This is a genomic window from Bacillus sp. 5mfcol3.1 (assembly GCF_900114335.1).
In the GTDB taxonomy this organism is placed as follows: Bacteria; Bacillota; Bacilli; order Bacillales; family Bacillaceae_G; genus Bacillus_A; species Bacillus_A thuringiensis_S.
The window spans coordinates 1133584-1248926 of record NZ_FOST01000002.1 but is presented as its reverse complement, the minus strand read 5'-3'; the positions used below and the strand labels follow the sequence as shown (position 1 = coordinate 1248926).

Here is a 115343-nt window from a genome sequence, read left to right as displayed (position 1 = left end):
CAACATTCCCTCCTGGCCCAACAACATTACCTAATATGACATCATCTATTTCCCTCTCAATCCCTTTACTTAAAAACGTAAGAAGCGGCGTTGTTAATTGCTGAACTTCATACTCTTTTAACATCCCATTCTTCTTACCAATAGGTGTTCTTTTCGCCTCTACAATAACTGCTCTATTCATATATTTTCTCCCGGTTTTCAATCATACTTTTTGCTTCCATACGAGCGATTTTCCCACTATTTGTATAAGGTATTCCATCTACAAAATGCCATTCTTTCGGTATTTTAAAAGAGGATAATCTCTGTAAGCAAAAACTCTTTAATTGTTGTTTCGTAGCACTTCCTTTTACGATCGCGACGGGCTTTTCACCCCAGTAACTATCTTTCACACCAATTACAACTATTTCATCAACAGCTGGGTGTTCATGTAATACACTTTCTATTTCTTCTGGATAAATATTGATTCCTCCAAATAAAATCATATTCTTCTCTCTACCAACAATATATATAAAGCCTTCTTCATCTTCATAGCCTACATCTCGCACTGTCATCCAACCTTCTGCATTCAACTCCCGTGTTAAAACCCCATCTATTATGTATCCCATAAAAAACTGATCACTTTTCACATAAACAGTTCCTATTTCACCTTTTTGTACTTCTTCGCCTGCTTCATTACATATTCGAACTTGCACATTATGACAAGGTTTTCCTACTGAATTTGGCCTTCTTTCGCTTTCTGCATCGACTAGTGCTGTTACAAAACTTAACTCTGATGCACCATAAAATTCATATCTTTTCGCATAAGGAAATATATTCTTTATTTTTTCTTTCGCTTCAGCTTCCCATTTCGCTCCTGACGAAATAATTTTCACTTTATTTTCTATTAATCTACTTTCTTTATATAAAGATTCAAGCATTGTCGGAACTGTATACATAACTGATACATTTTCAGTTTCTAACTTATCTAATACTTGATTTGGAAAGAACTTTCTCATAATGTGCACTGTTTGTCCTACATATAATGCACTTATTGCCCCGTATAAGAAAAGAGAATGAACGAGCGTCCCAGCTATTAAAATCGAATCCTCCCTTTTCATATGAAAATCATGTACATTACAATCAAAACTATGAACCCACGATTGTTGTGCACGTAAAAATGCTTTTGCTGTTCCTGTTGATCCTGATGTAAATCCCATATAAAAAGGAGCATGTTGTACACTTTCTACAGTGGAATATGTAGGAAGATATTTCTCTATCATTCTTTTCCACTCATCAATTTCAATTACTCTTCCTTCTTCATCCAATAGATCCTTCACCTTATATCGTTCTGTCACAATCATATCCGGATTACTAATTTCAATTCTTTCTCTGAGCTCATCTTGTTTCCACTTTATATCTAACGGAACACAAACCCACCCGGCCATAGCGGCACCAGAAAATAGTTGTAAAAACTCTATACGATTTTCTAATAGGATTGCTATCGTTTTATTCTTCGATTTTTTTTCATTTAACCAGCTTGCTACTTTACAAACTGATTCAAACCACTCTTTATATGTTAAAACTCTATCATTTTCCTTTATCGCTATTTTATTTGGTTGTAAAGAGGCATGCTTTTTATATTCTTTTGTAATCCCCATATGAGACGTCCTTTCTTTACAATAATAATAAAAAGAAACACGCAATTAACGTGTTTCTTCCCTTTATCATCCCGCATTTGTATATTTTCCATTCTTTAAAGCGGGCGTAATAATATGTTTCAATGAACGATGTAATTTTGTTACGAGAACTGCCGCAATAATTGCTTTTATACAATCCCCTGGTAAAAACACAGCACTCACTTTCATTGTCTCCCATACAGAAACTTCCATTAAGAACGCTTGTACAGTAACACCAAATACATAAACTACGAAAATACCACCAATTATATTAATACATAATACTTTTATAATAGAAACTTCACGTAAACGCTCAATTAAATAACCAATAACAAACGCCCCAATGATGTAACCAAGTAAATATCCTGCACTTGGTCCAACAAATACACCAAGGCCACCGCGTCCACCAGCAAGCAATGGTGCTCCAACTCCTACAATAAGTAAGAAAATAAGCTGACTTAACGCACCTAGACGTGATCCTAACAACCCACCCGCAAGCATAACACCGAGTGATTGCAATGTAATTGGAACTGGTGTAATAGAAAGAGCAATCGGAGGTATTAACCCTAACACTCCCATAATAGAACTAAATAAAGCGACGAAAACTAAGTTTTTTGTATTCATATTTGCTTCTCCTATTTGTAAACTTAAAATTTATCTTAGATAACATATCACAAAAATTATATTATCTTTCCACTCCTCTTTTGTCAACCGTTAATGTATTAGAGTTTACAAACAGAAGTTCACTTATTTCTCTCTATGCAAATGCTCCAGTTCTTTCCGAAGCGCCTGTTTTAAAAACTTCCCAACAGATGTTTTCGGTATTTCTTCCATAAAGACAATATCGTCTGGCAACCACCACTTCGCAAACTGTGGTTTTAAAAACTCATATATTTCTTCTTTTGTAACCGTACTATTTTTCTTTTGAACAACGCAGGCAATTGGTCGCTCTTGCCACTGAGGGTGAGGAACTGCAACGACAGCCGCTTCAAATATAGCATCATGTGCCATTAAAGCATTTTCAAGATCGACCGAAGAAATCCATTCTCCCCCGCTTTTAATAACATCCTTCGTACGGTCAACAATTTTCACGCAACCTTCCTCATCCACTGTGACAACATCACCAGTATATAACCATCCATCGCGAAACCCTTCGACAGTACGATCATCGTTATAATAGCTTTCAGCGATCCAAGGTGCTCGTAAACATAATTCTCCCATCTCAGTACCATCCCACTTCACTTCACCATTTGTACCGACTACTTTCATCTCGACACCAGGTACAAGATATCCTTGTTTGGAGCGAATTTCTAGTTGCTCTTCATACGATAATTCCGTTTCATAACTTTTTAAACGTGCAAGTGTTACGAGTGGACTCGTTTCAGTCATACCATATGCATGTATGAACGGAACATTATGTTTCTGTTCAAATGCTTTAATAACACTTTTCGGTGCAGCTGCACCACCGCATAGTATTCTCGTCATACTAGATAAATCGTAACTATTATTTTCTAACTCTTGTAATACACCAAGCCAAATTGTCGGCACACCGGCAGCTAACGTCACTTTTTCAGATTGGATCATTTCTAATAAAATTTTTGGCGTAAACATCGGTCCTGGAAGAACTTGTTTTGATCCAAACCAAGTAGCTGCAAAAGGAAGTCCCCAAGCGTTCACATGAAACATCGGGACGATTGCCATTGCTGCATCACTTTCCGATAAAGCAGCTGTATCAGCTAAACCGAGTGCCATACAGTGTAATACAGTACTACGATGCGTATATACAACACCTTTCGGATTTCCTGTAGTCGCTGACGTATAACACATACCAGCTGGTGTATTTTCATCAATATCTTTTACAAATTGGAAATTGGGATCGCCTTCTTCTAATAGCTTTTCATAATGATATACAGGCTTCAGCGTAGTGTTCGGGAGTTCATCTTTATCAGTCATAATAATGTAAGCTTGTACAGTTGATAATTGTGATTGAATATTTTCAACAAGCGGTACGAGATCTTCATCTATAAGTACAATTCGGTCTTCTGCGTGCTGAATAATGTATGAAATATGTTGAGGAGATAAACGAATATTAATTGTGTGTAAAACGGAAGCAATACCAGGAATAGCAAAATACGCCTCCACATGTCGATGATGATTCCACGCTAACGTTCCTACACGTTCGCCTTCCTTAATCCCAAGCTTTTTTAACGCACTAGAAAGTCTTCTCGTCCTTTCTCCTAGCTGCTTATACGTTAATGTCGTAATGGTATCATGTGTGCGAGAAACAATTTCTTTCTTTGAGAATAACTTTTCTGCTCTTTCCATCATAGAACTAATTGTTAGCGGTACATTCATCATCATATTGGTTATGTCCCCCTTTAAAACGTTTTCATTTTCCGTTTATTATAACAGACTTCTACAAATGATTACGATATTTTTCTGTATTTTCTGAATTATTTCTTTGGAAATAATTCAGAACGATAAAAAACATGTTTTGAATACATTGATTCGAAACATGTTTTTTATTTTTTATAAACTATCTACCATTTTCCTTACTTTCTTTTTCAATTTAAAAATAAAACGATTACTGTATTCCTTATTTTCTACTAAAATCCGATACGTCTCTAACACCCCTAACACACGAACAAAAAGATAAACTCCAATAGCAATAAGTACAACACAATAAGGATAATACTGTACGAGTTCTCCTGAAGTAATTCGTTTTTTCTCAAATAAAAACGGTATCGCTCCTGCTGCAATAAAACAAAATCCAACGATCACTACTGCCGTATACTTCTTCTTAATAGTCGCATATCTTTTGGTCAATTCTTTTAGAAAGTTTTGATCAAATAGTAGTTCTTCCTTTTTCAATACATTGTATCGACTCTCTTCTATCGTTACAGGTGCCATCATTGCTCCGATTCCAAGCACTGCAATGATAATGACAAGAAACGTAGACATTGTTGCATTTTCTTTAAATAATAAGTACGGTATTGTAGATAAAATAAGCAAGCTAAATCCTAATGCAATATATTTAGAAATTTTTTGTCCATACACTACATACCCTTCTGCCATTTCCTTACTTACATAATAACTATTTTCCTTTTCGTTACTTTGCTCAGCAGTTTCTTTTAATAAATAGTCAAGTGATACTTCAAATACATTTCCAATCATTATTAACTTTTCAGTTTCAGGAAAACCTTGACCGTTTTCCCATTTACTAACCGCTTGCCTTGTTGTGTTTAATTTTTCAGCTAATGCTTCTTGAGAAAGGCCCTTTTCTTTTCTTAATTTAAAAAGCTTTTCACCAAATCCCATATGTGTGTCCCCCCTTTGTTTTCTTACCTAAATTGTATGTAAACATTGCCTTTATCTCTATCTTCCCGCGGTTGCACTTTGTCAACTTACGGTTGCGAATGTGTTATATAGTGGTTTTGTATACGATTTAGCTATTATTCTTCTATGATTATGGCGTTAATAAACCACCCTCTCCTAATAAACATTTATAACAATTAAAGGTAATTATTGTTATAAAAAAACAAAAAACTCCTTTATTTATTTAAAGGAGTTTTAAATATGAAATATTCCAAGAGGAGCTGTTTTTTCTTCCTCCTACTGCCTCACAATTTCTTCTATATATTTTTATGTGTCATATAACGAACTATGTACAGTATATGTTTTCATCTCTTTATCTGAGGCATACTCATATATATATATGTAAAATATTACTCTTATTAACTTTTCTAATAAAGTCACTACTCAATAATCATAACGGCTTCTGCTTAAACTTTTCATAATGTCGTACTTTTAATGAAAGGATATTCCCGCAATCTGTACAAATATAAGCATCCACCGGTGAAGATGTGAACATCGTTTCCTTTTTCCGTATTTGTGCATATCCGACAAACTCACCTTCTCCTATGTTTTGAGAACCACAATTAGAGCATGTCTGCACGGTTTTTTGTTTCATGAGAGCACCACCTTTAATCTGTTTCCACTCCCTTCGACAGCTCACTTCCATTTCCCTTCCAAAAAACCTCTTATTCTCTCACATTTCAACAGGAATCTCAAAACAAAAATCGTATATGTACTATAAAATATATTTATTAACGGAGGAATTTTATGACTACTGTTATGACACTCGATATAGCAACAGAAATTGAAAATGCAGAAATTGATATGCTCTCTTCTAGATTAGAGAGACTACAAACAATAAGCGGAAACCCAATGCAAGTGCAAATGAAAAAATTCGGTAGCGCCACTGCCTTTTCATCAAAAATAATTGCTGGTCCTGCTTTTAATACGGTAAAAGGTATTACAAATGCAGATGCGATTGATGCAATCATTTCTTATTATGAATCACTACAAATCCCTTGTCGTTTTGAAATTACCCCAGCACAAGGTACAACTAAATTATTTCAATACTTATCTCAAAAAGGGTTTTATCAATCTAGCTTCCATACTGCTTTGTATAGTATACCGAGAGAGGGTTCATCACTTCTTCCTTCTAATATTACAATACGAAAACTAAAAGAAAATGAGTTTGATATTTTTGCAAACATTTATGTACATGGATTTAATATGCCATCCTTTACAAAAGATAGCGTGCGCCAAAATAATGAAATTCTTTACAATGAACCAGGATGGCATTTTTTCATAGCTGAAGTTCAAAATATCCCTGCTGGTATTGGTGTCCTGTATATAAATAAGGGTGTCGCATCATTAGCTGCTTCTGCTACTTTGCCAGAATTTCAGCGTAAAGGCTGTCATACTGCATTAATTCAAAAACGAATTAAGACAGCTATTGAATCCAATTGTACTTTAATAGTTGGACAAGCAAGGTTCGGTAGCGGCAGTCAAAATAACATGGAACGTGCCCACATGAAAATTGCTTATACAAAATCAATATGGACCGCAAAAGACATATAATTTACTTTATTTCTCCTTCCGTTACATTTTTAAACATTTTATGACAAATCCTTTTCTACCCTATTAATCATTTGAATATTCAAACTAGATTTGTTACGATATTACTAGATACATCATTCAACTTGCAATATGAAAAGAGAATTCTAATCAAACTACAAGGAGGAGAAATGTATGACTAAACATGATCATGGTTTAAAAGAAAAAGTAGAAGGTGCCATTGATAAGGTAAAAGGTGAAGTAAAAGAAGTTGTTGGGAAAGTAACTGACAATAAGAAATTACAAGCTGAAGGAAAATGGGATAAGGTGAAAGGCACTGCTAAAGATACAGTTGGTAATGTAAAAGAAAAAGTACATGAATATAAAGAACACAAGAAAGAAAAATAAAAAAAGAGCCCATCGGCTCTTTTTTTATTTTCCTTCATTCTTCTCTAGCACGTATAAATCTTCTTCCATATTCGTTAATTTCTCACTTACAAGCTTTCTTGCATCTCCAATTGCTTGATTATATGCAAACGGTCCAACTAATTTAATCATTTCTTCTATTAAACGCTCTGCTTGGAAACGTCCAATTTCATCTAAATCTTCTTCCATAAAAAATTGCTGAATTTGTGCTACAAGTTCTTCTTTTTTATCATTTGGTATTTTTATATTCATCATCGTTGTTACTCCTCTATATTTAAGATAGTATCTTCCTTAACTCTACCATAGAAAAACGATTACCAGGACAGCTTTTTTTAACTCCTTCTAACTCTCTATGACCGAGTATATTTTCTTTCTTTATAGCAAATTGCTTCATAAACAGTTTACATAAAGAATATAATGCATTCACTTGTGCAGGAGTTGGATCGTATTTATCGAAATTTCCCGTCATACATATTCCAATTGTATGGCGGTTATGGTCTTTCGCGTGCGCTCCAATATGTAAACCTCGTCCTTCCACTACAGTTCCATCCTTTTCGATAAAATAGTTGTAACCAATTCCGCTCCACCCCCTTACAGTTTGATGAAATTCATGCGTTTTATACACGTCCCATCCATCTTCAGCTGTATGGTGAATAATCAGTTTGTTTACTTTTTCTAAAGGAACTAATTCATCTTGAAATGTTAGATTGACACGTTTAATTTCCATTTGAACTGCCTCCTCTTAAAAATCAATCATAATAATCGTTTTATCATCTGGCCTTATTCTCTTTTCCGCTTCTAGCTCTTCAATAATTGCTATATATTCGTTTATACTATTCTTTCTTATATATGCAACAGTTTGTTCTAATGACCAATCTGGGTGAAATAACCCGTCTGAACAAATAAAAATCCCACTCACTTCATCTGTATGTAATTCACCATGTTGTAAATAATGTATCGCTTCTTTCATTCCATTTGCAACTGAATAACCATTTGGCATATTTGCAAGATAACGATTGTATTTTAACTGTTCTCGAACATCTTGAAAAACATATTCTTCTGGTACAGATAACCCTTTTTTACGATCTTCTTCCCTCTTCTTTTTTGCTCTTTTACTAATTCCTTCAACTGTGTCTTTCGTTAATACTTGCATCGTTCCATTTTGAAAAGTTGCGACAATCATACAGTCCCCAAGCTGCGCATATTCAATTTTCTCACCAACTATTTGGACTGCCGCGATACATGTGCACCACAAATGCTCTTTTTTTCTCGTGTCTACTTCATATTCTAACATTTTGCTTTGCAATGCTTCATTTGCTTTGGCAACTGCAAATTGTAAACTATGATTCTCTCGTAATGCAGTAAAATAACTTGCAAATAAATGCGAAGCGATGTATGCTCCATTATGTCCCTTTTCATCACGAAACGGGACAAGTGGTGTTGCACCGTCACATACACCATAAATCTTTTTTTCTTTATTAAAAAAATAAGAATCCTCACATTCTTGCTTCAACGGGCTTTTCTGTTGATATGTTTTTATCTTCACAACTGTATCCCCTTTCAAATGATAAAATACTCAAATTCTTTTGATTAATCTAATTTACCTAAATAAACTGTTTTTACCCAAAACTTTCAATATCATATATAATCTTGAAATAATATGAATTTTTCAGTGAAGGACGGGAAAGAAATGGTCAGATTCCTTGGTGTTATTATCGGTTCTATTATTATTGCGGTTGCCTTTAATCTTTTCCTTATCCCCCACAAAATTTTAAGTAGTGGAATTGGCGGAATTGCTATTATTTTAGGGATTGTAACCCCTGTAAACACAGGCATTATTAACTTTGTATTAAACTTACCTATCCTTATTTTAGGGTACATAGGTCTTGGAAAAAAAGTAATTTTTAACACAGTTGTCTCTGTAGTTGTATTATCTGTTGCATTATACTACGTTCCAGTAAAAGTCGTAGCAACAGACCCATTGTTATCTTCTATCTTCGGAGGTGTCATCGCCGGAGCTGGTATTGGTCTTGTTTTTAACTGTAATGGATCCACTGGTGGATTTGATATTATCGGTATGCTTTTATCCCGCAAGCGAGACATTAAACTTGGCGGATTCCTTATTATTTTAAATGCAGTCGTTGTAATAATCGCAGGATTCTTCTTCACCTGGGATGTTGCACTTACAAGCTTACTTTCAATTTATGTAACTGGTAAAGTAATTGATGCTGTTCATACAAAACATCGTAAAGTTACACTTATGATTGTAACAAATGAAGCAGAAAAAATGAAAAAACAACTTCTTTCAACTGTTGTACGTGGAATAACGTTACTTGATGGCGAAGGTGCTTATTCAAGCGAGAAAAAGCGTGTACTTATGACCGTCGTTTCTCGTGAAGAATTAGCAAGTATGAAACTAACAATTTCTGAAATCGACCCGAATGCTTTCGTTAATATTACAGAAACTGTAGAAGTGTTAGGACTTTTCAGAAGAAGATAAAGACTAGGTGGGAATCCACCTAGTCTTTATTTTGCATAAATTCAATTCGGTTTCCAAATGGATCTGACACGTAAAATCGAATTACATCTGGCCGTGCATAATCATCAATCACTTTAACACCTTGCTCTATAAGTGTTTGCTTAAATTCATTAATTTCATTCACATAAAAAGCTGGATGAGCCTTTTTAGCTGGTGTAAAGTTCCGCTCGACACCAATATGGATTTCTTGATTTCCGCATTTAAACCAACATCCACCTCGTTTTTTCAACTCTTCTGGCTTTGGAATTTCTTCCATACCAATCGTATTCCCATAAAAATCACGCGCCTCTTCTTCACACCCTACAGGTGCAGCTACTTGCACGTGATCAATCCCTTGAATATAATTTTTCATTTTCTCTCCCCCTCCTCTACCCTAATGTTATACGGAAAACAGCCGTCTGTAACTTACAAAAGGTTTATAAAACAATATAAGCTCCCCTTATTACCATCCTGCATTCACCTTGCAAAAAATAAAAAAAACAAAATTTATTCTATAACTTCCATTTTTTATAGAAATACACATTACATCTATATTATAGTTATGAATAGACAAATCTTTTTAGATGCTATTTGTACGGAGGAACTATTATGAGTCGTAAAAAATATTCACCAACTCAAAAAAAACGTCATCCGAACATTTCTAGACGTTTGCGAAACCATATACAAGATCGTTCATTAACAGAAATGTACGCATCTCTGTTCGAACACAATCCTGATAGTATTATTTCATTAAATTTAGAAGGAGTTATTCTACATATAAATCCTTCTGCCGAAAGAATATTAGGTTACACTTCTTTAGAATTAGAACAGAAAAATATTACCTCTATTTTAGAAGCCCATATTTCTGAGCAAGTATTACAAAATATAAAGAATACTGAAGCGGATAATCAACAAGAGTATATCTTATCTATTTATCATAAAAATGGATTCTTATTAGATGTTGTGACAAAACTAGTTCCTATTTTTGTTCAAAATCGTCTTACTGGCGTATATGCTATTATGAAGCCGCTTGAAAAATCAGAAAGAATTGAGAATATGCTAAAAGAAAGTGAGAAGAGATTACGTACATTAGTAAACTCCATGCCTGCGTTTGTTATATTTAAAGATCATGAAGGGCGCTGGCTTGAGGCAAATGATTACGCACTTTCTTGCTTCAATTTCCATCATGTACCTTACCACGGGAAAAAAGATAGCGAACTCATTCAATATAATGAAGCATACCGAGAAGCTTTTTTACATTGTGAAGAAATCGATGAACTAGCATGGCAACAAAGACAAATTCTTCATGGCGAGGAATTTATTATACATAGAGAGGATTTCGATCTAATCTTAAGTATATCAAAAGTTCCGCTTTATCATCCTGATGGTTCTCGCAAAGGTCTTATCGTGATGGGGAGAGATGTTACTGAGCTAAAAGAAACTGAAAAGTTACTACGAAAATCAGAGAAGCTCGCAGTAGTCGGACAACTGACAGCTGGAATTGCCCATGAAATTCGAAATCCACTCACTTCTCTAAAAGGTTTTCTAACGTTGCTCCTCCCTGAAATAAGTGAGGAGCAGAAATGGTATATCGATGTTATGTTAAGTGAGATTTCACAAATGGAATCCATCACGAGTCAATTTATGGCGATGTCTAAGCCACAAGTATTATCTATCCAAACTTGTAACATACAAACTTTAATTGAAGAGGTAGTTACATTTATTTTACCGACTGCAATTATGCATAGCGTTCATATCATCATGGATCATTTTGATTACGTATATGATATTCAATGTGACGGTAACCAATTAAAACAAGTGTTTATAAACATATTAAAAAATGCGATAGAAGCAATGCCAAATGGCGGAAATATTTTCATCCAAACAAAACCATTAGAGGATAATTTCATCTTAATACGAATTATCGATGAAGGTTGCGGCATTCCTGAAGATCGTATCTCCCGTCTAGGCGAACCTTTTTATAGTTTAAAAGAAAAAGGCACAGGACTAGGATTAATGATGTGTTACAAAATAATTGAAGAACATCATGGTAGATTACACATTTCAAGTGAATTAAATAAAGGTACGATTGTTGATATTGAGCTACCACTTTCTTCATCTCATCTTGCAATCCAGTCTTAAATAAAAAAGAAGCATCTGCTAATCGTTAGCAGATGCTTCTTTTTTTAAAATGCTTTGTCATACCACTCTTTTGCTTTTTCTACTTCACCCATCGTTAATTGATGCCCTCGATTTTCCCAATGCATTGTTACATTCGCATTTGCATTTTCTAATAGTACCTTCAATTCCTCTGACTCTGCTGATGAACAAATTGGGTCATTTGTCCCAGCAGCAATAAACACAGATTTCCCTGCTAAATTTGCTAATTGCATTCCTCTTCTTGGTACCATTGGGTGATGAAGCACAGCACCTTTTAATGCATTTTCGTAATGGAATAATAAGCTTGCTGCGATATTTGCCCCATTCGAATAACCGATAGCTACAATGTTATTTCTATCGAATTTATATTCTTTAGCCGCTTCATCTAAAAATTCATTTAATTCCTTCGTACGGAAAATTAAATCCTCTTCATCAAAAATGCCCTCTGCTAATCGGCGGAAGAAACGCGGCATCCCATTTTCTAACACATTTCCCCTAACGCTTAATACCGACGCTTCCGGATCAATTATTTCTGCAAGTGATAGTAAATCTAATTCATTACCACCTGTGCCATGAAGTAATAACAACACTGGTTTTGACGTATCTTTTCCTTTTTGAAAAACATGTTTCATCATAATCCTGTTCCCCCTTCAATCACTTTAATCTAAATTTCTCACTTCAAATGGTAAAAGCGTTTGTTCAATCTGTTTTCTATGTTGTTCATATTGTTCCGGTAACTTTAATTCCTCACCCATCGTCTCTAACGATTCATCATGAGCGAAACCAGGAGGATCTGTTGCAATTTCAAATAAGATTTCACCATGTTCTCTAAAATAAATCGCGTTAAAATAATTTCGATCTTGTACAGGAGTTACGTGATATCCAAAACGCGACACATGCTCTTTCCAGTCTAGCTGATCAGCATCGTCAATCGCTCTCCAAGCTATATGATGAACTGTACCAACGCCCATTTGGCCACGACCGATTGTTGATAATTTCAAATCAATAATATTTCCAATATCAGCAGAAGAACGGAATCGAACAAATTCACCCTCTTCTCCAATTTTCTCAAGACCCATAATATGTTCTAACAATTCAGCTGTTTTTTGAGGCTGTGCAGATAAAAGAACAGCACCTCCAAACCCTTTAATTGCTACTTCTGGTGTAACTTCTCCAAAACTCCAATTATTTAATTCGCCTGCTTCTCTTTCAACTAATTCTATATGCAAACCATGCGGATCATCAAATTCTAAATACTCCTCTCCAAAACGAGTCATTTTCGTATACGAAACATCGAATTTTTCTAATCTATTTTCCCAAAACTCCATTGCACCTTTTGGTACAACGTAAGACGTAATTCCTACTTGACCATCCCCAATAATACCTTGACGAGCACCTGCCCATGGGAAAAACGTAATAATTGTTCCAGGTTTTCCTCCTTCATTTCCAAAATAAAGGTGGTACGTACCTGGATCATCAAAATTCACTGTTTGTTTCACTAAACGTAACCCTAATACACCAGCATAAAAGTCTACATTTTCTTGTGGATGCCCTACAATCGCTGTAATGTGATGGATTCCCATTGTTTTCTTTTCCATTTCTTCCACTCCTTTTTTATTTCATTATAAAAATTCTTTTACATTTAAATTCATTATTCATTTTGTCCATGCTACAAAGTAAAATCCGTCATTATAATTTTATCTCGAATTCGAGATATCAATTATAAAAATACACATTAACTTCCAGCTTGTCAATTCATCTCAAATTCGAGATAGTTTTTAAAAAATATTTACTCCATTTAAAATCTTTATTCAAAGTACAAATTAACTTGAACTCAAATTTATTATAAGTTACTTACTTTTAGTTGTCAATAAGTTCCTTATTTTCATTTTAAATAAAAAGAGAGTAAACGCCAGTTTCGTTTACTCTCTTCGCTAATCATTTCGTTTCTTCTTCCAATATTGCTTCCATCTCATTAAATTCACGATGAACTGCCTTAACGGGTTCTTTCGTTAATAAACTTACAACGATAACAGTTAATAAACTACAGAAAAATCCAGGTACCATTTCATACATAATTGCTTTTAAACTTGGAATTTTTACCCATGCTATAACAACTACTGCACCAACAATCATACCTGCAAGAACGCCCCATTTATTCGTTCTTTTCCAATATAAACTTAATAAAATGGCTGGTCCGAACGCTGAACCAAATCCAGCCCAAGCATAACCTACAAGTGTTAAAATTGTATCACTTGGATGATACGCTAAAACAACTGCGATCATAGCTACTACTAATACTGACAATCTACCGATAAATACAAGTTCTTTGTCACTTGCATTACGACGGAAAAATGTTTTATAGAAGTCTTCCGTTACTGCACTTGAAATAACAAGTAATTGTGAGGAAATACTACTCATAATCGAAGCCAAAATAGCTGATAATAAAAATCCTGTAATGTACGGATGGAATAAAATATTGGAGAATGTTACAAAGACCATTTCTGGGTCTTGTAATGTCGCATTATTTTTAGCATAATAAGCGATACCAATTAGACCAGTAAGCATTGCACCTATAATTGAAATCGTCATCCAACCGATACCGATTCTACGAGAAGTCTTTAAATCTTTAATAGAGGTAATTGCCATAAAACGGACAATAATATGCGGTTGACCAAAATAACCAAGTCCCCATGCTAAAAATGAAATAATGCCAAGTATTGTGGTCCCTTTAAACATATCTAAATGCGATGCATCGACTTGTTTAATCGTATTAAATGTTTCTGTTACACCACCGACATCCGTAAAAGCAACAATTGGCACTAGTACAAGCGCAATAAACATAATACAACCTTGTACAAAGTCCGTCCAGCTTACGGCTAGAAAGCCACCGAATAGTGTATACGCAACAACGACACCCACTGTTACAAATAAACCAATTTTATAATCTAGGTTGAAAGAATTTTCAAACAAACGTCCACCTGAAACTAAACCAGCCGACGCATAGAATGTGAAAAATACTAAAATGACGATAGCGGAGACAAAACGAAGTATTTTCGTACGATCTTTAAACCGATTCTCTAAAAAGTCTGGAATCGTAATTGAATCATTTGCCACTTCTGTATACGTTCGTAAACGTGGGGCAATGATTAAATAGTTTGCATAAGCACCTATTAATAAACCTATCGCAATCCATATACTTGATAATCCTGTTGCATACATCGCACCAGGTAATCCCATTAGCATCCAACCACTCATGTCAGAAGCACCAGCTGATAAAGCTGTAACTGCTGGACCGAGTCCCCTTCCACCTAACATATAATCTGATAAATCGGATGTCTTCTTATAAGACCAATATCCGATATACAACATACCTGCCATATAAATAGCAAGCGAAACCATAATTTCAATCTTCACCAAATCTCTCCCTTATTCCATAAGCCATTCAAAATTTCGAAAAATGACTTTTTCTATTTTCTTGTTTTCGCTTATGGTTCCCTACCTTAACAAACATTTTTTGTTCTTTCAAGTGAACGAGCACTTTTCATTACATGTGAAAACCTTTATAAACGCCTTTATCCCAGTGAATTACAATGATTTTTCAAGAAATTAAAGTGATAATATTCAGAAAATTAAAGAGTGTTTTTTCACACCTTATTTTCATTCCTTTACCCGATAAATTTTAAAAACTAAAAGCCATACAAATGTATGACTTTTAGCTTATTGACGTCTCAAATTTTGCTTTCTCTACATATACTTTACGAAATTTCATATAGCATCCAATACGCCAAGGTACTATATAACAAACCGCAAGAGTGTAGAAAAGAATGCCGATTGACTTTGGATCTAGACCTTGTAAATGTCTTCTAAAATAAGCACGTAAAAGAACGATAACTAAAAATGTAGCAATAAAAGCGATACTTTTTTTTGCATAAATTTGACCATCTTCTCTGACTTCATACCCACTTAAAATAATAAGTGGAATTGACAATAACAGTCCGATCCCAGCAGCTATACCAATTTGCCAACCAGCAAGTTGTATCGGTGCTGCGTATAAAGAAAAACCTGGTAATAAGAAGAATAATGGCAATAGTAGTCGTCTTCCTTTATTATTAATTGGTCGATTCATAGAGCGCATGCGTCTAAATATAACGAGCCCTATGACGAGTAAAAAAATTGTAATACTGTACGAACCTTGCTGCAAGTGAATCTCTCCCTAAAAATAGTCATTTTCAAAAATACTCCCCTATTATACTCCTAATTTTTCCAAAAATATAATTATTCCTCTAAAAAATCTTACACATCAAATATACTTTTAGGTTTGATTTACTATAGGAAACAATTCCAAAAGAGGAACTACTCTCCCCACCTCGTCTTTAAACACAATATGCTCTCTAGTTAAATGGCGCGGGCTCTTCACTCCCGCTGCCGCTGCTAATGAAAATAAACTATATCTCATACTAATAATATAATTCATGACTCGCCACTTCTTCTCATACGGATCTAACGCTTTTTGATAATGCGGATTCGTCGTGGCTACACCAGATGGACATTGGCCAGAATTACATTGAAGGGCCATAATACAGCCGCTTGCCATCATAAATCCGCGGGCTGAACTTACAGCATCCGCTCCAATCGCTAAAGCAATCGCCACTTTATCTGGTGTGATTAATTTACCCGATGCAAATACTTTAAACTTGTTACGGACACCATAATAATTTGCTGTATCGATAAATGTAAGTAATGCTGGAATAAGCGGCAGTCCCATACAATCTGCCATCGATTTATACGTTGCCCCTGATCCGCCTTCTGAACCGTCTATTGTAATAAAATCTGGGTAAATATTTAGTTCTTTCATTGTTTTTATTAAATCTTCCAAAGGCTCCTGCTGACCAATTACAATTTTCATTCCAACTGGTTTACCGCCGCTTTCTTGCAACTGTTGAATAAAACAAAGTGTATCCACTGCATTCTTTAAAAATGAAAATCGATTCGGTGAATTAATCGTCTCTCCCTTTCGGACGTTGCGAACAAAAGCAATTTTCTCATTTACTTTTTGTCCCTCTAGATGACCACCACGTATTTTAGCACCTTGCCCAAATTTCAATTCGAATGCTCTAATATTACTTTCTTTCGCTTTCTCCATGAATTTTCCCATTGAAAAATTACCGTCCTCATCACGGTACCCAAATAACCCTGGACCAATTTGCGCAACGATATTCGCTCCTGTATGTAAATGTTCTGGAATAACGCCACCTTCACCAGTATTAATCCACGATCCGCCTGCCATTTTCGCTCCAAAACCACTCGCTAAAATATAATTTTCTCCAATCGCGCCGTAAGAAGTCGCAGATGCTCCAAACATGCCATGTAGTTTCCACGGATATTTACGGTTTTCACCGACTATAATTGCATCATCTTCTTCGTACAGCCAAAGATTCGTTGTATCCGCTGTCAATTTTTCTCTTCTTGAAAATAACCCTTCTTTATGAATCATGTACTTTTTACCTTCCCGCTCTTGCGAAAGATTCACACTTAATTCCTCAGTTAATATCGGAAATAATGTATTAGCAATATAATAGCCAGAAGCTTCAAAATCTCGTTTTGATCCAAAACCAAGTATTTCAGAGCGATATTTCGCTAAAAACATAACACTTTGAAAATCATAACGTGAGAAAGGCTTTCCATCCGTATCATGATCAAACCAATATTGTCGAAATTCAGGCCCTATCTTTTCCAGTAAGTAGCGCATTCTTCCTAAGTACGGATGTAACTTTAAAATAGAATGATGTGTTCGTTTTTTTATAAAAAATGTAATGATAAAAAAGATGATTAAAAGCAACATTAAAAATAGTAATATACTAATAATAACGAGTAGCGTTTCACTCATCCCGCTTCCCCCTATGAAATCCCATAATAAAAGGAGAACACTCGGTGTGCTCTCCTTTTATCTTTATTCATACTAACGTAGCAAGATGCTCTTTCGCGTCATATTCAACTAAACTTTCAGCATGTTTAATTCGATGAACAAAGTCTGGATTAGCAATTAACGGTCTGCCGAATGCCACTACATCAATTGTTCCTTCTTGCAACGCTTCTTCGGCCTCTTTCGGATTTAAATTACCAACCCCAACAATCGTACCATCCCAATATTTTCTTACTAGTTGATGAAAATTCTTTCCGTCAGCAATCTCTTGCGTATAATTCATCGTTGAGGGATGGATCATCGTTAATCCAACTTCTTTGAACATATTTACGAACGTTTCAATTGCAAGCTCAGGGTTTTCCCACATATAAGTAGGATTATCGCCTTTGAAAGCAGAGAAGCGAAGAAGTGTTTTATTAGCTCCAACAGCTTCTATTACAGCCGCCGTTACTTCTTTCATAAACGTTAACCTTTGTTTTAAATTACCGCCATATTTATCTGTTCGCTTATTCGCAAACTCATACGTAAATTGATCGATTAAATATCCGTGTGCACCGTGAATTTCTACTCCATCAAATCCAGCTTCAATCGCATTTTTCGCAGCTTGTGCGTATTGACCGATTACTTCTTGTATTTCTTCTAACGTCATTGCTTCTGGCGTATCAAACGGTTTACGAAAGCGTGGAACATTTCCCTCTGCAGCGATAGCAGATGGTGCTTGTGGCATTTGACCACCAATTATTTCATGATGACTCATACGCCCAACATGCCATATTTGAGCAATAATCGTCCCGCCTTCTTTATGTACTGCCTCTGTAACAGGTTTCCAAGAATCGATTTGTTCTTGTGTATAAATACCTGGTACTCCCGGGTTCCCTTTTGCTCTCGGACTAATGACAATTCCTTCTGTAATAATTAGTCCAATTCCATCCGCAGCACGTTTTCTGTAGTACTCCACTACATCAGCACCAACTACTCCAGTTTCATTATCTGCAAAGCATCTTGTCATCGGTGCCATCGCTATACGATTACGAAGAGACCAAGCTCCAATTTGAATTGGATCAAACAACTTTGTTTCTTCAACGTTTTCAAAAGATCCACCAGCGTTTACATTTGTTCCTTCATAAATACTCGCTGCTTTATTACTTGAACTTGTCATTTTTCTTCCCCCTAAAAAATCTTACTATAATCGCATCATACTTACTTTTAGATAGTAACGTCAATTTTTACGACTTTACAATAAAAAATTCGAATATCAAAAAAACAAAATACTATAAATAATATTAAAAAGGTTTCCTTAGAAGGAAACCTTTTTTGTTGACCATATATGGCTGTCAATTCGTTTATCTCTTTAATATAAAAAATACCTTATCAATAGAAGTGAATATGGTTCAGTATTCTTCTAAAAATAATAACTTATATACCTAAAACAATGAAAGCCCTACCTCTCTTTCATCCTTACGGCTCCTCGTCCGTGCCAGTGTGAATCAGGATTGCAAAAATCAAGTAACTATTTTATCGAAGTATTCAATTAAACTTCGAACATTCATAAATGAAATTAAAAAATAAAAATGGATTTGATTGTAGTAATAACAATAGAGGTAATGCTCTAAAAGTGGTTTGAAAGAGTTGAATGTCTTTGAAATGATAAATTTTCTATAATTATGTTCCCAAAAAATTCAAGATCTTTTTTGGGATATAATACATTATTTGTAATGAACCTTAACAAAAGCTTTTTATCTGATTTTCTGTGATACCTTCAATTAATCCCAGTTCACTAATCAAAAATTCATATGCGTTATCTAACATCTTCTTTTCGCTTGCATTAAGTGCTTTTTCTTTCTGTATACGCATTAAATCGCGCACAACTTCAGCACCTTCTTGCATTTTACCCGTCTTTATTTTATCAGTGTTCAATTTATACCTTTGTTTCCACGTAAGTAATCTATCTGATTCCCCATGTTGAAAAATATCCATTATGTGTGCTAATGCGGTTATATCCGTCACTGGTCGTATATTCGAATTCAATATTCTCCCTGCTGGAATCATTAGTTCCATATTACTAGCCGACATTTTTATAACATAATACTGTTGTTTTTCTCCTGAGACTTCCTTCTCTTCTATGGCTTTAATTATACCTGCTCCCTGCATTGGATAAACAATGTTATCGCCAATTTGAAACAAATAATCCACCTCCATATATGGTAACCTTCTCAAGCTTAACACACTTTTAGTTTTTTAGCAAAATTTTTATTTTATCATAAAATTATTTTACGCGTCAATACTTCAAAAGCAAGAAATTAAATTTACATAACACACTATAAAAACCCGCAATTTTATTAACGGTTGCACCCACATTCATTCTCTTTTAACATAAAAACACATTACTACATTTGAGTAGTAATGTGTTTTTGATAAGGCATAGATAAAGATCTACTTTTCCGTCTATATACTAACCTGCTTACTAACTATTTCCCTCGCTAAAAGAAAACTCATAATCACTTGCGCTGCTACTCTACTCGTCATATCCCTGAAATCAAGAGTTGGATCAATCTCTACTATATCCATCCCTTGAACGAGCGGTTCTTTACCAAGGAATTCAATCGCATCTAGTAAAGTCGTACTATCCATTCCACCTGGCCCAATTGCTGGACAACCTGGTGCAAACGCTTGGTCTAGTACATCCATATCAAGAGAAATATAAATAGAAGTCACACCTTGTTTTCTTAACACTTCAATACTTTCCGTGATAATATCTTTTATTTCTCGCTCTCGTACGTCTTTCATTGTATACACTGTTACGCCATGCTCTATTGCATATTCATGGTACGTACGTGCGTTAGAAAAATTACGAATTCCAATTTGAACAAGTTGTTTCCCTGTAATGACATCATTTTCTAGTAAACTACGGAATGGTGTACCATTTGACGGGCCTCCATCATCTAAATTACGTAAATCATGATGAGCATCAAATTGAATAATCCCGACCTTTCCTTTACTGTTTGCAAAGCCTGTTATACTCGGAAAACTAATCGAGTGGTCACCACCAAGAACGATTGGTATCATGTTCGGATTTACTTTCGTTACATGACCAACTGTTTTCGCAATTCGGTTATGACTTTCTTTTATATCCGTCACATGCATCGTAATATCGCCGCAATCATATAAGACACTTTCTTTCATATCGTGTTCTTCTGTAATTGCATATGTGCTGTATGCATCTAACATCGCACGAATTGTTTTTGGAGCAAAACTTGCTCCTGAATGACTAATAGATGGTTTAGAAAGGGGGGCTCCAATTAAAGCAGCACCGAATATTTCTACGCCTTCCTCCCAATCTTTAATCATCTCACTCCATTTTGTCACTTCACGATCAATAAACTTTGCATTTTTCTTTAAATAGTGGCCGTGCTCCACGATTGTTCACCTCTTGTATATGCAATATTACCATTCTTCCATACTGTATTCACATGACTTACGCCGTAATGATACGGTACGTAAGCATAATTGTAAGCATCCCATAAAACTAAATCTGCCTTACGACCAACTCTAATTTTCCCAGCTACATCACCACGGTTAATGGCATATGATGAGTTAACCGTTACAGCATTCCAAACTTCTTCTGGTGTCATTTTCAGTTTTAGCATCGCAATGCTCATAATAAGCTGAATATTTTCAGTTGGACAGCTACCTGGGTTAAAGTCTGTAGCTAACGCAACTGCAACACCTTCATCAATCATTTTACGACCGCGAGCAAAACTTTCTTTATTTAAATAGAAAGTTGTTCCTGGTAATAAAGTGGCTACTGTATTAGAGTTTGCAAGCATTTCAATTCCTTTATCAGAAGCGCCAACTAAATGGTCTGCTGATGCTGCACCGATTTCTGCCGCTGCTTCCGCACCACCAAGAGGGTCGATTTCATCTGCATGAATTTTCACATCAAAGCCAAGCTCTTTCGCTTTTAATAAAAACTCTTTTGACTCTTCGACAGAGAACACACCTGTTTCACAGAAAATATCAACGAATTCCGCTAATTGCTTCTCTTTCATTTCTGGTAGTAGGTCTAACATCCATTGTAAAAATTCTTTCGATCTACCTTTATATTCTTTCGGAACTGCATGAGCACCTAAAAATGTGGAAACTAAATCGATCGGATGCTCTTTTTGTAATTGTGCAGTTGCCTCTAATTGTTTCCATTCCGTCTCATCATCTAATCCGTAACCACTCTTCGCTTCTACAGTTGTAACTCCGAAAGATAACATACGGTCTAAATGGAATTTCGCTTTTTGAACAAGTTCTTCTTTCGATGCTTGTTTCGTTGCATTTACAGTCGAAAGAATGCCTCCGCCTTGTTCTAAAATTTCTAAGTACGGAACTCCTTGTAATTTTAGTGCAATTTCATTTTCACGAGATCCACCAAATACAAGATGAGTATGCGGGTCAACAAGACCAGGAGAAACCATTTTCCCGCCGCAATCAATAACTTCTTTCGCTTGTAATCCTTTCGCTTCTTCCGCTGTTCCAACGAAAGTAATTACATCGTTTTCAATTCCAACCGCACCGTTTTCGATAACAGGAAGCGTGTTCATCGCTTCCCGTCTTAACAAGCCATCTTCTTGATCCATTGTTAGTAATTGACCAATATTTATTAGTAAAGTGTCCAGCATGTTTTCTCCTCCTTATTTCATCATTGGAATGTTAACGCCTTTTTCTTTCGCAGTTTCCACAGCTAAGTCATATCCAGCATCCACGTGACGAACAACACCCATACCAGGGTCAGAAGTTAATACGCGCTCAATACGTTTTGCTGCTGCTTCTGTTCCATCTGCAACGATAACCATTCCAGCGTGAAGTGAATAACCCATACCAACGCCGCCACCGTGGTGAACAGATACCCAGCTTGCACCGTTTACACTGTTAATTAATGCATTTAAAATTGGCCAGTCTGCTACTGCATCACTACCATCTTTCATCGCTTCTGTTTCACGGTTTGGAGATGCTACTGATCCGCAATCTAAATGGTCACGACCGATTACGATTGGTGCTGATAATTCACCATTTGCCACCATTTCATTAATAATGCGACCAAATTTCGCGCGCTCACCGTAACCTAACCAACAAATACGTGATGGAAGACCTTGGAATTCAACTTGTTGACGAGCCATACGAATCCAGTTACATAAATGCTCATTATCAGCGAACTCGCGTAAAATTACTTCGTCTGTTTTATAAATATCTTCTGGATCACCAGAAAGTGCTACCCAGCGGAACGGTCCTTTTCCTTCACAGAATAATGGACGGATAAATGCTGGAACGAATCCTGGGAAATCGAAAGCATTTTTCAAACCTTCATCGAAAGCAACTTGGCGAATGTTATTTCCATAATCAAATGTAATTGCGCCTTTTTCTTGCATTGCAAGCATTGCTTCTACATGTTTTGTCATACTTTCTTTTGATAATTGTACGTAACGTTCTGGATCTTCTTCACGAAGTTTCGCTGCTTCTTCTAACGTATAACCTACTGGAATATAACCGTTTAATGGATCATGAGCTGAAGTTTGATCCGTAACTAAGTCAGGGATAATATTACGATTTACTAACTCAGGTAAAATTTCTGCTGCATTACCTAATAATCCAATTGAAATAGGCTCTTTCTTCTCTTTATACTCGTTTGCAATAGCCAATGCTTCTTCTAATGATTCTGTATACTTATCACAATATCTCTTTTCAATACGACGATCGATACTACGCTTATCTACATCAATCGCAATTACAACACCGCCATTCATCGTTACAGCAAGAGGTTGTGCACCACCCATACCACCTAAACCAGCAGTAAGTGTTAATGTACCTTTTAATGAACCATCGAAATGTTGACGAGCTGCTTCGCCAAATGTTTCATATGTTCCTTGTAAAATTCCTTGTGTTCCAATGTAAATCCAGCTACCTGCTGTCATTTGTCCGTACATCATAAGACCTTTTTTCTCTAGTTCACGGAAGTGATCCCAGTTCGCCCATTTTGGTACTAAGTTTGAGTTCGCTAACAGTACGCGAGGCGCATCTTCATGTGATTTAAAAATGGCAACTGGTTTTCCTGATTGAACAAGTAACGTTTCATCGCTTTCTAACGTTTTTAATGAATCTACGATTGCATTGTAGCTTTCCCAGTTACGAGCTGCACGGCCAATTCCACCATATACAACTAATTCTTCTGGTTTTTCAGCAACTTCAGGATCTAAATTGTTCATTAACATTCGAAGTGCAGCCTCTTGAACCCACCCTTTCGTTTGTAACTCAGTACCTCTTGGCGCGCGAATTGTTTGTTGTACTTTTTCCATTTCAATCTCTCCCTTTTCTCATTTTATAGTGCTGCGTTTACATCTAATCTTTCTTTTATCGAATAATTCGTTTTTAACCAATGCGCAATATTTTCAATATCAGTTGAGAATATGCGGTCATTTGTAATAGAAGGTACTTGTTGACGGCCTTGATGGTAGAAGCTCTTCGTCACTGTACTCATGTTTTCAATACCACGATATTCTGCTGCTTGCATTGCACAAATCATCTCAATTGAAAGAACACGTCTTGCATTTTGAATGATCTGATGAGCATGGCGTGAAGCAATTGTTCCCATACTTACATGATCTTCTTGGTTAGCAGAAGACGGAATTGAATCTACACTCGCCGGATGTGCTAACGTTTTATTTTCAGAAACAAGTGACGCTGCAGCATACTGCATAATCATTGCACCTGACTGCAGTCCTGGTTCTGGACTTAAAAATGGTGGTAAATCATTTAATTGCGGATTTACTAAACGCTCAATACGGCGCTCCGAAATATTTGCAAGTTCCGCCATTCCTACTTTTAAGAAGTCCATCGCAAACGCAATCGGTTGACCGTGGAAGTTACCACCTGAAATTACTTTTTCCCCGCCATCAAAGATTAGCGGATTATCTGTTGCGGCATTCATTTCAATTTCTAATTTTTCTTTCACATAATTCAAAACTTGCCAAGAAGCACCGTGTACTTGCGGGATACAACGAAGTGAATAGGCATCCTGTACACGTAGTTCTCCTTGTTTTGTTGTTAACTTACTATCATGAAGAATGTCACGAATTCTGCTTGCTACATCCACTTGCTCTTTATAACCACGTGCTTTATGAACATTTTCATCAAATGCATCAATAATGCCTTGTAACCCTTCAATTGTCATCGAAGCAATTAGTTCAGCTTGATACGCCGTTGCTTCTGCTTCTATATAAGAAAGAACTCCTTGCGCTGTCATCGCCTGCGTACCATTAATTAATGCAAGACCTTCTTTCGCTTCAAGTTCAATTGGCTCAAGCCCTTCTTCTGTAAGAGCAACCATTGCATGAACGCGTTTCCCTTTATAGAACACTTCACCTTCGCCTAATAATACGAGCGCGAGATGAGATAAAGGCGCTAAATCTCCACTTGCACCAAGTGAACCTTGTTGCGGAACGACTGGATGAATTTTACGATTTACAAACTCAAGAAGCATATTTACAACAAGCGGCCTTACGCCTGATACTCCTTTAAGCATCGTGTTTGCTCGTAAAATTAACATTCCGCGCGATACTTCTTCAGGGAATGGATCACCAATCCCGCATGCATGTGACTGAATTAAATTATGCTGAAGTGCCTTTACATCATCTTTTTGGATAAGCACATCACTAAACTTTCCAAATCCAGTTGTAATTCCGTAAACGACTTTTCCGTCCTCTACAATTTTCTCAACTACTTCGCGGCACTCCGCTACCTTTTGCATACTAGTTGGACAAGCTGTTACACCTTCTCCTTCCAGTAATAACCTCTTCATTTCTTCAACTGTCAATGTATGTCCTGTTAACGTAATCATCATTTTTCCTCCTTAAAAAGGCAAAAGGGGACCTTATCTTTTTAAGACAGACTTCTGTCCTAAAAAAGTAAGGCCCCCTTCTAACTAATAGACTATGGGCAAATCATATGTGATTAATTCCTAAACCAATCGCCTCATGCTCAGATCCTTTTACAGGTGCACCAATCGTTCCATATAATGCAACAGCAACCCATTCGCCTTCTTTTTTTCCGTCGTATGGTGTACCGCGCACAATCGCAAAACGAAGTCCTACTGTACGAAGAACGTCTGCTAACTGAATTTGACCTCTCGTCACTCCGTACAAAGCTTCCATAATTGCATGATAAAGTGCATGTGTTTCTCTGTAAACGTCTGTTTCAATAACTTGGTTGCTTTTAGCCGCTGTTTCCATTGCTGCGACAACCTTTTGCGAATTCATTGAACCCACTTTCCCCGTACAATACTTCCAACCTTTTGGAATGGATAATACAGGACTTTCATTCTCATCCGCAAGTGCCAACAGCATGGCCATACGACCAATTCGATGTGTTCCTTGAAGAAGCATGTGACTCTCTCATTTCTTTTGAATTATTTGAATATTACTTAATTTAAGAATATATGAAAACGTTTAAATCGTCAATAGTTTAAACTCACATTCAAACAATTTTTTCATCCCCTCCATATTGTGTACACAAATTATTTACACAATTTTTCCAAGCATGCTATAGTCTCACTAACAGATGCAAAGGGGCGAGATTTCAATGACGAAGCGAAAAGATATTCATTTTCGAATTGAAGAAAAATTACTTGAAAGGTTTGAAGCTGCACTCCATTATGAAGGTTTAAAGAAAACCGACGTATTAACACATGCGATTCAGCAATTTTGCACGAAGGTGGAATGTGAAAAAATGAATGATGTAAAACGCCAATACAACGTAAGTAACCATTTACAAACACGTATTAATACGCATAAACATTATGAAGAAAAACATGTGAATTTAGATGAAGTCGTCATGGATCATTTACAACTTCAAGGAGATGAAAAAATATTAGAGGTTGGGTGCGCTAACGGGAGTTTCCTTTCCCTATTACAAACTAACGGTCATACAGGACATTTAACAGGTTTGGATCAATCGAAAACGATGCTTTCTGAAGCTGCAATAAAAAATAGCATAATTGAGTGGAGACTAGGTGACGCTGGTAAACTTCCTTTCGAAGCTAATTGCTACGACTGGATCGACGCAAGACATATGTTATACCACATGAAAGACGTCGAAAAAACAATCCAAGGATTCCATAAAGTAATACGTCCTGGCGGCTCACTTTTAGCTACAACAAATTCTGACGTTACATTACCTCGTATAGTTGAAATGTGTAACCGCATGTTAGACGCATTTGATTTACCGAAAACAACATCTTCAGTCACGCCATTTTGTTTGGAAAATGGTAAAGAGATATTACAGTCTGTTTTTCCAACTGTTGAAGAAGCAGTTATTCATAATGCTCTCGTTTTTCATCATGCTACTCCGATTGTAAACTATATTTCTAGCATGTTTCCGTCGCTAAATATACCTGATAATACATACCTTCACGCGGAAATGAAGGTATGGCTAAAAGAAGAAGTAGAAAATGAATTATCACTTCATAACGGTATATGGCGTGATCCAAAAACGTTAGCCATTTATCGATGTCAAAAAGAAAAAAGCTAGCATTTGCTAGCTTTTACACGTTTTCTCGTAAAAGTTTCTCCATTACTACATTGCCTTTACCACCATAAAAATCTGTATTATGTTCGTCTGCCACTCCAAAATAAGAGGCAATTGCTATTCCGAATGGTACAAATGCATGCCCTTGTGCTGTAATGATATTTGAGTGTTGCACAACTTCTTTATACACGAAATTTTCTATTGGAAAACAATCGAACTTTTGATAATCTATAGTCGCAGTATAAGAAATCCCCTTAAATAAGCCCGCTTTTGCTAGCGCATACGGTCCAGCACAAATAGCAGCTACTAATTTTTCTTGTTCGTGAAATTGACGAATAACTGAAAAAAGAGATTTTGCATCTTTCAACTGTACTTCTTCTCCACCTGGAATAAGTATCCCCTCATACTCATCTACACATACTTCACTTACTTCTATATGCGGCTGCACTTGCAACCCAGTTTCACTTATAATCAATTCTTTTGTTAAGCCCGCTGTTATGATTTCATACTTCGTTTTCAGCAATGCCGTTGCTACTGTTATTTCAAACTCCGCAAATGTTGGGTATACAAATAAAAGTATTTTTTTCATAGTCCTCTCTCCTTTAACCAGTCCATAAAATATACCTCTAGATCGTCCACTGTTAATCTATTCGTATCCAAATAAGTTACAGGAAATTTTTTATACCAATCTTTTTCCGTTTCTACTAATTTAAATTGCTCCTCAAATGTACTTCGTTTTCTTGTCCTATCGTTATTTTTTCTATCATATACATTCTTTTTCGTCACATCTAAATAAAAAATGGCATCTGAACGACATTCTCTTAATTTATATAATTCACCTTTCAATTCAGCTTCTATATCCCACTCTTCCCCTATAATCGTTGGATAAAAGAGTGTAAAAAACTCAATGTCTTCTGGTCCGCGATCAAAAATTACGACTGAACCTTTCACATTTTGAAACTCCTTAATTTTTGCTTCGATAAACATTTTTTGATTTATGATAAACCCTTCTTTTGAATTCATATCCAAATTTAATCGCTTTCGCTTTTCTACAATTGGATAAGGATTTTCATATATAACCGAAAGCCCACATCTCTCTAACCTTTTAGCCAATGTTGTTTTTCCGCTAGCCATCGGCCCTTGCAGTGAAATTACGTATACCATACCTCTCATTCCCTTACACTTTAGTACACCTATAATATACAGAATTTTTAAAACTCTCAACATTATATATATCATCTTGTTTCTTATTCCTATCTAACTTATAATAAAAAATAGAGATTATGACGGACGCATCAATAATGTAAGCTTGGAAATCCAAGCTTACATTATTTTTTGCTTTCCCTTTTCGAATAAAAAGAGTATACTAGATTAGAACGTATGTTCTTAATGATTACATACAGTAAGGAGATAGAACAATGGTATACGACACAAAAGCAATTTCTTGGAATGAGTCTTTAAAACAACTTCAACGCCGCTATACAAACAAACAAGTTGACCGAAAAGAATTTGAGGATATTGAACTGATGGAATTCTTCCGCGATAACGACTACATTTCTTTACCTACACATATAAGCGGCCTATCAAAAACACGTTTTACTTCTTACTCTATTTTCACAACTGAAGATAAAGATCGTAAAGTTGGCACACTTATTATTGAGTATGTTGAAGACGATAATAATAATTTATGTGTTGAACAACTATACTTCGTTTAAACTATAACGCTTGGTCAAAATGACCAAGCGTTCTTGCTTTCTATGAATCTCACTGTATATAATATGAATAAAAGAAAACCGCTATCATTAAGGGGGGATATGCTTGCTCGAAGGATGGTTCAGTTGGTTCATTGTATTATGGACGGTTATTTTATTAGGGCTTATGTCTATCGGTGGATACTTTATGTTCAGAAAATTTTTAAAACGATTACCAAAAGAAGACGGCATGTCCATTTTGGATTGGGAAGAACACTACATAAATAAAACGAGACATTTATGGGCTGACGAACAAAAACAATTGTTAGAAGAGCTTGTAAGCCCTGTTCCAGAACTATTTCGCGATGTTGCAAAATCAAAGATTGCTGGAAAAATCGGGGAACTTGCATTACAAGAAAACGCCTCTCAAATTACACAAGACTTAATTATTAAAGGATATATCATTGCCACACCAAAGCGTGATCATAAATTTTTAATAAAAAAACTACAAGAAAAAAAGATTGATTATTCTAACTATCAATCTTTACTAACAAAATACCCCTCATGAAAAAAAGATTGCTAACTTATAGCAATCTTTTTTAACTTACCGTTACAGATTTTACGGCTGTTAATCTAGCTTCTGCCAAATCTATTTGTAATCCGACCGCACTCGTATAAATCGTATCGCCTGTACCTGTAATGTTGACTTGTGTAGATGTCGTATTTGGTGCAATTGATCCTGTTGCATTTACATTTGTAATATCAAATTCAGCTCTCGCATTTGCATTTGTAGTTGTCCCCGAAAAATTCCGATCTGCAAAACTACCAATTGTATTTAAATTCCCGTTAATATCATTCACTTGCCCTCTAAAAAAGTTCCCCGATGGATTATTCGGTCCCGTTAATGTCACAGAGTTCAATTGAAAGTTATCACCTGTAAAATTTGGATCACCATTCACCGCCATTACAAAAGCTCTTGCTGTCACCGTCCCTGTAGCCGGTGTGAAAAATCCAGAAAGTATTTGTGGTGTACCTGATAATAAAAAACCTGGGAATAAACTCACATTTCTCATCGGGTATGAGGAATCACGATATACAACAATCAACGACCATCCTGCACCATAACCAACTGGCTGACGCGTAGGTAATCTTGTTACGCTATATCTACCTGCTGCTCGATTAGGTAACCCTTGTAGTAAAGATGTAACGTCTGCCGCTCTGTTATATACATTGGCTATAAAAGGTAAATTCGTCCCTTCTGATGACCATGCCGAATTAATTGTCACTTGTGTACTCGTTCCATCAGGCGTAACTAGATTTGGAGGATTCGCATCAACAACAGCAGTTGTAACAGCCGTATCCAATCCACCTGACCAAACAAGTAATGCAAAATCCACAACCGCCGTAGCTGGAACAATAGTAGTTGACGGATTTAATTCAGCCCATGATCCATCTAATGTCCAATCATTTGTCGTACCTCCAAATGTATTTGGATCAGTTGATGAGGGTACTCCTCCAAAAGTTAAGTCAGTATTTAATGTAATAAGTGCATTGTAAGCAAAATTTGTATTTGCAGTACCACGCATTCCCATCGTATTGCCTGTGTGCATCATAAATAAGTTATCATTTTTACCGTAAGCTTGAACAAAAGCCAATAGAACTCACTCCTATTAGGATAAAAATTTTTATTAACTTTTCCTATTATTTCAACTTACAGTTACTGATTTTGTAGCTGTTAAACGTGCCTCTGCTAAATCTATTTGCAAACCAACAGCACCAGCGTAAATATAATCGAATGTATTTGGGATATTAACCGTAGTAGAAGTGGATGCAGCTGTTAATACGCCATTTGCAGGTACATTTGTCACATCAAATTCCGCACGACGGTTAGTCGCAGAAGTACCAATTGGCATATTTCTATCACCAAAACTTCCAACTGTATCTAAATTTCCTAAATAATTATTTACCTGTGAAGCAAAAAAGTTGTTTATTAAATTATTAGGTCCTGAAAGTCCAGTACCATTTAAGTTAAATCTATCACCTGTCGCATCTGTATCACCATTAATTGCCATTGTAAATACACGAGCAGTAACCGGCGATACAGCTGGAGTGATGAAATTTGAAATCGTCGCTGTCTCACCCAATGTAGAAATAAGTAAACCAGTATATAAACTAACATTCCTGACAGGATATAAATTATCACGATACACAACAACTAATGCCCATCCTACTCCTGTCCCTTGCGCTGGTGGATTTGCCGTTGGTATTCTCTCTACAAAATAATCTCCTGTTGCTCGGTTCGAAAGTCCCTGTAAAATACTTGTTACATTTGCAGCACGTGTATAAATGGTACCTTGAAATGTGCCGCTTGATCTAGTCTCTCCCCATGTTGGAACACTCGTAATTGTATGGATAACTCCATCTGGCGTTTGAAGAGTAGGCATATTATTATTTACCACTGTCTCTGTCACAGTTGCACTCAATGTTCCTTGCCATACTAGCATTGCAAAGTCTACAGTTGCTGTTGCTGGTACATCTGTTAATGAAGGATTAAGCCTTGCCCAAGAACCATTTAATGTCCAATCATTTGTCGCTCCTGCAAAAGTTAATGGATCTGCCGAAGAAGGAACTCCTGCAAAGCTTAAACTTGTATCTCTTGTTATTAATGCATTGTACTGATAAGCCGTCGCTGTTGTAATACCACGCATACCAACTGTATTCCCTGTGTGTGCCATAAATAAAGAGTCCGTTTTCGTATATGTTTGTACAAAAGCCAATAATTCCACTTCCCTTCCATATAAAATAAATATTTATTCGCTATTTCATTTAATGCGAACAAGGAAAAAAAGTTACATTTGTATACGTAACGCAAAGAATAATTTGGGCAAAAAAAAAGCCTTTGCCTATTCCTATCCATATAAATTTGAATAGGATGCAATGACGAATTCATTTTATACTAATATTTTCACATAGTATTGTTTCTGGATGATTAAAATAATACTGTTTGTAAATATTCTATTCCTTGACCGGATTTAAATTTATACAGAAAGGACGAATCTAATGGCAATAGCAACAATAGGAAGTCGTTTAACCTATACAATCGTTGTCCAAAATACTGGAACACTTCCTGCCCAAAACGTTACATTTACAGACCCCATACCAGCTGGCACCACTTTCGTTCCAAACAGTGTAACTGTTAATGGTACTCCAACAGCTGGGGATCCCTCAGCTGGAATTCCTATCAATAATATTCCAGCTGGTGGTTCTGTTACAATTACTTTTCAAGTAGATGTAACAAGTATTCCTGCCCCACCTATCGCCAGCAACGTAGCATCATTTGGATATGAATTTCAACCTGCACCTAACGCACCCACTATCACACGTACAACAACAAGCAATATAGTTGATACAGATATTTTCACAGCTAATGTCGCATTAACAAAAGCAGTAGATAAAACAATTGCTACGATCGGTGATACGATTACGTATACAATTACTGCTACAAATGAGGCTCCATTAGCCGCTAATAATGTTATCATTACAGATACACCTCCTGCCGGCACATCGTTCGTACCGGGTAGCGTTACAGTGAATGGTACTTCTACTACAGATAATCCTGCTACGGGAATAAATGTAGGAACGATTGCTGCAAACGGGAATGCTACAATTACGTTTCAAGTTCGGGTTAATACCCTTCCTACACCAAACCCTATTCCAAATAGTGCAACTTCAAGCTTTCAATATAACCCACCAAACCAACCACCAATTAACAGAAACTCTACAAGTAATATAGTCGAAACACAAATTAATGCTCCTATCATTAATCCGGCTAAAAGTGCAAACCAACAAATTGTGAATATTGGTGACATCATTACGTATACGATCACTATACCGAATAATGGTAATATTTCAGCAACAAATGTTTCTATCACCGATCCTATCCCCACTGGCACTACTTTTATTCCAAACAGTGTTACAGTTAACGAAGCTACACAATCTGGCGTAACACCAACAAATATTCCGCTAGGTACGATTCCTGCTGGTCAAACTACAACTGTCACATTTCAAGTTCAAGTCACTTCTCTTCCGGCTAATGGAACGATTACTAATGAAGCAAATATAACATTTACATCGCAACCAAATCCATCTGAACCCCCAACAACAACTACGACCACACCACCTCCAACAGCTACTTCTGTACGAACTGCAATTGTAAACCCTACAAAAACTGCTAGTCCACAAATTGCTGATATTGGTGATATTATTACGTATACAATTACTGTACCAAATACAGGAAACATTGCTGCGACGAACGTTATTGTAACTGACCCAATTCCAAGTGGTACTACATTTATTCCGAATAGCGTCACAATTAACGGCACTTCACAACCAGGGGTAAATCCTGCTGGCGGTATACAAATCGGAACAATCGCTGCTGGTGCAAATGCTATAGTTACATTCCAAGTTCAAGTTACCTCTCTCCCAGAGAATGGCTTAATCCGAAATATCGGAACCACAACATTTACGTATCAACCCGATCCAACAAAACCACCTATTACAACAACAAACCCTACACCACCTACCACTACTCCTGTTAATACCGCTATTACAAATCCTGTTAAAACGGTGGATAAAACTGCTGTTGATATCGGTGATGTTATTACGTATACGATTACTTTTACTAATGATGGTACAATCCCTGCTACAAATGTAGTTTTTAATGACACAATTCCTGCTGGGACAACATTCATTCCGAATAGCGTAGTCTTAGATAATGCTCCCGTTCCAAATTCAAATCCAGCACTAGGAATTCCAATTGGAACAATTAATCCTGGTGAAACGAAAACACTCTCGTTCCAAGTTCTTGTTACACAAGTACCTGCTGGCGGCGTTATTACAAACGAAGCTTCAACGACATATACGTATCAGCCAGATCCAACAAGGCCTCCTGTTACAACAACTGAACCAACAGCACCTACTACAGTCGCTGTTAATACCGCTACAGTTAATCCTACAAAATCTGCTAATCGTACTTTCGTTGACATTGGTGATATTATTACGTATACAATTAGTTTACAAAATACCGGCACTGTTTCCTCAACGAATATTGTACTAACCGATCCTATCCCAAACGGGACAACATTTATTCCAAATAGCGTCACGATTGATGGTGTCTCACAACCTAACAGTAACCCTGAAAATGGTATATCAATCGGCACTTTAAATCCAAATCAGACAAAAACAATTACATTCCAAGTTCAAGTTACAAGCGTGCCACCAAATGGCCTTATAGAAAATCAGGGTATTGTATCATTTAATCATATTGTTAATCCAAATGAACCTCCTGTTACAAAGACAACCCCAACTCCTAAAACAGAAACTCAAGTTGGCACTGTTGTTACTACACCTACAAAATCTGCAGACAAACAAGTTGCTGATATAGGAGATACAATTACCTATACGGTCAATTTTACAAATAATGGGACAGTTCCAGCTACAAATGTAGTCGTTACAGACCCTACACCTAACGGGACTATTTTCGTTCCAAATAGTGTTACGATTGATGGCGTTTCGAATCCTGGTTCCGATCCAGAACTCGGAATACAACTTGGCACTATTTCTGTCGGAGAAACAAAAACAATCACCTACCAAGTTGTCGTTACAAATTTACCACCTGACGGGATAATTAGAAACCAAGCATCCTTCACTTATCAATATCAACCAAATCCGAGTGAACCTCCCGTTACAACAACTACTACCACTCCAAGTGTGAACATCCCAATTAACAATCCGAATCCGACCACTACAAAATCTGCCGATCGACAAATTGCTGATATAGGAGATACGATTACTTTTACTGTAACATTCCAAAATAGAGGAACCGTCCCCGCTACAAACGTTATTGTAAAAGATACACTTCCATCTGGTGTTTCATTCGTTCCAGGTAGCGTTGTTGTGAATGGAACATCACAAATTGGAGAAAATCCCGAAATTGGTATACCAGTTGGCACTGTAAATCCTGGTCAAAGTATTACAGTTACGTTCCAAGGTGTAGTAACTAGCATCCCGCCCGGGGGAATCATTAGAAATCAAGCAAATATAACATTCACATATGAGCCAAATCCGAATGAACCTCCTGTTACGCCAACTATTACAACTCCTGAAACAGAAACAGCAGTTAATACTGCAACACTAAATCCACAAAAAACAGCAGATCGTTCCTTTGTTGCACTGAATGATATCATTACCTATACACTCTCATTCCAAAACACCGGTACTGTCCCTGCTACGAATGTAACAGTCATGGATTCTATCCCTGCTGGTACTATATTAGTTCCAGACAGTGTTACGATTAATGATATTCCTCAACCAGGAACCAATCCATCATCAGGAATTTCACTTGGAACTTTAGCACCATCCGAACGAGCGACCATTACTTTCCAAGTACGAGTAGTAAACATCCCTGCTAGTGGAGAAATACGCAATCAAGGAAGTGTAACATTTAATTATCAACCGGATCCAAACTTACCTTCAGTCACAAAAACAGAAACGACCCCTGAAACAACGACTCCTATTCAAACTGTAGTCATAAGCCCAACTAAAACCTCAAACCTTACATTTGCAGAAATTGGTGATATCGTAACTTATACTGTCACTTTTACAAACCAAGGAACTATACCTGCTACAGGTGTAACAATTACAGACTCTTTGCCACCTGGTACAACTTTTGTTACCGATAGTGTTACAGTAAATACTATCCCTCAACCTGGTGTAAGCCCCCTTACAGGCATTTCTGTCGGTACTGTTACCTCTGGCGAAACTGTCACGGTTACGTTCCAAGTACAAATAAATGCTATTCCACCTAACGGAAAAATAGAAAATACGGCAGTTGTAACCTATATTTCTCAACCTAACCCTAGTGAACCACCTATTACAACGACAGAAACCACTCCTACTGTTACCTTACCGGTTCGTACCGCTAACCCGAATCCACAAAAAACAGTAGACCGTGAGTTTGCAAGTATTGGTGATACACTCACTTATACAATCACCCTTCAAAATTCTGGTAATATACCTGCAACTGATGTCATTATTACAGATTCTATCCCTACTGGAACTACATTTATTCCTGGAAGCATTACGATTAACGGTATTTCACAACCTGACTTGACCCCTGAAACAGGAATCCCAGTTGGCACATTAAATCCTAGACAAATAGTGACTGTCACTTTAGAAGTACAAGTAACTGCTCTACCACCAAATGGTATTATCTCAAATGAAGCAAATGTCACTTACACCTCTCAACCAAACCCTACTCTTCCGCCTATTACAACAATCACACCTACTCCAATCGCAGAAACAATTGTACAAAATGCAGAGTTAGAATCAACTAAAACAGTAGATTTATCAGTTGCTAACATTGGAGATGTACTCACGTATACAATCACTCTTGAAAATATCGGAAATATTCCTATGACAAATGTATCTGTCATTGATCCACCACCAGTAGGTACACAATTTATTATGGATTCCGTTACAGTAAATGGTATTTCACAACCAGGTATTGATCCAAGTATCGGAATACCTATCAGTACAATACAACCGAATCAAATAGTAAACATCACATTCCAAGTAACGATTACAAATATACCGCCTAACGGGGTTGTTACAAATGTTGGTTCAGTCAACTTTACATCTCAGCCTAATCCAAATGAACCTCCTATTACAGAAACAGAGACAACACCACCAGTTAATACTGAAATCATTAATAGTATTATTAATCCATCGAAAACAGCTGATCGAAACAACGTTGATATAGATGATATTATTACGTACACCGTTACCTTCCAAAACTTACAAACTGTACAACTGACAGACATCGTTTTTACAGACCCCATCCCAACAGGAACTACTTTCATTCCAAATAGCGTTACAATTAATGGTGCACCAACTAGTAATCTTGACCCAGCTCTTGGCATCCCTCTGGGCACATTAAACCCTAGTCAATCAATTGTTTTAACATTCCAAGTTCGCGTTGTTTCCATACCACCTAACGGAATTATTGTAAATGAAGCTACTATCACCTACACATTCCAACCTAATCCTGGAGAACCACCAGTAACAGTAACTACTCCAACGCCCCCTACTACTACAAATGTCAACACAGCAACAACGAATCCTACAAAATCCGCTGATAAAGTATTTGCTTTATTAGGTGACACAATCACTTATACAATCTCCTTACAAAATACAGGAACTGTCCCTGCCACGAATGTACTTGTAACCGATCCTATTCCAGCTGGTACTACTTTCATTCCAAATAGTGTAATGATTAATGACGTGCCACAACCAGGTACCGTCCCTAGTTCTGGAATTCTTATCGGTACATTAGAACCTAACACCTCGGCCGTCGTAACTTTCCAAGTACAAGTAACATCGATACCGCCGACAGGTTTTATTGAAAATGAGGGCACCGTTTCATTCCAATATCAGCCAGATCCAAACTTACCACCTGTATCTATTACTACACCTACACCTGCTACAAAAACTCGAGTAAGTGAAGTTACCATTAACCCTAACAAGCAAGCAAACCCTCAAATAATCAATCTCGGTGATACTATCACATATACAATCACATTCCAAAATGTAGGAAATATTAATGCGACAGATGTCATTATGACAGACGCTACTCCAGCTGGAACCAATTTCGTACCGAATAGTGTTACTGTAAATGGTGTTTCTTTACCTGGTGTAAATCCAAGTAGTGGTGTAAATGTCGGAACAGTAACTCCAGGACAAATTATTACATTAATTTATCAAGTTACTGTAACAACATTGCCACCAGACGGCATTATTACAAATACAGCAACTGTCACTTACACATTCCAGCCAAACCCTAGCGAACCCCCTATTACCATTACAGATCCTACTCCAACTGTTGAAGTATCCGTTATTACACCTACACCTAACCCAAATAAACTAGCAGACAAACAAATTGTAGATATAAATGAAATCATAACGTATACCGTAACCTTCCAAAATCGTGGATCAGTCCCTGCAACTTCCGTTATCATTACCGATCCATTAGTAAATAGTCTAACATTTGTTCCAGGTACCGTTATAATAAATGGTATTCTGGATCTTGGAGCAAATCCTGTAGCGGGTATACCTGTAGGTACAGTCAATCCGAACGATACAATTACGGTTCAATTCCAAGCAAGAGTAACAAGTGTACCACCTGGTGGTATCATTCGAAATCAAGCAACTGTTACTTTCACATATGAACCAGTTCCTGGTGAACCTCCTATTACCATTACAGACCCTACTCCAATTAACACAACGAATGTAAATACAGCTATATTAAATCCACAAAAAAGAGCTACGCCGGAAACAGTTACACTAGGTGATATTATTACGTATACGATTTCACTCCAAAATACAGGTACCATTCCTGCTAATAATATTGTTGTAACTGATACAATTCCTGTCGGTACTTCGTTCATTGAAGATAGTGTTACTATTAACAATGTGCCGCAACCAACCGCAAATCCGTCCACAGGCATTCCTATTTCAACACTTGCTCCTTCTGAATCCGCAACGATTTCTTTCCGTGTCCTAGTTACTTCAATTCCACCAAGCGGAGAAATTCAAAACCAAGGTAACGTTTCCTTCCAGTATCAACCTGATCCTACTAAGCCACCTGTATCCGTTACTACACCTACTCCTGCTACAATTACCCCTGTAAACGTTGGGACTATCAATCCGATAAAAACCGCTGATAAATCCATCGTTTCAGTAGGTGATACGATTACATTTACTATCACATTCCAAAATGAAGGTACGATTCCTGTAACTGACATTTCTGTTACTGACTCACTTCCTGTCGGCACATCATTCATTCCAAATAGTGTCACAATTAATAACATTCCCGTTCCAAACGCAAATCCATCCACAGGCATTTCAGTCGGAACTCTTAATCCAACAGAATCCGTAACTATTTCATTCCAAGCACAGGTTGTTACACTTCCAGCTAATAGAATAATTACAAATATCGCGTCCATTACGTATACTTCTCGACCTGATCCTACTAGACCACCTATCACAACAACGACAACAACACCACCAATTACGATAGAAGTAAACCCTAATGAGCCAAACACATTTATTAAGACCGCAAATGTAAATCGTGTAGAACTCGGTGACTTCATAACATATACACTTACCTTTACTAACAATGGCGCTACTCCTTCAAATAATGTACTCATTACTGATTCACTGCCTCCCGAAGTTACTTTCTATCCGAATTCAGTAACAGTAAACGGAGTAATACGTCCTGGAACTAACCCAACTATCGGTATTATTATTGGAACTGTTAATCCAGGTGAATCCGTTGTTGTTAGGTTTATCGTTCAAGTAACAGCAGAGCCACGAGACGGTCTCATTCGCAATACCGCTCGCATTCGCTATACACTACGACCTGACCCTACTAAACCACCAATTTCCGTTGACGAAACTTCAGACCCAAACATCATTACGTTTATCGGTCCATTCGTATCACCAAATTTAAATTGTTTTTTTGATGGCACACGGTTTATACGCCGAGGCTGGGACAGTGAGTGTTAGCACTATAAATAAAAAGACAGCGCCTTTAACGCTGTCTTTTTATTTGGTACATATACAGTTTTTAAGTTAGCTTCATATCTTTTTCATTATAAAAACCATCTTCTTTTTCCATTTCCTTTTGTAATTTCGTAAAGGAACGATACATTGCAATTCTCCATGACACAATCATCGCAAACGCAAGTAAGAAGAACATGCCACTAAGTTGTCCTAAATCAAGAGATTGACTTAAGTATGTTTTAAATACAATCCGCACTACAAGTAATCCAATTAATATGAAAACAAAGGCTTTTGAACGCTTCAAATAAATCTCTTGTCCTCTAATTTCAAATTTAGATGTTTTAATAAGAAAAATAGAGAAAATCAAACCGACACCAATTGCTTCTAACATTTCTGCTGGAGTTAATCGAAATTCAGGAAAAACATACATCAATGCACCCGTACTCATAAAAAATGGTGGAAGTATAATTTTTTTCAATGTTGCAGGTTTCTTAGCTGCTTTTAAACGAATAAACATCGCACCGACAGCCATACAAACAGCAACGATACTTGATAAAAGAACTATGTTCATATTTTCTCATCCTTTTTTGTGGCTATATGCAAAATATACTTTCATTATATGCTTTTCCGTTAGTATTTCCAACATTTTCGCAGAATAATACTAAAAACCAGTAAAACCACCAAATAAACTTGAGAAATATACAATAATTTTCGTCATCCAGTTAAAGTATAGGAAGACACCCATAACAATCATAATATATCCTCCGACTTTCATGAAGGCCATACTATTTCTTTTAATCCAAGACATTTTCGTAATAAAGAATGACAGTACGAAAAACGGGATTGCAAATCCAAGTATGTAAGCAATCATATATATCATTGCTGATTCTGGATTTGTTGCTGCTAATCCAATTACGGACACTAGAATTGGTCCGGTACATGGCGTCCACCCTGCTGCAAAGGCTAATCCAATTAGTACTGATCCAAAATAGCCACTTGGACGATTTTTAAATGTAAATTTACGGTCTTGCATTAAAAATTTCGGCTTAAACACCCCGACAATAATTAAACCGAACACGATGATAAAGATACCACCTAACTGTCTGATTAAATCTTTATAGTCAGTAAAGATTCCTCCAATAAAACTTGTACCAAATCCAATTGCAATAAATATAATTGAAAATCCAAGTAAGAAAAACGCTGTATGTATCATACTTCTTTTGCGAAGCATTGCATTTTCTTCTTTCAATTCAGAAACCGACATACCTGTTATGTACGATAAAAATGCCGGATAAAGCGGTAAGCAACATGGGGAAATAAATGATAAGAACCCGGCGCCAAACGCTAAAAAAATACTAATATCTTGCATCATTCCACTCCTCTCCCTAAATATTGTAACAAAAACACATAAAAATACTATGAACAATTCGTGAAATCACTTTTACAACGTGGTAATAAGAAAAACCATACTTCCTCACAGTTTCTAATAAAACGTTTTCATTTCCTTCTATTATATAGAAAAAAATCAAATGCATTATGAAACTCCTTTAATTGTTATTACCATAACAAAGGTAACATAGTTTCTCAAATAATTAGCACGCTACTAGTACGCCTATTTACATATTGGTTTAAAAAATATTTTTTTCAAATGCTGTCTCTATACAATACAAAGTTGATTTTATAATACTTCTACTATTAATAATTTCAAGATTATGCATAAATATCATACTTTTATTATTATTCTATAAAATGTCATACTTTTCTTTCATTTGACCCTTTATTTCTAATTTTGTATACTTCCCTCTAGTTATATATTTTCGATACGGAACAACTTCATATAGATGGGAGGAATTTTTCATGCTTCGTTATTCTCTTTTAGTTTTATTAGGAGCGTGTAGTTATGGAATTTTAGCTATTTTTGTTAAACTTGCATATGCAGAAGGATTTTCACTTGGAGAGGTAATTGGCAGCCAATATTTGTTCGGTTGGATTATTTTGCTTGCTATTACACTTCTATTTTCTAGACATCGCGTTCCTTTAAAGCAAGCATTACTTTTATTCGTTGCAGGAACATCTGCAAGTTTTACCGGAATTTTTTATTATGCTTCATTAAAAACTGTACCAGCTTCTATTGCAATTATTCTTTTATTCCAATTCGTTTGGGTCGGAATTATCATTGAAGCAGTCTCAACAAAAACATTACCTTCAAGAGAAAAAGTTATTTCTGTTATTTTCTTACTTGTAGGGACATTTTTATCCAGTGGTTTACTAGAACAATCAGCAGGTGCTTTCGATACGACTGGAATCATTTTAGGTTTATTATCTGCTGTTACATTCGCAACATACATTTTCGTGAGCGGAAAAGTTGCTGTTGAAGTACCTTCATTACCGCGCGGTGTTCTCTTAATGACTGGTGCTTTAACTTTAGTCATGATTGTATTCCCACCAACATTTATTTTTAATGGTGCCATTTCTCAAGGTCTTTGGAAATACGGTTTAGGATTAGGAACATTTAGTATCGTCATTCCATCTATTGCCTTTACAATCGGGATTCCAAAAATCGGTTCTGGCTTAGCGACTATTCTTGGTGCAGCGGAACTACCAGTTACAACAATTATGTCCGTATTCGTTTTAAAAGAGGCTGTACTATCTTCACAATGGTTCGGTGTATCACTTATATTAATTGGGATTGCAATCCCGCAAATTGCATACGCAATGCGTGGACGTTATCGTAAACATCCTACGCATAAAAAAGTCGCAGCATAAAGTGAAACTTTAATTAGTTGAACCAATCGGGCTTTTATGGGATAAACGAGAGAGGATTTTCATTTGAGAATCCTCTCTTTTATTGTTGTATACTTATGATAAATATTTTGCTGAAGAAAGAAGGCATACTACATGGTATCTATTTCAAATCAACTAAAAGAAAAACTTATTTCCATCCGTCGACATTTACATGAGTATCCAGAACTATCATATGAAGAGTTCGAAACAACAAAAGCAATAAAAAATTGGTTAGAAGAAAAAAATATTACTATCATTGATTCCAATTTAGAAACAGGAATTATCGCTGAAGTGTCTGGTAATAAAAACGGACCAATTGTAGCAGTTCGTGCTGATATTGATGCCCTTCCTATTCAAGAAGAAACACATTTGTCCTATGCATCTAAAGTACGAGGGAAAATGCATGCTTGTGGACACGATTTTCATACAGCTGCTATTTTAGGTACTGCTTTCTTATTAAAAGAAAGAGAATCTTCCCTAAATGGAACGATTCGCTTCATATTCCAACCAGCTGAAGAAAGTAGTAATGGCGCTTGCAAAGTTATTGATGCTGGACATTTACGTAATGTGCAAGCGATTTTCGGCATGCATAATAAACCTGATTTACCAGTAGGTACAATTGGCATTAAAGATGGTCCACTGATGGCCGGAGTTGATCGATTTGAAATTGAAATTCACGGAGTTGGTACACACGCGGCTGTACCAGATGCTGGCGTAGATCCTATTGTCGCATCCTCTCAACTTGTGATGGCACTGCAAACAATTGTAAGCCGAAATATAAGTTCATCTCATAATGCGGTTGTTAGTGTTACAAATATTCATGCAGGAAATACGTGGAACGTGATTCCTGAAAAAGCTACGTTAGAAGGAACTATTCGCACGTTCCAAGCTGAAACACGTGAAAAGATCCCAGCACTCATGGAGCGTATTATTAAAGGTGTATCTGATGCATTAGGTGTAAAAACGGAATTCCGTTTTTTTTCAGGTCCTCCTGCTGTTCACAACGATAAAGCTCTTACAGACTTATCTACTCAAGTTGCCACAAAGATGAATCTTAATATCATCTTACCTAGTCCGTCAATGGCTGGAGAAGATTTTTCATTTTACCAACAGGAAATACCAGGTTCATTCGTCTTTATGGGAACGAGCGGTACACATGAATGGCATCATCCTGCTTTTACAATTAATGAAGAGGCACTGCCTATAAGTGCAGAATACTTTGCTTTACTAGCCGAAAGAGCACTTAAACAATTCTCATAAAAAAAGCCGTTCAAAGTGCATCTCAGCACCCTGAACGGCTTTTCTTATTAAGTTAAATCACGTTTTAAAAACACAGTATATGAAATACATAAAAATACGAACAAATACAGTAGTAACATACATGATGCAAACGGGAATGTTACTCCATCAATAAAACTTCCATTCTTTGAAATACTATATAAATCTGTGTTTGCTGGCAATAAATATTTCGCCCAGTTATATCTAGTGGCTGCTAATAACGCAATATTGCCTGATAAAGCAAGGAATAGTGAAATACCAATTGCACCTCCACTAGATCTCGTTAACACAGAAATCATAAATGCAAACGATGCATACACAACCGTTGGTAACCACGATAAAACATAATATTTACTTGCTTCCACAAAAATATTTTGTTTTATTATATTTCCATCTTGGAAAATAAACTCACTCCATGCAGGCTGTTGGAATTTATAAATAACAAGTCCACATAAAGCGGAGAAAATCATATTAAATATAAACAATAAAGCTGCAAATATAACGATTGCTAAAAACTTTGCTGTTAAAATTTTAAATCGACTCGCCGGACGGATTGTTAAAAATTTATATGTTCCCCAGCTATATTCATTCGCAAAAATTGTACTTGCATACACGAGGATAAATGGGAGCAAAATTGGAAATACGATAAAACCTGTATCTCTCATGAAAGAAAGTGGAGAACTGCTTGCCGGTGCTGTATCCGTATCTAAATGCTTCATCTTAAGCTGGTATTCTTTTACAAGCTCATCCCCTGATTTTTCTGCTAAAATAGCTTCTTTTTTCATGCCAAGCTTTTTCTCAATTTCTACAGTACGTTCTGTATAATCTACTTTCCATCCTTTTGTTTCCGGTTCAAAATACTTTACCGTAACCCACCCTAATCCGATTATTAATACTGCAATAACCGCAAATGGAATAATCGTTCGCTTCCGCTTAAATATTTTATACAGTTCGTTATATACTAAATTAAACAATATCTTTTCCCCCTGTTAATTCTAAAAATTGCTCTTCTAACGTTTTTCTTTCTTCATATACACGATACACTTGAATATTTTTCTCAAGCAATGTACGAATAACATTTGGGATTTCTTCATCTTTTACGTTAATAATTAATTCATTATCCTTTAATAAAACATCATGCCCTAACATTTCCGCTGCTTTATTCGCATCATCTACACGTATACGGATCGTCTCCATCTCTTCACTTTGACTATGCTGAATATTTTGCGTAGCCACATATTCCCCGTGCTGAATAATGATAACTCTGTCACACATTAATTCAACTTCTGAAAGTAAGTGACTCGATACAAGTACAGCTTTTCCTTGTTCGTGTGCAATTTTTTTTATGTACATTCTCATTTCATGTATTCCACTAGGGTCTAATCCATTCGTCGGTTCATCTAGTACCAACACATCCGGATCGTGAATAAGCGCCTGAGCGATTCCTAAACGTTGTCTCATGCCGAGTGAATATGCTTTTACTTTACGATTAATTACTTGTCCCATTCCTAACAATTTCACTACTTCATCGATACGTTCTTCGGTCACATTACCATTCATTCGTCCGAAATATGTTAAATTTTCATACCCGCTCAAAAAAGGATAAAATTCGGGTGTCTCAATTACCGCCCCAATTTTCGCAGCGGTTTTTTCAAATTGCTGTTTCACAGATTGACCATCAATCCATACTTCACCTTCTGTCATACGGATCATACCAACCATCATTCTCATTAAAGTCGTTTTTCCAGCACCGTTTGGTCCGAGTAAACCGACAACCTCGCCTTTTTTCACTTCAAAACTAATATTTTGTACAAGTGTCTTTGAGCCGATTCGCTTCGTTAACCGATCGACTTTTACAATTGATTGTTCATTTGTCATTCTATACAACCTTTCCTTCCCATTCTTTGTCAGGTCTTTTCACTGTAACATGATTATTTTTATGTGTAAAATAGAAAAAAGCATGATTTCTCATGCCCTTTCTTTTAATCGCAACGAATTTTCATCTTTTAAACTTCGAACAAATCGATAACATTGCATCGTCGTTATTAAAACGACAGTCATCATAATTATACTAATAATTACAACTGCATATATTGTAATTGGCGCACTATTTACTCCTTGTATCCCTGCGATTTTCATAAAGATAACCGTGAATAATTTCAAAAATAGCATCCCATTAATTAATCCGAAAACAAATGCTGCTCCATAAATGAATAATTGCTCCTGACATAATAAACATAGTACTTCTTTTCTTTTTATATTTTCTGCTACATAAGATGTAAACTCCTCTCTCCTCACTAGCAAAAGGGAGTACATCATTTTATATGTAGTAAAAATACATATGAAAATTAGTACAATAAACAGTGTGTAAAAATACATTTGAAATACAAATGCATCCCCTACTTTCAAAATAGCTCCTTCATTAAATTGTAACGATATCATAAAAAACAAAATCATAGTACTCATAGCAATCCACATAAATTGCTTCATCCTTTTGGTAGCAAATGTTCTAATATTTTTTCTCGCTAACCGACATAAAGACATAAAATTCTTCCCCTACCTTATTACATACGCATTCTATACTACTAGTGTATAAAAATATGACATTTTAAACATCGCACTACAATCGGAATTTCTTCTAAGTCTTTAGTCCTAGAAAACGAAATGATAAAAAATCACATTTAGAATATAATTGTAAAAAGGAGGAGATTGCATGCGTATAAAATTACTATCAATCTTGTGTTTATTATTACTCACAAGTTGTAGCCAAATAAAAAACAATGAAGTTGCCGTTGTTGAGCCATACAAATTAACAAAAGAGCAAGCTTCTATTTTACAAATGACTCCTTTTCAAGAAGGAAATAGCATGTTTTATAACGTTACTCTTAAAAATGATAAAGATGAAATAAATGCTACAATTGATTATTATAACAATGGTAAAAAAACAAAAGAAATTGCTAATATAGCTACCTCACATTTTTCAAAAAAGAAAGTAAAGCTTTCTTTTTTACCACCACATTTCCAATTCGATAAAGATATACAAGAAAAAAGGCAGTGGTATCTGAATATTGAAGGTGGTTCAACACTTGTTCCTGAAGAAGCGCCACCAAGCGTAAATAGCTCTGCAACTACTACAATCCAATCTATAAAAAATTTAAAATACAATCAAAAAACAACCTTAGCTGCTGTAATCCAAAGCAGTAAAGAAACTGTAAGCGTTCCTACCATTGATGAAGAAACAGGTATTGATCTACTCTTAAAAGAAAATGAACACGTTTATCTATTTAGTATCGAGCTAAAAAAAGAACAATAAAGCGGAAATGCAACTTAAGTTGCATTTCCGCTTTATTGTTTAATAAGGTGTACTTTTATGGATTTGAATTAAATCCATATTCTGTTACTACTATTGCTCATCTTCTACTTCTATTCTTTTCTTCTCTCTTGCAATTTTTAAAAACTCTAGCAGCTCTGGATTACTATTCATTTTTTTGTAAGCCACTGACATTTCTGCAACAAAATTAGAATCATATAACTCTTTATATACAACTTCTGTTTTATATAACTTATTTGCCGACACGGGTATTACTGTAATTCCAATCCCTGCTGCTACAAGCCCCATAACTGTTTGATACTCTGTTGCTTCTTGTACAATACGCGGACTAAATCCAACTTCTCTGCAAAGAGATAAAATTGTATCATACAAAGCTGGCCATACTGGTCTCGTAATAAATACAAACGGCTCATCTCGTAAATCTTCTATATGTATTTCATCTTTCTCTGCAAGTGGATGTGCCTTTGGTAAACATAAGGTGCAAGATAACCTTTGAATTGGCTCTAATTCTAATAATTGTGTTGGAATTGGTGGACGTAAAAAGCCAATATCGATACGGTTATCATGAAGTGCATGAACTTGATCTGGTGTTGACAATTCATGTAATGCAACAGACACTCTCGGAAATTTTTTTCTATATTCCCTAACAATTGATGGTAAAATATCATATATCGCCGCACCTACAAAACCAATTGAAAGTGATCCTACTTCTCCCCTTTGCGCACTTTGTGCAACTTCTACTGCTTTTTCAATTTGTTCAAACGCCTTTTTTACTTCTTTTAAAAACATTTCTCCTGCTTCTGTTAGTTCAACCTTTCTTTTCGTTCTTGAAAATAATGTAACTCCCATTTCTTTTTCTAATTGCTGTATTTGTTGACTAAGTGGTGGTTGTGTCATTTGTAAACGAGCAGCCGCCCGTCCAAAGTGTAACTCTTCTGCCACAACAACAAAATATTGCAAATGCCGTAATTCCATTTTTGGACACCCTTTTCACTTTCGATTAATATGTCTAATATATTAATAACATATAATTTATATATTAGACAAATATTTTGAATGAACGTATAGTAGAAATTGTTAATTCTTTTTTACAATTTTTATGTAAAAAAAGAAAGAGGTGGTTACTGTATGAAATGGTGGAAGTTAAGCGGACAAATTTTATTACTATTTTGTTTCGCTTGGACAGGTGAATGGATTGCAAAACAGGCACACCTCCCAGTTCCAGGAAGTATAATCGGTATTTTTTTATTATTAATTTCATTAAAATTTAACCTAGTTAAAAAAGAATGGATACAGGACGGAGCAGATTTTTTATTAAAAGAACTTATTTTATTTTTCATCCCTTCTGCAGTCGCTGTCATACGTTACAGAGATACACTAACACAATATGGAATCGATCTCATTTTAATTATTATGATTAGCACTCTTTGCGTTACCTTAGTTACAGGACTTTTAACAGAATTGCTACTAAAGCGGAAAGGATCAACGCAATGATCGGATTTCTTTGTTTACTATTAACACTATTCACATATTGGCTATCAAAAAAAATGTATCAACGATGGAATTGGAGTCTACTTTCTCCTCTTCTCGTCTGTCCCATTATTTTAATTTCTTTATTGCTCGGATTAGATACACCTTATGAAACATATGAATCTGGTGGTCACTGGTTAACTGAATTATTAAAACCCGCAACAGTTGCTTTTGCATGGCCAATCTATAAATACTTTGATTTATTAAAGAAACATGGAATGGCTATCTTACTTAATGTCATTGTCGGTTCGTTTTTATCAGTCATTACTTCAGCACTACTAGCAAATTATTTTCAAATTGATTCATCACTAGAACATAGTTTAGCGCCACATATCGTAACAACACCAATCGCAATGGCTATTTCAGAAATGATTGGTGGTATGTCACAATTAACTGCTGTATTTGTCGTTTTAACTGCCTTAACAGGAGCATTGCTCGGTCCTTCTCTCATACGTATTTGCCGTATTAAAACAGCAATCGCAAAAGGTATTATGTTAGGAACGAGCGCAAATGGAACCGGTACATCAAAAGCATTCGAAATCGGTCCTGTGGAAGGAACAATTGCAAGTTTATCCATGCTTTTAACAGCAGGCGCTAGTTTAGTTATCGTTCCGCTTTTCTTGTCTTGGATACATTAAAGAAGCAAGTATTTACATACTTGCTTCTTTATTTATATATTGGTACAGCAATTCATAATCCTCTGGAAAAGCTAAACACAATTGTTCAACTTCATGTATCCCTTTCCAAGCAATTTCATGTATTAACTCATCAGGATCTTGGATTTTCATATTACCGCCTATTTGTTTAACAAAATAATAATGGACATACACTGGAACACCGTATGTAATACCCTCTTTTTCATATATTTTATTTACAACTTCCACATTGTAACCTGTTTCTTCCCAAACTTCCCTGATACAACATTCTTCTAGTGTCTCTCCCTTTTCAAGTCCTCCACTTGGGACAGACCACCTTTTTTCTTCTCCCTCTTTTCCCTGCAGTACCATTAAAACTTCATTTTTTTCATTTACACATACCGCTGCACTACCTATCCATCTCTCCATAAACATCCCTCCCCTACTAAAATTCGCCTTCTTTATTATTTTCCCCTTGAAAAAAAGAGGAAAATAATAAAACAATGACGAAAAGTTACATCAACTTCATAGACAATCCCTTCTTAGAAATTAAAAATGGAAGGATGAAAATATGATTTCTAATTATGTTGTGGAATGTGTCTTTTGTGAAGAAAATCGAAAACCTCGCCAAGCTATTGTCACAGTTCCCGCCACTACTCAGCTACTAGCCCTTGAAAAAGTGCGCGCGGAATGCAAACGTCGCTTCGGAAAAACTGTATTATTGCAAACAGAAATTAAAGAAGAAATAATTTTCGAACAAAAAGAAAGCTGACCATAAATTGGGCAGCTTTCATATCCGATCATATTTTCACATGAAGATTAGGGGCATCCTCTTTAAGGATCGGGATTTTCCCATTATGTACGTTCCATAATGGTCATCGAACAATATATTTCTATGCAATTAACTATTGAATAGAATAGGGCAAAACTTGTTCGCATTTTTAGAAAAGGGATAGGGATATAATTCAAGTAGTACTTCGAATACTCGAACTTTACACTCATAATATTAAAACAAATCCTTTTATATGGGAAATATGAATTACCTATATAATTCATTCGTAAAATATATTAATAGTTTGCTATATTAATTTTATCCCGCTATTTGTAAGCAGTAACCCCCTACTGATTATAATTTCACTTTATTCCATCAATAGCATACACCCAGCTAAAACCGGTGTCATAATCATCGAAAACCTCAAAAGCGTTCGCGGTGCATAATTTGTAAACTTCGCGCCAATGTATGCCCCTAACATGGTCCCAATCAATACTTGCAATAACAATATATAATCTAAATATCCTTCCGAACTATATCCTATCCCGCCTCCAATTGCAATCGGTAATATAACAAGCATTGTTGTCCCTACAGATTGCTGAATCGTAAGTCCCAATAGAACCATTAATCCAAGTTGAATAAACGGTGCAGAACCAATCCCAAATGAACCAGCCATCATTCCAGTAACTAATCCAAGGCATACACATTTCAACAAGTAGTTCACGGAAAACTCTTTATGTTTATATAAAGACGACTTCTCTTTGTTTTGGAACATAATTAATTTAATAAACATAAAAATTGCCGATAAAAATAACATCCCAGCTGTAAACCAATGAAGAAGATGTGCTGGTATAAGTGAACCAAATTTAGAACCAATATAAGAGCCAATTGCGCCAAATCCCCCAACAATCCCGCCTATAATAAGTGCAACATTGCCTTCACGGTAATGACTTACAACACCTGATAATGTCGTAAATGCCATTGCAGTTAAAGATGTTGCAAGAGCAACATGAATAGGAATTTGGAATACTAAAGTGAGTATCGCGATAATAAACCCAGCTCCTCCAGCTCCAACAAATCCTAATAAAATACCCATTACTAACATTGTTATAATTATTGCCACAGACTTTCCCCTCCAGTAACACAATTATCCATCATATTTATGCTTACATACAAATAAAAAGCATCCTAGATGGATGCTTTTTATTTCAATGATATGTACTTAATCTTGATTAATCAAAATAACTGCTGGACCAGCGACCACCACTCCAGCTACTTCTATCTTTTCAAATTCCTTTACTGTAATAGAGATAACTCCTTCTCTTTCCATCAATTCTTTACTCAGGACATCAGTCGGGATTGCTTTCACCGTCTTACCTCCTTTTCATTTATACAATATGATAAAGTGAAACTTTAATGAGTGGGGTTTTTGTTCGTACTTATTAATTATTACCCCTCACCAATCGGACTAATAATCACCCAATGCATCTATATATATGCATCACCTCCGCTTTCATTCCTTATTCCACTCAAAAACCTTCTCCCCCTTCCGTGACATATTGAAAAATAAAAAAGAAGCTATAACATATAGCTTCCCTCTACGTTTCTTTAATCTTTATGCACCGTATATTCCATGACTTTTCCATCTCTATCAAATTGGAAAACAAGCTGTTCGCTATCTATTGGAATAAAGCCACGTTCAGTCCCAAGATAATACAAAGTGGTAACTCCTTCTTCCCCACTTCTCGTTTCCGTTGGAGCTCCTAACAATTGGATAATTTCTTCATTTGATTTCCCTATTAATTTATATTTTTGTAATAGATCATCTACCATATGTACCCGCTTATCTGCATGATTTAACCATCTATTTTGATTAAACTTTGATGTATATTCATTTACACTTAGTTGTACAGTGCACACTATTAATGGTATGAGTGCTACTATTAAAACCCCCAACATTTGCTTCTTTTCTTCATTACGATTTTTAGAAACATATAAAATAGCCCTTTGAATCATGACTAATAAAACAAATGGTATGAATACTACAAAAATGCTCCTTACACTTAAGGGTATATGGACCATATCAATGACGAATATAAATACAATGTACATTACTATATACAAACAAAAATATACATACAAAATGCCACGTAGCATAGCGTTCAGAAAGATCTCCCCTTTTAACTCACTATATAATTCATCCGGCTAATCATTTCTCGAATCTGTTCTAATTCTTGCACTGTATATACTACTTTCCCTGCTAAGATTTCATTTCTGAAGAACGTTACAATTTGCTCCCGATCTTTTAATCTAGGTGTTTCCTCACTAGAAAGATCTATTATTTCTTTTCCATTTTCATTATAAAAATATACAACTGGTTTTACCTTTTCTTTTATACTATTAGCCTGCATTTCTTTCAAACAATTGTATAAAATTTGAGATAGTTTCTTCGCCTTATATACTGGATTTCCTTCATTTTTCACTTGTATAGTTGACGAATCTTTACCTACTATATATTCAAATGTCTCTTCTTTTTCAACTTCTTGTTGATACTTACCCATTTCATCAATCATAAATGAATATATACCAGCATTTTCTTTCGTTAAACCATGAATTAATTTCTCTTCCCATTCTTTCGTCTCAAGTAGATAAATACCAGTTTTGCACAAGATGAGATGATGGATTCGATTATCGTTTATTTCACTATTATTTTTAATAAAAACATTCGGCATGATTTCAATTTCAGCATCTAATATGATGCCTTGCTCTATGAATCCTCGCTTCATATAATGTAATGTTTCGTACGTATTCATTTCAGCGCCGTTTTTAGTATATTCTCGTAAATTTGCAATTAATTTTTGAAACATATGTATTTCGTTATTATGTTTATTTTGTATTTCACTACGTTCTTTACTATGTTGCATAGCTAATTGATTTTTCATCATACGCATATTTTCAATTTCTCTATTTGCACTTACTTGTAAATCATTGTATTTTTTCTGTTCCATATTTTTTAAATTATTTTGTTGTTCTTTATGCTCTATCACCGTAGCTGCAATTTCGTTTTCATACGTTTCAATTGCTTGTTTCTTTTCAAATTCTACTTGCTGACTCTCTGATTCTAACTGTTTATTTTTATAAAACAGCACAAATACTACAGCTAATAATATTAAAACCGCACCTATTAGCACATAATTCATATTTTTACCCCTTTATTTCATTTTCTATTATTTTTTTAAAATATATCTACTATAGTATACTATGGTTTCGATATAGACTTTGTAAAAGTTGTATATTTTTAATAAAAGGCACCTCTGACGGGGCACCTTTTATTTTCACTCTATTGTACACCATACTGAATATAACTTGGATCGTAGTATATCCATTGATTTGTCCCTAAGCAAAGCCATCCATCTTGCTTACTCCATACTCGATACGATTCACCATGATGTAACTGTCTTATAACATTTCCTTTTAATGATGGAGCGTCACGTAAATTTACATTATCACCAGTAATAGTCGCCACATAATGTTTATACTGAATATAACTCGGATCATTATATACCCACTGATTTGTCCCTAAACAAAGCCATCCATCTTGTTCTCCCCAAACTTCATATGTTTCGCCACGATTCAATTGGCGAATTACACTAGACTGCAAAGATGGTCCACTTCTCAAATTCACATTATCTCCATTAATTATAGCAACCCCGTACACTGGAGTTGCATTATTAGGCGGAGAAACATTCCCTCCACCACTTGCTCCATTCCCTTTTAAAGCTTCTAATGAAACTGCAGCTGATACATCACAATTTCCTACGCCTGAAATTTGTCCAGAATCTGTGTACTGCCACGCTGTCCACGCTGTCCATCCACCAGCATCAGCAGGCGGTGTACTCGAGTATTTAGCAATCCAAAGTGGAATATCACTTAATCCGCTAATTCCGAACTCATTAATATACCAAACTCCTGTATATAACATTACATCTTTTCCAGTAGCCTGTTTCACATAATTTATGAAGCTTCTTGCCCAATTCGATATAGCGCTACCAGTTAAATTACTATTACTCGGATCTTTTGGTGATTCTAAATCCAGAACTGGCATTAAGTCTGTCTGGTTACTTTGTAATATACTCACAAAATATTTCGCCTCTGAAATTGCATCATTTTGTTCTGGACGTGCAAAATGGTATGCACCAATTAATACATTCGCACTTCGGGCTGCTTGTACATTTTTAGTAAAAGTAGGATCAATGTAATTTACACCTTCTGTCGCTTTTGCATACGCTGCTGGAATTCCAGATGCCTTCACTGCATTCCAATCAATATTCCCTTCCCAATGAGACACATCAATAAACGTAACATTTGAACTCGATCTGTTTTGCATATAAAATCTCCTATCAATTTTTTTACTTCGTATACATACAATATGTACAAATTTCATAAGAGGACACGACATTTATGCTATAGAAACAAAGAGTAAATATATTTTGTATACAAAATAAAAAAGACCTTGTATTTACAAGGCCTTTTGCAAACTCCCTTTATTTTGTAACAAGTACATATTATAATACAAACCTTGCTCACTTAGTAATTCTTGATGTGTTCCTCTTTCTACTATCTCTCCATCATGCATCACAAAAATTTGATCTGCATCTTGAATTGTAGATAACCTATGCGCAATGGCTATCGTCGTTCTACCTTTTCGCATTTGTTGCAACGCTGTTTGAATAGCCTCTTCTGTTTCTGTATCGATATTAGCTGTTGCTTCATCTAATACTAATACTTTCGGATTCGTTGCTATCGTTCTAGCAAAAGCAATTAATTGTCGTTGACCGCTTGAAAATGCTGCACCTCTTTCTACTACTTCTGTTTCATACTGCTCTGGTAACTTTTCAATAAACGTATTCGCTTGCACAAATCGAGCAGCTTCTTTTACTTCTTCATCCGTAATTTCTTCATTATACATACGAATATTTTGCTTTACATTTCCAGCAAATAAAAATGCATCTTGCAATACGAGTCCTATTTTCTTTCTAATTTCTCGTTCTTCAAATTTTTCTAAATCTACACCGTCTATTACAATATTTCCTGACTTAAGATTATAAAATCGCATTAACAAATTCATAATCGTACTTTTTCCGCTACCAGTATGCCCAACAAAAGCAACCGTTTGCCCTTGTTTCACGTGAAATGATACATTTTTTAAAACGTCACGCTTTCCATCATACGAAAAAGTAACATTTTTAAATTCAATATCTCCATCCACAACTTGAGGATTCTCATTGCCTTTTTGAACCGGTGCTAAATCTTTCTCGTCCATTAAATGAAATACACGTGATGACGAAACAAGTGCCTGTTGGAAAAAGGACAATTTCATCATCATCTCATTTACAGGTTGGAAGAAACGATGTATATAGTTAACAAAAGCATATAAAACTCCTACTTCAACAGGGCTCTTTAAAGCATCAATCCCAAATAAACCTAGTACTAAAGCAATAGCTACAATATGTACTAAATCCGTAGCTGGTCGTAAAAGTAATGCGTCTAACTTCAATGTACGTCGCCCTGCACTATAATGTTTATTATTCACTTCTTCAAACTCTTTTCTCATACGTTTTTCTTGTCTGAACACTTGAACAATATTCATTCCTTGTATGGACTCGTTCAATTTTGCATTTAACACGCTTAGTTGATTACGTACTTCTAAATAAAAAGCTGCACTTTTCCGGCGATATAATACCATAATCGCGAACATTATCGGAATTAATACGAGAGAAAATAACGCTAATTTTACATCTAATAAAAACATCGCTATTAAAATACCTACTAAAAAGACTACATTTTTCACAAATGTTGATAATACACTGACATAAAAATCTTTAATCGCTTCCGTATCATTCGTTATACGAGATACGAGCGTACCAATTGGCGTACGATCAAAGAAACTTAATGATAGCTTTTGAACATGTTCATATACTTCAACTCGCATATCTTGAACAATCTTAAAAGCAATGTTCTGAAAGTACAATAGATTTAAATACGTAAATAATACTTTTAATAAATGAGCAACTATGTAAATTACAAATAAAGTAACGAGTGCTGATCGTTCAAAATCCCGCGGTACTAGGTGTTCATCGAGGAATTGTTTAATTAAAAAAGGCCCCATCATTTCCGTTACTGTCGCACCAACTAAAAAGATAAATGCTAAAGATAGCAACCCTTTATATGGCTTCATATAAGAAAGCAATCTACTTAAATCACTTCGCTTCTTCTCTACCATCATACGCCTCCTTTCTCAACTAAAGCTTCTAATTGCTGACTTTCATACATTTCTTTATACCAGCCGTTTTCCTTCATTAATTCCTCATGTGTACCTCTTTGTACAATTCTACCTTCATCAACAACAAGAATCAGATTGGCATGCTGAATTGCACTTAATCGGTGTGCAGTAATAATCGTCGTTTTCCCTGCTCTTTCCCTCTTTAAAGCACTTAAAATTGTCTCTTCTGTTTTTGCATCTACCGCTGATAAACAATCATCCAAAATTAAAATTTCAGCATTTGTTAATAAAGCACGAGCAATAGAGATTCGCTGTTTTTGACCACCAGATAACGAAACGCCTCTTTCCCCTACTACTGTTTCATATCCTTCTGAAAATTGGAGGATATCATTATGAATACAAGCAATATCTGCAGCTTCGGTAATTTCATTATATGTAGCATCCGCCTTTCCAAAGGCGATATTCTCACCAATACTTGCTGAAAATAAAAAATGATCTTGTGGCACATATGAAATAGCAGAACGGACACCATGAAGTGTTAAATCTCGAATATCTCGCTCCCCAACTTTTAATTCACCATTAAAATGATCATACTCACGGATTAAACATTTTAATAAAGTCGTTTTCCCTGCACCTGTACGTCCTACAACTCCTAGCGTTTCGCCCTTCTTCAAATCAAAGTGAATATCGTTTAAATGTAACAGTTCATTTTTCTTATACGAAAATGAATCAACGGCAAACGAAACATTACCGCTCGCTATCGTATGTACAGCATTTTCTCTATTTACTACATCTGATTTTTGTGAAAGAATTTTTTCTACACGGTCATATGAAGCACGCCCACGCTCCATAATATTGAACAACCATCCAAACGCTAACATTGGCCAAACGAGGGTACCTAAATATGTCGTAAATGTAACGAGATCACCTACTGTTAATTCACCTCTTACAACTAATACCGATCCGTAACATACTGCAATTAAAAAAGAAAATCCAACGATAAGAGCGATTGTCGGATCAAATAACGAATCAATACGTGCAACTAACACATTTTTATGCACAACATCTTCTGATTTTTTTCGAAACGCCTGCAAATCTTCTTTCTCTTGTCCAAGCGATCGAATCACTTTCATTCCACTCATACTCTCTTGCACTTTATCATTAATTTCCGAAAACGATTGCTGTGCTTTATGAAACCTTTTATGTAATAATGTTCCATAATAATTTGTCGAAATGGCTACAATCGGCATCGGAATTAAACTTAACAATGTTAACTTCCAACTTATTGTAAAACCCATCGCTACGAGTACACATCCCCCAACAGCCAATGAATCAACAAGCGTTAAAACACCCGCTCCAGCAGTTTGCTGGATCGCTTGAATATCATTGGTCGCATGTGCCATTAAATCACCTGTTCGATTTGACTGATAGAAAGATGGACTCATCTTTGTAAAATGTTCATATAAATTTTTTCGTAATTGGCGAGCTAATTTTAACGAAGACCCGAAAATCATAATACGCCATATGTAACGTAATATGTACATCGTAATACCTACAATTACTAATAGTACAACCCAATTTAGTAACTTATTGGTCGTCAATGTTCCATCATTAATTTCATCTACAACGATTCCAATTACTTTTGGTGCTACAAGTTCTAAAAGTGCAACGCCAAATAATAAAATAATTCCGGTTATGTATGCTCGTTTTTCTTGTTTAAAAAACCACGCTAAATTCATAAACACTTTCATTTTTTTCCTCCTCCCTTAAAATGAGCGATGTTTTCAGTTTATCAAAAATACAGAATTTTTAAAAGTTTTAAAAACTGTAACTAACAAAAAGAAAGACACTCTTAGCGAGTGTCTTTTAGCGCTTATTTCATTTGTTGCTTGTTCATTGCGCTCATCATTTGATTGATTTTCTTTTGGGAAGGTTTTTGTCCCATTTGCATCATCATCATTTTTAACATTTGTTCATTAATTGGTGGATTTTTTTGTAAGTAATTCATCATGTATTTGCGGGCAATGAAAAATCCTAACGCCACGCCTGCTACTAGTGCTACTACGCCCACTAGAATACCTAACCAAATTGGCATATATTTTCCTCCTTCATGTTGTCTACCTTACAGTGTACTAAAACCTTTTCAATAAGACAAGATACAATTCGACATTTTTACACATATGTTCGTACTTGTTTTAGAGGATTCAGCCATCCGTACTTTGTATTTTCATAATCCATAGCTAAAAATGTTAATTCACACTTTCTTAACACCTCAAAGAAAGTCGTTTCCATAGAGACATTTCCAGAGGTATTCATACGAATATAGTGCGGTTTCACCATTATTTCACCGTACTCCGCTCCCGTATAAAGTGTATGTGTATGATGTGTTCTATCATATTTACCAAGAACGCGCAAAGCTTGTTCTAATTTATGATGAATTTTCATTACTTGCAATGGTTTTGTTATATACATCATTTGTTTATATAACACTTTTTTCTCCGAAAGGGACCCAGATTCTGAAAATCGAGCAAATAAATCAAAAAACAAATATTCACGACCAAAATAAGATTTCGCAATATCCTCTTGAATTAAATACAATTCATACGTTTTCATTTTTCCCCTCCCAATCTGGACAACCTTTTCTCTTCATTATATATAAGAAAATTTGCAATGATTGTCTGACTGCGGAGAGATAAAAAACTTTTTCTGTCGAAAAAACTCATTTACATAGAAAAATCTCTCCATGCCGGAGAGATTTTTCTGAAATCATTAAAGCATTTCTTTTACTTTACGAACAACGTTCTCTACAGTAAATCCATACTCTTCCATAATCTTCTCACCAGGAGCAGAAGCACCGAATGTATCGATACCTAACACATCTCCTTCAAGACCTACGTAACGGTGCCATCCGAATGTAGCACCCATTTCGATTGCGAAACGTTTTGTTACTGCTTTTGGTAATACAGATTCTTTGTACTCTGCAGTTTGAGCTTCAAAACGATCCATAGATGGCATGCTGACAACAGCTGCATCAACACCGTCTGCTGCTAATGCTTTTTGAGCTTCAACAGCTAGGCTTACTTCAGATCCAGTTGCAAGTAAGATAACATCAGCCGTTTCTTTCTTGCTTGCAGAAACTACATATGCACCTTTTGCTACTTTTTCATACGTATCATCTTTTGCACCTTCTAATGTTGGAAGGTCTTGACGAGTTAATACTAAAGCAGTTGGTTTGTTTGTAGATTCTAAAGCCAGTCTCCAAGCTGCAACAGATTCGTTACCATCAGCTGGACGGATAACAGAAACGTTCGGCATTGCACGAAGCGCTGCTAATTGCTCGACTGGTTCATGTGTTGGACCATCTTCACCAACAGCGATACTGTCATGTGTGAATACATACGTTACTGGCAATTGCATTAATGCTGCAAGGCGAATTGCTGGACGTAAGTAATCAGAGAATACGAAGAACGTACCACCGTAAGTTTTTAAACCGCCATGTAATGCAATACCGTTCATTGCTGCACCCATTGCGAACTCACGTACACCGTACCAAATGTTTTTACCGCTGTAATCATCTCTTGTAAAGTCTTTTTCGTTATTCATGTATGTTTTGTTAGAACCAGCAAGGTCAGCAGATCCACCGAAGAATGATGGTACAGACTCTGCAATTGCATTAATTACAGCACCAGAAGAATTACGAGTTGCTGCTTTTGATCCTAATTCATAAGTTGGTAAGTTTTGCTCCCAACCTTCTGGAAGTTGACCGTTCATTGCTGCTTGGAATTCGTTTGCTAATTCTGGGTATGCTTGTGCATATTCACCTAGCATAGTGTTCCACTCTGCTTGCGTAGTTTCACCAACATCTTGTACTGTTTTACGGAAGTTGTCGTATACCTCTTCTGCTACGTGGAAATCTTGCTCAGCAGTCCAAGCATATGCTTCTTTCGTTAATTTTGTTTCTTCTACACCAAGTGGAGAACCATGTGAAGCTGATTTTCCTGATTTGTTTGGAGAACCGAAACCAATTGTCGTTCTTACTTCAATTAGCGTTGGGCGTTTTTCGTCAGCTTTCGCTTCTTCAATTGCTTTCGCGATTGCTTCAATATCGTTTCCATCCTCAACACGGATTACTTGCCATCCGTATGCTTTGTAACGATCTTCTACACTTTCAGAGAATGAACGATTTAAATCGCCATCTAATGAAATATCGTTTGAATCATAAAGCACAACAAGGCGACCTAATTGTAAATGAGCAGCTAATGAAGATGCTTCAGCAGAAACGCCTTCCATTAAATCTCCATCACCACAAATAGCGTATGTATAATGATCTACTACATTATACGCATCACGGTTATATTTAGCAGCTAAATGTCTTTCAGCCATTGCCATACCTACAGCAGTTGCAATACCTTGTCCAAGTGGACCAGTCGTTGCATCTACACCAGCTGTATGACCGTACTCAGGATGTCCTGGAGTTTTGCTTCCCCATTGACGGAAGTTCTTTAAGTCATCCATTGTTACATCATAACCAGATAGGTGAAGTAGGCTGTATAATAACATTGAACCATGACCTGCAGATAATACGAAACGATCACGGTTAAACCACGTTGGGTTATTTGGATTGTGTTTCATAAATTGAGTCCATAATGTATAAGCCATTGGTGCTGCACCCATTGGCATTCCTGGGTGACCAGAGTTTGCTTTTTCAATCGCATCGATGGATAATGTGCGAATCGTGTTGATAGAAAGTTGTTCGATTGAATGTGACATGCTATTCTTCCCTTCGCTTATATTAGTAAACGTTTTATACATTTATATGATAGCTTCCCACGCAAGATTATACAACATGTATCGACAAATATGTTGATATTTTTTTGATTTTTTATAAAAAAATCAATGTTTCCGGGAATGTATGGGCATTCAATATGACATACTTTTTCATTATTTTTATTTTAAAAAGAAAGAGAATTATCTGTATATTTATACAAATTTCTTCTATTCTTACTTTTTTAAATACGTTTTTAAAAACATAAAAAAGCATCTAACTTCGATGCTTTTCAAATAAGTTAAACAATCCGTTTCCGAATCGAACTTGAAATCAAATCAATTATAATTACCATTAAAATAATACCTAATAAAATAATCCCAACACGAGACCAATTCCGTGAACTCAGCGCAAAAATTAAAGGTGTACCAATCCCTCCCGCTCCAATAACCCCTAAAACCGCAGCGGATCGTACATTAATTTCAAATCTGTATAACGTATACGATAGAAAATCTGGTAACACTTGTGGTAACACTGCATACCAAAGTATTTGAAAACGGTTTGCTCCTGTTGCTAGCAACGCTTCCGTCGGTCCTTTATCTATGTTTTCAATTCCTTCTGAATATAGTTTCCCTAACATTCCAATAGAATGTAATCCTAAAGCTAATACTCCTGCAAAAGAGCCTGGACCAACAGCTTTTATAAATAAAAGAGCCATAACTAATTCAGGAAACGTACGAACAAAACTAAGTACAAATTTCCCAGATCCTGAAGTTAATTTTCCACTACTCATATTCGTTGCCGCCCAGAAGGCAAACGGAACAGATAAAAATGCAGAAATAAATGTACCTAATATCGCAATTGCCAACGTATCAATTAATCCATGCAATAAATCTTCACCATCTGGCAAAGATACATACGACCAGTCTGGATTTAATATCCCTGTCATAATTGCTTTCGTGATTTCACCTGCTGTGTCCTTTATCCCTTCTAATGGTACTCCTGAAAAGGCCCATACATATACAACTGTAAGTGCTATTAAAATAATCCAGCGATATATACTCGGTTTCTTCGGTTTTGGCACAATCATCGTCGTTCTATTCATTATAGTTTCTCCCGCAACAATGTACTAATGTAGTCAATTAACAAAACAACAATAAGGGTATAGATAATTATAGAAGCAGTTTGTTGATATTGTAAAAATCCAAGTGTACGATCATAATATAGTCCAATACCACCTGCTCCTACTAAACCTAGAACAGCCGCTGCACGTACATTCACCTCAAATGTATATAGTACATAGGAAACAAAGTGTGCTTTTACTTGTGGAATGACTCCATAAACAATCCATTGTACCTTAGTAGCCCCTACAGCTGTCATCGCTTCTAGTGGGCCAGGGTCAATTGATTCAATTGATTCATACAACAATTTCGCTACAAGTCCAATTGAAAAAAAAGTAAGAGCCAAAATACCTGGAAGTGGCCCAATTCCAAAAATCGCTACGAAAATAGCCGCCAATAATAAATCTGGTATTGTTCGTATAAAATTTAAAATCATTCGAGCTAGACTGTATAAAAATGTGTTAGTAAACACATTACTTGCTGCAAACAATGCAAGTGGAATAGCTAAAATCGCTCCTAAGGTCGTCCCAATAATCGCCATACGTATTGTATCTAACATCGCTGTTGTAATAACTTGAAAATAACTCCAATCAGGTGGCACCATTTCTTTCAATAGATCTACGATATTTGGAAAACCGTCTACCAATTTTGAAAATGATGCATCTACTTGTACACTACTACTCCACAGCATTAAAATAACTAAAATAAACGTTAACATATGTTTCAATTTACTCGGTGGCTTCGGTATTTCATTTGAATATATCGTCACGTCATTCATTTTACTGCCACCTCTAATAATTCGCTTTTCTGAGCAACGTCCCCATAAATTTCAGCAAATTTTTCATCCGTTGCTTCTTCTACTAAACCGTCAAAAACAATTTCTCCTGCATGTAATCCGATAATGCGTGTCGCATATTGTCTAGCCAAATCAATAGAATGTAAATTTACAATTGTCGTGATTCCAAAATCTTCATTAATTTTTTTCAAATCATCTAGCACTTGCTTTGTCGTAAGTGGATCTAACGATGCAACAGGCTCATCTGCCAATATGATTTTTGCTTCTTGCGCCAATGCTCTAGCTATCGATACACGTTGCTGTTGTCCTCCTGATAATTCATCAGCACGCGCATATGCTTTTTCTAAAATATTCACTCTTTTTAATGCTTGAAATGCGAGCTCCACATCTTCTTTCGGAAACAAACCTAACGTTGTACGTAATGTGGAATGATATCCAACACGACCAGCTAATACATTTTTTAATACTGTTGATCGCTTTACAAGGTTAAAACTTTGGAAGATCATACCGATATCCCGGCGCATACGCCTTAATCCTTTTCCTTTCGCAGAAGTAATAGACTCACCTTCAATAATGATTTCTCCTTCGGTAATCTCATGAAGACGATTTACGGATCTGAGAAGTGTAGATTTTCCAGCTCCGGATAATCCGACCATTACAATAAACTCACCTTTTTGAATCTTTAAATTTATATTATTCAATCCCCTTGTGCCATTCGGATACATTTTGGAAACATTTCGAAACTCTATCACACATCTTACCTACTTTCAATGTATTATCAATAACTAAAAAACGGCAAACTAACTGAAATCTCACACCTTCCAGCTAGCCGCCATTTCACTATGTATTATTGCGTCTTCACTGTCTTTCCATATTCACGAACAATATCAAATTTACTATCATCAGATTTAATATATCCTTCATGAGAATATACTTCTTTAATGATTTTACGGCCTTCCTCATTTTTTCCAATTTCAATGAAAGCATCTTGTAATTTCTTGCTCCACTCTGCATCTAAATCCGAGCGTACAGAAATTGTATCGTTCGGAATTTTCTCAGTAAATTTCACTATTTTCGTTTGATCAAATATATTCGGATAATCCTTTTTTACAATATTACGAGCATCTTGGAATACAACAGCTGCATCTACATCACCATTTAAAAGAGCAATAAGTGACTGATCATGCCCTTTTAATGTAACAGGTTTCACATCCTTTAGCGGATCAATTCCCTCTTTTAATAGAACAGCTGCAGGCCATACATATCCTGCTGATGATGTTACATCTTGATAACCAATTTTTTTACCTTTTAAATCTTTTACACTATTTATATTAGAGTCTTTTTTAACAACAAACTCAGATTTATAATAATCTACTAAATCTTTTGTAGGAGCTCCTGTTTCATCCTCTACTCCAAAACGTTGTGCTTGCAAAATTACATTTGCAGCCTTCTTTTCATGTGCTAATACGTACGCTGTTGGCGGTAAAAATCCTACATCTACTTGTTTAGATGCCATCGCTTCTACAATTGTATTGTAGTTAGTTGAAATACTAACTTTTACCGGAATATTTAATTTATCGCTTAATAGCTTTTCCAATGGTTTTGCCTTTGCCTCTAACGTATCCGCATTTTGAGAAGGAACAAATTGAACATTTAAGGTCTTTGGTACATAACCTTTTTTCGTATCTTCATTTTTACTTGCACTGGACTCTTTCGTCCCGCAGCCACTTAATAATCCGGCCGCTAGTACAACTGTTGTACTCATTGCAAAAACTTTTTTCAACATATTAATGCCTCCATTTTTCTTGTTATAAAATAACCTTCCGTAAACATGAAGAAATATATCACATATTTTGATACACAATTGGTTATTTACAGAATCTTTACACATTCTATACATTCACATCAAAATTCACTTCACATATTTGATATGATTAATTGGAAGATAACAATAGAAAAGGTGAGTCATATTGGAACAAAATCAAACTGTAACTTTAAACATCTTATTAACAAGCGATATACATGGCACTGTTTATCCTATTCACTACCAAGATAACTCCCCAGCAGAACTTGGTTTAGCTAAAATTTCTACTCTTATAAAAAAAGAACGTTCCCAAAATACAAACGTTCTTTTAATTGATAATGGCGACTTTATTCAAGGAACACCATTTACTTATCATTACGTTACATACGAAAAAAACAAAAAAAATCCAATGTCCTTATTAGCGAATTACTTACAATATGACGCTGCAATTATCGGCAATCATGAATTTAATTACGGGATGAATATATTAAATAATGCTGTGACTACTGCGAACTTCCCGTACCTATCAGCAAACATATTAGATAAAAACATAAACAAACCTTATTTCGGAAAACCTTATTTAATCAAACAGATTGAATCCAATATAAAAATCGCTATTTTAGGGGTAACAACACATTACATCCCAAATTGGGAACAGGCCCATCACATTAAAGATTTACTATTTGAAGATGCATTAAAGACTACAAAAAAATGGGTTTCTTATATTCGCGAACATGAGAAACCCGATTTATTAGTCGTAGCCTATCACGGTGGATTTGAAAAAGATTTACAAACCGGGGAACCTACTGAAGTGTTAACAGGTGAAAACCAAGGATATGCAATGTGCCATGAAATTGAAGGCATAGATCTTTTACTAACAGGTCATCAACACCGAGAAATTTCTCACACAATGGCTAACGGTGTAACAATTTTACAGACCGGATGCAATGGACACTCAGTCGGCAAAGTAAAAGTAACATTCGAAAAAACGAAACGTAAATGGGTAAAAAAAGAGAGCTCTTCTGAATTATTATCTGTACAAGGAATTGAAGCGGACCAAGATGTACTTTCATTGGTAGCCGATTACGAAGAGAAAACACAAAAGTGGCTTGATCAACCTATTGGAATCATTCAGGGGGACATGCAAATTTCAGATGCTATGCAAACTCGTTTGCACGATCATCCTTTTATCGAATTCATAAATAAAATACAGATGGATATAGCTAAGGTATCAATTTCTTGTACAAGTTTGTTCCATAATACATCTCCAGGTTTCCCGGAACATGTAACAATGCGTGACATCGTTTCTAATTATATTTATCCAAACACATTAAAAGTAATTAGAATAACTGGAGCTGATATAAAAGCCGCTCTTGAACTCTCTGCTTCTTATTTCACATTAAAAACAGATGGATCCATCATCGTAAGTCCTACCTACATAGAACCAAAACCACAACATTATAATTATGATATGTGGGAAGGGATTTCATATGTATTAAACATTTCAAAACCAATTGGTGAAAGAGTAGAATCTTTACAGCATAACAGTGCTCCTCTTAATACGAATGAAGAATATGAAGTTGTAATGAATAATTATCGTGCAAGTGGCGGGGGAAATTTCTTTATGTTTCAAAACAAACCGGTAGTAAAAGATATACCCACAGATATGTCTGAACTTATCGCTAATTATATATTGGAACATAAAACGATAGAAGCAACAGTTAATAACAACTGGAAAGTTATTAAATAACGATTTTTACAAATAAAAAAAGATGGGCTTCGCCCATCTTTTAATTTAATTTTGCATTATCTTGCTTTTTTAAAGCTTTTAATTTCGTCGGTGTAACATCTGTACCTTCTTCGTTAACAACTTTAATTCCTTTAAGTTCGTTTAACATATTTTGACGAAATCCTTTTAAATATTGTTCACGTAGCGATTGACGCTCACGTTGCTCTTCTTCAGTTAAACCTTCAGCTTTTGCTTTTTTCGCTAAGAAGTTAATGCGTTCAACGAGTTCGTGATTAATCATCTCGAATCCCCCTTCTAATCAAAACTGATTATTATCATACAATAGTTACTCTTCTTTATCAAGCAATTGCTTCGTATACTCTACATATCTACGATGTACAGTCGCCTTTGAAACATTATGACCAAATCCACGTAATGTTGCTGCAATTTCTTCAAACGTGAGTTCACTTTTTCGCAAACGTACAATTTCCTCAATTGGCACTTCTTTTTTCTCTCTTCCTACACTTAAATGACGATTTTTTAAATTATTTTCTGGACGATAACCTTTTTCTACTGCACGTTGCATACCTCGTTTAATTTTCAAATTATGAATCTTTCTTTGATATTCTTCAACAATACCAATAATATCTAATACCATCGAATCAGAATCCGACAATTGTAATTCACCATTATGTGTATGCGTATATACTTTTATGCCTTCTTTATGTAAACAATGCATTAATGCGATCTTCGCATTTCCTCTACCAAGGCGCGTTTCATCTTGTATAAGTAACACATCAATTTGTTCGTCTCGAATTGTATCCAGCACCTCTAATATACCGTCACGTTCAATTGTATATCCACTAGCCTGCTCTTCAATCACCTTAGTAACATTCATTTGATAGCGCTCAGCTAAATGCAATAATTCATCTTTTTGACGTAATAATGATGTTTCTTGCGCTTCTTTCGTTGTACTCACACGTGCATAAATAATTGCATTCATTTTGAACCCCTCTTTCTCCCTATTATTTCCCTATAGTGTAACATAAATCCGCCATTTTTTCGAACTTATGTTTGTAGAATGTTTTTTCACATGTTATACTTATTAATAAGAAAAATGAAAGAAAACGAGGTGTTAGAAAACATGGAAAAGTTAACGAAACGCCAGCAAGACATTCTCGACTTTATTAAGCTAAAAGTACAAGAAAAAGGATATCCACCTTCCGTACGTGAAATTGGTCAAGCAGTCGGCCTCGCTTCTAGTTCTACAGTGCACGGACATTTATCACGATTAGAAGAAAAAGGATACATTCGACGCGATCCAACAAAACCACGTGCCATTGAAATTTTAGGTGAAGACCGAATGGATACGGAAACACAATCTGTTATTCAAGTTCCAATTGTCGGAAAAGTTACTGCCGGTTTACCAATTACAGCGGTCGAAAGCGTAGAGGAACATTTCCCACTTCCAGCTAGTATTGTTGCTGGAGCAGACCAAGTGTTCATGTTACGTATTTCTGGAGATAGTATGATTGAAGCTGGTATTTTCGATGGAGATTTAGTTGTTGTTCGCCAACAACAGTCTGCATATAATGGTGAAATTGTAGTCGCTTTAACAGAAGATAACGAAGCAACTGTTAAACGTTTCTATAAAGAAAAAGACCATTTCCGTCTACAACCAGAAAACTCTTCATTAGAACCTATCATTTTAAAACAAGTGTCAGTTATCGGGAAAGTAATTGGCGTATATCGTGATTTACATTAAAAATAATAAAAAGAAGATAATTACCTTATTTATATACGGTAATTATCTTCTTTTTTGTATTTTGATAGATTTCCATACATTCTATTTCTTATTAACGAGTTTCAATCGTCACATCTCCCGCAGCCGTTTTACCGCTAATCTTTTTACTACCATTGCCAATTGTTACGTTATTATTTTCTTCATTAAAAATTGTTACATCTCCGGCAGCACTTTGCCCAGTAATTACCGCATCTTGTGGTTTTTCCGATAAAGTAATATCTATATCTCCCGCAGTTGAACTTGCTTCTAGATTATACTTGGAATCATGATCTTGAATATTTATTTCCCCACTTGTTGTTTTTGCGGTCACTTTCCCTAATACCTTCTTAAAGTTCACCTCACCAGCTTTTGTCGATCCCTCCACATTCTTAGCCGTTACTTGTTTCAACTCTACTTCTCCAGCAAGTGTTCTAACACTTACGCTATCACTTTTCACATCACTCATTTCGATTTGTCCAGCAGATGAATTTACTTTTACATCTTGATAAGAGCGTTCGGGCACAAGGAGAGTCAATTTAGACGTTTGAAACCTAAAATCATAAAAAGAAAAATCAAATGAAGCACCTTTTTCTCTTTCCCCAATAATTTTTAATGTGTCACCATCTTCTGCAATACGAATCTCTTGTTTACGTACATCTCCTGATTGCTTTACATAAAAAGAAGAATCAGGAGATTTTTGGATAACAATATCTCCGGCATCTAACTTAACTTCTATATTTTTTAATGTTTCGTTTTTAATTACATCTTCTTTATCGCCTTTTTCAGCAGTTTGTACTGCTTTTTCATATGTTTGGGAAATTCCTATTACTCCAATAATGATACAAGCGATAGCGATTAAAAATAGTTTTTTCATCATTTACTCTCCTTTTATCATTTTGAAGTTCCATATTACATATCGTACACACAATCTCTTAAACCACTTTGTACTATAAAAAGCGATAATACACAACAATAAACCTACTCCAACAAACGTTATACTAACGAAAAGATCCAACCATATAAAAGTACCCATAAATACTTTTCCAATAACGAAAAATGGTGTTACTACACTAGCAATACCACCAATCCAAAAAGAAAATATAAAAGCAACAATTGCGACTAACGGGCCTAACACAATAATAAAATTAAACAAACTAAGTCCAATCGCTGCCATAACAGCTCTTGTCACATTTGAAGTCGATGGATTTTTTTTCATTTCATCGAAGCGATACATCGCAAGTAACTCTTTTGCGATTACTTTCGGAGAACCAAGGCCCTGAATTATTTCTGATTCAGTTTTCCCCTCTTCTAGTCCAAACTGAAAGTGCTCTTCATAATCCAATAAAATATCTTGCCTCTCTTCCTCTGGTAACTTTCTAAGATAACTTGATAATTCTTTAAGAAACCCTTCTTTACTCATCCCATTCCACCCCTTCAATAATTTCTTGTACCCCTTTCGCAAAATCACGCCATTCTGTTACTAACAAATGAAATTGCGTCTCCCCTTGCTCTGTTAATTGATAATATTTACGAGGTGGCCCTTCTGTAGATTCCTTTAAATACGTTTGAAAATACCCTTCTTTCGTCAAACGACGTAACAAAGGATATACTGACCCTTCCGATATTAAAAATTTATTAGAAATTTGCTGAACAAGTTCATAACCGTAACTATCTTTACGTTTTACAAGTGCTAATACACAAAGTTCAAGCACACCTTTTTTAAACTGAACGTTCAAGTGTTATCCTCCTTTCCTATCTTAGTACTGTTCAATACACGGTACCTGTTTTATCCATAATATACCACTCAGTATTATTTATTGCAAGGTACTAAGCTATATTTATTCCCTAAATTTAGAAAATGAACTAACGAAATTCTGAATAAGACTGTGTTATAACTGAGCATCATTACGTTAATATCATTGAGTAATAATCTGATTCACAAGCCACAAACTTATAGCCTTGCAGATGAGGACATAAAAATCATCGCTCGCGTTGTACAAGGCAGTAAAGAATTATTAAGTTTTAGCACAAGTGATTAAAAAAGATAAGATCAATTCTTTTGAAAAGATTTTCTTAGTAACATGATTCAAAATAACCAAAAACAATCCATTATCTAGTAGTTAACATATCCAATAACTTCACTAAAAAAGCCCTGATACCGTAGTATCAAGGATTTTTCATTTCACAAATTATATAAAACTTACATTTATCTGATAATGTTTTTCTATGATATCACTACTTATTATTAATTATTGGCTTTTATGTGGCTGTTTTTCATTTTGCAACCATATAAAATTGTAATAATAGGGAATTAAAAAACCCTTGATACGAGTTGTATCAAGGGTTCAAGCCTCTTAGTATAGAGACATATATTGATCGCGTTCCCATTGGTGAACTTGTGTTCTAATCAAGCTTTACACCCTAATAACAAATCAAAACAATCACGAAACCCCTATTTATAGGGAATCTTTAAAATTTGAAACTCAAAACAAATAATATGGTTTCATTTTTTCGTGGGCATTTTGTGGGTACTTTTGTGGGCACCTATTAATCAAAAAAACAAAAGAGCACAGCGTGTATAAGTAGTGTTGGTAGCACTCTTATACCGTCCGCCTACTCTCGATAGGCAAACACTTGCTGTACTCTTACGAACTATTTTACAGTACGTAAGGGCTCCTTAGCAACAGTTTGCTTACACTTGGCATTCTGTTGCTTTTTTGTTTATACAAAGGGGCCAATATAATATGGAAAAGAAACGTATCGATGTTATCGCAACTAAAGAATCCTTCCACAACTTATCATCATTCAAAGATGTGGAAGAACTAAATAAAACTATACGTGCATACAGAGACACAATTCGTATGTCTATTAAGCGTACTGACGTACAATCTAAACTCATTACATTACTTGAAATTTTAAAACGCCACAGTTGTAAATATGTAGGTGTTAGTTTCCTATGTAAAAATTCAATTGCTGACATGATGGAAGTTTCCTATAAAACTGTACAACGTTTAATGAAGAAACTTGTTGATCTAAACATGATTAAACAGATAGCAATGAAACGTAAAAAAGATATGCTTCAAACTTCTAACGCCATTATCATTCAACCGATTGTGGAAGAAGTGTCCAACAAGGTAGATGTAAAAAGTCCTACAAAGTGTCCTACCATTAAAACAAAACCTGTTTCCTTAAAACAAAATATAAAAGATATAAACAAACGTAATAGTAATAAGAATAGCAATATTCCAGAAGAGAATATTGAACAAGCTGATTTCGTTGCTCACTGGGTACCAGACCGCTTTGTTTCTTTGGTTAGCTCTTTTTACAGTGAATCTAAAACTATTCAAGAACTGTGGAAGGTCATAAGACAGTGTAATAAAATCGTTAACCACACAACAGGTGATAAAGCATTTACTAAAGACCAAGAACTTACTATTGGCTTAAAGGCTATTAAAGAGTTTGTTATGAAAATTAAGTCCGGAGTAAAAATGAAGAAAGGGAAATTCGCTTATTTCAACGGGATTGTAAACAACTTAATGGACAAGTTCTATTTTGATAAAGAGTTTATGGGAGCGTAAAAAGCCGACTTAATTAATGAAATGCCTCCTAATTGCAAGACTCTATCTAACAATCAAGAGGCATTTTAAAGTAAAATTTATTTTGATTCAATCTCATGCAACAAGTATTGTTGCTAGAATCTCAATAAGTTGTAGGATATCTTCCCCATCTAAACATATATCCGGCACATTGGGGAGAGGGGCGTTTACACATATTTTTATATCTTTTGGTTGTGGCTTTGAAACATCAGTATCTAATGTAACAGGAGTTGTTATTGAATATTGAATTTTCTCAGCCCCCAGGATATTTATTACATGTTTGTGTCGAACCTTTACCTTAGCTCTCACATGAGTTCCCTTTATTTCTAATTCTTCTACTTTTACAGAACCTTCATTTCCTTTTGCAAGTTTGATTAACTTATTTTGTATTGCTTGTTTTACCGCACCCGTTTTATCTGTACAAAAACGTTGTTCATATGTTGGTAAATTTATTACAGAAGATGGAATCATCCTTGCTTCAACAACTTCATTTTTTAGAAAAACAACACCAAATACATGATTCCCATTATGGTTTTGCTCTTCAAAATTAGGAAAAGCTGCTGAATACGGCATTTCTTTTGCATTTTTATATCGGAAAACTGCTCGGAATCTACTGCCATCATCTCCAGGAACATATTCCTTCAAATCGGATACTTTAACATCTTGAATATCTACTGTTCCTTCTTTAAAGAATATCATCCCATATACATTTGCCCCACCATCGTGATGTAAGTTTGGAATTCCTGCGATATACCCGTGCCTTTGAGCATATCTATTGGCAGCACGAAACATGGCTGGGACATCTGTTCTATCTGGATTTCCAATTTCATCTCCTGGTATTTGACCACTATATTCAGCCATACCACTCTTGATTAAATGTACCATGAACACCTGTTGATTCTCTTCAATTCCTTCTTCAAAATTAGGAAAACACCCCATCATTCCTTCTATTGTTCCAGAATAATCCATCATTGCATTTATAAGGGCTCCTGCACATCTCATATGTATATCAGCCTCCTTTGGGAGTTAGTATTTGCTAATTTTTTATAAATAACCCCAATATCTCCAATGTTTGATATAATTATTTTGTTATTAATTATCAGGAGGTTATATCATGAGTTATGACACGATTGCATCGCTACAACGTATGCAGCAATTAGAACAAGCTCAAGCTTCATCTGGTAAACGTTTAGTTCTAAAAAGAGTTTATGAATCAGATAAAATTTCAGCTCTCATTATCGTCCTTTGCATTATTGCTATCCCAGCAACAATGTGTATATCCCTTTTAGTGGGATTAATTATCTATTATATTAGGGAATTCAAACGCACGACTTACCTGGTTAGAAATGTTGCTACTGGCGAGAAATTCAGAGTGGATAAACAAGACTTCAAACAGTATAAGAAGAATTTTAAGAAGAAAGAAAAACAAGTTAGAAGAATTTCTGATCTATAATCACTACAAATATAATAGAAAAAGAGGGTAGTAGAATGTCAATTTCAATATGTGTTTATTGTAGGGATGGTATTGTATTAGCTAGTGATAGTCGACTTACTTTAACTAATCCTCGAGTTAAAAATAGTGTAATGTATTCAGATAACACCACTAAGACCTTTTTAGCAAAACAAATTGGGATTTCTTTTACTGGTGTTTCTGATATAGACGGTGTCCATATTTCTAAATTTATTAACTCCTTTATCTCTGAAAATATTAAGGATGAGACTTGTGTTTCAGTAGTCCCTCAACTATTAAAAGGATATTTTAATAAACTCAAAGCAAATCTAGAAACAACATTCTTCGTAACAGGATATCATAAGAAAACTAAAGAACAAATTTTATATACCGTACGACTTAATAATGGTGACATTGAGACAAATTCAACAAAGGGCGGTGGAGCTGCCTGGCAGGGAGATCCTGGTGATATCCTTAGTAGACTTTTACTTAATGATGTATACAGAAAAGAAATAAACTATAGAGAATTAGCCTATTACCCAATTCCATTTGAAACTTTTAACATTCAGGACTCTATAGATTTTGCAGTGCATTGCGTAAACACTACAGAAAAAACAATGAGTTTTCAAATAAGAAATCAATCAGTTGGTGGACCAATAGATGTTCTTGTAATAAAGCCTCACGAAGCTTTTTGGGTACATAAGAAAGAACTTCAAATTAAATAATAAAACACAAAAAAGCCGACTCAATTAAAGAGCCGGCACTTTTTATGCTTACTATTTAATTTCTACATAATAAGAACTAGCTGTAATATAAAACACATTACCTCTACTATTCTTCACTTTATACTGCTGCGAGCCATTTACAGATACTTTATCAAGGATTGTAAATCCTAATCCTTCATCGACAGTTCCCGCAACATCTCTATCATCCCAGGAAGCTTTTGAATAGAATCGTAAGTCATTCACTTTAGAAACAACACGTTTGCCTTCCACAGATGAAGATTCTTCTTTATAGCGAATGTATGATGAATCGTTATAAATCCACTGATTTCCTCCAAGATTCAACCAGTTCCCTACTTTACCCCATACTTTATATGATTCACCTTTTTGTAATTTACGAATAACACTATTTGTTGTGGATGGACCAGAACGAAGGTTTATATTGTATCCATCAATATACGCTATCCCCACTTCATTAATAACACCAGGTACTTCATTTGGTTGCTGTGGCTTTGGTTTAACTGAAATAGAATCTCCATTATATGCTTTTAATACATCAGCACGGAATTTTGATTCCGATACACCATGACTGCGAAGATAGTCAATCGGATCTTCGTGATCTGTGCCACCGAGCTTATACGTAATATCTTTATGCGTCCACAATCCAATGGATGGATTAATGTTTCTATCACGTAAAATCTTAGCGAGTAGCTTCACATATCTCTCATAGGATTTTTTAAATTTAGTAGGATCACTAGTTTCAGAGAGCTCTACATGAACAAATCGTTTATTGGCTGCTGGGCCTGCTCCCCATGCTTGATACTTAGTAGAAGCAATTTGAATTGTTTCATCCCAATCTGTTGCATAATGTACAAATGCAGAACGCCATGTTCTTGCTTCATAGTTTCGGATATTAATAGCAGGTGCTTCAGGAGTCGCTGTAGAATGTGCTACTACACCTTCATACGCTCCATATCCATTGCGATATTCAACTTTAGGTAACCCTGGAATAACCATTTCTCGATCAGCAAATACACTACCTGTTGAAGTAAATGCAATGATAGCTGCAGTAGAAATTGAGGCTAATAATTTAATAGATTTTTTCATTTGTCGTCACCATTCCCCATAATTTTTTGTTTAATATCTGATACATCCTTTGAAAGTGAACCAAATGCTTTTGCCTGTTCTTCGATAACTGCCTGGTTTTTTTCGATTACTTTTTGATACTGTTCTTCACGCTGTTCATTCTTTTTTTGCGTAGTAAAAAGCATCCACACAAATAACGCTGCGAATGCTCCTTGTTGAATCATTGAATTGAAAATCTGTTCCTCCACTGTTCTCTCCTCCTTTTTAGCAAAATAAAAAAGCCTGCTTATGCACGCTTAATCTGTAATATTTAAATTAAAAAGCTCATCGCAATATGAATGGTACTTCCACTTTGAACACCATTCACGAAAATCCCACCATCTTTTTTTACTGTAACTTCACAAAAGTTTGTATTCACTCCTCCAGTTATCATAATAGCTGGAACCGCAATGTCTTGAACAGGTCTACATCCAACTGGAAGTGTAGCAAATACTGTTGCGTTTTGCGCATTTCGAATAGAACCAATTACATTAACGTGTTCTCCACTTCTTTTACACTTCAAAATTCTATCAGTAACATTCTCTACCCCAGTTGTAGGAAGGTTAATCCATCCTGTATCATTATCAGCGGTTGCTATTTTTTTACCTTTCAAGGTTGCTGATCCATCAGGACGAACTATTAAACCACTTTGAGAATCCCAAGGATTCGTACCGAACCCCATGTACAGATATTCATCACCGTTGTTAGCCCCTTTGAAACGTCCAATTCCGCCACGATTAACGCTTCCGTCTGTGTCTTTATCCGCGTAGTGTAACCCACGAGCAGAAGGACCTGTCGCTGAATCAGGTTGAGTCATCAACATTTGACCCAGAGAATGGAACTTTAAAAGCCCTGTTATAATATCTCCTGTTTTTTTTAGAAGATTATCAGCATAAACATTGAATACGCCAGTAGGTGATTTATCAAGCATCACTTTATTATTTTTCCAGTCTTTTAAATAGACTTGACCATCCGAGACTCCTACAAGACCCACATCTAATAACTTATCCTCGCTATTGAATACAACTCCGATATTGGAACCGGGCGTCGGTCTCATGGTTAGATAACCTGTCATCATCCCGCCTGATCGCTTTACAACATCCATTTTATCAATCGCTTGCTGCAAAGCATCTATCTGTTTCTTGAGCTTATCGAACTCTGAAATATAGTTTTCTATTTTAATGTTTCCTTCTTTTACATCTCGTCTTAATGTAATCCGAATGTCTGGTGTACTCATTCGTTCTGTACTTTTTTCCATAACAAAATAAGCTGTCCAATCATCCGATGTGGAAACAGCTTGCGAGGACAATGTGTATGAAAATACGCCATTCTTTGCATCAACTATTTGGGCATCATCCCGAACAAACTGTCCAATTTGATTAATTGCTTCATACTTTACTGCATATCCTGTTAAATCAACAAGTTGCCCCTTTTCTCTGACATATACAGTAATCTTCAATCCGTTTTTATCATTTTGTCTTGAGCGAATTGTTTTTGTAAACACAGGATCTGCTAAATCTATCATAATTTCCTCATTTCGCATGACTACACCTCTTTCTAGCTACTCCTTTTTACATGTCTGGGCGGTCTTCTCTGACGTTTTACTCTGTTCCTATTCTTTATGTTTCCTTTAGGTTTTAACGGCTCTAATTCTTCCAATCTGGCATCCGTTTTCATCACATACTCTTGAAACGCGCTCGTCAATTGTGAAAGCATTCCGTATAAGCCTACACCATTTTCCTCTGCTTCTTTTGGAATAACTAAACCATAATGTGTAGGAATTGCATCTGTAGTAATCGTTGGCTCTCCTTCTTCACGATTCATACGCATCTCATACAGTTTTGGAATATCGTTTTTCAAATTGTACTGTTTAATTTCCCATTCCATTACCTTTTCAAGTGCGCTGAATGCAATAGGACGGATATTGGTTTTATAGGTTTCTTTAGAAGAAACTTTAAAGTCTGAAGCAATTACCCCTTGATAATATGATCCAAGTGCTGTCTTTATTTGAATATAACCATTTTCGTAACTCGAATTTCGTATCATCGCATTTGGAAGTATGATATCTGTATCTCCTCCAGATGAAACCCCAATACTCGCAATCCAATTGTCATTACGATAAAATCGGAACTGATCTTTGACTTTAAACCTCATATCACTTTGAGCATTTAGGACAATCATTTTGTCAGCATCAAGCATTGCATTCCCTGTTTGCGAAAAGTATAAAGAAGCTGCATTCAAGTATCCATTGCCCTCGAGTCCTTTTGTAATTCCGATTCCACCAGACTTAACGCTCGTATCCGAGAATTGGTATACCATAATAGCCCCATTTGCACCTGTGGAATCTGAATCTCCGCCTAAAATAAGAGTAGGTTGTATTTCATTTCTACTATTTTTGTAATACCCTACAAACACCCTTGTTTTAGATGACTCATACAAGCGTATGAATTGCTTTGAAATATTTACATAGTTGACACTATCTGAAGTTCGTAATGTTGCACCTGTTATTTCTCCACCTTGCACAAGATTTCCACTCAACGTACCTGCAGTAATAAAATCAGCAACAATTCTTCCGTCACTTGTAATGGCAGTTCCATATGGGCCATTCACACCTGTGGAAGAATACCCTAATCCATTCAAGTTCCATTGCCAAACCTTTTTCGCACTCTTTTCATCTTTCGTATCCATAATTAAAATACGATCTGGATAAACACGGACATGTCCTCCGAACCCAGAATTAATAAGGCTTGTAGCATTTGCTTTTGCTGCATCCAAAATAGAACCTGGCATATTGGACAACTCTTCTTGTACCAAATCAACTCTACCGGAAACGTCCGTAAAGGATTCTTTGAAGTTACCAATGGTTATATCCAGATACTCTTTTTTTATCGGATCATATTTATAAGCAATTACCTTCGCCTTTATATCAATACCGTCTTCTTGATGCTCAACCGTAACCGTATCTGCCATATAAACACTTTGTAAATGCTTATAATCCTTATACTCTTCCGTTTGTGATAACTCCTGGAACTTAACGTTATAATTTGCTTTAGGCTGATCGACCTTTTGAATAGCAAACATATCCTTAGCCGCCTGGCGTAATAACCTATATGCCTCTTCTAACGGAACTGCATCTTCATCGTCAGCATTTTCACCAATAGCTGCTTTAATATGTTTAAATTCAACCACTTTGATTTTAGGATGAGGATACTTATTTATAAGTGGGCTATCCACATACTTTTCAGGAAGAAATAACCCATCAAAACCTTGTGGCATGATTCTAGTTATGGGACTTTTCCAATCCACATTACCTTCATATCCTAATAAATCTTTCTTATGGCGAATCACTACTCCACGATCCATGCCGCGATTTAGTAGCATCTTCACATCAAAATTATCTCGTTTTAATTCGCCGCCCCAACGATTAACAAATGAATTATCTTGACTAGAATCCAATAATGCTTCCACAGGATTTTTACGGACAATACGTGCACTGGCTATCTTTGGTACATCTGAATAAAACTGAAAAGGATGCTTGTATTGGCATCCTGCTGACATACGATTCATAGCTCCATTACCATTTGTTGTTTCAGCAAAAATGTCTTCAATTAGGTTTTCTGTTAAGTCATAAAAAATATGATAACATTGCGCTGTAATCTCACCCATACTGACTTTAGGAGCTGCCACTCGAAATAGTTGTTCACCATCAGGAGTTGGAACTTTAATAATACTCATTCCCTCTATTTCCAGACCACGTGGTGCAAACAATGGATAACTAAATGAAAATAAAAATAAACCATTGAGTTCTTCCTCAACAGTTGCGTTATAAATATTTTTATCTAAAACCCCTATACCATTGTGCGTAAAGTCAGTCTCATTTGGTTTATATAAAGTAATCATTTATATCTCCACCTAGGTCGAATTTCCATGAATTGAATTGCTCCTGACCACTCTATTGTATTTTCTCCTACGTTGAATATAGGGAACTGCCCAACCATTTTATTATTCATTGATATGGTATCGGTATATGCTTCAAGTAATTCTGAGTCTATGACAACAGAACCATTCACATCTTTTATTTGAAAAGAGACGTCATTGATTGTTATACGGAAAGTACCATTTCCCACAATCCAAAACTTAGGATCAGATTCAATTGTACCTGGATTATAAATTACACCAGGTTTGGTAAGCTTTAGATTTACATCCTCTGTATATTCAAAGGGATCTAGCTTAAAATCCACTTCAAATTCACCGTGTTCTTCAATTTCATTTACAATATCACCTACTACAACATGTTTAATTTTTCGATACACATCATCATCAGTAAAATATAATGTTTTTCCATTCATCAACCACGACTTCATACGTCGCACTAGCGGCTTAATATTCTCTTCTTCAAGCATATTGAACTTTATTTTTAAAGGAACGTCTTTAAACGCCCCTTTTTTTGTAAGTGAACCATGTCTGCCAGACACTTCAATATGCTCTACTTCTTGTTCTGCTGTAGGAATAACAGGGCGTCCTACTATACATATTCCGTATTCACTTGCCAACTGATTATCGATACCTATGTCTAGCAATTTAAGTCCTCCCTATTCCTATTTTTGAATTACGCCCTTTTTGAGCAAGTGCATCATCTATTTTTCCGACCATGTGGTCGATATCACGATCATCCCTCACTGAAGGATTATAAATATTAATTACAGTTGGTTCAGTAGACATCGTTGCTGCAATCCCTTCGCCAATCTCACCTAATGTCTTTTTATTCAATGGTAAAACTGCTTCTCTTCCCGCTTCTCCTGCACCTTGCAACTGACCATTACTCATGCCGAAAATGGTAGGTCTAGTAAAGATACCGCCTTTTGCACGCCATTGCACATCGATACCGGATGGGAAAGTAATGTCTTTACCCAAAATATTTTTCGTACTAGTTTGCAGGCTAAAGTGTGGCATTTTTGGCATTTCTGGCTTTGGAATCTTTAATTTCAAATCACTGAAAAACCCTTTGATTTTATCAATGAATCCCTTTACTTTATCTACCGCATCTTTTATCGGATCAACGATAAATCTCTTTGCTGCATCAAATTTTTCTTGCGCTGCATTCTTTACAGAATCAAATTTTTCCCGTGCCGTATTGTACATATCATTGAACTTCTCTTTTGCAGAATTATAAGCTGAAATCACTGGATCAATAATATATTTATAAACTAAATTCCATGCCGTAAGTGTGTAAGATTGGATTTTAGCCCAATTACCTAGTATCCAATTTGCTAAATCGTTCAATTTTTCTTTCGTTGCATTCCACAATTCCTGAACAGGCTGAATGACATATTGTTTTACTAGATTCCACGCTGCGGAGGTATATGATTTCACTGTCTCCCACTGTGAATTTAACCAAGAAACAAGCGTACCGATCTGTTCTTTAACCCAATCCCATGCTTCTTGAACAGGTTGAGTAATATATTGTTTAAATAAGCCCCAAGCAACTTGTGCAGCAGCCTTTATAAGTTCCCACTGCGTACTAAGCCATGTGACTAATTCGCCAATTTTTGCACTTATCCAATCATACGCTTCCTGGATGGGTTGTATAATATATTGAGATATTGCAGCCCATGCAATTTGTGCCCCTGCTTGAATGAGTAGCCAACCTGCTTCTAAAACTGTGGAAACTGCTGAAATAATCGGATCTAAAACTGTAAGTATTGTATCCCACGTTTCTTGCCAAGCTGTCTTTAATTGATCCCAAATAGAAGTTGCCGTTTCAACAATACTCGTCCACAATCCACTAAAAAATTCACCTAAAGGAGACAATATACTATCTGCTAATTCAATGAATGAAGACCATGATTCTGAAAAATAATCAGTAATACCTGTCCAAATTTCCGATGCTGTATCAGAAATTCCAGTCCATAGATCAGCGAAAAATTGACCGATAGGTTCAAAGAACTCATTTGCCATATTCAAAAAATCTGACCAGGCTCCAGAAAAGTAATCAACTGTGGATGACCAAGCATCTTCACAAGTTTGAACTATGCTATCCCACAATTCACCAAACCAATCTTTAAATTCAGACCACTTTTCAGAAACCCAATCCGTTATGGCACCCCAGTTTTTTATTAACATGATAATACCAGTTATCACTAAGGAAACGGCTGCAATGGTAGCTATCACAGGTAAAAATGCCAAATTCAACGCACCAAATGAAACGGCTAAAGCTGCTACAATTGGAGTTAGAATAATAAACGCTGTACTCAATGTACCCATCACGATTAAAAGCGTTTGATCGGCTTCGGACAATTTACTAAACCAATCCATTACAGCTTTAACACCATCAACAATTGGAGGTAAAATATCTTTCGCTAATTCTGCAAATTTCTTTCCAAGTGGTTCTAGCGCAGCCTGTGTTTCTCTTAATGCTTTTTGAAATTGCTGCCCCAAAGATTCTTCCTGAAGTTTCTTCATTTCATCCATACGTCCAGTTACATCACCAAGACCACCGTTTACATCAGTAAGTCCTAATACAGCTTTCGCGCCCATGTCTTCCCAACGAGTGGCGAACAACCCAACACCAATTTGATTTTGTTTGACTTTGTCGTCCATGCTTCCCAAATCGCCTATTACAGCCTTGAACACATCAGCGGCTGTTGCTTTACCATCGTTAAAAGCTTTCCAAACGCCTTGTGTTTCCTCTGAAAGCCCAGCAAAAGCATCTGCAGTTCCTTTTGAACCGTCTTGTACTTTTTTTCCAAATTCAGCAACTGTATCATTGATATAATCCAAATTATAAGCGCCGTCACGCGTCCCGTTTGCTAAGATTGTAAACATCTCTTGAGCACTAAAACCACCTTGCTTGAATAAAGGAGCGTATTCAGAGAGGTTATCAAATAACTCGTCTGAATAATTTAGCCCTTCTTGAGCACCGGCAGCAAGTAAATCAAATGTTTCTTGTGTAGATAAACCAAATTGACTCATCAACTGCCCTGCACCACGAGTCGCTTCGTTTAAATCAACGTCGTAAACTTTAGCTAATGTTAAAACGTTTTCCGATGCACCTTGTAATTCTTCATGTGGAACATCGCGCATATTTTGATAGACCTTTATAAGTGCATTATCTACCTCTTCAAGATTTTCACCAAAACCTTTTTTCCATGTATCAACAGCAATCTTTTGAAGATTTTCGGCACCTTTTCCAGTCAACCCTAATGAAGCTTGAATTTTCCTCTGTGATCCATCAAACTCTATTGCTGTATTTACAATTGACTTTCCCATTTCAATCAATTTTTCGGATATTCCTTGTAGAACTTCAGCAGCTTCCATTAAATTGTTCATATCAAGTTTCTTATTGATTTCCGCCATACCATCCGCCGCTTGTGAACCACTCCGCCCAACACTCTGTAATGAGTTTTCAAATTGCTTTAATGTCGTTTTTGCTTGGTTTAATTTAGCCTCAAGTTGCTGCACTTCGGTAGAATTCTCACCATACACACGCTTTGCTGCGCTCAACTGTTGTTCTAAGTTGTGGACGACCCTATCAGTCATTTCCATTTGCTGGCGTAGTTGTTTCTGTGCTAATTCCAACTTATCAGCTTCACTAGCGTTTGCTCCTAATTCAGCATTCTGAAGTTTAAAAGAGCTTGTTAGTTTCTTTTGTTCTGCCTCAAGTTTCTTAGAATTCTCTTGTAAATCAAGTAAAGTCCCACGTGCTTCCCTAGCTTCAATTGTTTGCTCGGAAAGACCTTCATTCACTCTTTTCATTGCATTATCAAGAGAAGTTTCAGCACGTTCAGCATCAAGCAACTTCCCGTACATTTTATTGAGTTGTTCGGCGGTTGTACTTGTGTCCTTGGACATAGCTTGATATTCAGCACGTAACATAGCTGTACGTTTCTTGGCTGCTTCCATCTGAATTTCAAGCTTCTTCTTTTCAGCAAGAAGTTTATCAGTCATCGTCGCATCTTGGCCCATTGCCGCAATATGATTTTTATATTCTTTCGCTGCATTATTCATAACCATATTGATTTGTTTCAATGTATTTGCATACTGAACTTGGCCATCCATTTTAAAATTAAGAACAACGTTTCTTTCTTTACTATTCCCAGGCATTTTCTCACCTCATTTCTTATAGGAATGGTGTTTGATCTAGCGTGTAGGTTTGTTTCGTTTTCTGCTCATGTAACGCATCCGGATTGTTGTATCTAAGATGCATAATGAATTGTTTTAAAAAATGAGCAGGTGTTATTTTCCAGAAGTCATTCATACTTAAACCAAGCAACGTATTACCAACATAAAAATAAAAATCCCAGTCCAATTCGGACTGAGATTCCTCGTTTTTAGTCAGTATGTTTTTTACTTTTTTTCTTGCTTGAGCTTCTCCATATCGGAATGTTGGAAGTTTTGATTGTTAAAAATGTTAAATACCACTTTGAAAATATCAGGTAAATCATAAAGCGGAATTGAATTTTTCACTTCTGTTGGTGTACACTCAGTACCTCCACTACGCATCATCGCGTAAATTAAAGATCGCATCAATTTCGCTTCATTTTCCCCTAAGCTAAATTGTTCTTTTGCCAACATTTCATTCATATCTTTTTCAAACTCATGATATGGTTTCCCATAAGATTCTTCCACATAAGGGAATGATTCAAACGTAAAAATAACAGGGATATCAACACCCTGTATTTTGATTTTATTCAAATTTATATTAACGTTAACTAAATCACTTAAACGTGCCATAATTGCCCTCCTTATTTACCTGTTTGAGTTGTTCCACCTAGCTGCGCTAGTTGAGATTCATCACAAATTACTTGTTTTAGGAAATCTTCAGCTTTAATTTCTTTTGCCTCTGGATCACCTGTATCCAATTCAGCTTGTGTTACATCATTAAATAACAATGGATCTGCTGTAATTGTGTAAGCAATGTCATCCACAGTCATTTCATCACCTTGTGTTTTCCAAGATTCCTCTACTGGAGCAACTGTACATTTTGGGTACCAACGTAATATTTTAGTTCCATCATTTAAAGGAAATACAACACCTACTGCAAACTTTGGATACGCCTTTGCCTTCGCTGTTTCAAAAGACACACCTTTTTTACGTGTTTTTGCAAAGATTTTATCTTTTACTTCACGATTTAGACCAGCAAGATTAAAAGCTAATCCAAACGCTGTATTTTTGACAATGTTAATAATTTTTTTGTTAGATGCCCACTTTGTAAAATTAGTAGAAGTAGTGGAAATCGTTAGATCAGAAATATTCGTTTGTCTATAAACGATATCCTCATAAGTTGGTAGTGCACTAGAAGTTTCATTTCCCTTCATCAAGCACAGATATAAATCTTCAATCCCTACAGAATATTGAATTTCTTTATTTTCAATTGTCATGTATATCATCCTCACATTCTATCAATTATTTTTTGTGCCATAATATCAGCAATTTTGTCACCTTCTGCATCAAAGGTATTCTGAACAAAGTGTTTTCCTTTCACACGTCCCTTACCATTTGCTTTTTTATGGCCATGTTCAGCTAAGTACCAATACCAGGCCTCATCTTTAAACTCCACAGATACACGATCATCTTTCACAACAACCTTTAGGCTATCCCTTAAATGCGTTCGCTTGTTTTTACTGGACGCTTTGATCTTTGGCTTTAATTTACTAGCAAAATACTTCGCCGCTTCGTCTAACACATCCAATTCGACCTTTTTATTCACACGTAATAGCGTATTGATATCTTCTAAAGCTTCAGCAAAACCATTGTTATTTGAAGCCATTACTGGATACACCTCACATACGTTATAAACTGCGTGATGGTGTCGTCATTCTCGTCATAACCCATTCCATCAAATTGAGAATAAGACACGCCTGCTTCGTTAAAAACAGCCTTTAACGTCTCGTAATCTTTTTCAGTTCCATTTGTGATAACTGCAATTTGATAAAGTGGCATATCCTTTATAACTTTATTAGAAGCTCTTTTCTGTTGCTCATTCACAAATTCATACACAATGTAAGGATAATTTGCTGTTGTAGGTGCACTATCACGATAAACTGGTATACCAGATTTCTTCATGATGTCTCGTAACTCTTGAAAGCTAATTTGCATAGGACAATGACACCTCCATCAATCGGTCTTCCTCACGTACATAAATACGCTCAATATCATAGATACGGCCACCCACTTTTACACGATAATCCTTTTGGTTGTTTTCAATATCACGATCAATACGAACTTCAATCTTCTTTACAATTTCATTCGTATCTTTCGTTGTAAATTTATCAGTGGCCGTAACTCCAATGTTGTTATAACGAATTTTCCGTTCTAACGGATATCCCATTACAACTCGGTCATTTTCTGGATCAATGGTTTCCCCTAATTTAAGTAGCTCTCCCATCCATTTGAGTTTATTCGTCTTTCTCTTCATCGACATAAACCTCCTGGACAAAGAACGGTGTTAAAGCATTAAGTGCCTGTTCTAATTCTTTTTCAGAGACTCTGTAATCATAGATAATACCGGCGACCATAATAATTAAATACTCGGTCTGTTTACCTGTCGCATTCTTTACATAAGTCTTTGCTTGTTCAATATAAAAAGAGAGCAAAGAATCATCCATGCCCTCTTCCCAATGAATATGAGATTTTAATTTCTCAATTAAATCTTCCATATTAAGCACCCGGTGTAGTTTGACCTTTCAAGACGTACTTATAAACTGGAACTTCAAATGGAGAATGAATTAATTGAGCATCTAGTAAGTTCCAGATACGGAAACCTACACGGTTTGTACGTGAGAATAACTCAACTAACTTTTGTACTTCTAGTGATCCAATAACATCTTGAATATAGAACTTAGAGAAATCACCGAAATAGAATACTGGTGTATCTGGTGAATCAGGAATATCAATTGCATCTTCTTCCTCAACAGGGAAGCCTAATAATGTATAACCAATGCCGCCCTCTGCTTGATTAAATGGACGAAGTAATGGGAAACCATCATCAGTTTTCATTGTTTCAATTTTTGTTAGTGCTGCTGTATTTAATACCCATCGTGCTTTTTTACGTACTTCTTTAACAGGTGTATTTTTCATTTTTACTAATGCATCATAAAGATTTTTTTCATCTGTTTTAAACTCAACAGCTTTCTTTGCTAATGCACCATCATTGATGTTATTCGCTTCATCACCATTAACCATATATTGCGTTTCTTTACGAACATAGGCTTTTTTCAACTCGTCCATAACGATTTGTTCAATCGGTAAACCTGTACGTGCTAATAATTTTTTCGTTACAGTAGCAAGTGCATCAAATTCTGTTGGAGATAGTTCGATTTCATCGAATTCAATATCTGTTTCTGGAATTTCGTTATTTGTTCGCTCATTTTTATGACCTTGAGCTTCTGCTTTCTTAACTAAAACAGGATACTTAATATTTTCTTTTGTTTTTACTCCCGTTCCTAATCGACGTAAGAAGTTTTCTTCTTGAGCATACGTAATAATTTCTTTACTTAAGAAATCTGGAATAGTAACAGAGCCATTACCAGTCACTAACCCTAATGCACGGGCTTCTGTTTCATCAATGTTACCTACAATGTAGTTTGCAAAAGCTGAACGAGTTTCCTTTTCTTTATTTTTAGTAGATTTATGACCTTTAGTAGAAAGAGCTGCTGCGATAGATGCTGAAATAGCAGAACGTTGTTCTTCTGACAGTTCGGTTTTTTCATTCGAATTTTCTTTTGCTGCTGGGTCTTCTTTTTTATCTGGATCTTCATCTTTCTTTTTGTCTGGGTCTTCTCCTTTTTCTTCCGCTTCTAATTTTGCTAACTCATCAGTGATAGTTTGTACTTCCTTTGTTAATTCTTCTACTTCAGCTTTAATTGCTGCTAGTTCTTCTGAACGAACTTCATTTTTTTCTACTTTACCTTGTAATTCCGCTAATCGAGATTTCGTTCTTGTTAAAGATGCGTTTAAGATTTCTTTTAAATTCATGTTAATTTTCCTCCAAAACTTTTTTTATTTGTTTAATAAGATTGTTTCTTTCTTCTGTATCATCTTCCACAACTGTTTTTACGGCTGCTTCTTCACTTCTCATTTCAATCACGGCTGTATTTTCGCCCCTGGTTTCAATAGAAGTTGCAACATAAGCTGGCGTCATGTCCAAAATAGAAACTTCTAAAAGCTCTAATTCTTCAATAGATCGTTTTTGAACACCAGATTCACCTTCTTCCCATGAATCTTTTTCAGAAACAAAACCAAATGACCAACCACGTAATTCCTTATTCCTTGCCTTCTTAATCACTTGCTCATCTGTAACCGTAGCGATGGCTCTTAAACCAATATTGTCTTCATACAATTCCAAATTTCCGTTTTCAATAGAACCAAGATTTCTATTCTTATCGTGGTTAAAAAGCAAGTCCACATTCTTTGCTTTCTTTAATGCCTTTTCAAATGTTTTAGGAACAATTCTCTCTTTGAAATATCCTCTTGGAGAAGGCAACATTCGACTTTCTCTGTCCACAACATTCACATAACCATCAAGTATGACTTGATTCCCTCGGACCTCGATTTTCATTCTCTTCACCTCCTCCCAATGAACCATCGTTCGCTTCTTTCTTACCGATTTCAGTTAAATCATTTGAAATATAAATAGCTTGTGATTCCTTTGTATTTTGTTTAGGGAATCCAAGCATATCAGCGACATTATCAGGTGAAGTAATAGCTGTACGCACAAGATTGTAACCAATATTCGTTTTGTTGCTATAAGTGACAAAATCAAGAATATTAATCTTAAATTTGATACGTTTCCCTGAATTTTGGCCATAAAAAAGAAGACTCAAATGGTCTTCAAAATTTTTTATTATTGGTCTCACTGCTTTGTTGTGGATATACATCATCGCTTTTTCAATATCTTCTTTGATTAACTCTGTGTATGTGTCCACATTTATGCCTAAATACTTACCTAAATCTTTTTTATATACATTTAGGTATGCTAGGGTCTTTTCATCGTCTAGCGGGCTTTTAAGCGTATCAATTGAGTACCCTTTTCCAAGAGGAATCATTTTTACAGACCTAGATTCATCAATTGATTCTAATTGATCTAAAATTGCGTTGATTAACTTTGACTGCGCACCATTCTGTGGATTGATATGAGCATCCAAATTTAACAGGAATGCTAATAGTCCACCCTTCTTATATTTATCAGTTAAAGTTTTCTCAGCTGACATAACACCTTCTAGCGTATCTCTTCCCAAATCAAGAAGGCCTTTTCCTCTTAAATGATCTGCGCCAATATTTTTCACATGACGAATCATAAATGGAGGAATTTCGTGACCGCCAATATTAAAGTGCTCTACTAAATTATCATCTAACTCTGTGAAAACATTTGAAGCTAAATGAATTTGAGCACCATTTAATATTGGGAATGTTTCGCCCTCGAGTAAATAAGTATTCGTCATTAATTTAATGAATTCCGATTGTGTAAGATAGTTGTTCGGATTCCTTAAGATTTGAAGTGCAATATCATCTTTAATTTCATTTCCAAATTCATCTTCCACAACAATATCAGCCAATACCATTTGATTACTAATGTCTTGTAACAATTCATATACATCACTAGATTGCAAGATGTTTGAATCTGTAACATACACACCGCCGTAACGAATGCTTTTTCCTAAAACATCATCGAGGTAACCGCGCTTTTCAGCCTTTTTAAATAAGTAATTTGAAAACCTATCCCTTAAACCCAATTTCTCACCGCCTTTCATAGTAAAATTATTAAACTCGTACTCTCTTTCTGATAAAATGAAATAGAAGGAGGTGGAAAATAATGGCCACTGAAATTGACTTAAATACATTTCCAAGTAATAAAATTCAAGCATTAACAATGCTTTACTTACAAAACCAAGACTTAACCGGTAAATCACCAAGTGAAATTGTGGATTTATACATGTCCGCTACAAAAGAAATTAGAGATGCTTTTCGTAATGGTGAAGGTCCAAGAGCATCAATAAGAACATTTTGATAATTACAGTACGTGATAAAACAGTTTAGTCTTAGCTTCCTGGCTAAGCTGTTTTATTTTGTTCTACTCCTTATCGATAAATATCACCAATCAATTCATCCATACCCTCTTCTGTTATGCTATCCATAACCATCATGGTTTCTTTATGAGCACATAAAAAAGCAACAAATCCATCAATCTTCTTTTTGGACTGTCGCTTACTTGGGGCTTTCATTCCATTGATATTTGTTACAACTACAACATTAAGAGCGCAATAAACAAACAAAGGATTATCAGTCATTATACGTTTTTCATAAATAAGTATTTCTGAATCATCCATCATCGCATTCATAACGTTAGGAAACTGACTTACAGAAATACATTCAATACCAAGATTCTCAAGTTTTTCAATTAACTTTTGAGACATCGCTGGATCATAGTTTATTTGCTGTACATCATACAGGTTTAAACATTCAACAATATAATCCATAACCTGGTCCTGATTTATCATCTTTCCATCGCAAAAAGTAACAAAGCCACGTTCAGCCATATCAGTATATGGAACGTTATCTTCTTTTTCACGATGTTCAATATCTTCAGTTGGTACAAAATACATTTGTTTAACCTTTAAAATTGACTTTCCATCTTCGGTATAACCGGAGTTAGGGAAATTCAAGTTCACACAAGTTAAATCGGTTGTTTTCGATAAGTCTAAACCGATGTAGCAAGTTTTGCCTGTTAAATCACCCAGGTCTTCCACAAGAACATGTTCAACTTGTCCTTGCTCAAAGAAGTTTTCAGCTCCATTTACGAATACATTCAAATGTTTAGAAAGGAATTCGGCTTTTTTATGCGCTGAACGTGATGCTGAGATGAATTCTGTTTCCAGTGCACTCATCGTTACAGAAACACCAATATTCGGGTTAACCATCTCCCAAACATTACGGTCTGTCCAATCATAATTCTTGTTAGGCTCATATATCATGACGAAACTTGAATCATTATCATCACGTTTCAATACTTCTTTTGCTTCACGATATACTCGCATACCAACCGATGAAGAACCTTTACCAGCTGTACTGATATTAAACATAATCGGCTCAGCACGAGAAACCTGTGCTGATTTAAAGTTATCGTACTGATCCATATTTTCTTGAGCATGAAGCTCGTCATTTAGAATGAAGTGTGGATTGGAACCCTCAATGGATTGAATGTTTTTACTCATTACAATGAATTGGTTCTGATAAGCTAAATCATCTCGAATATAATCATATGTCACACTGGAAATCGTTCCTTTTGGTCCTTTATAAATGTGTGAACATTCCATTAATACATCATGGTTCATAATTGTTGCTGCAAATGGCTTTGCTGCATATTGAGCCTGGTTAAAATCGCTCGCACAACAATAACAATCGGCACTAAGTACTCCTTCACCGTACATCGCATAACCAAGAGCGCCAACACCAATTAAAGTTTTACCATTCTTCTTAGGAACCTGAATATAAGCTTCACGAGTAACTCGTACAACTTTCCCTTTTTCATTCTTATGAACCCATCCATATATCCAGGAGTAAGCAAACTTCTCCCAATCTTCCAGGATAAAAGGTTGTCCAGCTAAATCACCTTTAGTATGACGGACAAATGTTTCAACCCAATCCATCATTTCATTAGCACGGTCCACATCAAACCAAATATCTTTACGTTTTTTCCATTTATAATAACGATCTACCATTGCTTTGATAGTATCTGGATATTTTTTAGGATTCTTTCTTACTTGCTTCGCATAAATATCTGCATAGTTAACGCCACGCTCAATCACATAAACACCACCTCCAAGGCATAATAAAAAGCCACACGAATGTGTGACCTAATTCTTTTAAAGACGCCTTCTTAGAATTTCCTCAGTAGCTTTTGTCATAATTTCTTCAATTGATTTACCTTTTGATGGTCTTGATTTTGTAAATGTCATATCCTCGAGTATTCCCTCACTTAAAGTTATGATCTCTTGATACTCTTTTTTATCAGTATGATATTTTATCGTTGCCTTAATTTTATCATTACGCTCTCCAGCAAAAGGATTTATGGAAACAACAGTAGATATCGATTGTCCCGGTGCTATAAAAGTATCCCTAGTATTCTTAAAAATTTCTTTACCTCTCATGTCATCTAAATATGTAGGTTCAAATGTTATAGAATCAATTGTAGCTCCACTTTTACCAAAGTTTTTTATAACTACATACTCATGGATATTAGATAGGACCTGGATATACTCTCTATAAACAACTACATATGGTCTATTTGCTTCTTCAATAGAACTTCTGGTCACCTTTAGAGAAATTACTGAAATAATTATTGCTACTATTGAAGTGCCAATGCCTACTATTGGAGAAATTATTTGCACTAAATTTGAAATATTAATGTTATCCATCTATGTATCTCCTATTCATTTTTACATAAATTATAACATTAATTAGTAATTTTTCTCCATTTTGCACGATGTTTATCCAACTCACTAACCTTTGCGGTAGGTTTTTCCACTTCTTCATTTTTCCCGACGGTAGAACCACCGGTAACATATTTACCTGGTTTAGCCTTATTAGTAAGCCCTAATAAATCCAATGCTTTTGTTTTTTTATCGGCCCAAGTTTCTACTTGCTGCGCCAATGGATGCTTTGAATTATTTGTGGCTCCTGCTTTATTGGTGTGACGCTGAGTAGGCGGAAACCCTTTCTCTTTCCACTCAATAAACATCGTCATATACACTTCGAAAATATCTAAATACGATTCAATTAATGGATCTAAAGTAAGGGTGTAAATATCTGCGTTACGCATGATTTTCAGTATCCGATTCTTCTCAGCTTCTGTTTTCTCGGCAACAATTTTTTGACGCTCTTTTTTCGTAGACATTTCACACCCCCCTTTATTTTTAAAAATGTTGTCTAACGATAGAAATGCCCCTACGCTACCTATCCTCCCCAAAGAAGAAATTTTAATTTTTGATAGGGGGACTTCCAAAATAACTCGGAAAAACTTTTTTGGGTTTATCTTCATTTTCTTCGATTGTATGACAAACTGGACAAAGTAATCTTAGGTTATTCTCTTCTAATTTAAGAGTTGGATCTTCTTTGACTGGTATTACATGATGAACATGAGCACTTCGGCCAAAGACGAACCTTCCACATCGTTGACAGCATCCACTCTCTCTTTCGTATACCTTTGACCTGACAAACTTCCATGCATTGGTTCGATAGAATGGTTTGTTATCATGATGGTAGATGTTCTTCTTGTCTTTCTTCTTCTTTGGTTTGTTACGCTTATGCTCTTCACAGTAACGCCCCTTACTTATCTTGTTATGGCAGCCATTGAAGTCACAGTATTTCATTCAGTATCAGTCGTTAACTTCTCAACGATATAGTTACGAATTGTTTCTTCTTTCTTTAACTTGCCTGGTACATCGATGCAATTATCTTTAGCGAAAGATAGCAACGCTTCAACATTCATATCATCCAGGTTAATTTCGTAATCTATAACCTTACCATCAATCGCACTGAAGTCTTTACCCTTCGTAAAATCTATTCCTCCGATCATAGTCTCAGGATTAACAGTTACTTCAAATCCTGGTTCTTCACCTGAAGGAACAAATAGACTCTTCTTCTTTTCATTATCCCAATACTCTGTACCTGATATTGTTTTTCTAATTTCAGTAATCATTTACTCAACACCACCTATATAATTTGTATATAATAAAAAGCACTCCATAAGGAATGCTCTCATTTCATTTTCTCTTTACTAATATCGATTATAGGTATTTGGGAAGTACTCAGTTTATCATAAAAATGTTCCAGATTTTTATGACTCAATGCATTGACCTTGTTATTTTCAAATAACTTATCGTCAGCATTTGGTTCTACATGGATGTACTCCATCCCTTCATCAACCGCATATCCCTGTAGTTTTTTAACGTAAAAACTAGCTATTTTTTTATCCCTTAACGAATCATCAATAACGTATAATAATTGCAATCTTATTGCCTTTTCGTTCTTTCTGCTTTCTTTAAATAAAGGCTTACCTTCTTTATAGAAGTCCATAATAAATAAATTCTTTTGATTTGTTTTATCATAAAGACAAAATTTCACATTTCCATCCAAGCAATGATACCTTTGTTCATGTCCATTTGCATCTCTAAGACCACTAAACTGATAATCAATATTGCCTTCTTGTTCTTTAAGATATTCTGGTAACCCCCAACCTCTAATTAACGCTTCCATTTCCTTATTGATTTGCTGACTCAAAACATCTCTCTCCTCTCATAATATCAATTCTACATAAAACAGAGGAATGAGACAAAATATTACCGTAAATTCAAAAATTAAACTTACCATAATAAAAGAGCAACCATGCACCAGTTGCCCTTTCGTCAATTTCTTATGTTATTACTATAAATCATATTTTCAATGGTTTATATAATGATTACTTACCTTAAGTAAATGTTAAGTTCTATTTGAGTACTCAACCTTCTCTCTCATAGCAGCATGTTTGTTGTAAATGTACTGTGAACTGTAGTTGAGTTCTTCAGCAATCTTTTCTAATGTCATGCCTTCTACATATTTCAGATATGCAATTTTATGTTCCAATCCTTTGAAAGTATTAATTAATTTTTTCAGTTTATACATATCATTCATTTTGTGCGCTAATTCATATTCAATTGCTTCAATACGTCCTTCTACCTTTGCACCTTCCGATTCAGCAGTTAAACGTACCTCTCGCAAATCACCACTGATCCAGCGTTTAAATTCAGCTTTTGTTTTATCTAAGTTGTAATCTAAATACGCTATGTCTTGTTCTAATTCTTGATATACCTTCAGCCAGTTAAACAAATGATGATTCACCTACCTTTTGTGATAATATCCTTACGATTCCTTACGCATTTTGAATATATGTGTAAGGCGCTCAAACCCTTGATACCACTGGGTTTATGGCACTTTAAAACCGAATCCTTACGCATTTACCCCCTAAATTTCTTTTAAATAAATATTAATTTTATTTTTTAAACTATATATTTTAAAAGAAATTGATTTTCACTGTAAGGCTGTAAGGAATTGCTATAATCCCTTGATACATAAGCGTTTCAAGCCTTACACTTATCTGTAAGTCCTTACGCATTTCACTGTAAGGAACGTGTTTTTTACCATATATTAGTGAAAGTAGGGTGTTTTTCGTGACCAAAAACGGTCAAATACCCTATGTTTTTGACCGAAAAAAGTCAAGATTTAATGAATAATCGCTTACTTTTGCCATCAATCCACTGTACTTTCACATCAAATTTATACAAATGCTTTACTTGTTTGCTAAAATTCACATTACTAACGGATTGAAAACCATTTTCCGCACAATACACTTTATACTGCAGATAAACATCACCAACTACAGCACGTTCCAATTCAACATCCTCATTATTTACAAAACTAATAATAGGATTGTTTTCCTCTTGATATTTAATCAATTCATCTTCAACCGCTTTTGATGTCGTGAATTTCTTCTCAACAAGTAATCGTTTCAAGCTTTTTAATGCCAGGTTCAACACATATTGCATCGATTCATCACTTAGCAGCTTATCTGTAATAAATGGATCATAATCATCATCATTCGGTGTAAACTTCGCTTTGAAAGGAACAATTTGAAGTCTTCGACCTAATCCATCACTGAAATCATTAATACGCGGCATTTCATTTGCACTAAAGATTAACTTTGCATAATTCGTAAAGTCGAATGGATCCTTACCCTTTCTTTCTACGTTTAATGTTTCACCAGTAGAAAGCTTTTTAAATATCGATGATTCTTTTATATAACCTTTTCCGATATCATCACCGATGTTTGCTAACTTCCCAAATAACTCAGCTGTTTTAAAGCGCTGATCCAACTCATTCAAGTCTAATGACGATGCATTATCTGAACCTATTAATTTACGAATGATTTTCAAATACGATGATTTACCATTACTACCATCACCAGTAAGAATAAACGTTGCCGCAAACTCATTCCGCCGGAATAGAATGTACCCCATTATTTCTTCTAAAATGGCCCGAATCTTTTTATCATTCACGGCTATTTTATTAAATGTCTTATCAGTTACTTCATAATAAGCACCAAGAATATATGCAACAGGTATTTTATTACGTGTGATAATTTCAGGTGTAAAATCTTCTAATTGCCACGTTTCTAAATTAAATACGCCATTTTTAACAACTACATATTTGGTAGAGGCGAAATTTTTATGTTTTGCCTTTAACTGCAGATAAGCAATAGTTTCTTGTCGTTGCATTCGCTTTAACGATGGAATGTGACGGATCATTGCTTCTTCAATGTCTTCTTGCTTGTCCGAATACACACCGTCTTTATAAATATGAAGAACATTAGTGACTTTGCAAATGTGATGTTCATTGATTAAGAAATCACCGAACTTTTCATGTTGGAAGGAACCCTTTATATAAAAGGACTCCTTCATGAATGCTTCATCACGTAAAATTACATTTAATTCACCTTGTGTCACCGGTTCCTCTAAAATGTAGTTATTTATAATAGAAATAGTTTCTTTAATATCATTTTTAGCCATACCTTGTGACTGCAGCTTTAAGATGTAAGTAAATAATTTATCATTACGGCCATCACCTTCACCCATTTTGGTAAGGTTCGGATTTTTCTTGTTGTATGGATATAACCAACTTGGCAATGAATCATGATTTGTACATTTTCTTAACCATTTACGAGTTTTACCATCAATCTTAATTGGATCAGCGGTGTTCTTAATACCTAATTTATAATCACAAAGAATACCAATATTGGAGAACCATTTTATTTTATTGGCCGTTATATCATATCCTTTGAAATAAAAATGCATGCCGTTTGTCGTTTCTAATACAGAACAATTAATGTTCTTATCTTCGATAATATCCAATAATGTTTCAGCTTCAGCAATATCATCAACATCAACCATGATATATTCATCATCCAGAATACCAACAAATGAATCTTCTTTTCTTGCTGTATGATAGGATAATAGTTTTGCCCCATCTTTAAACTTACTTGCAGCATGTTTCCCATTACCTTTTAAATAACCTTTGTACATGTTCATCACCTACCTTTATGGTAAAATTAAGTAAAAAAAATTGGAGGTATTTTTCAATGTCTAACTATTTATTTGAAAACCAAGATAAACATCCGACTTTCACATGTCCACATTGTTATCAAATTTCTTCACAAGGTTGGAAGTATATATACGGTCCAAACTTTCCTCGAGGCAAAAGTAAGCAAATTAATCCTGAGTCAATAATCTCCTCTACAAGTACTGAGCTAGCAGAAGATAAGAATCCTTTTCATCATTTCAATTTAAGAGGTGTTATTTTATCCACTTGTAATAAATGTGATTCTAGTACATATTGGTTAAAGTCCCTAAACGCTGAGGAAATACAAGTATATCCTAGCAATTCTTCGGATTATCCCCAACCACATGAAGATATGCCTGACCATATCAGAAAAACTTTTAAAGAAGCTGGTTCAGTAATGCATCTATCTCTAGGCTCATCAGCTGCATTATCTAGACTGACACTAGAAAATCTACTCAAACATCTTGGGTATGAAAAAGGTTCTTTAAACGACAAAATCGGTAAAGTTATATCAGAGGGAAAGGTTAGTGCACATGTAGGAAGAATGCTAGATATAATTAGAACCTATGGTAATTCAGGCGCTCATTCTGGAATCATAAACTTAGATGAAAACCCTGAGATACCAAAGTTTTTATTAGAACTAATCAATTTAGTCGTCGAACATATGATTACTCTTCCAAAAAAAGTTGACACTATGTTTGATGCAATACCACCTGGTATAAGAGCTGGTATCGAGAAAAGAGATACTGTTAAATAACAGTAATTATTCCCCAAAAAAATCATCAATTCTTTTATTAGCCAAAGTCCAGTACCACCAGTAATCTAATTTGGATGGGATTTCTTTCCCATCCAAATCATCATTTATGATGAAACACCTTTCCGGGACATATGCTATTTTCTCAGCAATACCTTCTTTTACTTTGCATAACTGTTTATCATTTTCGGCTACACTTGCAAACACCCGAAATACTTTTTCGTTCATCCTTCTTGTACCATATCGTGCATAGCTGTACTTACTACTAATCTTTACAATCTTTTGGAACTTCACTAACTCAGTACAATTAAATATTGTTTCCTCCGGATCAATGCCCTTTACGGAATAATTCACGACCGCTTCATTTACAATTGGTAAATCATAATCAAGTGGATTTAACTTCTTTACGTACGCACCCTTTGATTTATAGTTACCTTCAGCATCAACTAAGATATAGTTATTTACGTCCTTCTGAATTACTTTTACAAATTCATCAAACTCTAATTCCATCTTTGTACGTTGTTCCCACTCATAACAAATATCATCGATTAAATCATAATCATTGTAATGACGTAATTTAACTAGGACACCGTCGGTGTTTGATTGGATAACTTCACAATATGGTTCAAGCTTTTCAATTAGATCCAGGAGCAATGTCATTCCCCCAATACAAACATTGTTGGCCATAAGTGGGTCATAAAGCCCATTATATTTATCTTTCATTGCTCCATATGTACCATTAATTACAATCTTTAGTGGAGCCTGACGTTTATCTTTAGCAGCCTTGTATTTAAGTCTTGTATCACGAACTTCACGGAACTTAGCAGGGTCTTTTACGTTCCTGGACAAATAATCATATTCAATCATAAGTGCCGGATAATAACTGGCCACATCGATATTAAGAAAGTGCCCTTCACCGTAATAATTATTTCTTGCACCATGCAAACCACCCCATGCAAACAAGTGTGGTACACCAGCAACGTTTAATTCTAAAACCTTGTTGTAATCTTTATTTTCTTTATAGAAGTCCAGGACTTCAGTGTATTTATTAATTTGTAATGTGTCTGGAAACGTAAAATTAAACTCGTCATCCCTTGGAACGGCAGGTTGTTTTGCATCCAGGATAAATGCACTTAATTGAGCTTTCGTTTTCGAAATGTTTCTTAATGGAAGATTAAACATTTTTAATAGCTCAACTTGTGATTCAAATTCTGTAATTGTCTCCATGAAAATGTGCATTGTTTCATGTACATCATGACGACAATATTTAATAACTTCTTCAATTTCTTCTTCTGTTAATTCCCGGCTTATATTGAATGACACTGACGTTTCACGAATATCATGACCTTGAAATCCTTCTAATTGTTTCAAAGAGCGAAACTTATTCGTCATAACATCAAAGTTATAAAGCTGTATTTTCCAAAAGTCTTTATAAAACTTCCATCCTGGTTGATGATCTATAATAATCCATTCATTGATAGCCTGTGGTGTAAACCCACATATAATTGCTTTTAAAATAAATTGGTCATAATGTCTTGAATTGTAACCAATCCATATGTCATTTTTATGCTCATGATAATAATCAATTAATGCTTGTTCATTATTAACAAATACTTTTTCCGACTGAGTGTCGGTATCTGCAATAACTACTAACCAATCATTTGCGAACACTTCAAAATCGTAAAAGAGCATGCTGTCACTTCCTGTTCATTTAAATGACTATAAATAATTTTCATTATTATTACTTTTAATTTTATCAATAACGAAATTGAATAAAGTCTTTATAGACTGACATCATAGTATTGAACAAAATTATGAAAAGGTGGTTTTAATCAATGGATACTCAACAAATAATTGTGAATTTATCTAACAAACTGAATAACAAACCTTTTGCAGATCATGAAGATGATGTAACTCGTCGTAATCGCTTAGGAATTCCTTATTGCCATGGTAACGAAAGATGGGCTGAAGGACAGACAAGTACTTCAGAAATCACTGTACACGTTGAAAATGAAAATGACCCTTGGAATCTAAAGATATCATGTCATATTAAATTACCTTACCAAGCGAAATATAGAAGAAAGATATTTCATGGTGTGGGTTGCGAATATGATACCGAACATAAAGATTGTTCAGGTTTACTAGAGTTTGATGCAATTTTAACAATGGGTGGTGGAACAATCCAAAACTTAACCAATGTAAATCCTGATCCATCCACTGCACATGATTCAACAAGAATGTGCCAGGAAGGCATTCATACTGACATATTGAACCATTTGTTTGTTCAATAATTAAAAACCCATATTCATCTTTATCACCTCAAAATAATAGGGAGCTCATCGGCTCCCCTTATTCATTTATTCAACTTCAAACACTTCTAAAATCTTGAATTGGTCAAAGTCATTTTTATCTGTTTCTTTGCTTAATAAGTATTCAAATTGACCATCGATGTCTTCATGAATATCAAGTACTAGATCCGCATACTCTCCAAAGCTAGTAAACTTAACATCATCTTTATCACAGTCCCATAACGCACGTAACATTTCGTTATTTTGGTGGACCTGGAATCCAAACGCCTTATCATTTTGTGGCTGCATTACCTTATTATAGAAGAGACGTTGTCCTTCATAATCACCTTCCACAATCTTGAACCAAATCGTAAGCATTGGATCACCTTTTTTTGATTCAGTAAGCTCTAATTTTTCAACAACTACTTCATATTGGCCATCTGGAAGCGGTTCGAAATCACCTCCACCGCCGTTTTCTTCTACTTCCTGCACATCTGCAGCTAACGCTTCTAAATCTACTTTCTTATCAAATTTACCCCAGTCAAATTTTTTCTCTGCCATTATTCTTCGTCTCCTTCGTTTTCATTTAGTTCATCCATTTCTAATTGCCCAGGAACAACTTCCGTCGTCCCATCCGGATTAACACTGTATTCCACACCTTCATGTGGTCCACCATGTTCTTCTACTTCTTTCCTAGCTGCAGCGCTTTCCATAATTTCACGCGGTGTATTATAACTAAAAGCTAAATCCACCAAGAAGTAAGTACCGTATTTGTTGTGCTTTTCACTGATTTGGAATGATGTTAAATACACATCATCTTTCGCTTCCTCAACGATTTCTTCTGCTTCTTCACGAGTATCTGCATAATGTTTTTCTTTTGAATTCAGTTCTTTTACTGCCATGATTATTCTCCTCTCTTTCTTCTAGTTCTACGTTTTGGCGCTTCCTCTTCAGTTGGTGCATTACCATCGGCTTCACCTGGCGGTGTATCATCTTCAACCGTCTTACGTTGTCGACGTTGGCGTTTTGTTTTTTCTTCTGCTGCAGGTTCTTCACTTTCTTCTTTAATTTTACGAGAACGACGTTCACGCTTCGGTTTTTCTTCTGGTTCATCATCTGCAGACTCTTCTTCATTTTCAGCAAGCCATTTTTCATACTCCTTTTTAGTACGTTCATCAAAAATGTCATCCTCTAAGAAATCTAATGACTCACCCTTTTTAACTACAACAAAATCTTCAGATCCTTCATGTTGGAAGTACATAGTTTTTTTTGCCACATTTTCTTCATCTTGTGGTTTTTCTTTTTTCTTACGCTCACGTTTTGGCTTTTCATTTTCACCTGCAGTATCTCCTTGCGCTGCAGTTAACTCTTCAATGAATGCTTCCATATCTAATGGGATTGTATCCACTTGGAAGTCATAACGACCGCCACCGAATACATTTTGTTTCTTTGCAAGCTGCAAGAATCGTTTATCGTCAGCATCTACATAAGCACGCAATGTTAAATCAACTGTTCCAGAAAGGAAATTCGCTACTTTATCATTGATATTTGGTTTGAATGTTGTACGCTTCGCTCCACCTTTAAGCGTGTACTCTTCAACTTTTTCTTTACTGATATAAATGATTTGGTAACCTAATGCCTTCAAACGTTTCATGGCATTATTAAATTCAGTTGTTACCATTGACCAACCTTTGCCGTAAGATCCATCTGACTCATGTTCCCATCCGTTTTTATCAAATACATACACACGGCAATGTTCATAAAGGTCTTCAACCAAATCAATTGATACTGCTTCAAAATCATTGTCTTCAGCTTCTAATTCAGCAACTACATCCAAGAATAAGTCCCAAGCTAATTTACGATTGGTAACACGGCCCTTTTTCGTTACTTCATCTTTAATTGAAATAACAGGTGCAGTTGTGTTATCTGTATTACCATCCGTATTTAAGAACAATACGTTTTCAACTTTATCTACAAAGGTACTTTTACCAGTGTAGCTATCAGCATAGATCCATAAGTCCGGCTTCGTATCAATCTTTCTTTCACGACGTTCATTTTTAGGTAAAATCATTTCAATCTCTCCTTTGGCATTTTCAATTGTTTCTAAATAATTTGGTCTGAATCGTGGGTTACAAGCGAAACAGTTTTTACTTGCATTACGTTTGGAAAAGTCTTTTGTTTGTTCAATTTCATCAATGTTATTCAGAAAATAAATTGTCTTCATTTCATCGAACTCAATTGGTACAAAAGTAAGGTTTGATTCTTCAACTGCTTGAACCAACCGTTTTCTAAACGTGTGTAAATCTTCATCTTGCTTTTGCTTAATACTCGTTTTAGGAACAAACAAGTATGCTAGTCTTTCAACATTGAATCCATCTTGCTTCAAGTAATCCCTATATATGTGTAATTGAGCACTGTCCATATAGTTCTTGATGTGATTGGAATACTTAAAATCAACTACCATACAGGTACCATCAGGAGCTTTTACAATTAAATCAACAAATCCAATGTAGTTAGGTTTATCAATTTTGTACTCATGGATCAGCTCGCAACCTTCAAAATTCTTATTAAGAAACTCATGTACTTTTGGAATCAAAATTTCAAGTTTCATAGATTCTTCTACAATCGCATCGTTCATTACTGGAAATGAATTATAGTATTCGTTTAACGCTGTTTCTACATCATGTTCAATTCCTGTATGTAATGCATGGCCAATGATTAAAGCATTATCAGCCCTTGTTAAATCAGGAATTTCTGTGAGTTTATCGATGTATCTTAATCCAAAATGATATGGACAATCATTGAATAGTGATACTCGTGAGTAAGAGTACTGTGTCACTTAAACCACCTTTCTTTCCACGACTCAAAGTCCTTCGGCCTTAAAATGTAAGCTTCACCGCCTGAATCATTTATCTTGCGAATGTTATACAGTTGTAATTTGCTAGGCACACCAACATCCGTTTTTAATTCGATTCCATGAAACACTCCATCGATACACGCTAGGATGTCTGGAATACCTTCTTTGGTGTACTGACTACCAGCCCAATACTTTACGTGCCAAACATCTTTTTCTTTTAAAAACTTAATGACTTGTTTTTGAAACGCTGACTCACTCATTTACTTCACCGTAAACTTCACATGGGCTTTTCTGTTCGATACTTTCGGATAATCACCAATTAACTCTCCATATAACTGTGGTTCTTCAGCTTTTAATTTCGTTACATCTAGCGATGTTGAAGTAGTAGCTTCAACTCTAGTAATCTTGATTAGATCGTTATCAATAGACGTAATACCATGTTCGTCCATTGCTTTTTCAAGTTCTTCCTTTAACTTTTTAGACTGTGCTGCAAGATTCTTTTCTTGTTGTGTATGAATAGCAATTGCGGTCATAACCGCTAAATATTTATTTTCAAAAGCTTGTACTTCATTCATTTGTATCTTCCTCCTTCTCAAATAACGCATCTGTGTAATCCTTGCGCTCTTTTAGTACATCTAACATGCGCCATTCTATCGATCCATCTGTAAGCAAGTAGTAATAGAAACAAGGCCTTTCTTGTCCAATACGATGTGTTCGTTTCTTACTTTGCTCAAACAGTTCACTCTTATCTGTCAGGGTAAAATAAACAATCTTATTGGATTTTTGCAAGTTCAATCCCATTGCTCCAGCTTGATATTGAATCAAAGTTACACTGTTTTCAAATTTCTCATATGCGCTTAAATCCTTGAGATCCCCGTTAACTGTACTAATTGGTTTTTCAATTAGATCCACTAATGCTTCATATTCTTTTTTAAAGTTGTAAAAGATAATAATTCGGTCATTCGTGCTTTCAACCAGGTCTTTTACATACTGCAATTTGCTTTCGTTATAACTGCCGGCTAATTGTCGTAAATACAATTTCTTAGCTGCAGGTGTATCACCGAGAAGTAATCCTTCGCCAATTTCAACAATGTGATGTTTCTTAAATTCCTTATACAATTTGGTACCAGGTATTTTTACTTTCACATCCGTTGCTTCTGGTAAATCAAATACTTCTTCAGTCTTCATGAACACCGCACCGTATTGCTTTAATTTCGCTTTTAAACGGTCGACATTTTTATAACCGGTGATTTTGTACTTACTGTTTCTGTCGTCCCACTCTTGGACCACAAATTGTTTTAAAAACAACTTTTGAGTAATCTTCCAACCTAACAAGTGAAGTTGTGACCATAATTCTTCATACTTTCCACCTGTCGGTGTTCCTGATAGCAATATGATGTTTTCTGCATTCAATTTCAAAATGAATTTCGTTTGTTTGGACTTATCGTTTTTAATTTTTGAAGACTCGTCCAACATGAGTGTGAAGTTATTTAGCTTCAATAACTCATCACGTCTCCAAGCCCGCTCATAATTGACGATTAGAACACTTTCTTCCGGAATATCTCCCATGCGTTGTTTATCAAAAACAATTACCTCGTAATCATAATGTTGTTCAAAATGCTCTTTCCAGTCGTCTATTTTAGACTTTTGACAGATTAATAAGTTATATGGTGTATTTAGTTCCCACATCTTTTCAGAGCCTACAAAGGTCTTTCCTAGCCCCATATCAAGGTAGTACGCAACACGATTATGTTCATATGTATCGTTTAACGCTCTATCTTGGTGCGGAAATAGTTTCATTTACATCACCAAATTTCATGCTATAATGACTGTGGATTTTATTTTCTAAATCACCTGTTGGCGCAGGTGGTTTTTTATTGCGCTTGAAAGCATTCAACATTTTGTTTCTCAATTAAGTACGACTTTAAATTTTCTTCAAGTACGATATGTTCACCGAACACAAAGTACGTTTCACCACTTAAAATTTCATCACCAAACATATCTTCAATCGGATGATCAGTTGCTTCCTTCAATTAACTCACCTCCCTTCGAGATGAAACCTTACGGTTCATTTCGTACATCTTGCGCTTTGCTTCAATTTCAGTAATTAGCAACATTGCTGGATGCTTTCTCGTTTCTGCACATCTTTTTACAACTTCTGATGCTTTCATTAATTTACTTGCTGTGAACACTCCGTTCATATTTCTCACCATACCTCGTTTATTTTGATAAATAACGACTTCATTTTTCGACATTTTACAGGCAAAAAAATAAACCCCTTATGTATCAATGTATTGGCTGTTCCTTTATCCACATCAGTAAAAAGCATTCGGTTTCTACTGCTGGAAAGTACCATTTCCCACCTATTTTGTATTTCGGAAAACGTTCATCATAGAAGAACTTCTCTTTGATGGTGTTTTCACTCATGCTTGTTTGTTTACAAAGTTCTTTCATATCCCACAGAGTTTTTCTCCGCTCAATTTGATCTAAACGCTTCCTTAATTCTTCAATAAAGCGTTGCTCGATAATTTGGTTATCGAGTTGAATATTAAGCATGTTGCCACCTTCTTTCCCGATACTCAAATACCTTTAAACGGTAGTGTCAGTTAAAAAAAATCATCATCATACTTTCCATCATTAATGATAGGTAATCGAATACAATCAGATGATATTTTGTATACTATGGATGCTTTCTTCAAAACGTGACCCGGAATAGCTGTAATACCTTGTTCGTAATTCCGAAGCGTTTTACCAGTAACATTAAGCAATTTCGCAGCTTCTTCCTGTCTTAATTCAGCATTAACTCTAGCCGCTTTTAATGTTATCTGAAACATGAAATTACCCCCTTCTGTTAATTTCTACACCCAATATACTACCTTTTAACGGTATAGTCAATACTGAAAAGTATAAAAAATACCTTTTAAAAGTACTTAACCCCTTTACACAACTACCGAAAAACGGTAAAATAATATTAGAAAGCGAGGTGATATTAATGAGTAGCCAACAGCAAATGAAAGATATCATGGCGAGCAACTTAAAAAAGCACACTAGTAAAAAAGGTGTTTTCCAATCAGATATAGCCAAAGAATTAGACTTACCGGAAACAACAGTTTCTAATTGGTTTAAGGCTAAAACATATCCAAGGCCTGATAAAATACAAATGTTAGCTGATTATTTCAGAATCAATAGATCTGACTTAACTGAAGATAAACCTTCAAATATATACGAAGCTCCTATTCAACCAGTAAAAGTACCCATTTTAGGAAAGATTGCTTGTGGATCACCTATATGTGCTGAAGAAAACTTTGAAGGATACCGTTATGAAGTACCGGATATTCTACCACGAGGTGAAGTATATTACCTAGAAGCTAAAGGTAATTCAATGGAACCTACTATACCTAATGGAGCTTTTGTTTTAATTAGAAAACAAGATGATGTGGAAAACGGAGAAATAGCCGCTGTTCAAGTTAATGGAGATACTGAAGCAACTTTAAAAAGGGTCAAAAAACAAGGGAGCGCCATAATATTAATGCCTGACAACCCTTCATTTGAACCTTTAATCATTACAGCAAGTACTCCCGCTCGAATAATTGGAAAAGCAATAAGATTTACAAGAGATCTTTAAATTTCTAGCGCTAGCAATTTAACATCAAAGAGTAGACGACGGTCTACTCTTTTTAAACAAAAAAGAAAGGAGCTAACTTATGGCTAGTTTCCATAAATATAAAAAAAAAGGGTCGAATAAAGATTTTTGGGAATATCGAATAAGATATAAAGATTTAATTACTCAAAAGTTTAAAGAGAAATCAAAAAAAGGATTTACTAGTAAAGCGGAAGCCAAAATAGCCGCCGAAGAATTAGAAAGGCAGCTACGTGAAGGAACCAATCCAACTGACGAATCCATGAAAGAATACCTCATTACATGGCTAAACGAATATAAAAAAGGAACAGTAGCAACAAATACATTTCTCTCTCATCAGAACAATGTAGAAAAGCATATTATTCCTTATTTCAAAAATATTCTTTTAAAAGATTTCAAACCAGTTTTATACCAAAAATTTATTAACTCGCTAGCGGATAACGGCTACAGTAGACGTACTATTGAAATTGTCCATGGAACTATGAATAACGCTATGGAAAAAGCTATAATTCTGGAGAAAATACCTAAAAATCCTTGTATAGGAGTAGAAATAAAAGTTAAAGCAAAAGAGCCTGAGGTGAAATTTATTGAATCAGATCGAATCGCTGACTTTTTGAGGGAAGCTTATAAATATGATTATATTTATTGGATTTTTTACAAAGCTCTTATTGAAACGGGAATGCGAAAAGGAGAAGCTGCAGCATTACAATGGACTGATATCGATTTAAAAGAAAAAACTATCACTATTAACAAGTCATTAGATTTTAGATTAGCCTCTAAAAATCCTGAAATGATGTTTGGAGATACAAAAAACTATAATTCAAAGCGCGTTATCACTATTAGTGAAGGACTTACAAGCGATTTACGCTTTCACCAGAAATATCAAAACCAGAATAAAATCGCATTAAATGATTGCTACTACTTTGAATTGAATTTAGTTTTCTGTAGAAATGATGGAAATTATATACCTAAGTCCAGCCTTTTCAATTCTTTCTCTAGAATTTTAAAAAAAGCAAATTTACCATCATTACCTATTCATTCATTACGTCATACACATGCTGTATTACAACTTGAAGCTGGGGCAAGTATGAAGTATTTACAAGAACGTCTTGGACATGGTAGTATGCAAATTACTGCTGATGTATATTCCCACATTAGTAAGAAGTTAGATCAAGAAGCAATGACCAAATTCGAGGAACATATGCGAAATATCTTAGAATAATTTCCAAGATATTTGTGGGCATTTTGTGGGCATCAATTTTAAGTACTGAAATTATTATTACTTTGCCCACAAATAAAAAACCCTCAACACGTTATGTGTCAAGGGTTCAAGCCTCTTAGTATAGAGACATATATTGATCGCGTTCCCATTGGTGAACTTGTGTTCTAAAGATATCCCACTCAATCTCTTTCGCTTCGATGAAGTGCTCAAGTAAGTGTTCTCCTAGTGCACCGCATACTACTTCATTAGATTGTAATGTAACTAACGCTTGCGCTAATGTTGCTGGTAAGTCAACGATACCTGCTTCTTCGCGCTCTTCTTTTGTCATTACATAGATGTTACGGTCTACTGCAGCTGGTGGAGTTAATTTGTTTTTAATTCCATCAAGACCTGCAGCTAATAATGTAGCCATTACTAAATATGGGTTTGCAGCTGGGTCAACACTACGTACTTCTACGCGTGTACTAATACCACGAGATGCAGGGATACGTACTAACGGGCTACGGTTTTGTGCAGACCACGCTACGTAACAAGGCGCTTCATATCCAGGTACTAGACGTTTATATGAGTTTACAGTTGGATTTGCTATCGCTGTAAATGCTGGTGCATGTTTTAAAATACCTGCGATGAAGTGACGAGCATCATCACTTAGTTGTAAGTCACCGTTTGCATCAAAGAATACGTTCTCACCATTTTTAAATAATGATAAGTTACAGTGCATACCTGAACCGTTCACACCGTATAGTGGTTTCGGCATAAATGTTGCGTGTAAACCATGTTTACGGGCAATTGTTTTTACAACAAGTTTGAATGTTTGAATGTCATCACATGAGCGAATTGCATTTGCATATTTAAAGTCAATTTCATGCTGCCCTGGAGCAACCTCATGGTGAGATGCTTCAATTTCAAATCCCATTTCTTCAAGTTCAAGAACGATATCACGACGACAGTTTTCCCCTAGATCCATCGGCGCAAGGTCGAAGTATCCACCGTTATCATTTAATTCTAATGTTGGATTTCCTTTTTCATCAACCTTAAATAGGAAGAATTCTGGCTCTGGTCCAAGATTGAAGTCTGAAAATCCTAAAGCTTCCATTTCTTTTAACACACGTTTTAAGTTGTTACGTGGGTCTCCATCAAATGGAGTGCCATCTGCATTGTAAATATCACAGATTAGTCGAGCTACTTTACCTTTTTCAGCTGTCCAAGGGAAAATTACCCAAGTGTCTAAATCAGGATATAAATACATATCAGATTCTTCAATACGTACGAAACCTTCAATCGAAGATCCATCAAACATCATTTTGTTATCAAGAGCTTTCGTTAATTGTCTCACTGGAATCTCTACGTTTTTAATTACCCCTAAAAGGTCCGTAAATTGTAAACGGACATACTTTACATTCTCTTCTTTCGCCAAACGGAAAATATCTTCTTTTGTGTATCTAGACATTATAAATTCCTCCTTAGTCCCTCTAATCGCCTTCAGAATCAGTTATCTTTAGTGAAAAAATCTTGAAATGTCACCTTGTCGCAATGAAGTTCGATTGAATCTACCTGTATGTTGTAGTTCATCTCGAAGTATTTTGCGAAGCTCAGTTTTTGAAATTTCTTTCGTTTCTTCTTTTACTTTCACTGCTTCTGTTTGATTTTCTTTCATTAGTAACACTTGCTTAATACCAGCCATATTCAAGCCTTGATCTAACAAATCTTTAATCTCTAACAACTTATCTACATCGTTAAATGAAAATAATCTACGATTCCCCTTTGTACGGGTTGGAGAAACAAGATTATGCTCTTCATAGTAGCGAATTTGACGTGCAGACAATTGTGTTAAATCCATAACAATACCAATTGGAAACAGCGGGGCAGAACGTCTATCTTCTTTCATTTTTCAGTTCCTCCTTCGCCTTAACTGCTTCTCATTTTATAACATGTTATGTTTAGTGTCAATAGATGTTAGCTTTTCTTACATGATTTTTTTATAAATTTTTTCATTCTTTTTTCTAATCGCATAAATCGTTACTTTTATACGAAAAAAGCTGCCGATATCGACAGCTCCCCTTTAAGAAATTGTTAATAAATTCTTTTCAATCAATTCATCAATCGCAGAACAAATCGCAATTTTAACATGCGAATACGTTAATCCACCTTGCACATATGCAACATACGGTGGTCTAATCGGACCATCAGCAGACAATTCAATACTTGCACCTTGAATAAATGTTCCCGCCGCCATAATTACATCATCTTCATAACCTGGCATATAGTTTGCATACGGAGTAAAATGCGAATTAATTGGAGATGCATATTGAATTGCTTGGCAGAAGGCAACCATACGGTCTTTATCATCAAATTGAACAGATTGAATTAAGTCTGTTCTCGGTGCATTCCACGCTGGTGACGTGTTCATTCCTAACTTTTCTAAAAACGCAGCTGTAAAAATTGCACCTTTCAGCGCTTGTCCTGCAACATGTGGCGCTAAGAAGAACCCTTGATACATTTCTTGCAGACTGTATAAAGACGCTCCAGCTTCCGCACCAATTCCCGGAGATGTTAAACGATATGCACACGCTTCAACATACTGTTCTTTACCGACAATGTAACCACCAGTTTTTACAATTCCCCCGCCTGGGTTTTTAATAAGCGAACCCGCCATTAAATCTGCACCAACATGACACGGCTCTTGCTCTTCAATAAACTCCCCATAACAATTATCTACAAACACAACAACATCAGGTTTAATTTCTTTAACAAACGCGATCATCTCTTTAATTTGAGAAATAGTAAACGATGGACGAGTAGCATAACCTTTCGAGCGCTGAATACCGATCATTTTCGTATTACTATGAATCGCTGCTGCAACAGCTTCAAAATCAACAAGCCCACCTTCAGTTAGCGGAACTGCATTGTAACCAATATTATATTCTTTAAATGAACCTACACCTTTCCCACGCACACCAACGATTTCCTCTAACGTATCATACGGTTTCCCAGTAATGTACAATAACTCATCTCCTGGACGTAAAATACCGAATAACGCTGTAGAAATAGCGTGAGTACCTGAAATAATTTGCGGACGAACAAGTCCAGCTTCCGCCCCAAATACATCAGCATACACTTTTTCTAACGTATCACGGCCAATATCATCATAACCATAACCTGTCGTCGGGATAAAATGCGAGTCACTAATTTTATGTTTACGAAAACTTTCTAATACACGAAACTGATTACTTTCAATTACTTCATCCGCACGTTTATGTACTTCTGTAATCTGATTCTCTACTTCTTTTACGATTGGAGCAATTTTTTCTCCATTTTTCAAACGATCAAACATTTTTATTTTCTCCTTCTTCCACTAAAAATCTCTTTAATTGCACATTAAGCGATGAATGAGTAAAAATATACCCTGCACAATCATATACAAATTTATCTTCCAGAAACTCCATCTTTGCTAATAGCGTTTCCGTCTTTAAAAGCGTTAATAACTTACCTTCACTCGGAGGGATTTCTACTCGATAACGATCCATTTCTTTCTTCATTTTCATTTCTATCGCTTCTTTTATACGCAATAAATCACTTTCTTCAAAAGCACTAGTCATTAAGAAATCACTTTTCGGAAACGGAATAAAGTTTTGATGTAATTCATCTTTTTTATTATATAACGTAATAATAGGAATATGATTAATTTCAAGTTCTGATAATAATCGTTTTACTGTTTTTTCATGCCCTATGTAGTTAGGATCCGCAGAATCAACTACATGTAAAATAATATCTGCTTCCCCCGCTTCTTCCAGTGTTGAACGAAAAGCAGCAATTAATGAAGTGGGTAAATCTTGTATAAAACCAACAGTATCAGTTAGTAATACTGTATAACCAGAAGGTAAGGGCATCTTCCTCGTCGTTGGGTCTAGTGTTGCAAACAGAAGGTTTTCTTCAAACGTATTAGCTTCCGTTAATCTATTAAACAGTGTCGATTTCCCTGCATTTGTATAGCCTATTAATGAAATTTGAAATACTTTATTGTCTTTTCTTCTCTCACGATATCTTTTTCGGTGTTCCACAACAACTGCAAGTTGTTTCTTTATTTCATCAATACGCGATCGAATATGACGACGATCCGTCTCAAGTTTCGTCTCACCCGGTCCTCTCGTTCCAATACCACCACCAAGACGTGATAAGGACAACCCTTGCCCCATAAGACGTGGCATTGTATATTGCAACTGAGCTAATTCTACTTGAAGCTTACCTTCCCTCGACTTCGCACGTTGCGCAAAAATATCTAGTATTAGTTGCGTTCGATCAATTACTCTCGAATCTAATACTGAGGATAAATTCCGAATTTGACTCGGCGTTAATTCATTATTAAATATAATAACATCCGGCTCTAATTCTTCAGTTAGCATTGTAAGCTCTTCTAATTTCCCTTTACCTATGTAAGTTGCCGGATGAAACTTTGGTCGTTTTTGCGTTGTTGAAACTAACACTTCCGCTCTCGCAGTCTTAGCTAGTGATGCAAGCTCTTTCATGGAATGCATAAATTTTTCATCATCATCTTGCGGCAATTGACAGCCTACTAATATGACTTTTTCTTTTTCTTCCATCAAATATGTTCACTCATCCTTTTCGAAATTTAAACCTTCTAATATAATAGCAGAGGAAGCACATTTCATCTAGTTAGCGGGGGAGAAAATTCATGGCATGGGAGATTTTTAGCATCATAGGCACAATCGCTTTCGCACTAAGCGGAGCCATTGTTGCAATGGAAGAGGATTATGATATTTTCGGGGTGTATATTTTAGGAATGGCAACCGCATTTGGGGGAGGTGCCCTTCGTAATTTATTAATCGGTTATCCGATTGTCGCGTTTTGGCAACAAGACATGTTATTCCAAATCGCACTTTTATCAATGACTATTATTTTTCTTTTTCCAAATAAGTTAATTAGACATTGGAAAAAGTGGGAAAATATCACTGACGCTATCGGCTTATCAGCATTTGCTGTACAAGGAGCATTATATGCTCAAAAATTAAATTTACCAATTAGCGCCACAATCGTGGCAGCTGTTTTAACTGGTATCGGCGGCGGTATCATTCGCGACCTTTTAGCCCGCAGAAAACCTCTCGTTCTTCGAGCTGAAGTATATGCCTTTTGGACAATTTTAGCAGGTTTCTTAATTGGCGCTCAAATTATTGTTAGCGATTGGGCCCTTTACATTTTATTCATTTTAATTGTTTGCTTCCGCATGGTTTCTATTCATTACAAATGGCATTTACCGCACAGACGTATCGAAACGAAAGAACGTTCAATGCATAAATAGCAATCTAACCTCTTTACATATCGTAAAGAGGTTTTTCTTTTCTAACGATTTTTTCTTTATATAATGTTTATACTAATTTTTAAAGTGAGGTGAATACAAATGACAAACCACGTTAATAAAGGAGCTCAAAAAAGTTCAGTAAACCAATTTGGACACGACCCTAATTCAGCACACGAAAAGAGCGCTAAAATGGAACGCTTCCATAAAGCGCACCAAGAAAAAGCAAAAAAAGAGTAAACGAACTTATACACAAAAATAGACGCACAGTTTATGTACTGTGCGTCTCCTCTTCGAGCATCAAATCCATACTCGATATTCCAATTAAATCATTTTTATCATACGTATCTTCTTGCAACAACCGCATCGCCTGTGTACGAATTGATTTTTCAACAATATTCCGTACATATCGCCCATTACTAAACGATGTAATTTGCGACGAATACTTCACCGCATGTAAATGATCCCTAAATTTCCATTCAGCTTCTTTTGATAACTGATATTCACGATCTTCATACATTCTCTTTCCAATTTCCAATAGCTGATTTACCGAGTAATCCGCAAATTCAATAATAAATGGAAAACGAGATTGCAGCCCTGGATTTAATGAAAGAAAGTGATTCATCTCTCTTGAATATCCAGCTAAAATCAATACAAAACCATGTTGTTTATCTTCCATATGTTTTACAAGCGTATCAATTGCTTCTTTTCCAAAGTCCTTCTCTCCTCCTCGAGCTAAAGAATACGCCTCATCAATAAACAAAATACCTCCCATTGCTTTTTTTATTAAGTCTCTTGTTTTTTGAGCTGTATGGCCGATGTACTCTCCTACAAGATCAGCACGTTCAGCTTCAACCAAGTGGCCTTTCGATAGAATATTCATCTCAAACAGCAATTTTCCTATCATTCTAGCAACAGTTGTCTTCCCTGTACCCGGATTCCCTTTAAACAGCATATGAAGCACTTGCTTCTCAGACTTCAATCCCTTCTCTTGTCTTTTTTTATTCACATAAATCCAAGCATATATTTCTTTTATTATCTTTTTTATATCATCCATCCCAACAAGCTTCCCCATCTCTTCTTCAATTCTCTGCAGCATTTCATGTTTAATTGTAGTTTCATTTGAAATTACCGTTTTATTTTCTGCGGCTGGCAAAGAAATTTTCTTTCGATGGTTTAACACAATATTAATTTGATTGTTGTTTTTCTTTCGCATCGATTGTTCCATACAATCACCTCATTTTATCCCGCTATTTGCGAGCAGTAAGACTCCCACCTCGACATTCAGCAAACGTTTGGTATTTAAGCGGGAGATAACCGCCCGTAAATGCCCGATTGGTTCAACTAATAATCGCAGAGGATGAACAAAATCCCTACTGATTATAGTTTCACTTTATCCACTCACCAAATATTATTATTCCTGTCCCCCTTGTAAATGCCTATTTTCAGAAAAGTTTGCTATAATATAAGAAATAATTAAGGTGGTGGGACTATGGAGACAACGGAATTCCATGATACAATACAAGCCTTTTCTATTTTTTTATTGAATAAAGGCCGAAAACCCTCAACTATTAAACGTTATGTTTATGACGTTGAAGACTTCGGACATTGGTTAGAAAAAAACAAAAAGCTCCCTTCCAGTAATATATGGGCTACACTATGTACAAAAGACTACGAAGATTACTTTTCCGATTTAAAAACGAATCGACATTACTCAGAAAAAACGATGCATCGTGTATTTACTGTATTAAATAGAATGCATCACTTTCTAAACATTCCCAATCCATTGAAGAATATGGAAATATCTATTCAACCAGACCGTACACTTCGTAACGAAGATTTCATTTCACCTGATGAAGAAAAAAGATTAAAGTATATAGTCACTTCATTAGAAGGACTTTCAGAAAAACAACTTCCTGTGCGCCCTTTATTAATGGATCGCAATATTGCTATTTTAAATCTATTGATCGACTACGGTTTATCCTTACAGGAACTTACAGCATTAACAATGCATCACGTTCACTTTGAAACTAACACATTGTCAATCCCAGCAACCGCAGGTGTAGAAAGAACAATTACATTAGCAAAAGAAGACAAAAAACAACTATATAATTATTACAAAAGTATCCCAGAACCAGTTCGTCCTAAGTATCATAGTGATGATTCATTGTTTGTCGCATTTGATTTTAACCGCGGAACATACAGGTGGGTATATGAAAATGATGCACCAAAGGCATTAACGGAAATTGCTATACAAAAAATGATTCGCCTCGAAGTGGCTAGAGCCAATTTACGTAAAGGAATTTCAGGACAACATTTTCGTAACACCTATATTTTAAACTTAATAAAAAAAGAAACTCCTGAATCAGAAATTATAAAACTCGCTGGATTCAAATCAAAAATTTCATTAAAGCGATATTATCAATACGCAGAAAATAGAAAAAACGCCTTATTGTAAGGCGTTTTTTCTATTTTTTCTTTAAACAAACGATTTTACTATGACCATTTAACTAATTTCTGCATCTACTATGATGAGTTTCGTTCACATTTTCGTGAGAAAGGAGAGATTTAATGTCTCGTTATAACGACAATCAAAACAAATTCTCCAAACCATGCTTTCCAAGTAGCGCTGGACGAATCCCAAATACTCCATCAATCCCAATTACTAAAGCTCAACTTAGAACATTTCGTGCGATTATTATTGATTTAACAAAAATAATCCCAAAACTTTTTGCAAATCCATCTCCCCAAAATATTGAAGATCTAATCGATACATTGAACCTACTAAGTAAATTTATTTGTTCACTAGACGCTACTTCCTCCCTGAAAGCACAAGGGTTAGCTATTATTAAAAACTTAATAACTATATTAAGAAATCCAACCTTTGTAGCAAGCGCTGTATTTATTGAGCTTCAAAATCTCATTAACTATTTACTATACATTACAAAATTATTCCGAATTGACCCTTGCACACTTCAAGAGCTTCTTAAATTAATAGCAGCATTACAAACTGCTCTAGTTAATTCTGCTTCGTTCATTCAAGGACCTACCGGACCTACTGGACCAGCAGGCGCTACTGGTGCTACCGGACCTCGAGGTAACACGGGCGCTACTGGCGCTACCGGTGCCACTGGACCTCGAGGTAACAC

At 35.6% G+C, this 115343-nt stretch carries 122 protein-coding genes and 1 pseudogene (1 of these 123 running past the window's edge); 28 read left to right on the top strand and 95 right to left on the bottom strand.

Going from position 1 to position 115343, the window contains the following annotated elements; translation table 11 throughout:
* From BM089_RS15945 to BM089_RS15915, 7 genes and pseudogenes are all read right to left on the bottom strand, one after another.
* On the bottom strand, positions 1 to 181 hold the start of the coding sequence (locus tag BM089_RS15945) for an acetyl-CoA C-acyltransferase (protein ID WP_001078010.1). Its footprint begins 911 nt before the window's first position; 181 of the gene's 1092 nt are visible here — the first part of the coding sequence; its start codon is at positions 179 to 181; its stop codon lies beyond the left edge, outside the window.
* Positions 174 to 1637: an acyl-CoA synthetase gene (locus BM089_RS15940; protein ID WP_090977381.1), complete on the bottom strand. Its 1464-nt coding sequence runs from the start codon at positions 1635 to 1637 to the stop codon at positions 174 to 176. The genes BM089_RS15945 and BM089_RS15940 overlap by 8 nt, the downstream gene beginning before the upstream one ends.
* A gap of 66 nt (positions 1638 to 1703) precedes the next feature.
* Positions 1704 to 2279 carry a biotin transporter BioY gene (locus BM089_RS15935; RefSeq protein ID WP_090977379.1) on the bottom strand — a complete coding sequence of 192 codons (576 nt, stop codon included), beginning with the start codon at positions 2277 to 2279 and terminating at the stop codon, positions 1704 to 1706.
* Between the two features lie 123 nt (positions 2280 to 2402).
* Complete coding sequence (locus tag BM089_RS15930) at positions 2403 to 4016, bottom strand: long-chain fatty acid--CoA ligase (RefSeq protein ID WP_090977377.1); 1614 nt, start codon at positions 4014 to 4016, stop codon at positions 2403 to 2405.
* Positions 4017 to 4184: 168 nt separating this feature from the next.
* Positions 4185 to 4973 carry a helix-turn-helix domain-containing protein gene (locus tag BM089_RS15925; protein ID WP_090977375.1) on the bottom strand — a complete coding sequence of 263 codons (789 nt, stop codon included), beginning with the start codon at positions 4971 to 4973 and terminating at the stop codon, positions 4185 to 4187.
* A 297-nt stretch (positions 4974 to 5270) separates the two neighbouring features.
* Positions 5271 to 5411, bottom strand: a pseudogene (locus tag BM089_RS31530) (N-acetyltransferase); the annotation flags it as partial.
* A 10-nt stretch (positions 5412 to 5421) separates the two neighbouring features.
* A complete protein-coding gene (locus BM089_RS15915; RefSeq protein ID WP_033693195.1) occupies positions 5422 to 5625 on the bottom strand; it encodes a hypothetical protein in 204 nt (67 codons plus the stop codon).
* Between the two features lie 152 nt (positions 5626 to 5777).
* Between BM089_RS15915 and BM089_RS15910 the strand changes: the two genes are divergently transcribed.
* On the top strand, positions 5778 to 6584 hold the full coding sequence (locus tag BM089_RS15910) for a GNAT family N-acetyltransferase (protein ID WP_000214344.1): 807 nt from the start codon (positions 5778 to 5780) through the stop codon (positions 6582 to 6584).
* Between the two features lie 171 nt (positions 6585 to 6755).
* Positions 6756 to 6968, top strand: a complete 213-nt coding sequence (locus BM089_RS15905) for a CsbD family protein (protein ID WP_000160410.1) — start codon at positions 6756 to 6758, stop codon at positions 6966 to 6968.
* A 24-nt stretch (positions 6969 to 6992) separates the two neighbouring features.
* Here the strand turns inward: BM089_RS15905 and BM089_RS15900 are convergent, their stop codons facing one another.
* The 3 genes from BM089_RS15900 to BM089_RS15890 are packed head-to-tail and all read right to left on the bottom strand — an operon-like array spanning position 6993 to position 8550.
* The gene (locus BM089_RS15900; protein ID WP_000981066.1) at positions 6993 to 7241 is read right to left on the bottom strand and encodes a DUF2164 domain-containing protein; all 249 of its coding nucleotides are present in this window, start codon (positions 7239 to 7241) and stop codon (positions 6993 to 6995) included.
* Between the two features lie 19 nt (positions 7242 to 7260).
* The gene (locus BM089_RS15895) at positions 7261 to 7713 is read right to left on the bottom strand and encodes a peptidoglycan recognition protein family protein (protein ID WP_090977373.1); all 453 of its coding nucleotides are present in this window, start codon (positions 7711 to 7713) and stop codon (positions 7261 to 7263) included.
* Positions 7714 to 7728: 15 nt separating this feature from the next.
* Positions 7729 to 8550, bottom strand: a complete 822-nt coding sequence (locus tag BM089_RS15890) for a protein phosphatase 2C domain-containing protein (protein WP_139213271.1) — start codon at positions 8548 to 8550, stop codon at positions 7729 to 7731.
* Between the two features lie 126 nt (positions 8551 to 8676).
* Here BM089_RS15890 and BM089_RS15885 point away from each other — a divergent pair, with 126 nt between their 5' ends.
* Positions 8677 to 9486: a YitT family protein gene (locus BM089_RS15885; RefSeq protein ID WP_090977369.1), complete on the top strand. Its 810-nt coding sequence runs from the start codon at positions 8677 to 8679 to the stop codon at positions 9484 to 9486.
* A 19-nt stretch (positions 9487 to 9505) separates the two neighbouring features.
* On the opposite strand, the gene BM089_RS15880 is transcribed toward BM089_RS15885, so the two are convergent.
* Positions 9506 to 9877, bottom strand: a complete 372-nt coding sequence (locus BM089_RS15880; RefSeq protein ID WP_000800772.1) for a VOC family protein — start codon at positions 9875 to 9877, stop codon at positions 9506 to 9508.
* A gap of 236 nt (positions 9878 to 10113) precedes the next feature.
* On the opposite strand from BM089_RS15880, the gene BM089_RS15870 reads away from it, so the two are divergent.
* Entirely contained in the window at positions 10114 to 11646 is a 1533-nt protein-coding gene (locus tag BM089_RS15870; RefSeq protein WP_090977367.1) for a BA3702 family sensor histidine kinase, read from the top strand.
* Positions 11647 to 11690: 44 nt separating this feature from the next.
* Here the strand turns inward: BM089_RS15870 and BM089_RS15865 are convergent, their stop codons facing one another.
* The 12 genes from BM089_RS15865 to hutP all read right to left on the bottom strand — a co-directional run bounded on the left by BM089_RS15865 (position 11691) and on the right by hutP (position 26013).
* Complete coding sequence (locus BM089_RS15865) at positions 11691 to 12299, bottom strand: alpha/beta hydrolase (RefSeq protein ID WP_090977365.1); 609 nt, start codon at positions 12297 to 12299, stop codon at positions 11691 to 11693.
* Between the two features lie 24 nt (positions 12300 to 12323).
* Positions 12324 to 13262, bottom strand: coding sequence for a ring-cleaving dioxygenase (locus BM089_RS15860; RefSeq protein ID WP_000412726.1), 939 nt, complete (start codon positions 13260 to 13262; stop codon positions 12324 to 12326).
* A gap of 340 nt (positions 13263 to 13602) precedes the next feature.
* On the bottom strand, positions 13603 to 15081 hold the full coding sequence (gene putP / locus BM089_RS15855) for a sodium/proline symporter PutP (RefSeq protein ID WP_139213270.1): 1479 nt from the start codon (positions 15079 to 15081) through the stop codon (positions 13603 to 13605).
* Positions 15082 to 15379: 298 nt separating this feature from the next.
* On the bottom strand, positions 15380 to 15868 hold the full coding sequence (locus BM089_RS15850) for a cytochrome c biogenesis protein CcdC (RefSeq protein ID WP_001183922.1): 489 nt from the start codon (positions 15866 to 15868) through the stop codon (positions 15380 to 15382).
* A 111-nt stretch (positions 15869 to 15979) separates the two neighbouring features.
* Positions 15980 to 17554 carry an FMN-binding glutamate synthase family protein gene (locus BM089_RS15845; protein WP_090977360.1) on the bottom strand — a complete coding sequence of 525 codons (1575 nt, stop codon included), beginning with the start codon at positions 17552 to 17554 and terminating at the stop codon, positions 15980 to 15982.
* A 67-nt stretch (positions 17555 to 17621) separates the two neighbouring features.
* Positions 17622 to 18749, bottom strand: coding sequence for an alkene reductase (locus tag BM089_RS15840; protein WP_000204598.1), 1128 nt, complete (start codon positions 18747 to 18749; stop codon positions 17622 to 17624).
* Positions 18750 to 19312: 563 nt separating this feature from the next.
* Positions 19313 to 19774 carry a CarD family transcriptional regulator gene (locus tag BM089_RS15835; protein WP_014482101.1) on the bottom strand — a complete coding sequence of 154 codons (462 nt, stop codon included), beginning with the start codon at positions 19772 to 19774 and terminating at the stop codon, positions 19313 to 19315.
* Positions 19775 to 20035: 261 nt separating this feature from the next.
* Entirely contained in the window at positions 20036 to 21007 is a 972-nt protein-coding gene (hutG, locus tag BM089_RS15830; protein ID WP_016512447.1) for a formimidoylglutamase, read from the bottom strand.
* Complete coding sequence (gene hutI / locus BM089_RS15825) at positions 20986 to 22257, bottom strand: imidazolonepropionase (protein ID WP_071714694.1); 1272 nt, start codon at positions 22255 to 22257, stop codon at positions 20986 to 20988. Before hutI ends, hutG begins: the two co-directional genes overlap by 22 nt.
* Positions 22258 to 22269: 12 nt before the next feature.
* Positions 22270 to 23928, bottom strand: coding sequence for a urocanate hydratase (gene hutU, locus BM089_RS15820; protein WP_000416938.1), 1659 nt, complete (start codon positions 23926 to 23928; stop codon positions 22270 to 22272).
* Positions 23929 to 23951: 23 nt separating this feature from the next.
* Entirely contained in the window at positions 23952 to 25469 is a 1518-nt protein-coding gene (gene hutH, locus BM089_RS15815; RefSeq protein ID WP_000631871.1) for a histidine ammonia-lyase, read from the bottom strand.
* 103 nt (positions 25470 to 25572) lie between these two features.
* Positions 25573 to 26013, bottom strand: a complete 441-nt coding sequence (gene hutP / locus BM089_RS15810) for a hut operon transcriptional regulator HutP (protein WP_000926516.1) — start codon at positions 26011 to 26013, stop codon at positions 25573 to 25575.
* Positions 26014 to 26209: 196 nt separating this feature from the next.
* Between hutP and BM089_RS15805 the strand changes: the two genes are divergently transcribed.
* A complete protein-coding gene (locus tag BM089_RS15805) occupies positions 26210 to 27157 on the top strand; it encodes a class I SAM-dependent methyltransferase (protein WP_139213269.1) in 948 nt (315 codons plus the stop codon).
* A gap of 13 nt (positions 27158 to 27170) precedes the next feature.
* Here the strand turns inward: BM089_RS15805 and BM089_RS15800 are convergent, their stop codons facing one another.
* Positions 27171 to 27743, bottom strand: coding sequence for a DJ-1/PfpI family protein (locus BM089_RS15800; protein ID WP_090977357.1), 573 nt, complete (start codon positions 27741 to 27743; stop codon positions 27171 to 27173).
* Positions 27740 to 28327, bottom strand: coding sequence for an AAA family ATPase (locus BM089_RS15795; RefSeq protein ID WP_100910068.1), 588 nt, complete (start codon positions 28325 to 28327; stop codon positions 27740 to 27742). The genes BM089_RS15800 and BM089_RS15795 overlap by 4 nt, the downstream gene beginning before the upstream one ends.
* A 245-nt stretch (positions 28328 to 28572) precedes the next feature.
* Here BM089_RS15795 and BM089_RS15785 point away from each other — a divergent pair, with 245 nt between their 5' ends.
* Positions 28573 to 28869 carry a hypothetical protein gene (locus BM089_RS15785; RefSeq protein ID WP_000262400.1) on the top strand — a complete coding sequence of 99 codons (297 nt, stop codon included), beginning with the start codon at positions 28573 to 28575 and terminating at the stop codon, positions 28867 to 28869.
* 103 nt (positions 28870 to 28972) lie between these two features.
* Positions 28973 to 29413: a DUF2621 domain-containing protein gene (locus BM089_RS15780; protein ID WP_000889372.1), complete on the top strand. Its 441-nt coding sequence runs from the start codon at positions 28973 to 28975 to the stop codon at positions 29411 to 29413.
* A gap of 31 nt (positions 29414 to 29444) precedes the next feature.
* On the opposite strand, the gene BM089_RS15775 is transcribed toward BM089_RS15780, so the two are convergent.
* Both BM089_RS15775 and BM089_RS15770 read right to left on the bottom strand, forming a co-directional pair.
* Positions 29445 to 30500 (bottom strand): hypothetical protein, encoded by a 1056-nt coding sequence (locus tag BM089_RS15775; protein ID WP_090977353.1) that lies wholly within the window; start codon positions 30498 to 30500, stop codon positions 29445 to 29447.
* A 51-nt stretch (positions 30501 to 30551) separates the two neighbouring features.
* Positions 30552 to 31622, bottom strand: a complete 1071-nt coding sequence (locus BM089_RS15770) for a hypothetical protein (protein ID WP_139213268.1) — start codon at positions 31620 to 31622, stop codon at positions 30552 to 30554.
* 283 nt (positions 31623 to 31905) lie between these two features.
* Between BM089_RS15770 and BM089_RS15765 the strand changes: the two genes are divergently transcribed.
* Entirely contained in the window at positions 31906 to 39468 is a 7563-nt protein-coding gene (locus tag BM089_RS15765) for a DUF7619 domain-containing protein (protein WP_090977349.1), read from the top strand.
* Between the two features lie 61 nt (positions 39469 to 39529).
* Here the strand turns inward: BM089_RS15765 and BM089_RS15760 are convergent, their stop codons facing one another.
* The 3 genes from BM089_RS15760 to BM089_RS31905 all read right to left on the bottom strand — a co-directional run bounded on the left by BM089_RS15760 (position 39530) and on the right by BM089_RS31905 (position 41000).
* Positions 39530 to 40036 carry a CcdC family protein gene (locus tag BM089_RS15760; protein ID WP_001028440.1) on the bottom strand — a complete coding sequence of 169 codons (507 nt, stop codon included), beginning with the start codon at positions 40034 to 40036 and terminating at the stop codon, positions 39530 to 39532.
* 90 nt (positions 40037 to 40126) lie between these two features.
* A complete protein-coding gene (ccdA, locus tag BM089_RS15755; RefSeq protein ID WP_001152676.1) occupies positions 40127 to 40834 on the bottom strand; it encodes a cytochrome c-type biogenesis protein CcdA in 708 nt (235 codons plus the stop codon).
* A gap of 16 nt (positions 40835 to 40850) precedes the next feature.
* The gene (locus tag BM089_RS31905; RefSeq protein ID WP_071731654.1) at positions 40851 to 41000 is read right to left on the bottom strand and encodes a peptidase T; all 150 of its coding nucleotides are present in this window, start codon (positions 40998 to 41000) and stop codon (positions 40851 to 40853) included.
* 322 nt (positions 41001 to 41322) lie between these two features.
* Here BM089_RS31905 and BM089_RS15745 point away from each other — a divergent pair, with 322 nt between their 5' ends.
* Both BM089_RS15745 and BM089_RS15740 read left to right on the top strand, forming a co-directional pair.
* Positions 41323 to 42231 (top strand): EamA family transporter, encoded by a 909-nt coding sequence (locus BM089_RS15745; RefSeq protein ID WP_090977347.1) that lies wholly within the window; start codon positions 41323 to 41325, stop codon positions 42229 to 42231.
* A gap of 132 nt (positions 42232 to 42363) precedes the next feature.
* Positions 42364 to 43509 (top strand): M20 peptidase aminoacylase family protein, encoded by a 1146-nt coding sequence (locus BM089_RS15740; protein ID WP_090977345.1) that lies wholly within the window; start codon positions 42364 to 42366, stop codon positions 43507 to 43509.
* A 47-nt stretch (positions 43510 to 43556) separates the two neighbouring features.
* On the opposite strand, the gene BM089_RS15735 is transcribed toward BM089_RS15740, so the two are convergent.
* The 3 genes from BM089_RS15735 to BM089_RS15725 form a co-directional block, all read right to left on the bottom strand.
* Entirely contained in the window at positions 43557 to 44501 is a 945-nt protein-coding gene (locus BM089_RS15735) for an ABC transporter permease (RefSeq protein WP_000482759.1), read from the bottom strand.
* Positions 44494 to 45405, bottom strand: coding sequence for an ABC transporter ATP-binding protein (locus BM089_RS15730; RefSeq protein ID WP_063548379.1), 912 nt, complete (start codon positions 45403 to 45405; stop codon positions 44494 to 44496). The genes BM089_RS15735 and BM089_RS15730 overlap by 8 nt, the downstream gene beginning before the upstream one ends.
* Positions 45406 to 45495: 90 nt before the next feature.
* Entirely contained in the window at positions 45496 to 46071 is a 576-nt protein-coding gene (locus BM089_RS15725; protein ID WP_090977343.1) for an ABC transporter permease, read from the bottom strand.
* A 169-nt stretch (positions 46072 to 46240) separates the two neighbouring features.
* Between BM089_RS15725 and BM089_RS15720 the strand changes: the two genes are divergently transcribed.
* On the top strand, positions 46241 to 46840 hold the full coding sequence (locus tag BM089_RS15720; RefSeq protein WP_090977341.1) for a histidine kinase: 600 nt from the start codon (positions 46241 to 46243) through the stop codon (positions 46838 to 46840).
* 90 nt (positions 46841 to 46930) lie between these two features.
* Here the strand turns inward: BM089_RS15720 and alsR are convergent, their stop codons facing one another.
* Positions 46931 to 47833 (bottom strand): acetoin biosynthesis transcriptional regulator AlsR, encoded by a 903-nt coding sequence (gene alsR / locus BM089_RS15715; RefSeq protein WP_000423235.1) that lies wholly within the window; start codon positions 47831 to 47833, stop codon positions 46931 to 46933.
* A gap of 153 nt (positions 47834 to 47986) precedes the next feature.
* Here alsR and BM089_RS15710 point away from each other — a divergent pair, with 153 nt between their 5' ends.
* Positions 47987 to 48352, top strand: coding sequence for a CidA/LrgA family holin-like protein (locus BM089_RS15710; RefSeq protein WP_000872365.1), 366 nt, complete (start codon positions 47987 to 47989; stop codon positions 48350 to 48352).
* A complete protein-coding gene (locus BM089_RS15705) occupies positions 48349 to 49026 on the top strand; it encodes an LrgB family protein (protein WP_053563808.1) in 678 nt (225 codons plus the stop codon). The genes BM089_RS15710 and BM089_RS15705 overlap by 4 nt, the downstream gene beginning before the upstream one ends.
* Positions 49027 to 49038: 12 nt before the next feature.
* Here the strand turns inward: BM089_RS15705 and BM089_RS15700 are convergent, their stop codons facing one another.
* Positions 49039 to 49452: an NUDIX hydrolase gene (locus tag BM089_RS15700; protein WP_053563807.1), complete on the bottom strand. Its 414-nt coding sequence runs from the start codon at positions 49450 to 49452 to the stop codon at positions 49039 to 49041.
* Between the two features lie 142 nt (positions 49453 to 49594).
* Between BM089_RS15700 and BM089_RS15695 the strand changes: the two genes are divergently transcribed.
* Entirely contained in the window at positions 49595 to 49795 is a 201-nt protein-coding gene (locus tag BM089_RS15695; protein WP_000625226.1) for a DUF3903 domain-containing protein, read from the top strand.
* 367 nt (positions 49796 to 50162) lie between these two features.
* Here BM089_RS15695 and BM089_RS15690 read toward each other — a convergent pair whose 3' ends face one another.
* The 14 genes from BM089_RS15690 to BM089_RS15625 all read right to left on the bottom strand — a co-directional run bounded on the left by BM089_RS15690 (position 50163) and on the right by BM089_RS15625 (position 64546).
* The gene (locus BM089_RS15690; protein ID WP_000974667.1) at positions 50163 to 50918 is read right to left on the bottom strand and encodes a sulfite exporter TauE/SafE family protein; all 756 of its coding nucleotides are present in this window, start codon (positions 50916 to 50918) and stop codon (positions 50163 to 50165) included.
* Between the two features lie 99 nt (positions 50919 to 51017).
* Entirely contained in the window at positions 51018 to 51164 is a 147-nt protein-coding gene (locus BM089_RS15685; protein ID WP_000644411.1) for a BC1881 family protein, read from the bottom strand.
* Between the two features lie 239 nt (positions 51165 to 51403).
* A complete protein-coding gene (locus BM089_RS15680; protein ID WP_065484986.1) occupies positions 51404 to 51952 on the bottom strand; it encodes a hypothetical protein in 549 nt (182 codons plus the stop codon).
* 23 nt (positions 51953 to 51975) lie between these two features.
* Complete coding sequence (locus tag BM089_RS15675; protein WP_053563805.1) at positions 51976 to 52995, bottom strand: NERD domain-containing protein; 1020 nt, start codon at positions 52993 to 52995, stop codon at positions 51976 to 51978.
* Positions 52996 to 53135: 140 nt separating this feature from the next.
* A complete protein-coding gene (locus BM089_RS15670; RefSeq protein ID WP_090977339.1) occupies positions 53136 to 54182 on the bottom strand; it encodes a GH25 family lysozyme in 1047 nt (348 codons plus the stop codon).
* Between the two features lie 132 nt (positions 54183 to 54314).
* Positions 54315 to 56078 carry an ABC transporter ATP-binding protein gene (locus tag BM089_RS15665; RefSeq protein ID WP_000229518.1) on the bottom strand — a complete coding sequence of 588 codons (1764 nt, stop codon included), beginning with the start codon at positions 56076 to 56078 and terminating at the stop codon, positions 54315 to 54317.
* Positions 56078 to 57829, bottom strand: coding sequence for an ABC transporter ATP-binding protein (locus BM089_RS15660; protein ID WP_000862466.1), 1752 nt, complete (start codon positions 57827 to 57829; stop codon positions 56078 to 56080). Before BM089_RS15660 ends, BM089_RS15665 begins: the two co-directional genes overlap by 1 nt.
* 122 nt (positions 57830 to 57951) lie before the next feature.
* Positions 57952 to 58173, bottom strand: coding sequence for a YneF family protein (locus BM089_RS15655; RefSeq protein WP_001123317.1), 222 nt, complete (start codon positions 58171 to 58173; stop codon positions 57952 to 57954).
* A 77-nt stretch (positions 58174 to 58250) separates the two neighbouring features.
* The gene (sirA, locus tag BM089_RS15650) at positions 58251 to 58691 is read right to left on the bottom strand and encodes a sporulation inhibitor of replication protein SirA (RefSeq protein WP_000860652.1); all 441 of its coding nucleotides are present in this window, start codon (positions 58689 to 58691) and stop codon (positions 58251 to 58253) included.
* Positions 58692 to 58847: 156 nt separating this feature from the next.
* Positions 58848 to 60848 carry a transketolase gene (gene tkt / locus BM089_RS15645; RefSeq protein ID WP_016512442.1) on the bottom strand — a complete coding sequence of 667 codons (2001 nt, stop codon included), beginning with the start codon at positions 60846 to 60848 and terminating at the stop codon, positions 58848 to 58850.
* 296 nt (positions 60849 to 61144) lie between these two features.
* Positions 61145 to 61948 (bottom strand): phosphonate ABC transporter, permease protein PhnE, encoded by an 804-nt coding sequence (phnE, locus tag BM089_RS15640; RefSeq protein ID WP_001082390.1) that lies wholly within the window; start codon positions 61946 to 61948, stop codon positions 61145 to 61147.
* A complete protein-coding gene (gene phnE, locus BM089_RS15635) occupies positions 61948 to 62742 on the bottom strand; it encodes a phosphonate ABC transporter, permease protein PhnE (RefSeq protein ID WP_001000773.1) in 795 nt (264 codons plus the stop codon). Before phnE (BM089_RS15635) ends, phnE (BM089_RS15640) begins: the two co-directional genes overlap by 1 nt.
* Entirely contained in the window at positions 62739 to 63512 is a 774-nt protein-coding gene (gene phnC / locus BM089_RS15630) for a phosphonate ABC transporter ATP-binding protein (RefSeq protein ID WP_000569234.1), read from the bottom strand. The genes phnE (BM089_RS15635) and phnC overlap by 4 nt, the downstream gene beginning before the upstream one ends.
* Positions 63513 to 63607: 95 nt before the next feature.
* Positions 63608 to 64546, bottom strand: coding sequence for a phosphate/phosphite/phosphonate ABC transporter substrate-binding protein (locus BM089_RS15625; RefSeq protein WP_000915063.1), 939 nt, complete (start codon positions 64544 to 64546; stop codon positions 63608 to 63610).
* Positions 64547 to 64730: 184 nt separating this feature from the next.
* Between BM089_RS15625 and BM089_RS15620 the strand changes: the two genes are divergently transcribed.
* Positions 64731 to 66314, top strand: a complete 1584-nt coding sequence (locus BM089_RS15620) for a bifunctional metallophosphatase/5'-nucleotidase (protein WP_090977337.1) — start codon at positions 64731 to 64733, stop codon at positions 66312 to 66314.
* Positions 66315 to 66354: 40 nt separating this feature from the next.
* Here BM089_RS15620 and BM089_RS15615 read toward each other — a convergent pair whose 3' ends face one another.
* Both BM089_RS15615 and BM089_RS15610 read right to left on the bottom strand, forming a co-directional pair.
* The gene (locus BM089_RS15615) at positions 66355 to 66594 is read right to left on the bottom strand and encodes a DUF896 domain-containing protein (protein WP_000607015.1); all 240 of its coding nucleotides are present in this window, start codon (positions 66592 to 66594) and stop codon (positions 66355 to 66357) included.
* A gap of 45 nt (positions 66595 to 66639) precedes the next feature.
* Positions 66640 to 67296, bottom strand: coding sequence for a YneB family resolvase-like protein (locus tag BM089_RS15610; RefSeq protein ID WP_000991471.1), 657 nt, complete (start codon positions 67294 to 67296; stop codon positions 66640 to 66642).
* A 141-nt stretch (positions 67297 to 67437) separates the two neighbouring features.
* On the opposite strand from BM089_RS15610, the gene lexA reads away from it, so the two are divergent.
* Complete coding sequence (gene lexA, locus BM089_RS15605) at positions 67438 to 68058, top strand: transcriptional repressor LexA (protein WP_000413738.1); 621 nt, start codon at positions 67438 to 67440, stop codon at positions 68056 to 68058.
* A gap of 91 nt (positions 68059 to 68149) precedes the next feature.
* On the opposite strand, the gene BM089_RS15600 is transcribed toward lexA, so the two are convergent.
* The 3 genes from BM089_RS15600 to BM089_RS15590 are packed head-to-tail and all read right to left on the bottom strand — an operon-like array spanning position 68150 to position 69812.
* Positions 68150 to 68953: a DUF4097 family beta strand repeat-containing protein gene (locus BM089_RS15600; protein ID WP_001986547.1), complete on the bottom strand. Its 804-nt coding sequence runs from the start codon at positions 68951 to 68953 to the stop codon at positions 68150 to 68152.
* The gene (locus BM089_RS15595) at positions 68954 to 69496 is read right to left on the bottom strand and encodes a DUF1700 domain-containing protein (RefSeq protein WP_000031386.1); all 543 of its coding nucleotides are present in this window, start codon (positions 69494 to 69496) and stop codon (positions 68954 to 68956) included. It abuts the gene before it with no gap.
* Positions 69489 to 69812 (bottom strand): PadR family transcriptional regulator, encoded by a 324-nt coding sequence (locus tag BM089_RS15590; protein WP_001102628.1) that lies wholly within the window; start codon positions 69810 to 69812, stop codon positions 69489 to 69491. Before BM089_RS15590 ends, BM089_RS15595 begins: the two co-directional genes overlap by 8 nt.
* Positions 69813 to 70820: 1008 nt before the next feature.
* On the opposite strand from BM089_RS15590, the gene BM089_RS15585 reads away from it, so the two are divergent.
* Positions 70821 to 71654, top strand: a complete 834-nt coding sequence (locus BM089_RS15585) for a cytosolic protein (RefSeq protein ID WP_090977335.1) — start codon at positions 70821 to 70823, stop codon at positions 71652 to 71654.
* 93 nt (positions 71655 to 71747) lie between these two features.
* Here the strand turns inward: BM089_RS15585 and BM089_RS15580 are convergent, their stop codons facing one another.
* Positions 71748 to 72674, bottom strand: a complete 927-nt coding sequence (locus tag BM089_RS15580) for a hypothetical protein (protein ID WP_090977333.1) — start codon at positions 72672 to 72674, stop codon at positions 71748 to 71750.
* Between the two features lie 112 nt (positions 72675 to 72786).
* Between BM089_RS15580 and BM089_RS15575 the strand changes: the two genes are divergently transcribed.
* Positions 72787 to 73125 (top strand): hypothetical protein, encoded by a 339-nt coding sequence (locus BM089_RS15575; protein WP_090977331.1) that lies wholly within the window; start codon positions 72787 to 72789, stop codon positions 73123 to 73125.
* Between the two features lie 35 nt (positions 73126 to 73160).
* Positions 73161 to 73847 carry an Ntn hydrolase family protein gene (locus BM089_RS15570; protein WP_090977329.1) on the top strand — a complete coding sequence of 229 codons (687 nt, stop codon included), beginning with the start codon at positions 73161 to 73163 and terminating at the stop codon, positions 73845 to 73847.
* Between the two features lie 51 nt (positions 73848 to 73898).
* On the opposite strand, the gene BM089_RS15565 is transcribed toward BM089_RS15570, so the two are convergent.
* The 16 genes from BM089_RS15565 to BM089_RS15490 all read right to left on the bottom strand — a co-directional run bounded on the left by BM089_RS15565 (position 73899) and on the right by BM089_RS15490 (position 88702).
* Positions 73899 to 74951 (bottom strand): N-acetylmuramoyl-L-alanine amidase, encoded by a 1053-nt coding sequence (locus tag BM089_RS15565; protein WP_090977326.1) that lies wholly within the window; start codon positions 74949 to 74951, stop codon positions 73899 to 73901.
* Positions 74948 to 75178: a BhlA/UviB family holin-like peptide gene (locus BM089_RS15560; RefSeq protein WP_000392440.1), complete on the bottom strand. Its 231-nt coding sequence runs from the start codon at positions 75176 to 75178 to the stop codon at positions 74948 to 74950. The genes BM089_RS15565 and BM089_RS15560 overlap by 4 nt, the downstream gene beginning before the upstream one ends.
* 62 nt (positions 75179 to 75240) lie before the next feature.
* On the bottom strand, positions 75241 to 76512 hold the full coding sequence (locus tag BM089_RS15555) for a BppU family phage baseplate upper protein (RefSeq protein WP_090977324.1): 1272 nt from the start codon (positions 76510 to 76512) through the stop codon (positions 75241 to 75243).
* Positions 76513 to 76526: 14 nt separating this feature from the next.
* A complete protein-coding gene (locus BM089_RS15550; RefSeq protein WP_090977322.1) occupies positions 76527 to 78869 on the bottom strand; it encodes a phage tail spike protein in 2343 nt (780 codons plus the stop codon).
* A complete protein-coding gene (locus BM089_RS15545) occupies positions 78866 to 79549 on the bottom strand; it encodes a phage tail domain-containing protein (RefSeq protein WP_090977320.1) in 684 nt (227 codons plus the stop codon). Before BM089_RS15545 ends, BM089_RS15550 begins: the two co-directional genes overlap by 4 nt.
* A gap of 1 nt (position 79550) precedes the next feature.
* Positions 79551 to 83072, bottom strand: coding sequence for a phage tail tape measure protein (locus tag BM089_RS15540; RefSeq protein ID WP_090977318.1), 3522 nt, complete (start codon positions 83070 to 83072; stop codon positions 79551 to 79553).
* 16 nt (positions 83073 to 83088) lie between these two features.
* Positions 83089 to 83277 (bottom strand): hypothetical protein, encoded by a 189-nt coding sequence (locus BM089_RS15535; protein WP_090977316.1) that lies wholly within the window; start codon positions 83275 to 83277, stop codon positions 83089 to 83091.
* 38 nt (positions 83278 to 83315) lie between these two features.
* Positions 83316 to 83702 carry a hypothetical protein gene (locus tag BM089_RS15530; RefSeq protein WP_043939509.1) on the bottom strand — a complete coding sequence of 129 codons (387 nt, stop codon included), beginning with the start codon at positions 83700 to 83702 and terminating at the stop codon, positions 83316 to 83318.
* Positions 83703 to 83713: 11 nt separating this feature from the next.
* Positions 83714 to 84349, bottom strand: coding sequence for a major tail protein (locus tag BM089_RS15525; RefSeq protein ID WP_000151366.1), 636 nt, complete (start codon positions 84347 to 84349; stop codon positions 83714 to 83716).
* A gap of 11 nt (positions 84350 to 84360) precedes the next feature.
* A complete protein-coding gene (locus tag BM089_RS15520) occupies positions 84361 to 84738 on the bottom strand; it encodes an HK97-gp10 family putative phage morphogenesis protein (protein ID WP_090977314.1) in 378 nt (125 codons plus the stop codon).
* Positions 84738 to 85067: a hypothetical protein gene (locus BM089_RS15515; RefSeq protein ID WP_090977312.1), complete on the bottom strand. Its 330-nt coding sequence runs from the start codon at positions 85065 to 85067 to the stop codon at positions 84738 to 84740. Before BM089_RS15515 ends, BM089_RS15520 begins: the two co-directional genes overlap by 1 nt.
* Positions 85057 to 85386, bottom strand: a complete 330-nt coding sequence (locus BM089_RS15510; protein WP_139213267.1) for a hypothetical protein — start codon at positions 85384 to 85386, stop codon at positions 85057 to 85059. The genes BM089_RS15515 and BM089_RS15510 overlap by 11 nt, the downstream gene beginning before the upstream one ends.
* Positions 85367 to 85627 carry a head-tail connector protein gene (locus BM089_RS15505; RefSeq protein ID WP_090977308.1) on the bottom strand — a complete coding sequence of 87 codons (261 nt, stop codon included), beginning with the start codon at positions 85625 to 85627 and terminating at the stop codon, positions 85367 to 85369. The genes BM089_RS15510 and BM089_RS15505 overlap by 20 nt, the downstream gene beginning before the upstream one ends.
* Position 85628: 1 nt before the next feature.
* Positions 85629 to 86945: a phage major capsid protein gene (locus BM089_RS15500; RefSeq protein ID WP_090977306.1), complete on the bottom strand. Its 1317-nt coding sequence runs from the start codon at positions 86943 to 86945 to the stop codon at positions 85629 to 85631.
* Position 86946: 1 nt separating this feature from the next.
* Positions 86947 to 87528, bottom strand: a complete 582-nt coding sequence (locus tag BM089_RS15495) for an HK97 family phage prohead protease (RefSeq protein ID WP_139213266.1) — start codon at positions 87526 to 87528, stop codon at positions 86947 to 86949.
* On the bottom strand, positions 87491 to 88702 hold the full coding sequence (locus BM089_RS15490; protein ID WP_090977638.1) for a phage portal protein: 1212 nt from the start codon (positions 88700 to 88702) through the stop codon (positions 87491 to 87493). Before BM089_RS15490 ends, BM089_RS15495 begins: the two co-directional genes overlap by 38 nt.
* 80 nt (positions 88703 to 88782) lie before the next feature.
* Between BM089_RS15490 and BM089_RS15485 the strand changes: the two genes are divergently transcribed.
* Positions 88783 to 88977, top strand: coding sequence for a hypothetical protein (locus BM089_RS15485; protein WP_090977302.1), 195 nt, complete (start codon positions 88783 to 88785; stop codon positions 88975 to 88977).
* Between the two features lie 70 nt (positions 88978 to 89047).
* On the opposite strand, the gene BM089_RS15480 is transcribed toward BM089_RS15485, so the two are convergent.
* The 8 genes from BM089_RS15480 to BM089_RS15445 form a co-directional block, all read right to left on the bottom strand.
* Positions 89048 to 90775, bottom strand: a complete 1728-nt coding sequence (locus BM089_RS15480; protein ID WP_090977300.1) for a terminase large subunit — start codon at positions 90773 to 90775, stop codon at positions 89048 to 89050.
* Between the two features lie 57 nt (positions 90776 to 90832).
* A complete protein-coding gene (locus BM089_RS15475; RefSeq protein ID WP_090977299.1) occupies positions 90833 to 91384 on the bottom strand; it encodes a hypothetical protein in 552 nt (183 codons plus the stop codon).
* A gap of 38 nt (positions 91385 to 91422) precedes the next feature.
* A complete protein-coding gene (locus tag BM089_RS15470) occupies positions 91423 to 91863 on the bottom strand; it encodes a P27 family phage terminase small subunit (protein ID WP_090977297.1) in 441 nt (146 codons plus the stop codon).
* Between the two features lie 82 nt (positions 91864 to 91945).
* Positions 91946 to 92338, bottom strand: coding sequence for an HNH endonuclease (locus tag BM089_RS15465; RefSeq protein WP_090977294.1), 393 nt, complete (start codon positions 92336 to 92338; stop codon positions 91946 to 91948).
* Entirely contained in the window at positions 92335 to 92667 is a 333-nt protein-coding gene (locus BM089_RS15460; RefSeq protein WP_090977292.1) for a hypothetical protein, read from the bottom strand. The genes BM089_RS15465 and BM089_RS15460 overlap by 4 nt, the downstream gene beginning before the upstream one ends.
* Before the next feature lie 59 nt (positions 92668 to 92726).
* The gene (locus tag BM089_RS15455) at positions 92727 to 93248 is read right to left on the bottom strand and encodes a hypothetical protein (protein WP_090977290.1); all 522 of its coding nucleotides are present in this window, start codon (positions 93246 to 93248) and stop codon (positions 92727 to 92729) included.
* Between the two features lie 198 nt (positions 93249 to 93446).
* The gene (locus tag BM089_RS15450) at positions 93447 to 93833 is read right to left on the bottom strand and encodes a sugar-binding transcriptional regulator (protein WP_090977288.1); all 387 of its coding nucleotides are present in this window, start codon (positions 93831 to 93833) and stop codon (positions 93447 to 93449) included.
* Between the two features lie 386 nt (positions 93834 to 94219).
* Positions 94220 to 96082: a DNA primase family protein gene (locus BM089_RS15445; protein WP_090977285.1), complete on the bottom strand. Its 1863-nt coding sequence runs from the start codon at positions 96080 to 96082 to the stop codon at positions 94220 to 94222.
* Between the two features lie 56 nt (positions 96083 to 96138).
* Here BM089_RS15445 and BM089_RS15440 point away from each other — a divergent pair, with 56 nt between their 5' ends.
* The gene (locus BM089_RS15440) at positions 96139 to 96876 is read left to right on the top strand and encodes a DUF4145 domain-containing protein (RefSeq protein ID WP_175495690.1); all 738 of its coding nucleotides are present in this window, start codon (positions 96139 to 96141) and stop codon (positions 96874 to 96876) included.
* 6 nt (positions 96877 to 96882) lie between these two features.
* On the opposite strand, the gene BM089_RS15435 is transcribed toward BM089_RS15440, so the two are convergent.
* A complete protein-coding gene (locus BM089_RS15435; protein ID WP_090977281.1) occupies positions 96883 to 98565 on the bottom strand; it encodes a hypothetical protein in 1683 nt (560 codons plus the stop codon).
* 143 nt (positions 98566 to 98708) lie between these two features.
* Between BM089_RS15435 and BM089_RS15430 the strand changes: the two genes are divergently transcribed.
* Entirely contained in the window at positions 98709 to 99164 is a 456-nt protein-coding gene (locus BM089_RS15430) for a hypothetical protein (RefSeq protein ID WP_090977279.1), read from the top strand.
* Between the two features lie 66 nt (positions 99165 to 99230).
* On the opposite strand, the gene BM089_RS15425 is transcribed toward BM089_RS15430, so the two are convergent.
* The 10 genes from BM089_RS15425 to BM089_RS15385 all read right to left on the bottom strand — a co-directional run bounded on the left by BM089_RS15425 (position 99231) and on the right by BM089_RS15385 (position 104852).
* Positions 99231 to 99722: a DUF669 domain-containing protein gene (locus BM089_RS15425; protein WP_090977277.1), complete on the bottom strand. Its 492-nt coding sequence runs from the start codon at positions 99720 to 99722 to the stop codon at positions 99231 to 99233.
* Complete coding sequence (locus BM089_RS15420; RefSeq protein ID WP_090977275.1) at positions 99722 to 100063, bottom strand: organic solvent tolerance protein OstA; 342 nt, start codon at positions 100061 to 100063, stop codon at positions 99722 to 99724. Before BM089_RS15420 ends, BM089_RS15425 begins: the two co-directional genes overlap by 1 nt.
* Positions 100064 to 100065: 2 nt before the next feature.
* The gene (locus BM089_RS15415; RefSeq protein WP_090977274.1) at positions 100066 to 102000 is read right to left on the bottom strand and encodes an AAA family ATPase; all 1935 of its coding nucleotides are present in this window, start codon (positions 101998 to 102000) and stop codon (positions 100066 to 100068) included.
* Positions 101997 to 102278 (bottom strand): PDDEXK family nuclease, encoded by a 282-nt coding sequence (locus tag BM089_RS15410; RefSeq protein WP_090977272.1) that lies wholly within the window; start codon positions 102276 to 102278, stop codon positions 101997 to 101999. Before BM089_RS15410 ends, BM089_RS15415 begins: the two co-directional genes overlap by 4 nt.
* Positions 102279 to 102593: a hypothetical protein gene (locus BM089_RS15405; protein WP_042596685.1), complete on the bottom strand. Its 315-nt coding sequence runs from the start codon at positions 102591 to 102593 to the stop codon at positions 102279 to 102281.
* The gene (locus BM089_RS15400; RefSeq protein ID WP_090977270.1) at positions 102586 to 103818 is read right to left on the bottom strand and encodes an SNF2-related protein; all 1233 of its coding nucleotides are present in this window, start codon (positions 103816 to 103818) and stop codon (positions 102586 to 102588) included. Before BM089_RS15400 ends, BM089_RS15405 begins: the two co-directional genes overlap by 8 nt.
* A gap of 74 nt (positions 103819 to 103892) precedes the next feature.
* A complete protein-coding gene (locus tag BM089_RS30650; protein ID WP_139213264.1) occupies positions 103893 to 104051 on the bottom strand; it encodes a YqaI family protein in 159 nt (52 codons plus the stop codon).
* A complete protein-coding gene (locus tag BM089_RS31105) occupies positions 104052 to 104219 on the bottom strand; it encodes a hypothetical protein (RefSeq protein ID WP_217648221.1) in 168 nt (55 codons plus the stop codon).
* Between the two features lie 85 nt (positions 104220 to 104304).
* Positions 104305 to 104574 (bottom strand): hypothetical protein, encoded by a 270-nt coding sequence (locus tag BM089_RS15390; RefSeq protein WP_090977266.1) that lies wholly within the window; start codon positions 104572 to 104574, stop codon positions 104305 to 104307.
* Positions 104575 to 104624: 50 nt separating this feature from the next.
* Positions 104625 to 104852 (bottom strand): helix-turn-helix domain-containing protein, encoded by a 228-nt coding sequence (locus BM089_RS15385; RefSeq protein ID WP_090977265.1) that lies wholly within the window; start codon positions 104850 to 104852, stop codon positions 104625 to 104627.
* 158 nt (positions 104853 to 105010) lie between these two features.
* On the opposite strand from BM089_RS15385, the gene BM089_RS15380 reads away from it, so the two are divergent.
* Together BM089_RS15380 and BM089_RS15375 are read left to right on the top strand one after the other, a co-directional pair.
* The gene (locus BM089_RS15380; protein ID WP_090977264.1) at positions 105011 to 105643 is read left to right on the top strand and encodes a LexA family protein; all 633 of its coding nucleotides are present in this window, start codon (positions 105011 to 105013) and stop codon (positions 105641 to 105643) included.
* A gap of 79 nt (positions 105644 to 105722) precedes the next feature.
* Positions 105723 to 106880, top strand: a complete 1158-nt coding sequence (locus BM089_RS15375) for a site-specific integrase (protein WP_090977262.1) — start codon at positions 105723 to 105725, stop codon at positions 106878 to 106880.
* Positions 106881 to 106995: 115 nt separating this feature from the next.
* On the opposite strand, the gene glnA is transcribed toward BM089_RS15375, so the two are convergent.
* From glnA to hflX, 4 genes are all read right to left on the bottom strand, one after another.
* Positions 106996 to 108330, bottom strand: coding sequence for a type I glutamate--ammonia ligase (glnA, locus tag BM089_RS15370; RefSeq protein ID WP_090977260.1), 1335 nt, complete (start codon positions 108328 to 108330; stop codon positions 106996 to 106998).
* A 48-nt stretch (positions 108331 to 108378) separates the two neighbouring features.
* On the bottom strand, positions 108379 to 108768 hold the full coding sequence (gene glnR, locus BM089_RS15365) for a transcriptional repressor GlnR (RefSeq protein ID WP_000656783.1): 390 nt from the start codon (positions 108766 to 108768) through the stop codon (positions 108379 to 108381).
* A gap of 174 nt (positions 108769 to 108942) precedes the next feature.
* Positions 108943 to 110214, bottom strand: a complete 1272-nt coding sequence (locus tag BM089_RS15360; RefSeq protein WP_000460282.1) for a methionine gamma-lyase family protein — start codon at positions 110212 to 110214, stop codon at positions 108943 to 108945.
* On the bottom strand, positions 110207 to 111481 hold the full coding sequence (gene hflX / locus BM089_RS15355; protein ID WP_139213263.1) for a GTPase HflX: 1275 nt from the start codon (positions 111479 to 111481) through the stop codon (positions 110207 to 110209). The genes BM089_RS15360 and hflX overlap by 8 nt, the downstream gene beginning before the upstream one ends.
* 92 nt (positions 111482 to 111573) lie before the next feature.
* Here hflX and BM089_RS15350 point away from each other — a divergent pair, with 92 nt between their 5' ends.
* On the top strand, positions 111574 to 112197 hold the full coding sequence (locus BM089_RS15350; RefSeq protein ID WP_000312267.1) for a trimeric intracellular cation channel family protein: 624 nt from the start codon (positions 111574 to 111576) through the stop codon (positions 112195 to 112197).
* 99 nt (positions 112198 to 112296) lie between these two features.
* Complete coding sequence (locus BM089_RS31100) at positions 112297 to 112434, top strand: hypothetical protein (RefSeq protein WP_000181505.1); 138 nt, start codon at positions 112297 to 112299, stop codon at positions 112432 to 112434.
* 31 nt (positions 112435 to 112465) lie between these two features.
* Here the strand turns inward: BM089_RS31100 and spoVK are convergent, their stop codons facing one another.
* Complete coding sequence (gene spoVK / locus BM089_RS15345) at positions 112466 to 113422, bottom strand: stage V sporulation protein K (RefSeq protein WP_000438177.1); 957 nt, start codon at positions 113420 to 113422, stop codon at positions 112466 to 112468.
* 264 nt (positions 113423 to 113686) lie between these two features.
* Here spoVK and BM089_RS15340 point away from each other — a divergent pair, with 264 nt between their 5' ends.
* Together BM089_RS15340 and BM089_RS15335 are read left to right on the top strand one after the other, a co-directional pair.
* A complete protein-coding gene (locus BM089_RS15340; protein ID WP_000450330.1) occupies positions 113687 to 114652 on the top strand; it encodes a tyrosine-type recombinase/integrase in 966 nt (321 codons plus the stop codon).
* Between the two features lie 113 nt (positions 114653 to 114765).
* A partial coding sequence (locus BM089_RS15335; RefSeq protein WP_139213285.1) for a collagen-like protein occupies positions 114766 to 115343 on the top strand: 578 nt, incomplete at its 3' end.

What these genes read in the sequence shown, in the direction of transcription:
- BM089_RS15940 (WP_090977381.1), bottom strand. Translation starts at nt 1,637, where the DNA reads ATGGGGATTACAAAAGAATATAAAAAGCATGCCTCTTTACAACCAAAT.
- BM089_RS15935 (WP_090977379.1), bottom strand. Translation starts at nt 2,279, where the DNA reads ATGAATACAAAAAACTTAGTTTTCGTCGCTTTATTTAGTTCTATTATG.
- BM089_RS15930 (WP_090977377.1), bottom strand. Translation starts at nt 4,016, where the DNA reads ATGATGATGAATGTACCGCTAACAATTAGTTCTATGATGGAAAGAGCA.
- BM089_RS15925 (WP_090977375.1), bottom strand. Translation starts at nt 4,973, where the DNA reads ATGGGATTTGGTGAAAAGCTTTTTAAATTAAGAAAAGAAAAGGGCCTT.
- BM089_RS15915 (WP_033693195.1), bottom strand. Translation starts at nt 5,625, where the DNA reads ATGAAACAAAAAACCGTGCAGACATGCTCTAATTGTGGTTCTCAAAAC.
- BM089_RS15910 (WP_000214344.1), top strand. Translation starts at nt 5,778, where the DNA reads ATGACTACTGTTATGACACTCGATATAGCAACAGAAATTGAAAATGCA.
- BM089_RS15905 (WP_000160410.1), top strand. Translation starts at nt 6,756, where the DNA reads ATGACTAAACATGATCATGGTTTAAAAGAAAAAGTAGAAGGTGCCATT.
- BM089_RS15900 (WP_000981066.1), bottom strand. Translation starts at nt 7,241, where the DNA reads ATGATGAATATAAAAATACCAAATGATAAAAAAGAAGAACTTGTAGCA.
- BM089_RS15895 (WP_090977373.1), bottom strand. Translation starts at nt 7,713, where the DNA reads ATGGAAATTAAACGTGTCAATCTAACATTTCAAGATGAATTAGTTCCT.
- BM089_RS15885 (WP_090977369.1), top strand. Translation starts at nt 8,677, where the DNA reads ATGGTCAGATTCCTTGGTGTTATTATCGGTTCTATTATTATTGCGGTT.
- BM089_RS15880 (WP_000800772.1), bottom strand. Translation starts at nt 9,877, where the DNA reads ATGAAAAATTATATTCAAGGGATTGATCACGTGCAAGTAGCTGCACCT.
- BM089_RS15870 (WP_090977367.1), top strand. Translation starts at nt 10,114, where the DNA reads ATGAGTCGTAAAAAATATTCACCAACTCAAAAAAAACGTCATCCGAAC.
- BM089_RS15865 (WP_090977365.1), bottom strand. Translation starts at nt 12,299, where the DNA reads ATGATGAAACATGTTTTTCAAAAAGGAAAAGATACGTCAAAACCAGTG.
- BM089_RS15860 (WP_000412726.1), bottom strand. Translation starts at nt 13,262, where the DNA reads ATGGAAAAGAAAACAATGGGAATCCATCACATTACAGCGATTGTAGGG.
- BM089_RS15845 (WP_090977360.1), bottom strand. Translation starts at nt 17,554, where the DNA reads ATGAGTGAAACGCTACTCGTTATTATTAGTATATTACTATTTTTAATG.
- BM089_RS15840 (WP_000204598.1), bottom strand. Translation starts at nt 18,749, where the DNA reads ATGACAAGTTCAAGTAATAAAGCAGCGAGTATTTATGAAGGAACAAAT.
- hutI (WP_071714694.1), bottom strand. Translation starts at nt 22,257, where the DNA reads ATGCTGGACACTTTACTAATAAATATTGGTCAATTACTAACAATGGAT.
- hutU (WP_000416938.1), bottom strand. Translation starts at nt 23,928, where the DNA reads ATGGAAAAAGTACAACAAACAATTCGCGCGCCAAGAGGTACTGAGTTA.
- hutH (WP_000631871.1), bottom strand. Translation starts at nt 25,469, where the DNA reads ATGATTACGTTAACAGGACATACATTGACAGTTGAAGAAATGAAGAGG.
- hutP (WP_000926516.1), bottom strand. Translation starts at nt 26,013, where the DNA reads ATGCTTCTTCAAGGAACACATCGAATTGGTCGTATGGCCATGCTGTTG.
- BM089_RS15805 (WP_139213269.1), top strand. Translation starts at nt 26,210, where the DNA reads ATGACGAAGCGAAAAGATATTCATTTTCGAATTGAAGAAAAATTACTT.
- BM089_RS15800 (WP_090977357.1), bottom strand. Translation starts at nt 27,743, where the DNA reads ATGAAAAAAATACTTTTATTTGTATACCCAACATTTGCGGAGTTTGAA.
- BM089_RS15795 (WP_100910068.1), bottom strand. Translation starts at nt 28,327, where the DNA reads ATGAGAGGTATGGTATACGTAATTTCACTGCAAGGGCCGATGGCTAGC.
- BM089_RS15785 (WP_000262400.1), top strand. Translation starts at nt 28,573, where the DNA reads ATGGTATACGACACAAAAGCAATTTCTTGGAATGAGTCTTTAAAACAA.
- BM089_RS15765 (WP_090977349.1), top strand. Translation starts at nt 31,906, where the DNA reads ATGGCAATAGCAACAATAGGAAGTCGTTTAACCTATACAATCGTTGTC.
- BM089_RS15760 (WP_001028440.1), bottom strand. Translation starts at nt 40,036, where the DNA reads ATGAACATAGTTCTTTTATCAAGTATCGTTGCTGTTTGTATGGCTGTC.
- ccdA (WP_001152676.1), bottom strand. Translation starts at nt 40,834, where the DNA reads ATGCAAGATATTAGTATTTTTTTAGCGTTTGGCGCCGGGTTCTTATCA.
- BM089_RS31905 (WP_071731654.1), bottom strand. Translation starts at nt 41,000, where the DNA reads ATGCATTTGATTTTTTTCTATATAATAGAAGGAAATGAAAACGTTTTA.
- BM089_RS15745 (WP_090977347.1), top strand. Translation starts at nt 41,323, where the DNA reads ATGCTTCGTTATTCTCTTTTAGTTTTATTAGGAGCGTGTAGTTATGGA.
- BM089_RS15740 (WP_090977345.1), top strand. Translation starts at nt 42,364, where the DNA reads ATGGTATCTATTTCAAATCAACTAAAAGAAAAACTTATTTCCATCCGT.
- BM089_RS15730 (WP_063548379.1), bottom strand. Translation starts at nt 45,405, where the DNA reads ATGACAAATGAACAATCAATTGTAAAAGTCGATCGGTTAACGAAGCGA.
- BM089_RS15725 (WP_090977343.1), bottom strand. Translation starts at nt 46,071, where the DNA reads ATGTCTTTATGTCGGTTAGCGAGAAAAAATATTAGAACATTTGCTACC.
- BM089_RS15720 (WP_090977341.1), top strand. Translation starts at nt 46,241, where the DNA reads ATGCGTATAAAATTACTATCAATCTTGTGTTTATTATTACTCACAAGT.
- alsR (WP_000423235.1), bottom strand. Translation starts at nt 47,833, where the DNA reads ATGGAATTACGGCATTTGCAATATTTTGTTGTTGTGGCAGAAGAGTTA.
- BM089_RS15710 (WP_000872365.1), top strand. Translation starts at nt 47,987, where the DNA reads ATGAAATGGTGGAAGTTAAGCGGACAAATTTTATTACTATTTTGTTTC.
- BM089_RS15705 (WP_053563808.1), top strand. Translation starts at nt 48,349, where the DNA reads ATGATCGGATTTCTTTGTTTACTATTAACACTATTCACATATTGGCTA.
- BM089_RS15700 (WP_053563807.1), bottom strand. Translation starts at nt 49,452, where the DNA reads ATGGAGAGATGGATAGGTAGTGCAGCGGTATGTGTAAATGAAAAAAAT.
- BM089_RS15695 (WP_000625226.1), top strand. Translation starts at nt 49,595, where the DNA reads ATGATTTCTAATTATGTTGTGGAATGTGTCTTTTGTGAAGAAAATCGA.
- BM089_RS15680 (WP_065484986.1), bottom strand. Translation starts at nt 51,952, where the DNA reads ATGCTACGTGGCATTTTGTATGTATATTTTTGTTTGTATATAGTAATG.
- BM089_RS15675 (WP_053563805.1), bottom strand. Translation starts at nt 52,995, where the DNA reads ATGAATTATGTGCTAATAGGTGCGGTTTTAATATTATTAGCTGTAGTA.
- BM089_RS15670 (WP_090977339.1), bottom strand. Translation starts at nt 54,182, where the DNA reads ATGCAAAACAGATCGAGTTCAAATGTTACGTTTATTGATGTGTCTCAT.
- BM089_RS15665 (WP_000229518.1), bottom strand. Translation starts at nt 56,078, where the DNA reads ATGGTAGAGAAGAAGCGAAGTGATTTAAGTAGATTGCTTTCTTATATG.
- BM089_RS15660 (WP_000862466.1), bottom strand. Translation starts at nt 57,829, where the DNA reads ATGAAAGTGTTTATGAATTTAGCGTGGTTTTTTAAACAAGAAAAACGA.
- BM089_RS15655 (WP_001123317.1), bottom strand. Translation starts at nt 58,173, where the DNA reads ATGCCAATTTGGTTAGGTATTCTAGTGGGCGTAGTAGCACTAGTAGCA.
- sirA (WP_000860652.1), bottom strand. Translation starts at nt 58,691, where the DNA reads ATGAAAACGTATGAATTGTATTTAATTCAAGAGGATATTGCGAAATCT.
- tkt (WP_016512442.1), bottom strand. Translation starts at nt 60,848, where the DNA reads ATGTCACATTCAATCGAACAACTTTCTATCAACACGATTCGCACATTA.
- phnE (WP_001082390.1), bottom strand. Translation starts at nt 61,948, where the DNA reads ATGAATAGAACGACGATGATTGTGCCAAAACCGAAGAAACCGAGTATA.
- phnE (WP_001000773.1), bottom strand. Translation starts at nt 62,742, where the DNA reads ATGAATGACGTGACGATATATTCAAATGAAATACCGAAGCCACCGAGT.
- BM089_RS15625 (WP_000915063.1), bottom strand. Translation starts at nt 64,546, where the DNA reads ATGTTGAAAAAAGTTTTTGCAATGAGTACAACAGTTGTACTAGCGGCC.
- BM089_RS15615 (WP_000607015.1), bottom strand. Translation starts at nt 66,594, where the DNA reads ATGATTAATCACGAACTCGTTGAACGCATTAACTTCTTAGCGAAAAAA.
- BM089_RS15610 (WP_000991471.1), bottom strand. Translation starts at nt 67,296, where the DNA reads ATGAATGCAATTATTTATGCACGTGTGAGTACAACGAAAGAAGCGCAA.
- lexA (WP_000413738.1), top strand. Translation starts at nt 67,438, where the DNA reads ATGGAAAAGTTAACGAAACGCCAGCAAGACATTCTCGACTTTATTAAG.
- BM089_RS15600 (WP_001986547.1), bottom strand. Translation starts at nt 68,953, where the DNA reads ATGATGAAAAAACTATTTTTAATCGCTATCGCTTGTATCATTATTGGA.
- BM089_RS15595 (WP_000031386.1), bottom strand. Translation starts at nt 69,496, where the DNA reads ATGAGTAAAGAAGGGTTTCTTAAAGAATTATCAAGTTATCTTAGAAAG.
- BM089_RS15585 (WP_090977335.1), top strand. Translation starts at nt 70,821, where the DNA reads ATGGAAAAGAAACGTATCGATGTTATCGCAACTAAAGAATCCTTCCAC.
- BM089_RS15580 (WP_090977333.1), bottom strand. Translation starts at nt 72,674, where the DNA reads ATGAGATGTGCAGGAGCCCTTATAAATGCAATGATGGATTATTCTGGA.
- BM089_RS15575 (WP_090977331.1), top strand. Translation starts at nt 72,787, where the DNA reads ATGAGTTATGACACGATTGCATCGCTACAACGTATGCAGCAATTAGAA.
- BM089_RS15570 (WP_090977329.1), top strand. Translation starts at nt 73,161, where the DNA reads ATGTCAATTTCAATATGTGTTTATTGTAGGGATGGTATTGTATTAGCT.
- BM089_RS15565 (WP_090977326.1), bottom strand. Translation starts at nt 74,951, where the DNA reads ATGAAAAAATCTATTAAATTATTAGCCTCAATTTCTACTGCAGCTATC.
- BM089_RS15555 (WP_090977324.1), bottom strand. Translation starts at nt 76,512, where the DNA reads ATGCGAAATGAGGAAATTATGATAGATTTAGCAGATCCTGTGTTTACA.
- BM089_RS15550 (WP_090977322.1), bottom strand. Translation starts at nt 78,869, where the DNA reads ATGATTACTTTATATAAACCAAATGAGACTGACTTTACGCACAATGGT.
- BM089_RS15540 (WP_090977318.1), bottom strand. Translation starts at nt 83,072, where the DNA reads ATGCCTGGGAATAGTAAAGAAAGAAACGTTGTTCTTAATTTTAAAATG.
- BM089_RS15530 (WP_043939509.1), bottom strand. Translation starts at nt 83,702, where the DNA reads ATGGCACGTTTAAGTGATTTAGTTAACGTTAATATAAATTTGAATAAA.
- BM089_RS15525 (WP_000151366.1), bottom strand. Translation starts at nt 84,349, where the DNA reads ATGACAATTGAAAATAAAGAAATTCAATATTCTGTAGGGATTGAAGAT.
- BM089_RS15520 (WP_090977314.1), bottom strand. Translation starts at nt 84,738, where the DNA reads ATGGCTTCAAATAACAATGGTTTTGCTGAAGCTTTAGAAGATATCAAT.
- BM089_RS15515 (WP_090977312.1), bottom strand. Translation starts at nt 85,067, where the DNA reads ATGCAAATTAGCTTTCAAGAGTTACGAGACATCATGAAGAAATCTGGT.
- BM089_RS15510 (WP_139213267.1), bottom strand. Translation starts at nt 85,386, where the DNA reads ATGAAGAGAAAGACGAATAAACTCAAATGGATGGGAGAGCTACTTAAA.
- BM089_RS15505 (WP_090977308.1), bottom strand. Translation starts at nt 85,627, where the DNA reads ATGGAAGATTTAATTGAGAAATTAAAATCTCATATTCATTGGGAAGAG.
- BM089_RS15500 (WP_090977306.1), bottom strand. Translation starts at nt 86,945, where the DNA reads ATGAATTTAAAAGAAATCTTAAACGCATCTTTAACAAGAACGAAATCT.
- BM089_RS15495 (WP_139213266.1), bottom strand. Translation starts at nt 87,528, where the DNA reads ATGAAAATCGAGGTCCGAGGGAATCAAGTCATACTTGATGGTTATGTG.
- BM089_RS15485 (WP_090977302.1), top strand. Translation starts at nt 88,783, where the DNA reads ATGGCCACTGAAATTGACTTAAATACATTTCCAAGTAATAAAATTCAA.
- BM089_RS15475 (WP_090977299.1), bottom strand. Translation starts at nt 91,384, where the DNA reads ATGGATAACATTAATATTTCAAATTTAGTGCAAATAATTTCTCCAATA.
- BM089_RS15470 (WP_090977297.1), bottom strand. Translation starts at nt 91,863, where the DNA reads ATGTCTACGAAAAAAGAGCGTCAAAAAATTGTTGCCGAGAAAACAGAA.
- BM089_RS15465 (WP_090977294.1), bottom strand. Translation starts at nt 92,338, where the DNA reads ATGAAATACTGTGACTTCAATGGCTGCCATAACAAGATAAGTAAGGGG.
- BM089_RS15460 (WP_090977292.1), bottom strand. Translation starts at nt 92,667, where the DNA reads ATGATTACTGAAATTAGAAAAACAATATCAGGTACAGAGTATTGGGAT.
- BM089_RS15445 (WP_090977285.1), bottom strand. Translation starts at nt 96,082, where the DNA reads ATGTACAAAGGTTATTTAAAAGGTAATGGGAAACATGCTGCAAGTAAG.
- BM089_RS15440 (WP_175495690.1), top strand. Translation starts at nt 96,139, where the DNA reads ATGTCTAACTATTTATTTGAAAACCAAGATAAACATCCGACTTTCACA.
- BM089_RS15435 (WP_090977281.1), bottom strand. Translation starts at nt 98,565, where the DNA reads ATGCTCTTTTACGATTTTGAAGTGTTCGCAAATGATTGGTTAGTAGTT.
- BM089_RS15430 (WP_090977279.1), top strand. Translation starts at nt 98,709, where the DNA reads ATGGATACTCAACAAATAATTGTGAATTTATCTAACAAACTGAATAAC.
- BM089_RS15425 (WP_090977277.1), bottom strand. Translation starts at nt 99,722, where the DNA reads ATGGCAGAGAAAAAATTTGACTGGGGTAAATTTGATAAGAAAGTAGAT.
- BM089_RS15420 (WP_090977275.1), bottom strand. Translation starts at nt 100,063, where the DNA reads ATGGCAGTAAAAGAACTGAATTCAAAAGAAAAACATTATGCAGATACT.
- BM089_RS15410 (WP_090977272.1), bottom strand. Translation starts at nt 102,278, where the DNA reads ATGAGTGAGTCAGCGTTTCAAAAACAAGTCATTAAGTTTTTAAAAGAA.
- BM089_RS15405 (WP_042596685.1), bottom strand. Translation starts at nt 102,593, where the DNA reads ATGAATGAAGTACAAGCTTTTGAAAATAAATATTTAGCGGTTATGACC.
- BM089_RS15400 (WP_090977270.1), bottom strand. Translation starts at nt 103,818, where the DNA reads ATGAAACTATTTCCGCACCAAGATAGAGCGTTAAACGATACATATGAA.
- BM089_RS31105 (WP_217648221.1), bottom strand. Translation starts at nt 104,219, where the DNA reads ATGAACGGAGTGTTCACAGCAAGTAAATTAATGAAAGCATCAGAAGTT.
- BM089_RS15390 (WP_090977266.1), bottom strand. Translation starts at nt 104,574, where the DNA reads ATGCTTAATATTCAACTCGATAACCAAATTATCGAGCAACGCTTTATT.
- BM089_RS15385 (WP_090977265.1), bottom strand. Translation starts at nt 104,852, where the DNA reads ATGTTTCAGATAACATTAAAAGCGGCTAGAGTTAATGCTGAATTAAGA.
- BM089_RS15380 (WP_090977264.1), top strand. Translation starts at nt 105,011, where the DNA reads ATGAGTAGCCAACAGCAAATGAAAGATATCATGGCGAGCAACTTAAAA.
- BM089_RS15375 (WP_090977262.1), top strand. Translation starts at nt 105,723, where the DNA reads ATGGCTAGTTTCCATAAATATAAAAAAAAAGGGTCGAATAAAGATTTT.
- glnA (WP_090977260.1), bottom strand. Translation starts at nt 108,330, where the DNA reads ATGTCTAGATACACAAAAGAAGATATTTTCCGTTTGGCGAAAGAAGAG.
- glnR (WP_000656783.1), bottom strand. Translation starts at nt 108,768, where the DNA reads ATGAAAGAAGATAGACGTTCTGCCCCGCTGTTTCCAATTGGTATTGTT.
- BM089_RS15360 (WP_000460282.1), bottom strand. Translation starts at nt 110,214, where the DNA reads ATGTTTGATCGTTTGAAAAATGGAGAAAAAATTGCTCCAATCGTAAAA.
- hflX (WP_139213263.1), bottom strand. Translation starts at nt 111,481, where the DNA reads ATGGAAGAAAAAGAAAAAGTCATATTAGTAGGCTGTCAATTGCCGCAA.
- BM089_RS15350 (WP_000312267.1), top strand. Translation starts at nt 111,574, where the DNA reads ATGGCATGGGAGATTTTTAGCATCATAGGCACAATCGCTTTCGCACTA.
- BM089_RS31100 (WP_000181505.1), top strand. Translation starts at nt 112,297, where the DNA reads ATGACAAACCACGTTAATAAAGGAGCTCAAAAAAGTTCAGTAAACCAA.
- spoVK (WP_000438177.1), bottom strand. Translation starts at nt 113,422, where the DNA reads ATGGAACAATCGATGCGAAAGAAAAACAACAATCAAATTAATATTGTG.
- BM089_RS15340 (WP_000450330.1), top strand. Translation starts at nt 113,687, where the DNA reads ATGGAGACAACGGAATTCCATGATACAATACAAGCCTTTTCTATTTTT.